Source organism: Cyanobium usitatum str. Tous (genome assembly GCF_963920485.1).
Lineage (GTDB): Bacteria > Cyanobacteriota > Cyanobacteriia > PCC-6307 > Cyanobiaceae > Cyanobium_A > Cyanobium_A usitatum_A.
Map to the genome: position 1 here is coordinate 170060 of NZ_OY986431.1, position 113769 is coordinate 283828.

Genomic DNA, 113769 nt, shown 5'->3' on the forward strand with positions numbered 1-113769 from the left:
ATCACCTCCAGCAGGCTCGACTTGCCGGCGCCGTTGGGCCCGATGATGCCAATCCGGTCCTCCGGGCTGAAGTCGTAGCTGAAGGCTCGCAGCAGGGACCTGGTCTCGGCTCCTTCGCCCACACTTACCTCTAGCTCTTCGGCGGTGATGGCCCGCTTGCCGAGCCGCCGGCTGGTGGTGGCCAAGCTCACCTGGCCGCGGCCCTGCCGCAGAGGTGCCTCCCGCATCGCCTCAATTCGCTGGATGCGGGCCTTCTGCTTGGTGCTGCGGGCCTTGGGACCCTGCCTGAGCCAGGCCAGTTCCCGCCGCAGCGTGCCCTTGAACTTGGCGGCTGAGGCCGCTTCAGATGCCTCCTCTTCAGCTTTATGGGTGAGATAGGTGGCGTAGTTGCCGTCGTAGCTGCGGGCCAGGCCCCGATCCACCTCCACGATCCGGCGGGTGACCCGATCGAGCACGTAGCGGTCGTGGGTAACCAGCACCAGGGCACCGGGGAAGCGCCCGAGGTAGCTCTGCAACCACTCCACCCCGTTGGCGTCCAGGTGGTTGGTGGGCTCATCGAGAAGCAGCACGTCGGGTTCGGCCACCAGGGCCGCTGCCAGGGCCACCCGCTTGCGGTAGCCGCCGGAGAGGTCGCCCACCTTGCGCTCGATGTCGCTGATGCCTAGCCGCTCCAGCACCTCGCGGCACTGCTGCTCCAGCCCCCAGGCATTGAGCTGGTCCATGCGGCCATGCAGGTCGCTGAGCTGGGCTAGGGCGATGGCGTTGTCGGGGCCATCAGCCACCGCCTGACTCAGGGCGGTGTGCTGCCGCAGCAAAGCCATCTTCTCGCCGCTACCGGCAAACACCTGCTCCAGCACGGTGTGCTCGGGGTTTAGCTCAGGCTCCTGGTCTACGAGCACCACCCGGGTGCGGGGGGCGCAGCGGCGTTGGCCGCTGCCGAGGGGCTCATTGCCCGCAAGCACCTTCAGCAGGGTGCTCTTGCCGGCCCCATTGGGACCGATCAGCCCGAGCCGCTCCCGCTCGCCGATGTGCAGGGTGAGGCCCTCGAACAGGGTGCGAATGCCGAAGTCCTTGCTGGCTTCCACCAGGCTTATCAAGCTCAAAGTGCAGCCTCCCCAGCTGAGCCAGCTTGGCCTTTGAGGTAAGCAAACACGCTCTTGTCGCCCACATCTGCCGCGGCGGGCATGGGGAACTTGCGCAGGCACAGCACCAGCAAAAGCCCGCTCTCCAGGGCCAGCAGGGCCGTGGTGATGGCTCCTGGCAGCAAGCCGCTGAGGTGGCCCAGCAGGGCGATAGGCAACAGCAGGGTCACGCCGATCGCCTCCGGTCGCCTGAAGCAGAAAAATTCCTTGAAGCCAACCCCCGCCAAAGCTGCGAAAAAGGGTCCAATGGCCAGGATCCAGAGGGGCTGGCTGGCCAGGGCCGGCAGCATGGCGCCGGGGCCGCTGCGGATTGCTAAAGCCAGGCCGCCAAGGCAGCCCAGCAGCCAAAACAGCTGCAGGGCCCGGTGCAAGGGTACTAAGTAAATGTGAATCCAGCGAAGGGCTAGGCCCAGCCCCGCAGCCATCAGCAGCATCCAGGGCCAGAGCTGGTCGGCTCCCAGCTGCCGCCACTGCACTAGGAGGCCCGCTTGGCCAATGGCCACCGCCGTGAGGGCAAGGCGGTAGCCGAGCACCTCCCTCCGGTCGGTGGCGTCAATCGTGTAGGTGCCGTACACCCCTTCAAAGATCGGATCAGTCATGGTTGGGCACGGCCTTGCACCAGTGTGGCGAGTGGCGGCCCGGCCGGGATGATTCCCGAGGGATGGAGGGGAAAGAGGGCTCCGAAGTAATCGCTGCGCCAGGCCTCCGGGAAGCAGGTCTCGGCCACGCCGGGCAGGCTGTAGAAGCGCCGGCGCCAGTCCCATAGGGCTGGTAGCTGCCAAAGGGGTAGGCGGCTGCAACCAAATAAAGGCGCATAAACCAGCTCCAGCCTGATCAGGGTCGGGAAAAGTCCTATGTCGGCCAGGCTCAGTTGGGCCCCACTTAGCCAGGGAGCTTGCTCCAAGGCCCCATTGGCATCCCGGAGCGCTGCAAACAAGGCCGCCTCGGCCCGGTCGTAGGCGGCCTGGGTGCGGGCGAAACCACAGCGGTACACCCCGTCGTTGACGTCGCCCTGCAGCCGCGTGCGCCACATTTCCGTGGTTTCCTGCTGGTCATTTGGCTCTAGATCGGGCCCTGCTGGTGCGGGCCAGCGATTGAGCAGCTCGATCAGCCGGGCGCTCTCCGTAACCAGGATCCGTCGCTCGCTGCGGGAATAGAGCGCCGGCACCGTGGCCCGCTGCCCCGGATCAGCGCCGGATTGCTGGTAGAGCTCGAGCAAGCTGGTGCAGCCCTCGAAGGGCTCGGCAAAGCGCCAGCGCCCCTCGGCTGGATCGGGGTCCACCACCACCAGGTTGATGCTGCTGCCCAGTTGGCGCAGGCTCCACACCAGCCAGGCCCGGTGGGCCCAGGGGCAGCTGCGCCCCACAATCAACACGTGCCCATCAGCCGCGCCGGCTTCGCTGGGCAGGGGTGGCAGCGCCGTGAAGGCCCCGCTGGGACGACGGTAGTTGCCCTCGGCATCGGCCGGTCCCAGGCCACCCATCAATTGTTGCCATTGCCAGTGCCAGACCGCGCGGGCCGTGCGCACCAAGGGGGAGGGGGGAGGCATGGTTGCGGGGGCGGCAGAGCTCTGAATCTGCGTCAGGCTGGGGCCGAAATCTATTTCTGGCCTTCTTCTTTTTGATCAGCCAAATCGTCAAACCGGCCCAGGTGCTGGTCGTGGCCGGCACCCACGGCAATGAACGCAACGCCCCCTGGCTGCTGGATCACTGGCGCCGCCAGCCCGAGGCCCTGCAGCGCCACGGCCTTGATGTGGCGTTGGTGCTTGGCAACCCAGCTGCCCACAAAGCCAATCAGCGCTATGTGGAGCGGGATTTAAACCGCTGCTTTGCTCCGGAGCTGCTGGCGGATTCCTCGAGAAACGAAGCTGATCTGCAGCGCGCCCGCCAGCTGCTCGCTTGCCATGGCCCTGATGCCGAATCCCCTTCGCTGGTGGTGCTCGACCTGCACAGCACCACCAGCGCTATGGGCAACTCCTTGGTGCTCTATGGCCGGAGGCCGGCCGATCTAGCTCTGGCGGCGGGTTTGCAGGGGGAGCTGGGGCTGCCGATTTACTTGCACGAGGCCGATGCTTCCCAAACGGGCTTTTTGGTGGAGCGCTGGCCCTGCGGCCTGGTGATCGAGGTGGGTCCGGTGCCCCAGGGGGTTATCCAGGCTCAGATCTGCCGCCAAAGCCAGCTCGGCGTTGAAGCGGCCCTGGCCGTGTTGGCGGCAGCCCAGCGAGGCCGCCTAAGGCTGCCGGCTGAGCTGGTGGTGCATTGCCATCTGGGCAGCCTGGATTTGCCGCGCCATCCAGATGGTTCACCCGCCGCCTGCCTGCATCCGTCCTTGCAGCATCGCGATTGGCGCCCCTTGCGTGCGGGAGATCCGGTGTTTATCGATCCCTGCGGCAAGGAAATTCGCCTGGCCCTGCCGCCGGATTTGGCGGGGGAGTCCGTCTGGCCCGTCTTTGTAAATGAGGCCGCCTATGGCGAAAAGGGCATTGCCCTAAGCCTTACTCGCAGGGAATGTTGGCAGGTTGGGCCTGACTGGTTGCTGGCTTTAACAGACATTGCCGCCCAGCTGGCTCAGCGGGGGGCGCCGTTGTAGTCGATGCCAAGGACGGTGCGCCCGTCGCTGGATATGCGGATTTCGGTTTCCACCGAAGCCGCCAGATCTAGTTGCTGCCAGCCAGGGGCGCCGCCAAGGAAGCGAAAGAGATAGCCATCACTGGTTGAGCTGATCAGGCATTTGTTGCCGGCGCTCGCCGTTTCAAACATGCACTTGTCTGGTCGGTAGAGCCCCAGGCCACCGTTGCTCTGCACTGCAGTGTTGCGAGCCAAGTTGAGGGCCCGCACGGCGCTGAAGGGAACGGCTGCCTCCGCCTGGGCCCGGGCCGGCGCGGCATCCACAAATGACAGGCTGCTAGCGCCCAAGCAACTGGCCATCAATAAGCCACCCGCCAGCAGACGCGGACTTAACAAGGCCGCTGCTGAAGCAAAGGGTGAACCCATGGGTTTATCGACTTACAGATCCAGCTCAACGCAGCGGCCCTGTCAGTGTCAAGACGACTTACCCACACACCAAGGTGGACTGCTCCTGCTTGCAAGGCAGGTTTGTGGTGCTGCCATCAGCCCAATAAATGCGCAAGCGATCGTCTGAAGTGCCGCTGCGGTATGTGAGTGATTTGATCGCTCCAGCCGGTGGCTTGCCCGCTGGATCGGCCCCGTTGCCGGGAGCCACGGCGTTGAGCTTTTGCTCTAGCTGCTGAATCTTTACTTCCAGCTGCTCCTGGCGCTGCTGCTGCTTTTGCAGCTCGGCTGAGGGTTGGCGCTGACAGCCAGCCGAGAACAGGCAGGCTGCAGCCACGGTTGCTGCGGCCAGGCTGGCCCGTAGAGGCAGGGCTTTAAGTCGATCGAGCAGGGCCATGCCGGAGACGCATCCTGAGCTGTCCTCTGCTTAGCAGTGGGCTGGCCTGCTGGCTACGGATTGCTGCTCCCGCACCCCGACATCAGCGCCGCTGATGGGATGCATCAGCAGGGCTTTGGCGCCGCCCGGCCAGTCTTCTCACCAACGCTGCAATCTTCCGTTACAGTTGTGTTGTGCAATGTTCTTGCGCTTGACGGGATTCCGTCTGGTGGCTTGCCACCTTCCATACCCGTTCCTCTGGAACACCCTCTTCTCGTTCTCATGACAACCACTATTCAGCAGCGCCAAGGCGCTTCTGCGTGGAATCAGTTTTGCGACTGGGTCACCTCCACCAACAACCGCCTCTACGTGGGCTGGTTCGGTGTGCTGATGATCCCCTGCCTGCTGGCTGCCACCATCTGCTTCATCGTGGCCTTCATCGCCGCACCCCCTGTCGACATCGACGGCATCCGTGAGCCCGTAGCTGGCTCCCTGATGTACGGCAACAACATCATCTCCGGTGCTGTTGTTCCTTCCAGCAACGCCATCGGCCTGCACTTCTACCCAATCTGGGAAGCCGCCAGCCTCGATGAGTGGCTCTACAACGGTGGTCCTTTCCAGCTGGTGGTCTTCCACTTCCTGATCGGCATCTACGCCTACATGGGCCGCGAGTGGGAGCTTTCCTACCGCTTGGGCATGCGCCCCTGGATCTGCGTTGCCTACAGCGCTCCTGTGGCCGCAGCATCTGCCGTGTTCCTGGTGTATCCCTTCGGTCAAGGCTCCTTCTCGGACGCCATGCCCCTGGGCATCTCCGGCACCTTCAACTACATGCTGGTGTTCCAGGCTGAGCACAACATCCTGATGCACCCCTTCCACATGCTGGGAGTGGCTGGTGTCTTCGGTGGCAGCCTGTTCTCCGCCATGCACGGTTCACTCGTTACCAGCAGCCTGGTGCGTGAGACCACCGAGAGCGAGAGCCAGAACTACGGCTACAAGTTTGGCCAAGAAGAGGAGACCTACAACATCGTGGCTGCTCACGGCTACTTCGGTCGCCTGATCTTCCAATACGCCTCCTTCAACAACAGCCGCAGCCTCCACTTCTTCCTGGCTGCCTGGCCCGTGGTTGGCATCTGGTTCACCGCCCTTGGCGTGAGCACGATGGCCTTCAACCTGAACGGTTTCAACTTCAACCAGTCGATCCTCGACGGCCAAGGCCGTGTGGTGAACACCTGGGCAGACGTTCTGAACCGCGCTGGTCTCGGTATGGAAGTGATGCACGAGCGCAATGCTCACAACTTCCCGCTTGACCTTGCTGCTGCTACTGCCACCCCCGTGGCACTGACCGCACCTGCAATCGGTTGATAGTCAACAGCCCAGCTACGGCTGGGTAATAACGGAATCCCAAAAGCTCCCTCGCCAGAGGGGGCTTTTTTATTGGCTGGGGGTTGGTTTGGCTTGGTAGGCAGGATGAATATCAACCGCAAATAGGAAAAACATCAGAGCAGTCCCTACCCTGAAAGCGCAAGTTGGCGCTGGCCATGCGGATTGCTATTTCTGGATCCCATTCTCTCGGGAAGTCCACGGTCGTAAATGATTGGGTTGCGCTTAATGGCGACTACATGCGCGAGGAAGAGCCCTATCGAGTTCTTAGCTTGCGAGGCCCCTACGAGATTCTTTTTGGCGATGCCTCCACACGATTGCACAATGGAATTCAGCTGTACTACAGCATTGGTCGCCTTAATCGCTATTCAACGTCTGCCGAACAGGTCATCTTTGACAGGGCGCCAGTTGATTACATTGCCTATTCCCAGTACACGGCAAATCAACATCTGACGGATATTGATGACGACTTCGTCCTGTCTATGGTTTCTGCGGTAAGGGAATCTTTGGAGCGTCTTGATATCTTGGCCTTCGTGCCTCAGTCTGAAGATTGGCCGGTGGCCATGGAGGATGATGGTATTCGTCCGGTTGATCATGCCTACCGTGACGATGTGGATGCTATTTTTAAGCAGATCTATCGAGATGGTCGTTTTGATATTTTGCCGAAAAAGAGCCCGCCGTTGTTAATTGAGCTGGTGGGCTCGCCCGAGCACCGTTTGCTGCAGTTGGCCCAGGCGGTTGAACAAGTGCAAGTCGAAACGCGCTGACGATATTGAGCAGTGCTCAGCCAGTCGCTATTAGTTTTATTTCTTAAGCCGGTGATCGGATTTGAACCGACGACCTACTGATTACGAATCAGTTGCTCTACCCCTGAGCTACACCGGCAGCTCAATGAAATTAGCATTCAGGGGTTGGCCTTGATGGGAAGGGTAAGTGATGGGATCCAAGCCAGATTCAATTGATCCAGCCCTTAAGGCGAGGTTGCTCCAAGAAGCTCGTACCCCCTGGCGCGGTCTGCGGCGCGGTCTTTGGGTGGCCTTGGCCGCTTCTGGTGCGGTGGGGTTGGCCACGATGGCAATGCGATTGGCAAGCGGAGCCGAAGTTGCCTCAACCGACCTGCTGATCCAGGTCGGTGCCCTCAGCTTGTTCGGCAGTCTCTTCTGGTTGGATCGCAACCGTGCCGGCGACTGAAGCAGCAGGCTGGCTGGTCAGAAGCGGGTTCAGCAGCAACAGGGGCAGCCCTAGGGACATTCGCTGGCTGACGAGCTCCTGCAGGCTCAGGGGTGGACGCTCAGGGAGCGTGGCTGGGTTGCGGCTTAGCAGGGCGATTGTCTGGATCAGTTGTTGCCACTGCCAGGTGATTACCGCTAGCAGCGGACAGGCCACTAGCAGACCCACGAAGCGAGGGCTTGCTGCCAGGGGGGAGAGCGGCGTAGCCAGGGCGGCGTGCTGGTCTATCCACCAAAAAAGGGGCAGCAGGGCTGCAGCGCCAGCTGCCATTAGGAGCTTGAGCACCAGGCTGCTCTGCAGTGCCGCCAAGCTGAGCTGGGCCCCGCTTCTGGCTTTGATTGGTACTTGAATTACCAGCAAGGAGCAAACGTCGGCTGGGCGCTGCCAGAGCAGAATTGCGGGCCCTAGGGCGCCGATTGCCCAGGCCAGCAAGCGCTCTAGCCCAGGCAGGGGGCCAGGATCCGCCCCCGCCAGCACCAATACCAACCCCAAAAGCTCCAGCGGCACGGCCCCAAGGGCCACCAGCTGGAGCCAGAGCAGGGGCTCGCTGCGGGGGTTCACGGAGGTCAGATGGTGAGGGTTCGGCGCTGAGTGGCCAATTTGAACGCCTCCACCCGATCCCCTTCCTGCCAGCCGGTGTAGCGGTCGGTGCCGATGCCGCACTCGAAGCCGGTGGCAACTTCCTTGACGTCGTCCTTGTTGCGACGCAGGGAGTCGAGGTCGCCCTCGAACACCTTCTCCTTGCCGCGCCACACCCGCACTTTGCAGTTGCGTTGCAGCTTGCCGCTGGTCACATAGCAACCAGCCACCGCACTGCGGCCAATGGTGAATACGGCGCGCACCTCGGCTTCGCCAAGGGACTCCTCCACCAACTCCGGCTCCAGCAGGCCTTCCATAGCCATCTGGATGTCTTCCAGCAGCTTGTAGATGACGTCGTAGTCGCGCACGTCGACGCCGGTGGCATCGGAGGCGCGTTTGGCGCCAGGGGCCATTGAGGTGTTGAAGCCAACGATCACGGCGCCGGAGGCGGCGGCTAGATCGACGTCGGTTTCGGTGATCTCGCCAGGTGCTGAGAGCAGTACCCGCACCTGCACCTCGCCCTGAGGGAGTCGCTCCAGGGAGCCGAGAATCGCCTCCACGGAGCCCTGCACGTCTGCTTTGAGGATCAAGTTGAGCTCCTTGAGCTCGCCCTCGCTGGCCTGGCCCGACATCGAGGCCAGGGAAACCCGACGTGAAGCCATTTGCTGGGCAAGTCGGGTGGCCCGGGCCTCGTTGGCGCGGTCGCCTACCACCGAGCGGGCGGTCTTCTCATCTGGATAGACCTCAAATTCGTCGCCAGCGGTTGGCACTTCGCTGAAGCCGAGGGCTTCAACGGCATAGGAAGGACCTGCCTCCTTAACCCGCTTGCCGGTGTCATCCACCATGGCGCGCACCTTGCCCAGAACCGGGCCTGCCGCCAGCACGTCACCAGCTTTGAGGGTGCCGTTCTGGATTAGCAGGGTGGCAACAGGGCCCTTGGCCTTGTCGAGGTGGGCCTCGATCACGGTGCCCCGAGCCATGCGGTTCGGGTTGGCCTGGAGGTCTTCCACCTCGGTGACCAGCAGGATCATCTCCAGCAATTTGTCGACGTTCTCACCCTTGAGAGCGCTGACAGGCACCATCACCGTGTCGCCACCCCAGTCTTCAGCCACCAGTTCGAGGCCGGAGAGTTCCTGTTTGACCCGGTCGGCGGAGGCCCCTTCCTTGTCGATCTTGTTGATCGCCACCACGATCGGCACCTTGGCGGCCCGGGCATGGCTGATTGCCTCGAGGGTTTGGGGCCGTACGCCGTCATCGGCTGCCACCACCAGCACTGCCACGTCTGTGACCTTGGTGCCGCGGGCTCGCATGGCGGTGAACGCCTCGTGGCCCGGGGTGTCGAGGAAGGTGATCTTGCGTTGTTCGCCTGCGTGGGGGATCTCCACTTGATAGGCGCCGATGTGCTGGGTGATGCCGCCGGCTTCGCCCGCTGCAACTCGGGTTTTGCGGATTGCGTCGAGAAGGCTGGTCTTGCCGTGGTCGACGTGTCCCATCACGGTCACCACGGGGGGGCGACGGATCAGGTGGGCGCGATCGCTTTCTTCGATCATCTCAACCGTCTTGGCGGCCGCTGCCTCGACGTCGTCTTCGAGTACCGGTACGCCGAATTCCTCGGCCACCGCTTCGATTGTGGAGAGGTCAAGGCTTTGGGTCACCGTGGCGATGACCCCCTTGAAGAAGAGGCTCTTGATGATCTCGGAGCTTTCCACACCGAGCTTCTCGGCCAGCTCCTGCACCGTGAGGTTGCCCTCCGGCACGATCAGCATTTCGGGCCGAACAGCCTTGGCTTCGCGGGTCGCACGGAGTTCCATGGCCCGGCGGCGCTGACGCTGGCGGGTGGTTTCCTTCTTGCGCTTGCGCATCGCCGCCATGGGTTTGGCGGCTGGGGTGGAGGCGGTGCGGGGCTTGGCCGGGCGGGCCAGGCTGGCCTGCAGCACATAGGCCTCATGTTCACCGGCGTAGCCACCGGTTTCAGCCGTGAGCGCATCATCGTTTTCGCCGATGATGTGAACCTTGGTGCGCTGCTTTTGAGGCGTACGGCTGCGCAGGGCCTCCAGCTTGGCGCTGTCGTCCCAGTCAGGTCGGCGGGGGCGTCCGGCTGCACCAGCGGGCGTTGGGGCCCGGAAGCCAGGCCTTCTGGGGGCTGCTGGCGGGGTTGCGCTGGGTCGCACCAGTTCCGGTGTGCCGCCAGGGCTGCTGGGTGCACCTGCTGGGGCTTCGCTGCGGTCGCCGGGGCGCCGCGGCGGTGGGGCTGTGGGGCGGCCGGAGGGCTTCTGGAGCTGCATCAGCTCGCCAGGAGCCATCGGCTTGCGCATGCCGGCTGGCATACCCGGACGGCCAGGTGCTGCCGGGCGACCGGGAGCTCCTAGGCCAATAGGGGCTCCAGGGGCTTCGCTATCGCGGCGAATCGGCTTGCCGACAAGCTCCAAGGGGGTTGGGCCAGGACGGCCCCCAGCTCCAGGCTGGCCTGGACGGGTTGGAGCTGGCACGCCAGTGCGTTGGGGGCTGGCGGGACGCTGACTCAGGGGCGCCCTGCCTGCTGGCGGAGCCGGGCGGCTGCTGGTGGTGCCCCCCGCAGGGGTGCTGATGGGCCTACCCACCAGCTGGGGCTTGCCGGGCGCTGGCCGCATCGGCAATTCCGGTTTGCGGCTCGCAGCTGGTGCCGGAGCTGCAGGGGCCGGGCGGGCCGGGGCTGGGGTGGCTGGGCGAGCTGGCTTGGATGCAATCACCACAGGCTTGCTGGGTGAAGCAGGCTTGCTGGCTGAAGCAGTTGCGGGCCTGGCTGGTGCCGGGGGCTTGGTCGGTGCCGGCGGCTTGCTCACCAAGGTGGGCTTGCTTGCAGCTGCTGGCTGTTTGACAACTTCTGGTTGCTTGACAAGCTCAGGCTGCTTGGAGACCAGCTGAGGCTTGGCAACCACCTGTGGCTTGGAGGCCAGGGGTGGCTTGCTTGCCAAGGGCGGCTTGTTGGGCAGGGCTGGCTTACCCGCAGGAGCTGCGGCGGGCCGGGCCGGGGGCATGACCGGCTTGGCTGCCGCCGGAGCGACCGGCCGGGGGCTGGTGGCTGGCTGGGGAGGGGCTGGCGATGGGACAGCGGCGGTCTCAGCCTTTTTGACGGCGAGGATCGCTTTCGGCGGAGCGGCAGCGGGCGGCGCTGCCGCCTTGCTGCCGTTCGAGCCGCCCTCGATCAAGGAGCGAATCCGTGTCGCTTCGTCGTCGCTGATAGAGCTGCTATGGCTCTTTGCCGCAACCCCCAGCTTCTCGGCGGCGTCGAGCACGTCCTTGTTCTCCAGGCCTAAGTCCCGGGACAGCTCATAAATTCTGACTTTGCCGCTGCTGGTCATTCAGGTCTCCATGGGTCGGGGCCCAAAGGCCGCCATGCGGGGCCGAGGGGCACACCAGGCCGCACGCGCGCTGCGGCCAATGTTCATCTTGCCTCAGAGGCGAGATCGGCGCCTGGGGTCAGGCGCTTTTCCAGCGTTTCGACAATTGCATCTGCAACCTGGCAGCGCAGGGCCCGCTGCAGACGCTTACGTCGTTTCGCCTCTTCCAGACACGCCTGGTTGGGGCAGAGATAGGCCGAACGGCCCATGCCCTGATCCAACCCGAGTCCCCCTTCGGCCAGCCGAATTACCCGCCAAAGCTGCTGGCGATCCAGCAGCGCGCGGCAGGCAACACAGCGCCGAAGCACGGCACGGCGACTCACCGGGCCTCTGCCTCGCTTGCCTGGGGCGCCTCCTCTTCCTCGTAGTAACCGGCTTCGTCTTCTGGCAGGGGGTAAAGCTCCCGCAGACGGGCATCCTCCTCGGCCCGGGCGGCCTGTTCGATTTCAAGGCGGGCTTCGGCTTCGGCCTGAAGAGCCTCCTCCTCTTGCCGCTGGGCAATCAGCTCAGCCACCACCGCATCTTCCGAGGCTTGGTCGTATTCGCCGGCGTTCTTGATGTCGAGTTTCCAGCCGGTAAGGCGGGCGGCCAGACGCACGTTTTGGCCTTCGCGGCCAATGGCAAGGCTGAGCTGATCGGAGGGAACCAGCACGTGGGCGTGCTGGCCTTCAGGGTCGACCAGGCGAACCATTTCAACCCTTGCCGGGCTGAGGGAGTTGGCGATGTATTGGCCCGGGTCGGGCGACCAGCGAATCACGTCGATTTTCTCGCCACGCAGCTCGTTAACCACCTGCTGAATTCGGGAGCCGCGGGCGCCAATGCAGGCACCCACTGGATCAACTTCGCGCTCCACCGAGTCGACGGCCACCTTGGTGCGCGGGCCAACTGAGCGGGAAGGGGGATTGGCTTCCCTGGCTACGGCGACGATTCGGACCGAACCCTCCTGGATCTCGGGAACTTCGTTCTCAAACAAATAGACCACCAGGCCCGCGTTGGAGCGGCTCACAAATAGCTGGGGGCCGCGCCGCGCCACCTCGCTCACCTCCTTGAGGAACACCTTGAAGGTGGCATTGGCCCTGTAGTTGTCGTTGGGCAGCTGGTCGCGGCGGGGCAGCTCGGCCTCGACCTCGGGGCGACCCAGGCCAGAACTCACGGCCATGATCACGCTTTGGCGCTCGAAGCGGATCACCCGAGCGGTGAGCACGGGATCCTCCAGGTCGGCGAACTCCTCCTGGATCATGCGGCGCTGCTGGTCCCGCAGCTTCTGAGCCAACACCTGCTTGGTGGTGGCGGCGGCCATGCGGCCGAAGTCGTCTTTCTCCGGGGTGACATCCAGCACCACCGTGTCGCCGATCTGGGCGTCATCGGCAACCTGCTGCACTTCGGCTAGGGCGATTTGGTGGTCTTCGCTCTCAACTTCCTCAACAATTATTTTCGAGGCCAGAACTCGGTAGCCCTCCTCCTCCAGGTCCAGGCCCACATCGAAGTTGGAGAAGTAGTCCTCTTCGAAGGGGTCTTCACTGATCCCGAGGTAGAGGGTGCGGCGGTAGCGCTCATAGCCCTTAAGTAGGGCTTCCCTCAGGGCGGCCTCCACCACGGCGGGCGCCAGCTTCTTCTCGTCGCTGATGTCCTCGATCAGGTTATTCAGACCGGGGAGCAGAACCAGGGCCATGGATCAGGGGTGAGAAATGGTCAGGGGAAAGTCAGTCGGACTCGGATGGGGTGACCAGGCAGACGCTGATCACGGAGTCTCGGGGGATGCGCTGGGTGCGGCCGCGGATGTTGATGTGAACATCCGTCGCATCGCGCTCTAGGAGGAGCCCTTCGCGCCGCACGTCGAGCCCTTGGTTGTCACGGCAGAGCACGACAACGGGAAATCCGCGAAATGAGCGGAAATCGCGATCGTCGCGCAGCTCGTCGCTGACGCCAGGGCTGCTGATCTCCAGCACATAAGCATCACCAAGCAGCTCGGCAGCCTCGATCGCCTCGGCCAGCGGTGCACTTAGGGAAGCGCACTCATCCAGGTTGATGTCACTGCCATCAGCTCGCTGCACCAGCACCTGCACCGTCATGGGGATGCGATGGGTGAAGACGTGCACTCCCTTGAGCTCAAACCCAGTAGCTACCACAGCCGCTTGGGCTAGGCGCTCTAGGTCGGGCAGGAGAGGGTGGGGCAATGCGGCGGGGAAGCTGGGGGCAGGCGGCCCGCCGGCTTGTGCAGTACTAAAACTGCCCTGCAGAGCACAGCTGTTCAGTAAAAACCGAACCCTTGGCGAAGCGCTGAATGCTCAGCGAGGCGCCAAACCGTGACTGGAGGGTATGCCCGCCGGGCAAGCATTCAGCCTAGGGGATAGGAAGCTCAGGGGCCAGGAGCCGATGCCGGCGGTATTTCGATGATCGGGGCTTCGGCGAAGTAGTCGCTTTGTTGGACGGTGCCCCTTTGGCTGGCGTCCTGGTTCAGGCACTGGGCTTGCTGTTCGCCGGTGCGCAGGTATTGGCATACCCGTGCCCAGAGCTTTGCCCGGGTGCCGGGGCCTCCCTGGCTGAAGTGCACCTGGTCGTTGCCGCCAACCATGCCCTGGATTTCCACCTGGCAAAGGCTGCAGCGCTGACGCGTGCCGGGGGGAATTACTGCCATTGCCACTGTGCGATCTCGATTCAATTTAGGCCGTTACAACCGCCTGCCTGCCCCTATCTCCATTCCCTGCCGCCTTGATGGGCTCCCTAGCCTCATAGCCATGCGTCAAGGAACGTCGATGAAGTGGGTGTTGGGGGCGAGCTTGTCTCTGGTCAGGCTGGTTTGGACGGTCGGCCTCGGCCTAGCCCTGGGACTTGGATCTTTCAGCGCTGTTGCCCTAGCTCTGGAGCCTGGGGTCGATCCCATTGGGCAGGTCATTCCCCACAGCTTTGTGGCCGAGGCAGCTCGGGCCGTGGCGCCAGCGGTGGTGCGGATCGACACCGAGCGCGAGGTGGCTCGCCAAGCCTTTGATCCCGCCCTGCTCGATCCTTTGCTGCGCGATCTATTCGGCGATCCCTCCGGCAGCATGCGAGAGCGGGGGCAGGGGTCTGGCGTTGTAATCGATGCAGCCAAGGGCCTGGTACTCACTAACGCCCACGTGGTCGATCAGGTCGACAGCGTTGAGGTCACTTTGGCCGATGGTCGCCATGTGGACGGTGCGGTGGTGGGCGCCGATTCGGTGACCGATCTGGCCGTGGTCAAAATCTCCGGCGCGCGGGATTTGCGCTCCGCCCGCCTGGGCGACTCCGAGGCCCTGGAGGTGGGCGATTGGGCCATTGCCATGGGCAGCCCTTATGGGCTCGAGCGCACCGTGACCCTGGGCATCGTTTCGAGCCTGCACCGCAATATCAACAGCCTGGGCTTCTCCGACAAGCGGCTCGATCTGATCCAAACCGATGCGGCCATCAATCCAGGCAATTCCGGTGGTCCGCTGATCAACGCCAGTGGCGAGGTGATCGGTATCAACACCCTGGTGCGCTCTGGACCAGGCGCAGGATTGGGATTTGCCATACCGATTAATTTGGCCCGAGGTGTGGCCAGCCAGCTCAGCAACGGCGGCCAGGTGATTCACCCCTATCTGGGATTGCAGTTGGTGCCGCTCACTGCTCGCCGCGCCCGGGACAACAATCGTGATCCCGAGGCTCTGTTGCAGCTGCCAGAGCGGGATGGTGCCCTGGTGCAAAGGGTGCTGCCCGCTAGTCCAGCGGAAACGGCTGGCCTGCGCCGCGGTGACCTAGTGGTGGCTGTGGCAGACCAGCCAGTGCCCGATCCGGCCAGCCTGCTGGAGCGTGTTGAGCGCAGCAGCGTTGGCGAGCCCCTGGCGCTCACGGTGGTTCGGGGTCAACGGGAACTCAGCCTGATGATCAAGCCGGCGGCCTTACCCCACTCCGGTTGAGCACTGCTACGGTCGCGGCCGATTCAGGAATATTTGATGTCGGATCTGCAGGACCGGATGAAGCAGGCAGTGGCTGCTGCGGCCACTGAGCAGATCCAGAGCGGCATGGTGGTCGGCCTGGGTTCCGGCTCCACCGCAGCCCTAATGATTCAGGCCCTCGGCGCCAAGCTCAAGAGCGGTGAACTCAGCGATGTGGTGGGTGTCACCACCTCCTTCCAAGGCGAGGTGCTGGCCGCTGAACTCGGCATTCCGCTCAAGAGCCTTAATGCGATTGAGCGCATCGATCTTGCAATTGATGGCGCAGATGAGGTGGATCCCGCTTTTCAATTGATCAAGGGCGGTGGTGCTTGCCACGTTCAGGAGAAATTGGTAGCAGTGCGGGCCGATCGCTTTGTGGTGGTGGTGGATTCCACCAAGCTGGTGGACACCCTCAACCTCGGCTTCCTACTGCCGGTGGAGGTGCTCCCCGGTGCCTGGCGTCAGGTGCAGGGTCAGCTCAAGGCAATGGGCGGCGAGGCCCAGCTGCGCATGGCCGTGAAGAAGGCCGGTCCGGTGGTGACCGATCAGGGAAACCTAGTTTTAGATGTGAAGTTTGCTGGTGGCATCAGCGATCCGGCTGGCCTGGAGGCGGCGATCAACAACCTGCCGGGCGTGTTGGAGAACGGCCTGTTCGTGAACATCACCGACCAGGTGCTGGTGGGTGAAATCGTGGACGGCGAGCCCCGGGTGCGGGATCTAATCAAGCGCTGAGTCTCGGCCCCCAACCGCGCTTCCGTCTCCGCACAGCTGCAGCAGCACCTGGCGCTGACGGGGGCCATCCAATTCCACCAGCAGCACGGCCTGGTAGCGGCCCAGGCCCAAGTGGCCGTCCACCACCGGTAGGGTGAGGTGGTTGCCCAGCTTCAGGGCGATCAGGTGGGCATGGGCGTTGCGCGGCTCATCGGCGGGAATGCCCGGCCGCAGGTGCAGGTCGTTGTGGGCGTAGGCCCGGTCGGGGGGCGTCAGGGCCAGGAAATGGCGCTCGATGTCGCCCAGCAACCGTTCCTCGGCCTCGTTTACGACCAGGGCGGTGGTGGTGTGCTGGCCGGCGGCCACCAGCAGACCATTGCGGATCCCGTTGGCATTCACGAAGGCTTGCAGGTCGGCGCTGATGTCGTGGCAGCTGAAGCTGGCCGTGGTGGTGAGTTCCAGCCGGGTGGAGTGAAACGTCACCATGGCGAAGCAAACTCCCCCATCTCAGTTCAGCCTGCGCCGCACCGATTCGGCATGGCTGTGCAGCCCCTCGCTTTCGGCCAGGGTGATCACCGCAGATCCGGTGGCCTCCAAGGCCTCCCGGTTAAAGCGGATCAGGCTTGTGTGGCGCATAAAGGTCTCCACGCTCAGGGCGCCGGCGAAGCGGGCCGTGCCGGCGGTGGGCAGGGTGTGGTTGGGGCCGGCTAGGTAGTCGCCGACGGCCTCGGGGGTGTACGGACCCATAAAGATGGCGCCGGCGTGCTTGATCTGTTCGGCCAGGCTTTCCGGGTCTTCCACCAGCAGCTCCAGATGTTCGGGGGCGAAGCAGTCGCTGAGTTGGGCGGCGCGGCCAAGGCTGTCGCAGAGCACGATCAGCCCCCAGTCGTTGAGGGCGGTGCGGGTGATTTCAGCCCTGGGGTGGTTCTCAAGCTGGGCCTCCAGGGCAGCTGGCATGGCGGCGGCCAGCTCCGGGCAGGTGGTCAGCAGGATCGCGGCTGCCAGGGGGTCGTGCTCGGCCTGGGCCAGCAGGTCTGCGGCTACCTGGTCGGCCCTGGCGCTGTGGTCGGCGATCACAAGTACCTCACTGGGCCCTGCCAGCGAATCGATAGCCACGCGGCCGTAGACCGCTTTTTTGGCCAGGGTCACGTAGAGGTTGCCGGGGCCGCTGATCACGTCGACCCGGGGAATGGTGGCCGTACCGAAGGCCAGGGCCCCGATTGCCTGGGCGCCCCCAACCCGATACACCTCCTCTACCCCGGCCAGGTGGGCGGCCGCCAGCACGGTTTCATGGGGCTCGCCGCCGGGACCTGGGGGCGTCACCATCACGAGCCGCTGCACCCCGGCTACCCGCGCCGGCACAGCATTCATCAGCACGGTGCTGGGGTATGAAGCCCGCCCCCCAGGCACGTATAGGCCGGCCCGCTGCACCGGCCGCCAGCGCCGACCCAGCAGTTCGCCATGGGGACCGGTGACGGCCAGATCGGTCGGCAGTTGATGCTGGTGGAAGGCGAGGATTCGCTGGTGTGCCAGGCGCAGGGCGTCCTGCAGGGGCGCCGGTGTGGCTTGCCAGGCGTCAGCCAGCCGCTGTGGCGCAATCCGCAGGGGATCGGGGCGCACGCCGTCAAAGCGTTCGGTGAGCTCCATCAGGGCGGCATCGCCTTCCGCTTGCACCCGGGCGAGGATCTCCTCGACCCGAACCATCTCTTCTCGCAGGCGCCCGCCACTGGTGCGCTCGGCGATGGTTGCCAGTCGATCAGGGGCGGCGTTTGAACCGTCATCGCGCAGGCAGCTGATCGATAGGGCAGCAGGCGTTGCGACCACGGAACGGCTCAGGGTTACGGGATTGTCAAGTTAGGCCGGCACAGTTCTTGCAGGCGGTGAGGCTCCTAAGGAGGGCCTGACGGTAGGATCTCCCTTCTCTGATCCAGCGTCCGTCCGCCTGTGGCCAATAACACCTCATCGAAGAAGCGCATTGAGGTTGCCGAGCGCAACCGTCTCCGCAACCGCACCTACAAGTCGGCCCTGCGCACCTTGATGAAGCGCTGCTTCACCGCTTGCAGCGCTTATTCCCAGACCCCTGGTGAAGACGCCAAGACGGCTGTTCAAACCACCATGAATGCCGCCTTCAGCAAGATTGATAAGGCGGTGAAGGTGGGTGTGCTGCACCGCAACACCGGAGCCAATCAGAAGTCGCGTATCAGTGCCGCTGTGAAGCAGGTGATCGAGCCAGCTGCAGCCGTCCAAGCCTGAGCCAGCCTCCCTCCGTGACTGCCTCGCCAGCATCGACCGAATCGGGTTTGCCCGTTTTGGTCGACAGCCACTGCCACATCGTTTTCCGCAATTTCGACGACGACCTAGAGGCGGTAGCCCAGCGGTGGCGTGATGCAGGTGTTCGTTCCCTGGTTCACGCCTGCGTTGAGCCCGGGGAAATTCCAGCGATCCGCGCCCTGGCAGATCGTTTTGACGAGTTGCGCTATTCCGTAGGGGTCCATCCGCTCGATACCGAGCACTGGCAGCCCGACACGCCAGAGATTTTGCGTCAAGCCGCCCAGGCTGATCGGCGGGTGGTGGCGATCGGAGAACTCGGCCTCGATCTGTTCCGTGAGCAGAATTTGGCTGCCCAGATGGCCATGCTCGAGCCACAGCTTGATCTGGCAGTGGAGCTGGACCTGCCTGTGATTGTGCATTGCCGCGACGCTGCCGAGCCGATGCTGGCCTTGCTGAGGCAGCGGGCCTCCCTTGGGGGCTGCCCTCGCGGCGTGATGCATTGCTGGGGTGGAGATCCGGAGGAGATGGCCGGTTTTTTAGAGCTCGGTTTCTTCATTAGCTTTAGCGGCACGGTGACTTTCCCCAAGGCGGAAGCCACCCATGCCTGCGCCCGCCAGGTGCCCGCTGATCGCTATCTGGTGGAAACCGATTGTCCCTTCTTGGCGCCGGTGCCCCGCCGCGGCAAGCGCAACGAGCCAGCTTTTGTGGCGGCGGTGGCAGTCCGAGTAGCCGATTTGCGTGGGCAAACCCTCACAGAAGTGGCTAATACCAGCAGTTCCAACGCCTCACGGCTGTTTGGCCTGCCGCTTCACAATGTATGATGTTTTATTGGCCTGGAAGCGGAAGCGCTGCTTGTTGTCGACGTCTGCACTCTTGAAGCGACCCCGTTAAGCATGCCCCCTCGGGCAGCCGTTCCCTACTAGGGGAGCGGCTGTTTGTGTGGGCGGTTGCGGAGCATTCAAGTCAGCGGTGATCGGCATCAGATGCGTTCCACTGCCCAGTCCTTATCCACCCGTTCCTGCAGGTTCACCGCATGAGCAGCGCGATCCAGGTCGCCAAGACCGCCACTTACCTCCCCGATTTGGTGGAGGTGCAGCGCGCGAGCTTTAAATGGTTCCTGGAGAAGGGCCTGATCGAAGAGCTTGAGAGCTTTTCGCCGATTACCGACTACACCGGCAAGCTAGAGCTGCACTTCATCGGTAGCGAGTACCGCCTGAAGCGCCCGCGTCACGACGTGGAAGAAGCAAAGCGCCGTGATGCGACGTTTGCGTCCCAGATGTATGTCACCTGCCGCCTGGTGAATAAGGAGACAGGTGAGATCAAGGAGCAGGAGGTTTTCATCGGCGAGCTGCCCTTGATGACTGAGCGAGGCACCTTCATCATCAACGGTGCCGAGCGGGTGATCGTTAACCAGATCGTGCGCTCACCTGGCGTCTATTTCAAGGATGAGCAGGACAAGAACGGCCGTAAAACTTTCAACGCCAGCTTGATCCCTAACCGGGGTGCCTGGTTGAAGTTTGAAACTGATAAAAACGACCTGCTGCACGTACGTGTCGATAAGACGCGCAAGATCAATGCTCACGTGTTGATGCGGGCTATCGGCCTGTCTGACAACGACGTGCTCGATAAACTTCGCCATCCCGAGTACTACCAGAAGTCGATCGAGTCGGCCAACGACGAGGGCATTTCCTCCGAAGATCAGGCCCTGCTTGAGCTCTATAAAAAGCTGCGTCCGGGTGAGCCACCCTCTGTCAGCGGCGGCCAGACCCTGCTGCACAGCCGCTTCTTTGATGCCAAGCGCTACGACCTAGGTCGCGTTGGTCGTTACAAGATCAATAAAAAGCTGCGCCTCACCATCCCCGATGCCGTGCGCACCCTCACCCCTGAGGACGTGCTCAGCACCATCGACTACTTGATCAATCTCGAGCTCGATGTGGGCGGCGCCAGCCTCGATGACATCGACCACCTCGGCAATCGCCGGGTGCGCTCGGTGGGAGAGCTGCTGCAAAACCAGGTGCGGGTCGGTCTCAACCGGCTCGAGCGCATCATTAAAGAGCGCATGACGGTCGGGGAAACCGAATCCCTTACCCCTGCCCAGCTGGTGAACCCCAAGCCCCTAGTGGCGGCGATCAAGGAGTTCTTTGGCTCCAGCCAGCTGAGCCAGTTCATGGACCAGACCAACCCACTGGCGGAGCTAACCCACAAGCGCCGGATCAGCGCCCTGGGCCCAGGTGGTTTGACCCGCGAACGGGCGGGCTTTGCGGTGCGCGACATCCACCCTTCCCACTACGGGCGCATCTGCCCGATCGAGACACCGGAAGGACCGAATGCAGGCCTGATTGGCTCCCTGGCCACCCACGCCCGAGTTAATGAGTACGGCTTCATCGAGACGCCGTTCTGGAGAGTGGAAGAGGGCATCGTTCACAAGAGCGGTGATCCCATCTACCTTTCTGCCGATCTCGAGGATGAGTGCCGCGTAGCTCCTGGCGACGTGCCCACCAATTCCGATGGCTACATCACCTCAGATCTGGTGCCTGTGCGCTACCGCCAGGACTTTGAGAAGGTGCCCCCTGAGCAGGTCGATTACGTCCAGCTCTCGCCGGTGCAGGTGATCTCGGTGGCCACCTCCTTGATTCCATTCCTGGAGCATGACGACGCCAACCGGGCCCTAATGGGTTCAAACATGCAGCGCCAGGCCGTGCCTCTGCTGCGGCCAGAGCGCCCCTTGGTGGGCACCGGTCTGGAAACCCAGGTGGCCCGCGACTCCGGCATGGTGCCGATCACCCGGGTCAATGGCACGGTCACCTTTGTCGATGCCACCGCCATCGTCATCCGCGATGACCAGGGCACCGACCATGTGCATCACCTGCAGAAGTACCAGCGCTCCAACCAGGACACCTGCCTCAACCAGCGTCCGATCGTGCGCCAGGGCGATCCGGTGATTGCTGGCCAGGTGCTGGCGGATGGCTCCGCCTGCGAGGGCGGCGAGATCGCCCTGGGGCAAAATGTGCTGATCGCCTACATGCCCTGGGAGGGTTACAACTACGAGGACGCGATCTTGCTGAGCGATCGTCTCGTGCACGACGACCTCTATACCTCGGTTCACATCGAGAAGTACGAGATCGAAGCCCGTCAGACCAAGCTTGGCCCTGAGGAGATCACGCGGGAAATCCCTAATGTGGCCGAGGAGAGCCTGGGCCACCTCGACGAGATGGGAATCATCCGCATAGGCGCCTACGTCGAAAGCGGCGACATCCTGGTTGGCAAGGTGACCCCCAAGGGTGAATCCGACCAGCCCCCAGAAGAGAAGTTGCTGCGCGCAATCTTCGGCGAGAAGGCCCGCGACGTGCGCGACAACTCCCTGCGGGTGCCTAGCACCGAACGGGGTCGGGTTGTTGACGTGCGCATCTACACCCGCGAGCAGGGCGACGAACTACCGCCCGGCGCAAACATGGTGGTGCGGGTTTATGTGGCCCAGCGCCGCAAGATCCAGGTTGGCGACAAGATGGCCGGCCGCCACGGCAATAAGGGCATCATCAGCCGGATCCTGCCCCAACAGGACATGCCCTACCTGCCCGATGGCACCCCCATCGACATCGTGCTCAACCCCCTGGGGGTACCGAGCCGCATGAATGTGGGCCAGGTGTTTGAGTGCCTGATGGGTTGGGCGTCCTCCCACCTCGACTGCCGCGTCAAGGTGGTGCCGTTTGACGAAATGCACGGCGCTGAAAAGTCGAAGCAAACCGTGCAGGCCTACCTCGAGGAAGCCGCCAAATTGCCCGGCAAGGAATGGGTCTACAACCCCGATAACCCAGGCAAGATTCAGTTGATCGACGGCCGCAGCGGCGAGCCTTTTGACCAGCCCGTGACGGTTGGGTACGCCCACATCCTCAAGTTGGTTCACCTGGTGGACGACAAGATCCACGCCCGCTCCACCGGCCCCTACTCCCTGGTTACCCAGCAGCCCCTGGGCGGCAAGGCCCAGCAGGGCGGCCAGCGTCTTGGTGAGATGGAGGTCTGGGCTCTTGAGGCCTATGGCGCCGCCTACACCCTGCAGGAACTGCTCACCGTCAAGTCCGACGACATGCAGGGCCGCAACGAGGCGCTTAACGCCATCGTTAAAGGCAAGCCGATCCCCCGCCCTGGCACGCCGGAGTCGTTCAAGGTGCTGATGCGCGAGCTGCAGTCGCTTGGTCTAGACATCGCCGTCTATACCGATGCCGGCGAAGAAGTTGATCTCATGCAAGATGTCAACCCCCGCCGTAGCACCCCCAGCCGTCCCACCTACGAGTCCCTCGGCGTCGCGGACTATGACGACGACTGATCGCTGATTGATCGCGGATCGCTCCTCCTGCGGGCGAAGCCGTACCTCCCCTTCCTTTATCGATCTCCGCGAGCTGCAAGCCGATGTCCAACAGCAACCTCCGTACCGAAAACCACTTCGACTACGTCAAGATCACCTTGGCGTCGCCTGAGCGGATCATGGAGTGGGGGCAGCGCACGCTGCCCAACGGTCAAGTGGTGGGTGAGGTAACCAAGCCCGAAACCATCAACTACCGCACGCTGAAGCCCGAGATGGACGGGCTCTTCTGCGAGAAGATCTTTGGCCCGTCCAAGGACTGGGAGTGCCACTGCGGCAAGTACAAACGGGTGCGTCACCGCGGCATTGTCTGCGAGCGCTGTGGTGTGGAGGTTACGGAGAGCCGGGTGCGCCGTCACCGTATGGGTTTCATCAAGCTCGCGGCACCGGTGAGCCATGTCTGGTATCTGAAAGGGATTCCCAGCTACGTAGCCATCCTGCTCGACATGCCCCTGCGGGATGTGGAGCAGATTGTTTACTTCAACTGCTACGTGGTGCTCGATGCGGGCGATCACAAGGACCTCACCTACAAGCAGCTTCTTACGGAAGATGAGTGGCTGGAGATCGAGGACCAGATCTACGCCGAGGATTCGGATATTGAGAATGAACCAGTAGTGGGCATCGGCGCCGAGGCGTTGAAGCAACTGCTGGAAGATCTTGAACTCAACGAGACTGCCGAGCAGCTGCGTGGTGATATTGCCGCCAGCAAGGGTCAAAAGCGCGCCAAGCTGATCAAGCGCCTGCGCGTGATCGACAACTTCATAGCCACTGGTGCCCGTCCCGACTGGATGGTGCTCGATGTGATCCCGGTGATTCCGCCCGACCTGCGCCCGATGGTGCAGCTCGATGGCGGTCGCTTTGCCACCTCAGACCTCAACGATCTCTACCGCCGCGTCATCAACCGGAACAACCGGTTGGCCCGTTTGCAGGAGATCCTGGCCCCTGAAATCATCGTTCGCAACGAGAAGCGGATGCTGCAGGAGGCCGTAGACGCCTTGATCGACAACGGTCGCCGTGGTCGCACCGTGGTGGGTGCCAACAACCGGGCACTCAAGTCGCTGAGCGACATCATTGAGGGCAAGCAGGGCCGCTTCCGTCAAAACCTGCTTGGTAAGCGGGTCGACTACTCCGGTCGTTCCGTGATCGTGGTGGGTCCGAAGCTGAAGATGCACCAGTGCGGCCTGCCCAAGGAGATGGCGATCGAGCTGTTCCAGCCGTTCGTGATCCACCGCTTGATCCGCCAGAACATTGTCAACAACATCAAGGCCGCCAAGAAGTTGATTCAGCGCGCCGACGATGAGGTGATGCAGGTGCTTCAGGAGGTGATCGAAGGTCACCCGATTCTGCTGAACCGAGCTCCGACCCTGCACCGTCTCGGCATTCAGGCCTTTGAGCCAAAACTGGTTGATGGTCGCGCCATCCAGCTACACCCGCTGGTGTGCCCGGCCTTTAACGCCGACTTTGACGGTGACCAGATGGCCGTGCACGTGCCGCTGGCGATCGAAGCTCAAACCGAGGCGCGCATGTTGATGCTGGCCAGCAACAACATCCTTTCGCCCGCCACTGGCGAGCCGATCATCACCCCGTCCCAGGACATGGTGCTTGGCGCTTACTACCTCACGGCCGAAAAGCCTGGAGCTATCAAGCCTGAATTTGGCGACCGGGCCAATACCTTCGCCAACCTCGACGATGTGATCGATGCCTTTGAGGAGAAGCACGTTCACCTCCACGATTGGATCTGGGTGCGTTTCGGCGGCGAGGTGGAGAACGACGACGAGGACAAGCAGCCCCAAAAAGAAGAAACCCTCAGCGACGGCACGCGCATCGAGCAGTGGCTGTTCCGCCGCGATCGCTTTGATGAAGATGGCGCCCTAATCAGCCGCTACCTGCTCACCACTGTGGGCCGTGTCGTGATCAACCACACGATCATCGACGCCGTGGCTGCGACCTGACGGCCGTTCCGGATTCAAGGTTCCGGGTTTCCGTTTTCCTTCCTTTTACGTCTATCAATTGCGCGCAGCCATGACAGCCACACCAGCTAAGAAAACCACCAAGAAGAGCGCCAAGAAGGCTGCCGAGGCAGCCGCTCTGGAAATTGCTGCAGCAGCAGCACTGAAGGCGAGCAAAGCCCTTAGCAAGCAGGCGCCACCCTTCCGCAACCGCATCATCGACAAGAAGGCGCTGCGCAATCTGGTCGCGTGGGCCTACAAGCACCACGGCACGGCAGCTACGGCCTCCATGGCCGACGAGCTCAAGGATCTCGGCTTCCACTACGCCACCCAGGCCGCCGTTTCGATCTCCGTCGACGACCTGCGCATTCCTAGTGACAAAGCTGCCCTGCTGGCTGAAGCCGAGGAGCAGATCACTGAAACCGAAGAGCGCTATCGGCTCGGCGAGATCACTGAGGTTGAGCGCCACACCAAGGTGATCGACACCTGGACCGAAACCAACGAACGCCTGGTGGCGGCCGTGCGCCGCAACTTCAACGAGAACGATCCACTCAACTCGGTGTGGATGATGGCCAACTCCGGTGCCCGGGGCAACATGTCCCAGGTGCGCCAGCTGGTGGGCATGCGCGGCTTGATGGCCAACCCCCAAGGGGAAATCATCGACTTGCCGATTCGCACCAATTTCCGCGAGGGGCTTACGGTCACCGAATACGTGATCTCCTCCTACGGCGCCCGCAAGGGTCTGGTGGACACGGCCCTGCGTACAGCCGACTCCGGCTACCTCACCCGTCGCTTGGTAGACGTTGCCCAGGACGTGATCGTGCGGGAAGACGACTGCGGTACAACCCGCAGCATTCCGATCGATGCCGACGAGAAAGGCAGGTTTGGCGCCAGGTTGATCGGCCGCCTGGCAGCCGAGCCCTTGGTTGCAGAGGACGGCGAAATCCTGGTTGATCGCGATGGTGAGATCGATCCGATCCTGGCGCGCCGGATCGAGGAAGGTGGTGTCAAAACAGTCAAGGTGCGCTCGCCGCTTACCTGCGAGGCATCCCGCTCGGTGTGCCGTAAGTGCTACGGCTGGGCTCTGGCCCACAACCAGCTGGTGGATCTGGGCGAAGCCGTCGGCATCGTGGCAGCCCAGTCGATCGGTGAACCCGGCACCCAGCTGACCATGCGGACCTTCCACACCGGTGGTGTGTCCACGGCCGAATCCGGCGTGGTGCGCTCCTTGGTGGATGGCACGGTCGAATTCGGGCCCAAGGCTCGGGTGCGCCCCTTCCGCACCCCCCACGGTGTGGAGGCCCAGCTAGCCGAAACAGACTTCACCCTCAGCCTTAAGCCCACGGGTAAGGGCAAGCTGCAAAAGCTCGATATTGTTAGCGGCTCGATCCTGTTTGTCGCCGATGGCGACACCGTGCCCGGAGATACGATCCTGGCCCAGATCGCCGCTGGCGTGACGGTCAAAAAGAGCATTGAGAAGGCCACCAAGGACGTGATCTGCGACCTGGCTGGTCAGGTGCGTTACGAGGATGCGATCCAGCCCAAGGAGGTCACCGACCGCCAGGGCAACATCACCCTCAAGGCCCAGCGCCTGGGCCGGATGTGGGTGTTCAGTGGTGACGTCTACAACCTGCCCCCCAATGCCCTGCCCGTGGTGGGTGGCAACAAGGTCGTCACCACTGGCGAAGTGCTGGCCGAAAGCCGCCTGGTGAGCGAGTACGGCGGCGCCGTGCGCCTGCGCGATAGCGCCGGCGACTCCCGCGAGGTGCAGATCGTCACCGCCAGCCTCACCATCAAAGACTGCAAGTTGGTTGGTGAATCCACCCACTCCGGCGAGATCTGGCACCTGGAGGGCAAGGACAACATTCGCTACCGCCTCAATACCGCCCCTGGCAGCAAGATCGGCAACGGTGAGGTGATCGCTGAGCTGGCCGACGATCGCTTCCGCACCCAAACCGGAGGCACCGTCAAGTTTGCCCCGGGTTTGTCGATCAAGAAAGCTCGTAGCGCAAAGAACGGCTACGAGGTGAGCAAGGGCGGCACCCTGCTGTGGATCCCCCAGGAAACCCACGAGATCAACAAGGACATCTCCCTGTTGATGATTGAGGACGGCCAGTGGATTGAGGCCGGCACCGAGGTGGTGAAGGACATCTTCAGCCAAACCGCCGGCATCGTCACGGTGACCCAGAAGAACGACATTCTTCGGGAAATCATTGTGCGCTCAGGCACTCTGCATCTGGTTTCCGACAGCAAAACCGTCAGCAAATTTGCTGACGGCAAGATGGTTACCCCTGGCGAAGATATCGCCAAGGGTCTTAAGGCGGAGGCGATTCTGTTTGTCGAAGCAGTTGAAACCCCCGACGGTGGGGCCCTGCTGCTGCGTCCTGTTGAGGAGTACGCCATCCCAGATGCTGCCCACCTGCCCGAATTGGGCGCGGTTAAGCAGTCAGGCGGCCCCTCCTTGAATCTCAAGGCCACCCAGCGCCTGGCCTTTAAGGACGGCGAGCTGATCAAGAGCGTCGATGGTGTGGAGCTGCTGCGCACCCAGCTGATCCTGGAAACCATCGACACCACCCCCCAGATGACGGTGGATGTGGAAGCGGTGTCTGATAAGCGGGCCAAGACGATCGAGCGCCTGCAGCTGACGATTTTGGAAACCCTGCTGGTGCGTCGCGATACCCTCTCCGATGCCAGCCACGGCTCCACCCACACCGATCTCCAGGTGGAAGACGGCATTGCGGTGAAGCGCGGCGACGTGGTGGCCACCACCCAGATCCTCTGCAAGGAGGATGGAGTGGTTCAGCTGCCTGATCTGGTCGATGGCGAGCCGATTCGCCGTTTGATCGTCGAGCGCGATGGCGACACCCGCAACATCGTGCTTGGTTCGGCTAAGTGTGAGGTTGGGGTTGAGCAGCGCATCGTCGATGGTGACCGGCTGGCGGAAGGGGTCGAAGCCCCCTGCTGCGGTCAGGTGGAAGCCATCAACGGCAGCACCCTCACGATTCGCCTCGGTCGCCCCTATATGGTTTCGCCCGACTCCGTGCTGCACGTGCGCGACGGTGAGTTGGTGCAGCGCGGTGACGCTCTAGCCCTGCTGGTGTTCGAACGTCAAAAGACAGGCGACATTGTGCAAGGTCTGCCCCGTATTGAGGAGCTGCTGGAGGCCCGCCGTCCGCGGGAATCCACAATTCTCTGCCGCAAGAGTGGCACCGTGCAGATCAAGCAGGGTGATGACGATGACTCGATAACCGTCTCGGTTATCGAGCACGACGATGCCATCACCGAGTACCCAATCCTGTTGGGTCGCAACGTGATGGTGAACGATAGCCAGCAGGTGCATGCCGGTGAATCGCTCACCGACGGCCCGATCAATCCCCACGAGTTGCTGGAGTGCTTCTTTGAAGATCTGCGCAGCCGCAAGCCCACCATGGAGGCGGCCCAGGAGGCCATTTCCAAGCTGCAGTTCCGGATGGTCACGGAGGTGCAGAACGTCTACAAGAGCCAGGGAGTTGCGATTAGCGACAAGCACATCGAAGTGATCGTGCGCCAGATGACCAGCAAGGTGCGTATCGAGGATGCCGGGGACACCACCCTGCTGCCCGGTGAGCTAATCGAGCTGCGTCAAGTGGAGCAGGTCAATAGCGCCATGGCAATCACCGGTGGCGCACCCGCCGAGTTCACACCGGTGCTGCTGGGAATAACCAAGGCCTCGCTTAACACCGACAGCTTCATCTCGGCTGCCTCCTTCCAGGAGACCACCCGGGTGCTGACTGAAGCTGCCATCGAGGGCAAGAGCGACTGGCTGCGCGGTCTCAAGGAGAACGTGATCATCGGCCGCCTGATCCCTGCTGGTACTGGCTTCAGCGGCTTCGAAGAGGAGCTGCGGGCTGAGGCGGGCCCCCATCCCGACATCCTCGAGGAGGAGGCCATGGGCTATCGCCGCATGCAGAACCTGCGTCCCGATTACACAGTCGAGATGCCGGCTCCAGCGGCGTCGATGGCAGTGCTCGATGATCCCTCCGATGCGGATCTTGAGGCAACTCGCAGCCGCCATGGCATCGAAGCCAGCGCCAGCGGCACGGCAGCCTTTACCCGACCATCCGTTGAGGAGGGTCTGGAGGAGGAGCTGATCGCTGATCCCGCTGCCCTCGAGGGTCTGCAGGAAGAGGGTCTGCTCACCGATGAGTAATTCCGCCCGCACCAGCCTGAACACGCAGGTGCCCCAGCGCCGGCTGCCCCGCTTTGGCTTCCACACCCACACCGAGCTGCTCAATGGCCGCATGGCCATGTTGGGTTTCATCGCCCTGCTGGTGGCGGAATGGAAGCTGGGCCACGGCTTGCTGATCTGGCCTTGAGCACATCGCCCGCTGCGCCGCTAGCCACTCCCCTGCTGGGGATGGGTTTGGCGGCCTTGGAGCAGTGGGCCGTTGGCCATGGTCAAGCCGCCTTCCGCGGCCGCCAGCTGCACGATTGGCTTTACGCCAAGGGAGCTCGCAGCCTCGACCAGGTGACTGTGCTGCCCAAGGCCTTCCGGGACCAACTAGCCACCCAGCCCCCCAGTGGTGCCGGCGATTGGATTGGTCGCTCACGGGAGCTGCACCGCAGCGTCGCCCGTGATGGCACCACAAAACTATTACTAGGAACTCACGACGGCCTCAGCCTCGAGACCGTGGGCATCCCCGCCGAAGGCAGGCTGACGGTGTGTGTGAGCAGCCAGGTGGGCTGCCCGATGGCCTGTCTCTTTTGCGCCACCGGTAAAGGGGGGCTGCAGCGCTCCCTAGCGGTGCACGAGATCGTCGATCAGGTGCTGAGCGTGCGTGAGGTGATGGATCAGCGCCCCAGTCACGTGGTGTTTATGGGCATGGGTGAGCCCCTGCTCAACAGCGAGGCGGTGCTGGCAGCGATTGATTGCCTCTGCACCGATCTGGGTATGGCCCAGCGTCAGATCACGGTGAGCACCGTGGGAGTACCCAAGAGTTTGCCCACCTTGGCGGAGCAGGCCCTAGAGCGGCTGGGCCGGGCCCAGTTCACCTTGGCGGTGAGCCTGCATGCCCCGGACCAGCGCCTGCGGGAGGAGCTGATCCCCACGGCCCATGGCTATCCCCTAGAAGCGCTGCTGGCCGATTGCCGCCACTACGTTGAGCTCACCGGCCGGCGGGTGAGTTTTGAATACATCCTGCTGGGCGGGCTAAATGACCAGCCCCGCCATGCCGATGCCCTTGCACGGCTCCTGCGTGGCTTCCAGAGCCATGTGAATCTGATCCCCTACAACCCGATCGCCGAGGAGGAATTCCAGCGTCCAGCGCCTGGCGCGGTGGAGGCGTTTCGACAGGCTCTGATCGACCGCCATGTGGCTGTGAGTGTGCGGGCCAGCCGCGGCCTCGATGCCGATGCCGCCTGCGGCCAACTGCGTCGCCGGCTTGAGGGCAGCCTGGAGCCGGCTTAAGGTCCGCCTATGGCAAAGATCGACTGGCTGATCCTGATCAGTTATCTGGTGGCCAGCCTGATGTTGGGCCTTTGGCTTTCGCGCCGCAACCGCGATCAGGCCGACTACTTCGTGGCCGGCCGCCAGCTCAAAGGCTGGCTGGCTGGCGCTTCGATGGCGGCCACTACCTTTTCTGTGGACACGCCCCTCTATGTGGCTGGCCTTGTGGGGGTGCGCGGCCTCGCTGGCAACTGGGAGTGGTGGAGCTTTGGCGTGGCCCATGTAGCCATGGCGGTGGTGTTTGCTCCCCTGTGGCGCCGCAGCGGTGTGCTCACCGATGCCGCCTTCACCGAGCTCCGCTATGGCGGCCCCACCGCTGCCTGGCTGCGGGGCATCAAGGCCTTTTTGTTTGCCCTGCCGATTAATTGCATCGGCATCGGCTACGCCTTCTTGGCGATGGCCAAGGTGAGCGAAGCCCTGGGTCTGGCCCCCACCCCCGCCGCCAGGCTGCAGCTGCTGGCGATCGTGGGGGTGCTGGTGCTCGTATACACGGCTGCCGGCGGCCTCTGGGCCGTGGTGGTGACCGACATGCTGCAGCTGGTGCTGGCCCTGGCCGGGGCGCTGGCCGTGGCTTTTTACGCGGTCCAGGCCGCCGGTGGCATGGATGCCCTGCTGGCCAGCGTGCGCGAGTTGAACCGGCCGGAGCTTCTCTCCCTGGTGCCTTGGCAGCTGGAGGGTGGCCGCTTCAGCTGGATCGAAGGGGCTGGTATCTCCGTGCCTACCTTCACTGCCTACATCGCCCTGCAGTGGTGGAGCTTTCGCCGCAGCGACGGCGGCGGTGAATTCATTCAGCGGCTGCTGGCCACCCGCGATGAGCGCCAGGCCCGCATCGCCAGCTGGGTGTTTCTTGGGGTGAACTACCTGCTGCGCAGCTGGCCCTGGATCCTGGTGGCCCTGGCGGCGGTGGTGTTGCTGCCCGAATCCACCGACTGGGAGCAGAGCTACCCGCTGCTGGCGGTAAAGCTGCTGCCTCCTGTGGCCTTGGGGCTGGTGGTGGTGTCCCTGGTGGCGGCCTTCATGAGCACCGTGAGCACGGCGGTGAACTGGGGTGCCAGCTACCTCACCCACGACCTATACCAGCGTTTCATGCGGCCGGAGGCAAAGGATCGGGAGCTGCTGCTGGTGGGCCAGCTGGCCTCGGTGGTGCTGGTGGCCCTGGGTGTGCTCACGGCGCTGTTGAGCACCAACATCGGCACCGTGTTTCGGCTGGTGATCGCCATCGGCACTGGCCCTGGGGTGGTGCTGGTGCTGCGCTGGTTTTGGTGGCGGATCAATGCTGCCGCCGAGCTGGCGGCGATGCTTGGCGGCTTCCTGGTGGGGTTCTCCACCTCCGTGGTGCCGTTTCTGCGCATCGACGACTACGGCGTGCGGCTGCTGGTGACCACCGTGCTCACGGCCGTGCTCTGGATCCTGGTGATGCTGGCCACCCCGCCGGAGAGTGCCGAGGTGCTCGAGCGCTTCGTGCTCCAGGTGAGGCCGGCCGGGCCTGGCTGGGCAGGCTGGCGGCGCCGCACCGGCGTCGAGCCCCAGGAAACCCTGCTCGATCTGGTTAGCCAGCTGGTCTTGAGCTGTGCGGTGTTGTTCGGAGCTCTGCTCGGCATCGGCGGCTTCCTGCTCAAGCTCCCCGTCTGGGGTTGGGGCGGGCTGGTGGTAGCTGTGCTGGCTGTGTTGGGCCTACAGCAGCGCTTCCGCCTGCAGGCCGGTCTGCGCGGGATCAGCTCCTAGGGGGGGTGAGTACGTACCTTCGGTAGCAGTCCCCAGGAGCTGTACCTCGACCCCGAGATGCTGGCTCAGGAGCTGGCAGAGGAGCTGCGTGGTGATCCGCTCGACGACCTCGATAGCAGTGATCCAACGGCCAGTGATGTGGCGGCCGAGTGCGATCTGGGCTTGGCCTTGTTGCGGGGCGATGCAGGGGCAAGCAGCCAGGAGCAGTGCATGCATGGGTTGCGCATTTTTTGTGAACATCGCGATCCCCGGGCCCTGCCCCTGCTGCAACTTGCTGTCCGCCATCAGCGGAGTTGCTACTGGCTACTCCCTGCTCCCTCGGCGGTCACAGCTGTCAGGCGCCGCCAGCTGCCGGAACTCTTGACCATTATAAGAAAATTATTGAGCCAACCTTAGGCGTTAATCTGGGCCTACTGAAGAGGCTCGCCATAGGAATATGCAGTTTTTTCTTAAAGCTTACTGATGCTCAACACTGTAAAAGAAGGGCTCTTTAGCAAGCGCGCCTTGGGTGCTCAGTCTAGTGCTGCAGCTGCGAGACGTCTTTTGGGGCCGTTGGCTCTAGTGAAGGTTGTCGATGGCTCCGAAAGGCCGCAGGGCTTTACAAGCTTGGATATGGGTTTTTTTGTTGCCGAGTTGCCGCAATGGCTGCCTCGATTTTGGCGTGATGGCTTGCTTGCTCGCGCAGAAAGTCGTTGGGGATCGCTCCGGTTTGTTCAAAAGCGATTTGGTGTTGACGGGGAAGCACTTGTGTTGCGCTGTCTATTTCTTGCATCCCCTCGCCCACCGCGTTCCTTGCGGTTGCCTGTTCCTTTGATATTTGGCTTGACTGCAGGGGATGAAAATTGCCAGGTGCTTATGGAAGATCTCCCAAATGTTGGGAAGCTGGAGTTGGCTACTCCGGGTGAAGCCACTGTTTTGGCTGAACATATCATTCGACTTGAGAGCTACCTAGCCGAGGCGGAGGGTCGAGCGGCGATTCCCTTGTTTCGTCATAGGGTTTTGGCTAATACTCGGCGCCTGCGCAAGTTGATCCGGCGAACGAATGACTCTTCCTTTGACTGCTCCGGTTTAATAATGCGAGTGCAAGCCTTGGCTAGTTGGCTCGAGGGGGCCCCAATGGTGCTTTGCCACAATGACATTGGGCCAGGCAATATGGCAGGCGATAACGTCTTAGGGCCTGACTCTGAGATTAGATTTATTGATTTCGGAAGTGTAAGCCACAACGTTGTTGGTGCTGATTTGCACCATTACGCCGCTTGGGGGCTTGACTCAATTGAACAGCAAACATTTTTTGAGCATCTCTCAACTCGTTATGCCGAGCTTGCTAGTCAACCTGTTTCGCTGGTTCGTGCGGGGGCCTATGCCTACGGCCTAGAGCGGAGCGTAATGCGGTGGTGGCGGCGCAAGGAGAGGCGTCAATTCCCAGCTCGAGCACGCGCCTTCTTGGTCAAAATCCAGATTCTCTTGAGCAGGGCAGAAGCGGAGATGCTGCTGGCTTTGCAGGAGTCATGATGGGATCCAGCACTCGCAAAACCCACGGCTTTGCAATTTTTTCGCTCCACCCTGCTGCCGGCCGCCATCGTGGTGTTGTTCGGGCTGGCCCTGTTTGCCGTGAGCGCCCGCATCTGGTTGCCAGGTGACATGGCGGCCCCTGCCCCGATTGGCTAAATCAACGTTGTGAGCGTTTCTCCCCAGTCCGATCAGCCCTCCGGTGGGGAGATTCCCTTCGGTGACTCTTCTTTCGGTGATAGTCCCTTCGGTAGCAGTCCCCAGGAGCTGTACCTCGACCCCGAGATGCTGGCTCAGGAGCTGGCAGAGGAGCTGCGTGGTGATCCGCTCGACGACCTCGATAGCAGTGATCCAACGGCCAGTGATGTGGCGGCCGAGTGCGATCTGGGCTTGGCCTTGTTGCGGGGCGATGCAGGGGCAAGCAGCCAGGAGCAGTGCATGCATGGGTTGCGCATTTTTTGTGAGCATCGCGATCCCCGGGCCCTGCCCCTGCTGCTGCCGCTGCTGACGGAGAGCTGCCCGATCCTGCGGATGAGCGCGGTCTACGCCTTGGGCCGCAACCCCAGCCCCCAGGCGGTTGAGCCCCTGCTGGGCCTGCTTGTTTCAGACGACAACGGCTACGTGCGCAAGGCCGTGGCCTGGAGCCTGGGCAACTACCCCGAGGCCCCGATCCTCAATCCCCTAATCCGCTCCCTGCAGGTGGACATCGCCGCGGTGCGCCTCTGGGCTGCCAGCTCCCTGGCTGAGGCGGGCTGCACCGGGCCGGCCAAGGCCGATCCCGCCGCGGCCCAGTTGTTGCTCAGCTTGGGCATCGACAGTGAGCCGGCGGTGCGCAGCAACAGCGCCTGGGCCCTAGGTCGCCTCTACGGCGAGCTGGTGGAGCCCCGGCAGCAGCTGGTGGTTGAGTCGTTGTTGCACGCCATGCTCAACGATTTCGAATTGGGGGTGCGCGATGAGGCCCGGCTGGCCCTCGAGCAGCTCGAGCAGCCGGAGGTGTTGGAGCGTCTGCAGACCCTGGTGGAGGAGGGGTTGCTCAGCTAACCAGCTGCAGGATTTCCTGGTTAACATCCACAAACTTCTCAGTCCGTGGGATGGAACAGCTCACCATCCGCTACCGAATCCACCCCGACGGGCGCGTCGATGAGCTGGTGGAAGGACTGAACGGCATGGCCTGCGAGCAGCTCACTGAGCGCATTGAGGCCAGGCTTGGAGTTGTGCAGCAGCGTCGGTCTACCGCTGAGGCTTTTATCTGCCAGCAACAGGAGGTCCAACAAAGCCAGGTCCAGTCCCTCTCCTGAACCGATTACTTCTCCCTAAATCGATGTCGCACTTCAGCACCATCAAGACCGAGCTCCGTGATCGCCAGTCCTTGCTCGAGGCGCTCGAGGATCTGGGCCACGGCCCAAGGCAGGGAAGCTTGATGGTCCGCGGTTATCGCGGCCAAACCGTGGAGGCCCAGCTGGCTGTGGACCAGGCCAATGGCGCTGATATCGGTTTTCGCCTCAATCCTGAAACCGGCAGTTATGAGCTGGTGACCGATCTCGACCTCTGGAATCAACCCGTGCCGGTGGAGCGCTTCCTGGCCCAGCTCAACCAGCGCTATGCCCTGCGCAGCATCCTGGCCGCCACGGCTGAGGAGGGTTTCCAGGTGAGTGAACAAGCACAGCAGCAAGATGGCAGCATTGAATTGGTGGTTACCCGTTGGGCCTAGATCCGGGAGCTCACCCCGGCATGGTTGATCCCTCCCTGGCATTCACCGCCACGGCCCTTCCCCCCGAGTCACGCCGAAGTGGTCACGAACCACTGCTCGGCGGAGCTTTGGGTCAGAAGGCTGTATGGGTTGATGAGGCTGTCTGCATTGGCTGCCGCTACTGCGCCCACGTGGCAGTCAACACCTTTGTGGTGGAGCCCCACTGGGGCCGCTCCCGGGCGATTCGCCAGGACGGCGACTCCACCGAGCTCATACAGGAGGCGATCGATACCTGTCCCGTTGACTGCATTCATTGGGTTGCTTATGAGCAGTTGCCCGAGTTGCAGCAGCAGCTAGAAGGTCAAGAAATTCTTCCCCTTGGTGTGCCTTCGCCGGTGCGTCTTAAGCGCACGTTGCCGCGCCCAGGGGCTGCTTAGCCGGCAGCCCCACGGCCCGGGGATAGGTGCGCGGGCAGGGCGCCAGCGGTTTAACCACCAGGGCGTGGCGGCTACCTCGGCCACTTGGTAATTCCCTGGCCAGGCACTGGTCGATGCCAGCCTTGAGGGGGATAAGGGCGGCGTTGAGGTCCCGTTGGTCATCGGCTGACCACTGGCCGCGATAAAGCAGGGCTCGCCCCTGGGGTTGCAGCAGCGGCACCAGGTATTCGGCCACCACCGGCGCGCTGGCCACCGCCCGGGCCAGGGCCCAGTCGAACTGGCCCCGACAGGCCTGCTGCTGGCCGGTGCGCTCGATCCTTTCGCAGCGCAGCTGCACCCGCTCCCCAAGCCCCAGCGCTGCGGCCATGGCCTGCACCGCCTCCACCTTGCGCCCCACCGAATCCACCAGGGTCAAATGGGCCTGGGGAAAGGCGATCGCTAGCGCCAGGCCGGGGAAGCCACCGCCGGTGCCCACATCGATCAGTCGCAGCGGTGCCTGGGCTGCCCCCGATTGCAGCAGGGGCACCAGGGGCCAGAGGCTGTCAAACACCTGGGCTATCCAGAAGTCGTCGTCCTCCACCAGTCGGGTCAAGTTGAGCTTGCTATTCCATTGGCGCAGCTGCTCCTGCAGGTCGCCAAGCGACTTTTCTTGGGCTGGGCTGGGCTGCCAGCCGAGCTCCTGCCAGAGGGCATTGCCGGTGAGGGTGCGAGCCATCCAGCTTGGCGACGGGTTTCTGATCTCTAGGATCCCGCAGACCGGATCGTTTTCCCGGCGCCCTGCCCTTGGCCAGCTCCCCACCCAGTTATTACACGTTGCTCCAGGTGCCGCAGAGCGCCTCGCCCCAGGAGCTACGCCAAGCGTTCCGGGGGCTGAGCAAGCGCTACCACCCCGACACCACCGTGCTGCCAGCTGGGGAGGCTGCATTGGCTTTCCAGCAGCTGCAGCAGGCTTATGGGGTGCTGAGCGACCCGGCCTCGCGCCAGCGCTACGACGACCAGCTACGCCCGGCTTCGGTGCCCAGCAGCCCCGTTGCACCGCCACCGACGATCATTTCTCGGCCTGCTTCGGTGCGGCGTGATCTTTCTGGTGGCGAGTGGCTGGCGCTGCTGCTGCTGGGTTTTGCCCTGGTGTTGAGCTTGGTTTTGGGTGTGGGAGTGGCCTGGATGCGCGGCGCCCAATTGGTGCAATGGCCCAGCTGGTGGCCTGAGGGCGCCCCCACCAACGTGACAGGGTTGGCTTCATGACCGAGATGCCCAGTTCCCAGACACCGCTGTATCACCACCCCCTGCCTGCTCTGGAGCTCTGGCTGGAGCAGTTGGGTGGCAAGCGGCATCGCGCCAATCCCTGCCTCTGGGACCTGCACCGCCCCGAATGGAGCGCCCAGATTGAGCTGGAGGTGGACGAGCTCAAAGTGAGCTGGCACAGCGACGGCCAGGTGTGTGTGCGTCACTTTCCCTATGGCTTGTCGCGGGCCGATGCCGAGGCGGTGATCCTGGCGGGGCCTTAACGGCAGATGCGGCTCTGGCGCTCCTCCGCGCTGGAGATCGGCCCGCAGTTGACCCAGCGCACCAGGGAGGTTTCCACGTCGGTGAACAGCACCAGCACGCCGCCGCAGAGCAGCACCAGGGCACCACTTACCAACCAGTGCTGCTTGTTCATCGGCTGGGGTTGGGGCTTGTGCCCATGGCTGCTTTCAGGGTACGGCCCAGGTCTTGCGCCTGCCATTGGGCAGCCAGCCCGGAGGCGGTGAGCGGTTCTAAAGGTGGCAGCTGGGCTAACACCGGCGCTTGGGCCAAGGCGGCCAGGGTGGCGGGATTGTCGGGATGGAGCGGGCCATTGAGCACCAGGCCCAGCAGGGGAATCGAGCGCTGACGCAGGGCCTGCACCGACAGCAGGGTGTGGTTGAGGGTGCCCAGGCCGCTGCGGGCCACCAGCAACACCGGCAGCCCCCAGGCGGCTAGCTGATCGATTTGCAGCCAGTCGCGGCGCAGGGGCACCAGCAGCCCACCGGCGGTCTCAACCACCAAGGCTCCGGCCACTGCCGGCAGGGCCAGCCGGGCCGGGTCGATCGTGATGCCTTCTAGTTCGGCGGCCCAGTGGGGTGAAACCGGCGTCTGCAGCCGGTAGGCCTCCGGTAGCAACCGCGTAGCTGGTAGCTGCAGAAGGGCCTGCAGGCGGCCCGAGTCGCCGCCGCCTTCCAGTCCGCTTTGCACCGGTTTCCAGTAGGTGGCCCCGAGCCCCTGCACCACAAGGGCGCTCACCACGGTTTTGCCCACGTCGGTGTCGGTGCCGCAGATCACCAGGGCGTTGCTGCCGCTGCTCATGGGCCGGGTCGCTGACCAAGCAGCACTAATACTTCCCAGCTGACGCAGCCATCAGCTGGCCAGCAGTGCAGCAGCCGGCGCAACTGGGCCGCACTGAGGCGGCTGGCCCGGCTGGCGCTTGCCCCGAGGCCCTGTAGCTGCTGCAGGAAGCCGAGGCCGCTGCCGTAGGCGCGGCTGAAGCGCAGCCGGCGGCTGTAGTGGGCCATCAGGCCGCCCCTGCTGGCGGCGGCCAGCAGGGCTTCGGCGGCGGGCAGGCTCAGGGCTGTGCAGGGCACCCCCGCGGCCGCGGCGGCCTGGTGCCACTGGGGAAAACTGGCGCTTGTCGGCACTGCCAGGCCAAGCCAGCCTCCTGGCCGCAACTGTTCGCACCAGTGCTGCACTTGGGCTGGGGGATTATCCAGCCACTGCAAGGCGAAGCTGGAGGTGAGCAGGGAGGCCTGGCCCAGTTGCTGTGGCAGCCCCCGGTTGAGGTCCCAGCCGAGCTGGCCGCCGGCGGCTGCCAGGGGGTTGTGGGCCAGTAGTTCGGGGCAGATATCAAGCTGTAGGAGGGGTTCCTGGCATCCCTGAGCCCGCAGCGCCTGCCCCACCAGCCCGCTGCCGGCGCCGAGATCGGCCCGGGGGCCGGCGGCAAGGGGGAGGGGCGCGCATAGGTGGGCCAGGCGCCAGGCCACCCCCTGCTGCAGGCGGGCATGGCGGGCGTAGTCGGCGGCGTGGCGGCCGAAGCGGCTGCTCACGCGCGCGCTGAACACTGCGTCACGCACTTGATTTGCGTTCATGGCAGGCCCTCGATCCAGCCACACACGGTGGGCACGAGGGCCGGGCTGAGCAGGCAATGCCCCACGCCCGCCAGCACCAGGGTGTCGGCGGCAGGCAGGAGGCTGCGCAGTTGCTGGCGGGATTGCGGACTCACGATTTGATCCTCGCCGCCCTCCACGATCAACACCCGCGCCTGGAGCGGGAAGCCAGGCGGTAAGCCGGCGGTGGCCGCCAACAGGTTTAGATCTTCCGCCAGCAGCTGGCGGCCGGAGGCAGCAAGGGAGGAGTTGGCGATGCCGGGGGGCAGCAGGCTGGCGGGCTGGGGGGCTGCGGCGCGCTCCATGAAGGTTTGCAGCATGGTGCTGGCTTCCGGGCCAGCTAGCTGGCTTGCCATGGCCGCCACGGCGCTGCGTAGCCGGCGGCCGCCGGGGCCCTCGGGCACAAAGCGGCCAAAGCTGGCTAGCAGCACCACCGCATCGGCCTGGGCCAGCACGGCGGCGGGCAGCAAGTGGGGGCCCAGCGAGTGGGCGATCACCAGCTTCAGCCCCTGGCCGCTCTGCCAGGCCACCGGCCTGGGAGCTTGGCCGCCGTAGCCCCGTTCGCCGCCCTGCCACGCCCAGCCGCGGGCGCTCCAGGCGCTGTGGAATGGTTCCCAGCCCTGGGCATCGCCGGCCCAGCCGTGCATGGCGATCAGCTGCATGCAGGACTCCCTAGCGCTGCGAGCAAGCGCGCCGATGTGCCCGCCGGTAGGTCGTGGCGCAGCACCAGCCGCAGCCGCGCCGTGCCTTCAGGCACGGTGGGGGGGCGGATGGCCACGCTCAGCAGTCCGGCAGCTTCCAAGCGTTGTTGCAGCTCGAGAGCCCGGCGATCGTCGCCCACCAGCAGCGGCAGGATCGGCCCGCTGCCTGGCGGCCGCGGCCAGCCGGCCGCTTCGATGCCAGCGCGCCAACGGGCGGCTCGCTGCAGCAGGGCCTCGCCGCGGGGTTCGGCCTGAATCAGGGCCAGGGCAGCCAGGGCGCCGGCGGCCAAAGGTGGGGCCAGGGCCGTGGTGTAGCGGAAGGCGCCGCTGGATTGCAGCAGCCAGTCCCCCACCAGGGCATCGCCGGCCAGAAAGGCCCCACCGCCACCAAAAGCCTTGCCGAAGGTGCCGCTGATCAGGGCGATTTCGGGCTGGTTGTGGCCCAACCCCCGTCCGCCGGGGCCGAGCACTCCCAGGGCATGGGCCTCATCGAGCAGCAGGGCGGCGCCGTGTTCGGCGCAGAGGGCCGTCAGGGCCGCCACATCCACACTGGTGCCCTGCATCGAGAACAGGCTCTCGCTCAGCACCAAAAGCCGCTGCTCGGGAGCGCGCTGGCGGGCAGCTTGCAGCTGGGAGTCGAGCTGGGCTAGGTCGTTGTGGCCGAAGCGCTGCAGCCGGGCACCGCTGGCGCGCACCCCGGTGAGCAGGGAGTGGTGGATAAGCCGGTCGGCCAGCACCAGGCTGTGGCGATCGACCAGGGCCCCTACCGCCGCCAGGTTTGCCTGAAAGCCGCTTGGAAATAGCAGCACCTGCTCGCGCCCCAGCCAGGTCGCCAGCGCTGCCTCTAGCTCGCCATGCACCGGCCGACTGCCGCTCACCAGCCGCGAGGCTCCGGCCCCCAGTCCCTGGCTGGCCGCGGCGGCCTGGGCGGCTGCCACCACCGCGGGGTGACGGCTTAGGCCCAGGTAGTCGTTGCTGGCTAGATCCAGCAGGGGAGTGCTGCTGCCATTGGCAGTGGGCTGCTCCAGGGTGGCGGCGGTTGCGGCGGGGGCAAAGCTGCGCAGGCCGCGGCGGCGCTGGGCGGGGATGGCTGCGAGTTGACGCAGCAATTCATCCCGCCAGCTGGCGGCTCTTTCCCCTGAGGGGGGCGAGGTGGTGCCGGGTTGTGTCAACGACCGGACAGGGCTGCGCAAACGCTAAATCCGAGCTTGTGCCACGGCCTGTTGCTACTAGAGCTGGCCTGAGGCGGATCAGGCTCCTCCCCCATAGGATGGACCCATGATCCAGCTCAAATAGCAGCGTGCCTGAAATGGCGCCCCATGGGCTGGATCCTGCAGCGATTTTTCCTTTCCCGCTCGACGACTTCCAGCTCGAGGCGATCGACGCGCTCAACCAGGGCCACTCGGTAGTGGTGAGCGCGCCCACGGGCTCCGGTAAGACGCTGGTGGGTGAATACGCCATCTACCGCGCTCTGGCCCATGGCCAGAAAGTTTTTTACACCACGCCGCTGAAGGCGCTCTCTAACCAGAAACTGCGCGATTTCCGCGAGCAGTTTGGTGCCGACAAGGTGGGGCTGCTCACCGGTGATATGAGCCTCAACCGGGAGGCCCAGGTGGTGGTGATGACCACCGAGATCTTCCGCAACATGCTCTACGCGGCAGCCGATGCGGGAGATGACCCGCTGGAGGGCGTGGAGGCGGTGGTGCTCGATGAGTGCCACTACATGAACGATTCCCAGCGCGGCACCGTCTGGGAGGAGTCGATCATTCACTGCCCGCTGCCGATTCAATTGGTGGCGCTTTCGGCCACGGTGGCCAATGCCGGCCAGCTCACCGACTGGATCGAGAGAGTGCATGGGCCCACCCAGCTGGTGCTCAGTGACCACCGGCCGGTGCCGCTGGCCTTCAGCTTTTGCAGTGCTAAGGGCCTGCACCCCTTGCTCAACGACGAGGGCACCGGGCTCCATCCCAACTGCAAGGTGTGGCGCGCCCCCAAGGGCGGCCAGCGCAAGGGCCCGAAAACACCCAAACCGCCCCAGCCCGAGGCTCCGCCCCTGGGTTTTGTGGTGGCCCAAATGGCCGAGCGCGACATGCTGCCGGCCATCTATTTCATCTTCAGTCGCCGCGGTTGCGATAAGGGCGTCAAGGAGCTGGGCAAGGCTGCCCTGGTAACGCCGGCTGAACAGGCACGCATTAAGGCCCGCCTGGATCTTTTTGTGGCAACGACCCCCGAGGCGGTGCGGGAGGGCGGCCACGCCGAGGCCCTGCTACGCGGCATTGCCGCCCACCATGCCGGCGTGCTGCCGGCATGGAAGGAGCTGATCGAGGAGTTGTTTCAGCAGGGGCTGATCAAGGTGGTGTTTGCCACCGAAACCCTGGCTGCCGGCATCAACATGCCGGCTCGCACCACGGTGATTTCGGCGCTGAGCAAGCGCACCGAGCGAGGCCACCGCCCCTTGATGGGCAGTGAGTTTTTGCAGATGGCGGGCCGGGCCGGCCGGCGCGGCCTCGATATCCAGGGCTACGTGGTGACCGTGCAGAGCCGCTTTGAGGGCGTGCGCGAGGCGGGCCAGCTCGCTACCGCGCCAGCCGATCCGCTGGTCAGCCAGTTCATGCCCAGCTACGGCATGGTTCTCAACTTGTTGCAGCGCTACGACCTAGCTAAGGCTAAGGAGCTGGTGGAGCGCAGTTTTGGCCGCTACCTGGCCACACTCGATTTAGTCGAGGACGAGGCCCGCATCGCCCAGTTGATGCAGCAGCTCGAAGGCCTGGAAGATGGCTCCGGCGAGGTGCCCTGGGACGACTTCGAGGACTACGAAAAGCAGCGAGCTCACCTGCGCGAAGAGAGGCGCATTTTGCGGATCTTGCAGCAGCAGGCCGAGGAAACCGTCGCCCACGAGCTCACCTTGGCGTTGCAATTCGCCAGCGAGGGCACTTTGGTGAGCCTCAAGGCACCCCAGTTGCGCGGCCGGGTGACCCCGGCGGTGATTGTGGAGAAGGTGAAGGGGCCGGGGCAGTTTCCCCTGCTCAAGTGCCTCACCGACGAGAACCTTTGGCTGTTGCTGCCCTGCCACGGGGTGGTGAGCTTGCACGCCGAGCTCAGTTGCCTGCAGGTGAGCCAGGTGGATCCCCCCGAGTTGCGCCAGCTTGGTGAGTTGCGCCACGGCGATCAGGCCAGCGGCGGCTTGGCCCTTGCCGTTGCCCACATGGCCAGTCGCCACGACATGGCCACCCCCCAGTACGACCTGGCCGGTGAGGTGCAGGACCAGGCCCAGCAGGTGCAGCAGCTGGAGGAGGGCCTGGAGCTGCATCCAGCCCACCGCTGGGGCGACCGCCGCCAGCTCAAGAAGCACCGCCGCCGCATGGAGGAGTTGCAGATAGAGATCGAGGAGCGCCAGCAGCTGCTGCACTTCCGCTCTAATCGCCACTGGGATACGTTCCTGGCGTTGATTGAGGTGTTGCGTTTCTTCGGCGCTCTGGCTGGGGCTGATGGCCTGGAGCCCACCGAGGTGGGCCGCACCGTCGCCGCCCTGCGCGGCGACAACGAGCTGTGGCTGGGACTGTCGCTGATGAGCGGCCACCTCGATGAGCTCGATCCGCCCCAGCTGGCGGCGGTGTTTGAAGCCATCTCCACCGAAGTCAACCGGCCCGATCTGTGGTGCGGCTACCCGCCGCCACCAGCGGCCGAGGAGGCCCTGCATGATCTGCGCGGCCTGCGCCGCGAGCTGGAGCGTCAGCAGGAGCACGCCAAGGTCAATTTCCCGCTTTGGTGGGAGCCCGAGCTGATGGGCCTGGTGCACGCCTGGGCTAAAGGTGCCAGCTGGAGCGACATGATTGCCAACACCTCCCTTGACGAGGGTGATGTGGTGCGAATCCTGCGCCGCACCGTTGATTTGCTGGCCCAGGTGCCCTACTGCGAGGCGATCAGCGAGCAGCTGCGCAGCAAGGCCCGAGCTGCCCTCAAATCGATTAATCGCTTCCCGGTTTGCGAGATCGAGGATTTGTTGGCCAAGGAGCCGGCGGCGATTGCCAGGCCGGTCGAACCCGCATGAGGTTGGAGCAGCGGCGTGTCTGCCGTGTGCCGCTTGAACCTGCCCCGCTGGTGGACCAGCTGGAGCTGTTCCTTGCCAAACCCTTGCGACCATTGCGCGGCCTGCTCGACTCCAATCGCCTCCAGTCCGATGGTGGTGATTTGTACGACTACAAGTCAAGACCCTACGCAGTGGCGGGTTGGATCCTCCAGCCCCGGGTTTCGCTGCGGGCTCGGCTGATTGCAGGGGAGCTGCTGATCGAGCAGGTCGCCTGCAGGGTGGATGGTTTGGGCGAGTGGCAGGAGCGCCTGCGCTTTGGTTTGGAGGCCCGGCTGCGCCCGGCTGCAATTGCACCAACAGCCCTAGAGGCCGAGGCTTTGGTGTGGGCCGACCTGCCTGGGGTGGCCGTCTTGGCAGCCGCACCCGTGCTCAACCTGGCCCTGCAGCAACTGCTCGATCGGCTGGAGCGGCGCTGCCAGCAGGGGCTGCGCCGGCGGGCTGAAGCCTGGCTGGGTAGAGCCTCGTAGTCTGCAGCCCTTCAAGCATCGACATCGGTTGGCCGCAAGCACCTTGGTCATGCACGTGGGCATCCACAAGACCGCTTCGACTTACATCCAGCACCGTCTCAAGCGCAATCAGCGGTTCTTGCGCCAGCAAGGCCTGCTTTATCCAGGCCGGCGGCGTGACCATATGCGTCTGGTCAAGGCTCTCAGCCAGGGCAACCTGCAGCCCTGGGGCAAATTGCTGGATCGTGCAGCTCGCAAGGGCCGCACGCCGCTGGTGTCGGCCGAGATCCTTTCGCTGCTGCTGGCTAGCCCAAGTGCTGATGGGGACTGCTCCGTACTCGCGCAGTTGCTGGGTTTTCTCAAGGAGCGGGGGGTGGGTCTCCATCTAGTGGCCTTTGTGCGGGATCAGCCGGCTTACCTCAACTCGCGCTACACCCAGCTGCTGAAGCGCTTTTACTTTGCGCTGCCTTTTGAGCGTTACCTGAGCCAGACGATGCGCGCTGGCGGTGAGAGCGAGTGCGATTACGAGCGGTTGTTCGGCGAAGCCTTGGAGCTCGGCGAGGTGCGCTGTTCGCTACTGCCTTTTCGTAGTGGCGAAGCCGATCCCTGTGAGCGCTTGCTACAGGCCATCGGGGTAGCTAGCTGCGCCGATTTGGATCCTTTGGATCAGCGCGCCAACGCCCAACCTGGCTGGCAGGCCGTGTGGATCGCCCAGCGGATTGCTCGGCGGCTGCGGCGCCATCATTTGCAGGCCTGGCGTGCTGGAGCCTGTAAATCGAGGATTCGCGAAGGACTCGAGCGAATGGCCGAGAGCCAGGGCTGGCCTGCTGAACCGTTTCAGGGGCTGAGCGAGCCTTTGCTCGATCGGCTGGAACATCGCTATGGAGCAAGTAACGATCGTTTTGCCAGCCGGGTGTGGGGCTGTTCCTGGCGGGAGCTTTTCCCCCGCCCCATCCCCTCCCCTAGCCCGGAGGCACCTCGCAGCGATGAGGAGCGGCGGCAGCTGGTTGCCCTTGCCGATCAGCTGTTGGCCGATGGGCTGGCATCTTTAAAGCGGCCCGATCAGGCTGCGCGGATCAGTTCAAAGGGAATGCGCTGGAAGACGATGCCGCCGTGGCGCTGGTTGTCCCGAGCTTTGCGGTAGCTAGCTCCGGATTCCACCAGCAGGCCCACATCGCCGTTGGCGAAGCGGGCCAGGTCGCTGTAGCCAGTGAAGCTGCCGGCCCCCTGGCCGTAGCCGAAGCCCCGGCTCCAGCTCTGGCCATTGTTAGTGCTGAGGCGGAGGCGGCCGTTGGTGCGGTGCTGTAAATCCACCGGATTGGCAAACACCAATGTGGCCTGCTGGCCGGGACCGAAGCCGTAGGTGAGCAGGCTTGCCTGGCAGCCGTTGACCGGTTCGATCAACTGGGGATCGGGCCCGCTGCTGGCCATAGTGAGGCCACCATCGCGGCTGATACTCACCACCCGCCGGCCGCCGTTACTGCGGCTGTTCAGCATCAGGCTGCCGTCGCCGAGTTCGCTCACCGTGCATTCACTGGAGGGGCTGTAACTCGCCACTGCCCCCACTCGCCAGCTAGCACCGCCATCGTCTGAGAGGAGCAGGTGGGAGGCACTGCCGCGACCTTTGATGCTGTGCCGTGCTGGCACAACGATGCGCCCACTGGCGGGTTCCAACTGCTTGACAATGCCGTGGCCGGGACCGATTCCATACCAGGGCTTCCAGCCCGGCAGTCTTGCCTGGGCAGTGATGTCGCGGGAGGGGGCCCAGCTGCTGCCGTCGTCGTCGGAGAAAGTAACGCGTATGTCTCTAGAGCCCCGGTCAGACTCCCTTGCTACTGAGGCATTCCAGAGCCACAGCAGCAGGATGCGCCCGGTGGGAAGCACCACAGGCAGGGGGATTTTGCAGGGATTGGGCCCGTCGTTGGCCAGCACCTGCAGCTGCTCCCAGCTGCGGCCGCCATCAAGGGAGCGCCGCAGCAGCACATCAATATTGCCTTCGTCCTTGCAGTTGTCGACGCGCCCGCCACAGAAGGCCAGCACGCTGCCACTGGCACTTATCGCCAAGCCAGGGGTGCGGTAGCAGCTGTATCCCCCCTCGCCGGAGATGAAGGGATTACTGATCAGAAGATCTTGCTGGCCCCACTGGGCAGGGTCGCTTTGACGCACACGAGCAACCCCAGTGCCGGCCAATGCGGTGGCAACTCCTGCACTGGATAGGCCCAACAGAATTTGGCGACGACTCAGCTGGCTCATCAAGGGGGCACTCGTAGACCCAAGTTAAGATGGTTTTGAAGGAGCAAATCTTGACTGCGCCCATGCACACACGTTCGCCCATGCAGCAGCCCGAGGCTGTTCTGGAGATGCGTGGCGCATCTAAGTGGGTAGTGGAGGGGGTCAACCACTCCTACAGGGCCTTTTCCGACCTTTCTCTAGAAGTTTTTGCTGGCGAGCGAATTGGCATTTTTGCAGCTAATGGTTTTGAGGCCAAAGCCTTGTTGGCTTGCCTGAGTGGGGTTGAGCCCCTAGATGCAGGCACCGTTGAGCACAACGCGTCGGTGTCATGGCCTTTAGGAACAAACGACGCTTTTCTGGGTAAGTTGTCTGGCTATGTGAATGCACGTTTTGCGGCTGAAGTTTATAGTCAGCCAGGGCAAATAGATGAGGATATTCGGCTAATTCGGGAGTTGGCGGGAGTAGATGAAAGTATGTTTCATGAGCCCTTGGCTGATTGGCCTAGCGCGTTGCGTGATTCGCTCAAGTTGGCAGTGTCACTCGCTTTCGAATTTGATGTGGTCATGGTAGGGCGGATTGGGGGCTGGAGCCATCGCGCAATACATCCCCATTCGGTACGTATTCGTCAATGCTTTGAGCAGCGTATTGAGGGCCGAACATTAATTGTGTGTGGCAATGGCCAGACTGATTTGGCAATCGATTATTGCGAAGAAGGCCTGGCTCTAGTTGACGGTAAAATTTTATACCGGGGCGACCCAGAAGTGTGCATGGAAATGGTTAAGGAGGAGTCAAAGCGTCAAAAGGAGAGGCGACGGGAGCGTGTTAGCAAGCGGGTCGCAAAATTGGTTGGTAGTGATGAGCTTGATGATTCTGAGTCTGACGACTCGCTTGAGAGTAGTGTAAGTGATGATACTTTGGTATTGCGTTAGCACTGTGTGCATCCTCTCCCGTGAATAGCACTGCCCAACGCTTGCTTGTGATACATGCCGGCACCCACAAGACAGCCAGTTCTTATATTCAAAGCCGCATCGCTGTAAATGCCAATCAGCTTGCCAAATCTGGCGTTTTGGTCCGCTATCCGGCCTCGGCGGCTCTTAAGCACAAGCCTTTGGCGTCAGCCTTGGCCAAGCGGCGCTGGCCGATTTGGAAGCGTTTTTTACGCAAGCAGCCCGCCGATACGTCGATGTTGTTGCTGAGTGCAGAGCAATTCACTCAGCCGCTCACAAAAAAACGGAGCCTGAAAGCGCTCGTTGAAATGTTGAGGTCTGAAGGCTGGCGCCTGCAGGTGTTGTTGTTCCTGCGCGATCAGCCCGATTATATTAATGCCCGTTATGTGCATTCCACCAGGCGCCTGTATCACCATCAAGACTTTGACTCTTATGTGACTGATCAGTTAGGGGAGAGGCGTCACATCTACGACTACAATTATATGTTCGCTAGCTTGCTGAGAAACCCTGCCATTGCATGTACATTTTTGCCTTATGGCAGCGTTTTTGGCGACCCATTTGAACGGATGATGGCCGCTTTGGGCGTTCAGGTCCCAGCCGAAGGTTGGCTACCTGCCGATCCGAGTAAAGGCAACGTGCAGCCCGGTTGCCAAGGGGTTTGGCTGGCTCAGGCGATCGGTGAGCGACTAGACCAACTAGGTATTAGGGGGAAATCTCTAGTCAACGCGGGAGCTGTGGTGCGTCGCATAGCGGAACAACAGGGTTGGCAGGATGATCGTTATTGCGGCTTTGATGCAGCAGGGGCTGGTGCGGTGGCAGCCCATTACGCCCAGGCCAATGACGAGTTTGCCCAACGGGTTTGGGGCTGTAATTGGCGGGAGAGGATGCCTGAGCTGCAAATGAAGCGCCGGCAGTTCAACTCTGCCGCAGAGGCAGGTGGGGCTGATTCGTTGGAAAAGCTGGTGCAGCAGGCCATGAAATTTTTAGCGCGTCACAATCAACCCCTTGATCTGGCCATGAGGAGCAGCGCCCTTACGATGGAATCCATTAATAGTTCGGTGAGTTGACCCATGCGTAGCCTTGCCCCCCGCTACGTGTTGTCCAAACTGCTTTTGCAGCTGCGTGTGGTTTCGGCGGTGGCTCGCCGCGAGCTTCAGCTGCGGGCTGCTAAGGGTGCTATGGGAGTGGTTGGTGTATTTGCCGAGCCGCTGGCTCTAATCGTCACTTTTCTTGCTCTTCGCATCTTTTTGCGTGGAGCAGGGGACGCAACCTACATGAATCCGGCGTTGTGGTTGGCTTTGGGTTTTATTCCATTTTTTATGTTCGCTGAGATTGCTATTAAGGCGATTGGGGGAGTAGATAAAAATAGTGAGCTATATTTTTACAGGCGTCTTCGTCCCCTGGATTCCTTAATGGGTAATAGCCTGTTGCTTGGGCAGATCTACGGATCATTGTTGCTGGTATTTCTGCTGGGTTCGGCTGCTTGGGAGTGGCGGCCTGTAGTCCAAGATCCTGGAGCATTGATTTTTCTGTTTTTGGGTTTGGCTTTGCTTGGATTTGGGATTGGCTTGAGCACGTTGATTGTTGGCCGCCGATTGCCACTTGTTGCTTGGTTCATGCAGATGTTTCTGCGCCGTATTTTGCTTTGGACTTCTTGTATATTTTTCTCAATCAGTTTCATTCCTGATGTTTTCCGCCCCTGGATTCTATGGAATCCAATTGCCCATGGCGTTGAGTTGATGCGGGCTGCGTGCAACCCTGCCTATCCCATTCCTGGTGTTAGCGCTTTCTACTTTTGGGGTTGGGTGGTGGGATCGATAGGTTTTGGTCTATTGGTTTATGGAAATAATGAAAGTTTATTGTTCGCAGTGGATAAGTCTGTGTCGGTTGATTCGGGTGTTGATGGCGATTGATCGCCTTCGCTGATAGATTTGGTAAACGCGCAGCATTTCACCTCTTGATCCAGTTCTCTCGCCCGAAATTTGCTCGCCCCTTGTTCCGCGGGGAGCAAGGTGTGAGGAAGCTAGCTGCTCCCTTACGAAGCTTGGTGAGCGGGCTGCTGCATCGCACAACCAGCCTTATCACCTCCTTGCGGCCCGACGAGCCTGACAGCGAAGGCCAAGCTCAGGCTCCTGGCCTTAGCAGTCGCTTGCGGGATCGGATGCAGCCAGTGCTGAGATTGCCAGTCCCTGTCTTGCTGGCCGGCGTGGTGGTGCTGGGCTCGGCGATTTACTTTTTTGGGGTGGGCCGCAACCGCTACCAGGTTCAATCAAGCTTCATTGTGCGGCTGCCTGAAGCTCCTGCAACTACAGGGTCTACCCTTTTAGGAACCACGCTGGCGGGTCCCACCATGCTTGGGTCGCTAGAAGATGGCCGCTTTCTGGCTGTTTATTTGACTTCACCAGAGGTGATGAAGCGTGTCTTTTTGCGGCTCCAACCTGAAACTGCCTGGGCACGGAATCTTCGCGATCCTTTTGCAGGGCTGAGGCGTGGTGCCACTTTTGATGAGAAGCTCGCTTTCTTTCGCCGCCAGGTTTTCGTGATTCCCCAGGATCTCACTGGTGTAATCAATCTCACCACGGTTGGCCTATCGCCTACCCCTTCATATCGACTCAACAGCTTGCTGCTGCAGGAGGCTGAAATGTTCATGAACCGGGTTAATCAAAATATCAGTGCTACCCAGCAGACTTTTGCTGAGACTGAAGTCCAGAGGGCTCGGGAACGTCTTGATAAAGCCTCTTTGGCTTTCAATACTTTTAAGAATCAAAATCGCGAAATAAATCCTTCTCAGTCTGCTGCTGGCGCCAGCGATTACATAACATCATTGGAAAGCAAGCTGGTCAGCCTTAAGGTTGAAGAGGCCAGTCTTAAGCGTCAGTTTAAAGATCACTCCACTCCGGAAGTTGCCTACGTAACTGATCAGGTTGATGAGCTGCAGCGCCAGATCAATGAGGAACGCGCCCTGCTGGTGAATCCAGAGGGTAAGGATCTGAACCGGATTGTGGCTGAAGGTTCCAAACTGGAAACGGAAATGATGCTTGCCACTGAAGCCCTTAAATCTTCGATCACTGCAGCAGACAACAGCCGCCAGCGCACCCAGCAGCAGGTCAAGTTTTTAGTGCGCTTGGCTGATCCTGAGGTGCCGCAGTTGCAGGCGATGGACTGGCGCTGGAAGGGGTTCCTAGGCACTCTGGGGGTGTTGATCGTGCTTTGGGGCATCGGCACCTTTGCCTTGGGGATTGTTGATCGCCGTTGACCATTGGTCCCTACGGTTGGTTAAATCGCCCGGTGCTCGCTGCCGCCGCCGCTGAGCAGGCGGCAGAGCTCAAGGCGGCTAATCCCCAGCCTGATTCGTTGCGTCGCAGCGAGCAGGAATTGTTGAACGACCTGCACTGGCCCAGTCGTCATCACGCCTTGCTGACGGCCTGCGACCCCGGACCGGAGGTGGCGCTGCTCACGGTGGCCAATGATCGTTTTTACCGCGGCTTGGAGGCGTTGCTGCTGAGCCTCAAGGCCGTTTATCCAGGCTTGAGCTCGCCGGTGGTGGTGGCCCATGACGGCAGCCTGGGCTCTTTTTTGCAAAACCGGCTCCTAGCTATTCATCCACTGCTGCAATTTGTGCAGCCACAACCCGCCTGGGCTGAAAGCCTGCCGCGGGATTCCAGCAACCGCCAGCGCATCGGCCTGTTGGGTTACCTCAATGGTCACGCCTTCAGCCTGAGGGGTTACCGGAGGGTGCTGGTGCTTGATTCCGATCTTTTGATCACCGGATCGCTTGATCCCCTCTGGGGCGAGGGCGATGCTTTCCGTGCCGTGCCGGACTGCGGCGATCGACCCTGGGCAGCCATCTCCCCCCATACGGGCCGGCCGGTGCTCAATTCAGGCGTGTTGTCGGTGCCGGGCTGGGCCCTCAATGGCGAGCTGGAAGTCCGTTTTGAGGCGCTGATCCGCCAGGCGGCGGAGCCGGTTTGTCCGCTGCTGGATCGCTTTGCAGATCAGAAGGTATGGAATCAGTTTCTCTCTAATCAGCCTGTAGAGCTGCTGCCGCTCAATTTCAACTGCAACATCAAATATCTGGTGCAATACCTCGGCGGATGCGCTGAGGGGCTTTCGGTGCTGCACTTTGCTGGGCCCAAGCCCTGGCTCAGCTGGCCATGGCTGTCGCCCGAACCAGGGGAGCAGCGGCCTGGTGCGGTTACCGATCATCTGTTCTGGAATCGCCTTTACCGGTCTCAGCTGATGGCCTGGCGGCTTGCCTTGCACCGCCAGTACCTGGCCGCCGCCGCTCCCCTGCCGGCGGGTCCAGCCCAGTTGGCAACGGAGCCGGGCTGCCTAGCCCCAGGGGTTCGGCCGCCCGGTAGCAGCTCTCATCTGCTGCTTAGTGATCCCCAACTGTTTGGAGCGGCTTGGCCTGACAATCCCTGCTGGCCTCATGCCTGGTTCCCTGCCCTAGGGGCGGCGGCGCCATTACATATCTGGGCTCCCTTCGAGTGGGAGCCGGCGTTGCGGCAGCTGCCGCTGCCGCCTGGAGTGCACTGGCATTGGCTTTTGATTGAGGCGCCGTTCAGCCCTGAGCTGGCCCAAGGCGAGGATCTGATCGCCGGTCCTGGGCCTTGGCGGGAGGGCTTTGAGCCCTGGAGCAATCCGCCTCTGGCGGGTGTGGAGCGGGCGGTGCGGCGTCGCCTGCTTTCGGCAGGGGCCCAGCCCCTGCCTGGCCTTGGCGGCCGAGACTCGTAAGCTGCTTTCAATATTTAGACAGGGCATGCCCAAACCCAAGCGCAACGCCACAGCTGCAGCCGGCAATCCCGCCAAGACAAAACCAAAAAAAAGGCCTAAACCCTCCTTGCTTGGCCGGATCGCGGCACCTTTTAAAAAGTTGATCAGCCGCATTAGAGGCAAGGCTGGCGCCAAGGGAAAGGGCAAAGCAAATGCCCGGGCCACCTTGCTTCCGGGGGCTGGCCAGAAGCGCACGCTGGCTCAGTGGAAAGAGTTGCGTCGTCGCAACACCGCTGAGGTGAAGGCCCATCTGGCTGAGCAGCAGCCGGTGCCGGCGATCAAGAAGCTCACCCGGGCCCTGCTGGAAGACCCCCAGCACCCCGCTTATCACGAGCTACTTAAAAAAGCGGTTGAACAGCGCCGCCAGCGACGCATCAAGGCCGGCCGCAAGGACCCCTGGGCCGAGCTCCCCAAGGATCTCAAGCAGGAAGCCCTGCAGCTTGAGGCCTTCAGCGCCTATGTGGATGAGCTGGAGCAGTTGTTTGATAAGGCCGGCATCCCGCCTCTGAGTGCACCGCCGCCGCCGGAGCAGAGGCAAGCAAAGAAACGCTCGCGATCCAAGGCAGAAGCCTGAGAGGGCCCATGCGGCCCCGCATCGGTATAGCGATTACCACTTACAACCGCCGCGAGCAGTTGCTGCGCTTGGTTCACAGTTTGCGTCAGCACTGTCGAGATCAGGTTCACTTGGCGGTGTTCGACGACGGCAGTAGCGATTGCACTGCAGCTGCTGTTGCACCATTAGTGGATGCTGTGCTGGAGGCTCCAAACGGTGGGATCCCCACCAATAAGAACCGAGCCCTGTTTTATTTCCTGGCCCTGCAGCCCGTTGATCAGCTGATTCTCCTTGAAGACGATGTTGTGGTGACCAGCCCGCGCTGGCTGCGCATCTGGAGTAGGGCAATTCATCGCCACGGTCATATCAACTTCAGTTCCACCCGCTGGCCGCGCGACAACCCCTCATTTCATGGCAAGTTGCTGGGGGGAAAGGGTTCGGCTCGAAAGCCTGAACGCTGGAGCATCGTTTCTGGTGCCTGCAGTGGTTGCGACACGACCGTGTTGCGCCGCGATGTGGGCTATGTGAATCCGTTGTTTCAGGGCTACGGCTACGAACACATCGAATGGACGCGTCGTTTCCTGCTGGCGGGTTATGGCGGCCGCAAGCGGGGGGATCACCGCTGGAGCTACCTCTCGATTCCCCATGGTTTGGATTTTCAGCCCTCTCAATCAAACCGAGATGCGGAAGCGATTGCCCGTAATGCCGGTGTGATGGCCCAGCTCCAGGGTGCGGGCGGCTTCGTGCCCCGGCCCTGGCTTGATGCTGAAGGCAGGCGAGCTTTTCTGGCACCTTTCGCTGGTTGGTGGGGGCAGCAGGCTGGTGGGCAGCGCCTGGATCAGGCCTGAACCAGCTCGGCTAGCAGCTGGCGAGCGCGAGCTACGAAACTGTGCTCCTGCCTCACTGTGCGGGCTACCTGGCTGAGTAGCAGGGGCTGGGCGCGCAGGGCGGTTGCCAGCTCCAGGCTGACGCATGGATCGCTGCCGGGCCGATGGCACACCACGGCCGGCATCAGCTCCGGCGGGCAGCCTGGTGCCCCATCGGTGATCACCGGCACTCCACAGGCCAACACGTCGAAGACCCGGTTGTTGAGGTAGCCGTAATCCAGCATGGCCTGGTGGTGGTCGTTGAGCACGGCCAGGGCGCGGCGGTAGCGCGCCGGCAGCTGGGCGTTGGCGATGCTGCTGGCCTGGGCCTGCAGGCCCAGCTGTTCCCAACCGGCGCCGATTAGGTCTAGGGGCAGGCCAGCCTGGTGGAAGGCGCGCACGATCGGCCGGTTGACGCCGCGGGTGTTGCCCACAAACAGCAGCCCGCCGCTCGCGGGTTCCGGCCGGCCGTAGTGCTGGAAGCCGCTGGCCTGGAGCAGGGTGCTGGTGGGGCGGCCGCTCAGGTGGGCGATGCGGGGCGTGTCCTGGGCACTGGCGACAAACAGCCGGTCGTAGGAGGCCAGTTCCGCGGGGGTGGGGTTGAGGGGCCAGCTGATCAGCCACAGGGCCCTTTGCACGTAGGGCTGGCGCTCTAGCCAGGCCAGGGGCGGGGCGTACTTGCCGCGCAGCACCAGCAGGCCACTCCCATCCGGCGGCGGCGGACTGCTCTGGTGGCTGTCGCGGCAGAGCAGGCGGGAGCTCAGCCCCAGGCTTTGCAGGCCGAGTTGCAGCCCCCGGGCGAAATGCACATCACCCCAGCCCGCCTGGGCGGCCGGATCGGCCGGCGCGGCGATCAGCAGGTCGAGGTGCCGCATGGCGGGCCAGCTGTGGCCACCTATTCTCGCCACTGGCCCGGCTGCCATGTCGCTGATCACCGCGCACCTGCCATCTGCCCAAGGGGATTCAATCCACCTGGGCCTCAACCGCTGCCAGCTGGTGCGCAAGCTCTTCGCGCTTCCAGGGGTGCGGCGCTATGGATTTGCAAGCGGCTGTGATCAGGCCCTGCTGCTGCGGGCTGATCCAAGCCTCTGGCCCCAGCGGCTGGGTCCCTCCCTGATCGACCTGGAGGGCCAGCTCGGCGATCCGGCGTTGCTGCTAGCCCTGCCTTTGGCCTGGAGTCGGGGCCTGGTGCAGCCCGCAGAGGCGCCGCCGCTTCAGGCGCTGCTGCAGGCGGGCGCCACCCCGCTGGCTCTCGATGCCTGGCCCGAGCTCGAGCTCTCTGAGCAGCCGCAAGCCCAGCTGCTCCCCTCCGCCCTGGCGCTGCTGCTGGCCCCCTACCGCGCCCTGCTGGCCGCCGCCGAACCCCTGGAGCCGGCCGCCGCCCTGCAGCTATTGCAGCTGGAGTGCCAACTGCGTCGCCAGCTTGCCGCTGGCTGCTGGCCTGCCCCCGCTGCCCTGGGCCGGCCCCTGCCCCTGGCTCGCTGGCTGGTCGCCCCCCCGGCGGAAGCCGCTGCCCTGCAGCGCCTGAGCGACCAGCTGGTGGCCTTGCTGCACCTGCTGCCGGCGGCCGAGCAGCCCGCCTACGCCCACAGCTTGCAAGCACTGCTGCTGGCGGGTTTGGAGCAGGCCGAGCCCCAACCCTGGCTGCGGCTACTGGAGGCGCTGGTGGGCGGGATAAATAGCCGCCAGAGCGAGCTGGTGGCGGTGGCGGCTGATCTGCGCCGGGCCGGGCTGGAGCGGGGCGCGGCCCTGGATGATCCCGGCGAGCGGGGTCTGGCGTTGATGCGTTTGCTGCAGGCGCCCTTGGCAGAGGAGCGGCCTGGCTGGCTGGCGGCCCTGGCCGGCGCCATCGATGCCCTGGTGCTGGCGATCGGTGTGGCGGCCGAGGCGGGTGAGCGAGAGCAGAAGCGGGCTTTGCAGCGCCAGCTGGAGGCGATCGTGCTCAGCGGCAGCACCAACCTGCCGCTGCTGCAGGCCCTGCTGCCGCAGCTGGCGCCAGAAACTGGCTACCGCCTGCCCAGCTTGCTGCCTCCGGCTGCCTGCCTGGTGCTGGTGAAGGGGGTGCTGCTGCTGGGCGACCCGGCAATCGCCCGGCTGGATCGGCCCTGGCGGCGGGCCCTGCTGGCGCTACTGGAGCGGGGGCTACCGCGGCTGTGGTGGCAGGCGGATCTGCTGCAGAAGCTGCTGCACGACCTGCGCCGCTTCCCCCTGCACACCACTTGGCTGCAGGCCGACAACGCCGAGCTGCTGCCGGCCCTGGTGCAGCTGCATAGCCGCGGCGTGGCGCCGCCACCGCCAAACAATGGCCCCGAGCCGCTGCAGCTGCGCCCCCTGGCGCCGGAGGAGTTGCCTGGCGAGCCGGAGGATCCGCGCCGGCTGCTGCGCCTGCAGCTCACCCTGCTGCTGCGCTTGGTGACGGGTGAGGAGGAGCGTGGCGCCCTGCTGCGCCTGGCCAGCGCTGCCGGCAAAACGCCCCTGTTGCGGCTGCTCGATGGCGAAGACGAAGAGGCCCTGGTGCTGGCGGTAGCAGCCGGCCTGCCCAGCCGGGCGGTGGGCTTGGCGCGGCTGGCGGCGGAGCGGGCCGGCGTGCAGGAGCTACTGCCGTTGTTGCTACCCCTTACCGGCGGCGTGCAGGCCGTGTTTGCCGCCTGCCTGGCCCAGTGGCGCCAAATGTTGCCGGTGGCGGCGGAGCGAGTCACTTTGCCGATCACGGTGCTGTTTACCTGCCACCGGCCGCGGCTGGAGCTGCTGCGCCAAGCCCTCGAATCGGTGGCCCTGCAGAGCGTGGCGGTGGTGGAGGTGCTGGTGGTAGACGACGGCACGCCGGAGCCCGAGGCGGCTGCCCTGGCGGCGTTGCTGGAGCAGGCCGCCGCCGAGCTGGATCTGCCGCTGCGGCTGCTGCGCCAAGAGCGCAACCAGGGCCAGTACGCCTGCCGCAACCTGGCGATTGAGCAGATGGCGGGCGAGGCCCTGGCGATTCACGACGACGACGACCTCTCCCATCCCCTGCGCCTGGAGCTGCAGTGGCAGGCGCTGCAGCAGGGGGCGGCGGCGGTGTATGGCCGCCATGGGCGCCTGGATGAGGCCAGCGGCGCACCCCAGGCCGATGGCGATGGCGGTGGCTTCTTCGGTGATGGCATCACCACCCTGTTGCTGCGCAGGGCTACGGCGCTGGAGCTGGGCGGCTTTTATTCGGTGCGCTCCCGCGGTGATGTGGACTTCCGCCGCCGGCTGGAGCAGCGCTATGGGGCGGCCAAGGTGGTGCGGTTGCAGGCGCCGCTGTATCTGATGCGGGGCTCTGCGACCACGGTGTCGTCGGCCTATGAATACGGCTGCAGCCTGGGGCTAACGAGCTGGCGGCGGCTGATGCGCCAGGGGCTGCTTCCGTGAACAAGCCGGCGCCGGTGTTCATTGGCCTCACCTCGATCCGCGGCCGCGAGGGGGCCCTGAAGCGCACGCTCGATTCGCTGCTGGCCCAGCAGCTGCCCGCCGATGGCCGGCTGGTGGAGCTGCATTTATTTCTGTCCCGGCAGCCCTACCTGCTGGATCGGGGCTTTGAGGTGCTGCCGGGCTTTCTGCAGCGCCGCATCTGGAGCTCGCGCCTGGGGCCTGGCCTGCGGCTGCAGGTGCACTGGACGGCGAATTGGGGCCCCTACCGCAAGCTGTTGCCGCTGCTGGAGCGGCTGACGCCGGAGCAGCAGGCGCTTGATCCGCTGCTGATCACCGCCGATGACGACACCCTCTATCCGCGCGACTGGCTGCGGCGGCTGGTGGCGGCCCAGGAGCGCTGGGGCTGCGTGGTGGCTTTCCGCGGGCGCCAGATGGTGCTGGAGCAGGGAGAGGTGGTGCCCTATCGGGATTGGCGGGTAAACGATGAGCGGCTGCTGCAACCCAGCCTGCTGACGGTGCCCACGGGCAAGGACGGCATCTGCTATCGGCTGGGCCAGCTCGACTGGCGGGTGCGCGATGTGGAGCGGGCGCTGGCGATCGCCGGCCACGCCGATGATCTGTGGTTCAAGACCCACTGCCTGCTCACCGAAACGCCGAGCCTGCTGCTGCACCACAGCATGAGCCAGCAGTTTGTGGAGCTGAGCAGCCAGGGCGTCGCCCTCAAGCGCGGCGTGCCCGGCCAGCCGATCGGCCAGACGCTGTTTCTGTCTATTAATAAGCGCGGCGGCAACGATGTGGTGCTGGCCGATTGCCTGGGGTATCTGCAGGGGCTCGCTGGCTTCCAGCCAATCGACCGCCAAAACCTGGCACTATTCTGAATTAAATATTCCCGTTCGGTAAGAATTCGGGACGCCATGGCCGCGCCACTCTCTATTGATCCCGATCGGGAACAATGCAGCCGGATTCCGCCTGAGCTGGCTATCGCTTCGGCGGGGGCGCTAGGTGCGGCTCTGCGCCGTAGCCGCAAAGCGCTTGGGCTTACCCAGGCGGAACTGGCTTTGGCGGCTGGTGTGGGCCTGCGCTTTGTGGGGGAGGTGGAAGCGGGCAAAGCATCGGTGCAACTGGAGCAGCTGCTGCGGGTGATCGATGCCCTCGGCGGCACCCTGTTGCTGCGCGATGCAGCCGGGTCGCCAGACGCATGACGGCAGCAGACACCATGGAGCTGGGCGTGTGGTTGCTGGGCGAGCGTGCAGGAACGCTGGGGCTCAAAAACGGTCGGCTTCGGTTTCGATACGAGGCGCGTTGGTTGCAAAAGCCAGGCGCGACGCCTCTCTCGCAGAGCCTGCCGCTGCTGGCCGAGCCCTTCGAGGATCAGGCCTGCCGCCCTTTTTTTGCTGGCTTACTGCCTGAAGGGGAGCTGAGGCGGAGAATTGCCGCGCAGTGCCAGATCTCCTACGCGAATGACTTCGGCCTGCTGGCAGTCATTGGGGGTGACTGTGCCGGGGCGGTGAGCCTGGAGCCTGGGGATCCAGCCACCGCGGTTGCCGCGGTGGAATGGCTTGAGCCGGATCAGCTGATCGTCCTGCTGGCTGAATTACCTCAGCGACCGATGCTGGCTCAACGCGATGGCCTGCGGCTCTCGCTTGCCGGCGCCCAGAGGCGCCGCTGCCAGTACCCACATCCTTAAGCCGGCTATTGCGGCGGTGGAACGCAGCGTGATCAACGAAGCGTTCTGCATGGCGCTGGCCAAGGTGATGGGCCTGCAGGTGGCAGACACGGAGATCCTGATGGCTGGAGATCAACAGATCCTGCTGGTGCGTCGCTACGACCGCTGCAAAGACGCCAATGATCAATGGCTGCGCCTGCATCAGGAAGATTTCTGCCAGGCGCTGGGTGTGCCGCCGGATCTGAAATATCAGAATGAGGGAGGTCCGGATCTTCAGGCCTGCTTTGCACTGCTGCGCCGAGCTACCAAGCCCAGTGCTCCAGAGGTGATACGCCTTTTGGATGCGGTGGTGTTTAACGCCCTGATCGGAAATCACGACGCCCACGCTAAAAACTTTTCGCTTCTCTATGGATCGCGTGGAGCAACCCTCGCGCCGCTTTACGACCTTTTGAGCACAGCGGTGTACCCGACACTCACCACAAAGATGGCGATGAAGCTGGGTAGCAAATACAGCTTTGCGGAGGTTCAGGTACGCCATTGGGAGCTGTTTGCTGTAGCGGCAGGGTTGTCCAAGGCCCAGACCAGGAAAAGGCTGGTGCGCATGGCGGAGCAACTTCCCTCGAGCGCCCGTCGGCTGCAAACTAAATCTTCTTATCGAGATCACGCACTGATCGAACGAATTGCTTGCCTGATCGAGCAGCGTTGCGAGCTCTCATTGAGTCGCTTTAACGCTGACTGAATTCCACGGGTGGGAGTGGGATCGGCACTGTCCCTAATTACGCACAAGCTGTACAGAATCAAGGACGCACGAAAATTCAGCCAGCTCAGCGGGCGGCTGTTCTTCTAGCGTTGCAACCAGGAGGCCTGAGTTGATGGCAGAAGACATCCGCTGGCAGCAAGGCTTCAGCAATTACCGCCGGGCACTGGCCCAGCTGGAGACTTTTCTGGAGCCGCCCAGGCTTACCGAACGCGAGCAGCTGGGGTTGATCAAGGCCTACGAATACACGTTTGAACTTGCTTGGAACACCCTGCGAGAGGCCTTTCGCCTCGGGCTGATTGAGGAAGGTGAGGCCTGGATGCTGATGATTCAGGGCCGCAATCTCACCAGCCACACCTATAACCGCGCCACAGCCGAGGCCGTCGCCGTGGACGACCTGCTGCTGCCCTGGCGGGTGGATCTGGCTCTGCGCCATGAGCTGCCAGACGATCTGGAGGCCCATGTGCAGCGGGTGGGCCGCTGCCTTTGGAGGAAGGCCTGCAGACCATCGGTGAATGCTTAGGCAGCACTAGGTGGAGCGGATCAGTGGGTGAGCGCTCGAATTGATGCCTCAGCCTGAAGCAGTTGTTGCGCAGCTACGCCGCGCTGTTCGACCTGCTGGAGGCAGCGGCCTGAGCTCAACCGCGATACAACTCAGCCATCCCTGGGCTGTTGAGCAGGTTCAACAGTCGCTGGAGCGTGCGGCGATTGCTGGCGGAGGGGTCGAGCTGGAAGGCAAGTCGGCCTCGATCAAGTCGATTTCGGAGTGCATCCAGCTGAGCAACGCGAGCTCTTTCTCGAGCTGCTTCGTTCTCTGCTCTGAGCGCTCGATCTGCATCTCTCTGGCGGGATCGCGCCGCCAGTTGAGCGTCGCGCCCAAATGGCGCGCCGTATTGCACGACGCGGACAAAAACGAGCGGAAGGGAGAGAGCGATGAGCCAGACGCCCCATTGCTGCTGGAGCGGGAGCTGGCGGAGGGGGAGGTCGACGTGGTCATAGGAGGAAAACAGAGCAATCAGGCCAACAACACTGCCAACAAAGGCTTCCAGCAGGGCTTTGCCGTCAAACCCAAGCCGCCACCAGGGTGGTGGAGAATCCAAATCTCGAAACTCTCCACTCACCCTAAACAGCCCGAGCCGGTTACGATAATCTCAATTATAGTACAAACGCACTGCTCGGCCAGTCAGGCCGCCTTGTGCCTACGCACTGAAATACGCCCGGGCGGTCAGCGAGCGCCTCAGCTTGAAACAGTTGTTGCGCAGCTACGCCGCGCTGTTCGACCTGCTTGACGCGTGAGCACCACGGTTGACCTACCGAATCTGAATGTGTGGCTGGCGCTGGCCTGTTCCGACCACAGCCATCACGGAAGCTGATGGGCGCGGCGGTCAAGACCGCAGGAGAAGCTTCCGCTCTGGTGGAGCACGACCACTCGCGCAATCCCTGCCGCCTGGCTGGTCGCCAATAGCTGGTTTAATCACCGTGTCATCCGCTCAGTTCACGCAGCCGCCTTACACTGGTAAGGCGTTCGAACGATGGCGCTATGGATGCGCTGCTCACCCTGTCATCCAAGGGCCAGCTGGTGATCCCGGCACGGTTGCGTCAGCTATTGGGTTTACAGCCAGGCGATCGGCTGGCGTTGAGCCTGGAGGCTGATGGGCTGCGCCTGGTTCCCGAGGACCGCGAAAAAAGCCGCTCTGCCCGCGCCTTGATCGGCTGCGCTGGATACCAGGGGCCACCGTTGAGCTTGGAGCAGATGGATCCGGCACGCTTCGCCGAAGCATGAGTTTGCCTGTGGCGCTCGACACCAACGTGCTGGTGCGCCTGCTGGTGAACGACGATCCGGCTCAGGCTGAGCAGGCGGCAGCGCTGATCGATGCCAGCGCCGCCTGTTTTGTGCCGATCACCGTGGCCCTGGAGCTGGAGTGGGTGCTGCGTGGTGCCTACAAATTGTCTCGTGAAGCCGTGATCACGGCTTTTGAGGGACTACTCGCCATTCGCCATCTCCATGTGGAGCAGGAAGAGCTCGTGAGGCGAGCCTTGGAGTGGCACCGGCAGGGCATGGACTTTGCCGATGCGCTCCATCTGGCTCGAAGCGAGGGCTGTGGGGCTTTGATCAGCTTCGATCGGCAACTGGCCCTGGTGGCTGGGCGGCTGAACCTTCAGCCAACAGTCAAGAACCCTTGATCTGCCACTCAGGGTTCAGTACAGCTTGTACGGAATCGTTCATGCCACGACTTACCTACCGCTATCTGTTCCTGGGGCGCGGGAGAGGGCTCTAATGACGAGCATTATTTGTTCGGCACGGTCACCGCGCTCGCTCTGTTCCGGCTCGTTTTGTCAGCTATGACCACTGGCTGTGTGCCCGATCCGCTGAGCAGAGGCAAAGGCTTTCCTGCACTCCTGAGTTGTTGAACAGAATGTTCAACAATGCCATCACGATCAAGGTATGGCTGCGGTCACTGGAGGGGGAGGTGGAAGCGCCGGCAGAGGTCAGAGCTGATGCGCACTAAAATACGCACAGCGTTGCCTGGTTGTGATGCGTACCACCCTGGAGCTTCCGGACCCCCTGTTTGCCCGCCTGAAGGCCACGCCCGCCGGCTCCGGCTCGAAGCGTTCGGCTCACGCTTTGCCCCGCGTGGAGGGGCCCTTGGCCATTTCTGGCCAGCACCTCAGCAACGCCGCGCTGTTCAACCTGCTTGACGCGTGACCATCACGGTTGACCTACCGGACTTGAATGTATGGCTGGCGATGGCCAGACCTCAACCGCGATACAACTCAGTCATTACAGGGCTATTGAGCAGCGTCAACAGTCGCTGGAGCGTGCGGCGATTGCTGGGGGAGGGGTCGAGCTGGAAGGTAAGTCGGCCTCGATCAAGTCGATTTCGGAGTGCATCCAGCTGAGCAACGCGTTGTCTCTCTTCAGCTGCTCGATTTCTTTCTCGATCCGCTCGGTTTCGCTCCTCAGCTGCTTCGTTCTCCGCTCTGAGCGCTCGATCTGCATCTCTCTGGCGGGATCGCGCCGCCAGTTGAGCATCCGCAAAAACGAGCGGAAGGGAGAGAGCGATGAGCCAGACGCCCCATTGCTGCTGGAGAGGGAGCTGGCGGTGGGGGAGGGAGACGTGGTCATAGGAGGAGAAGAGCGCGATCAGGCCAACAACAGTGCCAACAAAGGCTTCCAGCAGGGCTTTGCCGTCGAACCCCAGCCGCCACCAAGGCGGTGAGGCTTCCAAATCCCTAGAAAGTCCACCCACCCTAAACAGCTCGAGCCGGCCACGACACCGTCAAGCATAGTACAAATGCACTGCTTAGCGATGGTCGCCCGGCGGTATCCAGCCAGGACGCCTTGTACCCCTCGCTGAAATACCCCTTGGCTGCTCCGCGTGAAAGTGTTTAGAGGGGGCAAGGGCTGATGCGCAGCAAGATGCGCACAGTGTTGCCTGGTTGTGATGCGTACCACCCTGGAGCTTCCAGACCCCCTGTTTGCCCGCCTGAATGCCACGCCCGCCGGCTCCGGCTCGAAGCGTTCGGCGCACACCCTGCCCCGCGTGGAGGGGCCCTTGGCCATCTTCTGTTCAACCTGCTTGACGCGTGAGCACCACGGTTGACCTACCGGATCTGAATGTGTGGCTGGCGCTGGCCTGCCCCGACCACAGCCATCAGAGAAGGTGTTGTTCTGCACGGTCACCGCGCCCGCTCTGCTGGAGGCCTTCTGCCAGCAACCTGGCGTGAGCATTGCGATGCCAGAGCGGGGGGGGGCTGGGACGTGTTTCACCAGCTGCTGCGCACCGATGCCTACCTGGCCGCCGTGGCGATGGCCAATGGATGGCGGCTGGTGAGTTTCGATCGCGATTTTGAGCGATTTGAAGGTCTGGAGCGGTTGGCTCTACCAGGAGCACAGGCGTAAACAGCACGCCATTGCTACCCTGCCTCATGGGCCAAGGCAGCGGGAAGGCGAAGTCCCCGGTGGTTGCCCCATCCCTTGATGGCTTGCCTGGGGACGGGAGGCATGGGTTCTGACATTGAGCGCTGCTGCTGGCTGTGGGAAAATGACCGTTAAATAGAGGAACGATGAAAACCGCCCTGATCACTGGTATTACAGGGCAGGACGGCTCTTACCTGGCGGAACTGTTGCTGGAGAAGGGCTACCTGGTGCACGGCATCAAGCGCCGGGCCAGCAGCTTCAACACCACACGGATTGATCACCTCTACCAGGATCCGCACGAACTTGATCAGCGCCTAGTGCTCCACTACGGCGATCTAACGGACAGCACAAACCTGATCCGGATCATTCAGCAGGTGCAGCCCGATGAGATCTACAACCTGGGCGCCCAGAGCCATGTGGCGGTGAGCTTCGAGGCGCCGGAATACACGGCCAACAGCGACGCCCTCGGCACCCTGCGGATTCTGGAAGCCGTGCGGATGCTGGGGCTCAGCGCCAAAACTCGGATCTACCAGGCCAGCACTTCCGAGCTCTACGGCCTGGTGCAGGAGATCCCCCAGAAAGAAACCACGCCCTTCTACCCGCGCAGCCCCTATGGCGTAGCCAAGCTGTATGCCTACTGGATCACTGTTAACTATCGCGAAGCCTATGGCATGTATGCCTGCAATGGCATCTTGTTTAACCACGAATCACCGCGGCGTGGTGAAACGTTTGTGACGCGCAAAATCACTCGGGGGCTAGCGCGGATCAATGAAGGATTGGAGGATTGCCTCTATATGGGCAACCTCGATTCGCTGCGCGATTGGGGCCATGCCAGGGATTATGTGGAGATGCAGTGGCGGATGCTGCAGCAGCCCGGCACTCCGGAAGATTTTGTGATTGCCACGGGCCGGCAGGAATCGGTGCGGCGCTTCATTGAGCTGGCCGCCGCTGAGCTGGGTTGGGGTGCAATCGAGTGGCAGGGCAGCGGCATAGAAGAAGTGGGGCGGCGCAGCAGCGGTGAGGTGGTGGTGCGGATCGATCCGCGCTATTTCCGCCCGGCGGAGGTGGAAACCTTGCTGGGCGATCCCACCAAGGCGTGGGAGAAGCGGGTCTGGACGCCGCCGTCCACGGGGTTTGGCGGCTTTGGGTTGCAGGCGGCCTGAATCAATCCGGTGAGCACTGCTCACCGAAATGCCCGCCGCCGCCGCAGCCACCTCCTGGCGGCTGCCGGCTCGTCGTTTGGACATGTACAGCGCAATCTGTTGAACGGTGAGGGGAGCAGGCATGACCCGGTGCCCTGCGCATGGCAGCCGGATTCAGCTGAACCCCTCCAGAGCGGTCAACCTGTTTGGCGCGACCCCTCAACCAGATTGTCGTCGGACACCTTGACAGAGCAAAAGGATCTAGACCGCGGCCATCAGCAGGACCAGCGAGAAATCAAACAGCTCAAACAAGAGCTGCGCCGTAAGGAGGAGGCACTAGCAGAAGCAGCGGCACTGCTGTTAGCAGCAAAAAAGATCCAGGCCTACTGGGGCGAGGACGAGGGGTACTGACCGCAGCGCAGGATCGCCGCAAGGTTCATGAGATCCTCAATGCCGCCATGGCGGCCGGTGCTAAGGCCCGAAAGGCAGCCGCTCTGCTGGGCGTGCGGTTAACCACGCTGCAGCGCTGGCGGCGGCAGTTCGCAGTTGACGGGGACGACCTGGACGGCCGCAAAGACAGCTATCGCTGCAACGAGCACGAGTTCGCGGCGTTACCGCCGGGTCAGATCGTGCCGGTCCTGGCTGATCGTGGCGGATGTGTCGGCGTGGAGCGCAGTTTTTAGCGCGTGCTCCATGCCCATGGCCAGGCCCATCGCCGTGGCGGTACCCGGCCGCCCCATGGACCCCGCCACGTACCACGATTGAAGGCTAGAGGGCCGAATCAAGTGTGGAGTTGGGTCTTCACCTATCTGCCGACCAGCGTCCGTGGCGTCTGGTTTTACGTCAATCTGGTGATCGACGTCTGGAGCCCCAAGGTCGTCGTCTGGGATATCGCCGAAAATGAAAATCCAGGCATCGCAGCGGATCTGGCGAACCGAGCCTGCCTGAGAGAGCGAATCAGCAAGAGTTACCAGCATTTGCAATGGCTGCTTGAACAGCAGCAGGGCGACCACTTCCCTGGCAGCCACCCAATCAGAGGGTCGAGAAACACCTCGTCATGCTCACAATATCCCTGTAGACAAATCGAGAGGCTCAGAAGGCCCTAAGAGATCGCCACTCAATCCTAGAAAACTAATCCCACTCATTCCCGTCATGCAATAGGATGCCAAAGATTGATACTGGCTATGTCAACTTGACATCACCTCAAGAACTTGAAAGGGCCCACCAAGACTGGATCGCCAGCGTAAAATCTCGCAACAAGTCTGCATTTTCGCATTTCTTGCAGAAAAGACTAGAGGGGACACTCCATGCCAAATCCGCAACAGAGCGCAAAAAAGTAGCAATCCTAGGAAGCGGAATCTCAGCCCTTAATCTCACACTAGATCAATTATTCGCCATTGATAAATGCAATGCAATTATTGCTTTTAATAAGTCAATGGCATTTGCCAATATTGCAGGTGTTGTACCAACTGATTTTGTTTTCTTGGATGGATTTTCCGCCACCGCCAAAGCCTTTCTTCAGATTGGACTGGACTTTTGCATAAGGCATCAATTAAGCCTGAATAACATTGTGATGAGCAACGGTCTTCGCGGCAGGGTGACAACAAGCCAGGAGGCCCACTTAATGTCCATCGGTGCAACTCAGCGATTACGCCAAGGATGCAGCGCTTTATACTCGGTAAACATGGAGAAATGCCTTGCCAGCTGGACTTATTTGGCTCCAAAAAGTACAGCCATAACATACTGTGATCACACTCCCTTTCAACAGCCTTCGAATCGCTGGGCAAGCAGCTACGATCAACCCCTCTATCATTACCGAGGATCACTTACTCATGTGCTTAACTTTATAACAATTCAATACCCCGACAGCGATATATATCTAGCAGGCGTAGACTTTAACACCCCGCACTACTTCTTTCAAGAAGAGTTAGCTGAATACGCTGATTTCAATAGTGATTGGACAACTCAACTAGTCACCGATACTGGCTTGCATTTTAGCGCCCAGCACTGGGAAGGCACGACCATGTTTGACGATTCAGAATACATCAACCACCAGCTATCTCTCTACGGATGCAGGCTATTCTCGCTAAACGAGAAAAGTTTAATGGTAAAACATTCTCTTGCAACCTACAGAGACATTGCTTAGTGTTTCTGTAGGTTGCAAGAATCCTTCACTTGCAATATGTTTTCTGAAACCGCTTGATATTTATGAATCCTGAAACGCCCCTCGAACTCCTTCTTTCACAGGAAGTCAAGCAACTCTCTCAGCGCCTAAGATTTGCGGAGACTCTAACCAAGACACTAGAAGCAACGTGTGAATCACAAAAAAATGCGCTTGACAAGCAAATTTGCATCAATACAGAACTCAGCGATCAAGAAAAAACGGCAAACCAGGAATATCGAGATCAGCTAGCCCTTTTTGAAAAGCAACTTGCAATAGCCAAAAGTAAGTCTATAGAGCTAGAGACTGCTCTTTGCCAGGTCAATAAATTTGCTCGTTCCCTGAAAGACAACTATGTCAAGATTTTGCCTATGCTTTCGAAGTTTATATGTAGTGATTATTGCGCAACTAAATCCAAACCAAATACCACAGATTCTCGATACCAAGCACCTATATCGGGCACTTCGATGCAGTCGCAATCATCTGCCAAATTAGCTCGAACTGACAAACCTACTAAAAAAGCTATTTTAAGTTTTTATCGCAATATGAAGATGAAAATACGCACTTCACAAAACCCGGTCGCTCCAGTCGCAGAAAGCGGAGAAGCCCTAGACACAATTCACAGCTTTATTCGCAATCTACCCAAGAATAGCAAAGTTCTTGACGTAGGGGGGGGGAGAGGCTACAGATTTTCAAACGAAAGCAATTACTGGGTTATGGACATCAACACAGAAGGCGTCGATAGATATATCCATGCCGACATCTGCGATCAAGATTTAGAGGTCAGGGAGCAATTCGATGTTATTATTACAAAGGACACGCTTGAGCATCTCCCTAGGCCATGGATTGCAACGTCAAATATTTTTAAACTGCTCAAAGAGGGTGGAGTATTCATTTGCATTGCTCCATTTAACTGGAGGTTCCACCCATCACCTTATGATTGCTATAGATACTCTCATCAAGGGCTAAAGTTCTTAATCGAGGGAGATGGAGGATTTGGCAAGTCGGCAGCATGCATGATGCTTGTTCATGAATCGATACAAGGATTTTGGAAAAATAGGTATGATTGCTGGCCTTTTGGCGACTTGAAACACTATCATGCAGTAAATTCATTGTATATTGGAATCAAGAAGACTGGGAGAAAGTTCTCGAGCAAGTCCGTTGATTCAGATTTTAGCATTCTCCATGAATAGGCAACATGAGTCTAAATTGCAGCAAAAGCGATTTCAGAGTTTCTATCAAGAACTTTTCTTATTTGCCCATGGAATAGAGCACAATCTCTGTGTATAGCTGAGGCTTGATCGCGAACTTCAACCAGCTTGCAAAAAAGCTCTGAGCCTGAGATTGATGCTTCAATCATGGAAATGTCTATTCCCCACTCTTGTCTATTAAGATCGTCTAGGAGCCATTGTAGTTTATCATGTGAAATCAGTGATAAGCAAGGGGTTCCGCATCCCAACGAAATCAACTGTGAGTGACCACGCATTCCGATAACAAGATTCGGCTTTGCATATTTTTTTACGATTTGTCCCGAGCGCAGGCAAGAAAGGTCTTCAAACTTTATTTGAAGACCTGCAGATTTTAAATGTTCATATCCAATGTCATCCATATCAAAATGCGAATAATAGCTGATAGAAAGATTTTCATTAATATCGAGAAAGCGCTTCAGTGCCAAGGCAATACGGTGACATATTTCCTCGGGCCCAGATGAAAATCTAAGGCTGCTGCGGTCAAATGCTAAGTTTATGGCAACTACTGGTTCGCGAGGGGGCTGAGCAATGGTTGGAGAGAATAGCTGCTGGGATATGCTAGTTGGACAAGGATCAAGTCTAATTTTATTGTGAAGGCGGTAAGGCAGATGCTTTCGGAACGCATGAATCGATCCAGTATTTCTTAAACCAATGAACACAGCTTTTTCCGCCAGAGCGGCAACAGAAATCCCAAAACTATCATTAAACCGTGGCTGGTTTCGAAATAGATTGTAGCCAACTCCACGGAGCACAAGTGGTACCTGGATTGCATAGATATGCTCAGGGCTAATTGCCCACTGCCATCCCGATATATCGTTTGCATTGGTATCCGGCAAAAACAATCCACCCCCACCCACTATGCAGATATCGCAAGAGTTAATTTTTTGAATAGTAGCTGAATTGACAGGGTCTCGTGCTTGGATTTCAATCCACTCAATTTTTATTCTTGACCAAGATTCAATGAGGCGCTGGAGAGCTGCGGGCAGAAGGATGTCTCCCGCATTTCCAGCCTTATGAAAGGCCGCAACGTGCGCAATTCTCACTGAAATCAAACTGTATATCTAACTAACTATAGCAGGGCGGCCCTTGCCAGGGTTACCGGGACGCCCAAGTTTATGTCTAGTCAAGAATATCAATGAATTCAGCAACCGCATGCCGCCTGGCATATCGTCCAAGAGATTTGCGAGCGAAGTCTCTGGAGTTTCTCCAGAATCGAATCTGCAATATCAGTCCGATTGAACGAGTCCTTGATCTTATCTTTAGCCGCTACGAACTGCTCGATACTAGTGATCTGCTCCTTGACGATGGAGAAACTGCCGCGCAGGGTCTTTTTTGGGTCATGATCCCGAACAAGCGATCGAACTGATTGAGCCAGAAGCAGGCGTCTTAGATGGGCGTGTAGTGCACTTGGGAACGGGGCCGCTGGGCCAGCCAGGCTTGAACCTTGGCGTGCTTACGGTGTAGTAGTTATCGAGGATCAGGTGCAGCCCAAGCTCCTTGGGTCACTCCTTGTCAATGCGCTGCAGGAAGATGAGTAGCTCCTGGTCGCGGTTATGCGGCTTGCATTCGGCGATCACCGCGTCGGTGGCCACGACCGAGCAGGCTTTTTACCTCCACCTCAAGTATTCGCAGGCATGGCTTGGTCGTAATGGTGTTGTTCAACATTCTTTTGAACAACACAGGAGTGCAGAAAAGCCTTTCGCTCTGCTCCGCCGATATGTCCCATCACCACACTAATTCCGTACTCACGAGCAGCATGCGTCTGCCGGTGAGAAGGATTTTCATGCCGCCTTGAACTCCATCGGCCTCAGCGCTGAGGGATCCAGGCGCTGGCGGGCCTCCAAAGGTCATGGCTGTGCTGTCGCTGGCGCGGTCCGCCCGTGTAGCCGAGGTGGATATGGCCAGTATCATCGCCAATCACGGTCGTCTTAGCATCCCAGCAATCCGCCTTACGGCGGCAGAAGCCAACACCGTTCTCTACACCCTGGAACAGTGGCTGCATTCGACATCGCTGCACCCCAGTGGGCCGGTTCAATCACATGGCTCTGGAGCTTCAGATTCTCCAGCAGGACATCGGCGGGGTAGCTCCAGCTTCGAAAATGCGGGCGTTTGCGTGAAGCAATGGCGTGTTGTTCACACCTGTGCACCTGGTAGAGCCAACCGCTCCAGACCTTCAAATCGCTCAAAATCGCGTTCGAAACTCACCAGGTGCTAGCCATTGTCCATCGCCACGGCGGCCAGGTAGGCATCGGTGCGCAGCAGCTTGTTAAACACCTCCCAGCCCCCCTGCTCTGGCATCGCCATGCTCACGCCCGTTTGCTGGCAGAAGGCCTCCAGAAGAGCGGGCGCGGTGACCGCGCAGAACAACAGCTTCCGTGATGGCTGTGGTCGGGGCGGGCCAGCGCTAGCCAGACATTCAAATCCGGTAGGTCAACCGTGGTGGTGACTCGTCAAGCAGGTCGAACAGCGCGGCGATGCTGCGCAACAACTGCTTGAGGATGAGGGGCTCGCTGACCGCCCGGGCTTTCAGGCGCGCAAACAGGGGGTCCGGAGGCTCCAGAGTGGTACGCCTCGGTGGCAAGGAAGTTCCCCGAAAATGAGCGTCTTCAAGCGCCGCGGGGAACAAGGAGACATTCTGGTGAGGTGCCCAGACTGAACTTGTACGGAGCAACCTCAAACTCAGGGGAGCCTGACAGGCGGGCCATGGGTGGTCATTTGAATAGAAGACCAAAAGTTCTAACAGGAATCAGCAGCCAGAACTATTACTGCGCTCACAAGCACCCATTAAAATCTACAATGGCCACGGAATCGAGCGAACTCAATAGCTGTGCGATCAATACAACATCTACGAGTATGCGTATGCATTGGCTCATTCTCCAAGGGACCAGTCAAACACGACGCGGCGGACTTGACCTAAATAATGACAACCTTGGCGGATTTTGCAATCTCAATGCGGGGGCAGCAAGCCGCCCACCCATAGCCATAAACCGATGAAAACACCAACGCTGCACACGGACCATTCGCATTAAAATCTTACGTTGACTACGCAGCATTGCAAGCTTCAGGGATTGCCTTCGAGATTTCAACAACAACCTTTGCAACTCGCCTTCAGCCCGAGAGAGCTGGAGCAACGCTGAATCTGCCTCGCTCCTAAACCGCTCCGATTCGCTTTGTGCTCGCCCAAGCTCAGATAACAAACGAAGATTTTCACTTGCATTTTTCTGCAAGTATCTACGATGAGCGATCACAAAAGCCGCAGACCCAGACACGGAAGAGCGAGATTCAACCATGAACTCTTCATATTTTTCTAAATCGCGCTTCCAATCCGTCTCGTAACATCGCGAAGACAGCTTTTGGTCAAAATTTGTCGCTAACCAGCTGCAGATGTCAGTCGCCGAAATGCCAAACTTTATGGTGACATCCTCAATAGAAGATGACCATTGCCATGCATTCAAAGGGCTGGAAATCTCTGGGAATGGCACAAGGGAGGTTCGGATTCCTTTTGACGCACATTGGTGCAAAAGCATCGCCAATCAAGACGACATGAACCTAAGAGACTCTTGTCCATCAAGAGAATAAACCAATCCAGCATTTACCAATCCGAGAGACTGCTCCAGCGATGCCGCTCCTTCCCCAAAGCAGCGAGCTTGAATCTCATTCACCAGTCTACTCATGGTAGCAATCAAGGGATCCCTAACTGGAATAACAACCAGATCGATATTGTCTGAATTGAATTCTTTGGCATGGCATATTTCATACAAAAAGGGAGTCTTGGCCACTCCAGAACTGCTTGACGCAATAAAATCAAGGCACTTCTGAGGAGGAACCTCTATACCCGCTGAAATATGAGAATCGATATACTCAGAATCATCGGAAATATTACATCCAAAGTCTGAAAACATTTTCGACAAAAGACTTGTTCCCGATCGCCCAGCACCTCCGATTAAAAGCTTCACCACTTTTTCACGATTTTGATTGCTAGAATAACACTCTTGCGAGGCTTTGGCGAGTCCCCGCAAAGACATTGTAGCTCACTAAATATGGCCGCGTCCCTTTGCGTGGTGTAAATCCCGAGGCCCGAATGCCCTGATCAGAGGGTGAACAGGGTGGAATGACGGACTGTCATTCCTGAGGTGCAGATGCACCTCGTTCATCCACGATGAAACGAGACGATTGACTTGTCAAGTCTCTCATCTGATTGCAGCTGTGTTGTGAGAGGTGGGGGTCTGTGCAGCCCAGTGGTTGCAGCACCGCCCCCCTGGCGGCGATCGAGGCCTGTGCGCCCTGTGGGGGCGCACAGGCCTTGATCGCCTGGGGACTGGGTGTTGCACCTCTCAGGCGGGGACGCTGAGCAGTGTGGGCAGATCCTCCAGTTCCGGGATGGCGGCCATGCTCTCGGCCGAGAACATGCGGCGGCCCTCCAGCTGCCAGTGCTCGTGCTGCTCCAGCAGCACCGCTCCTACCAGACGGGTGATCGCGGCGTCGTTGGGGAAGATGCCGACCACCCTGGTGCGGCGCTTGATCTCCTCATTGACCCGCTCGAGCAGGTTGGTGCTCCAGATCTTGCGCCAGTGGGGCGCAGGGAAGTGGCGGAACGCCAGGACGTCCTCCCGGGCCTGGTTCATCAGCTCAGCGGCCTTGGGGAAACGCTCAGCGAGCGAGGCGGCCAGGTCATCCCAGCGGCTGAGGATCTCGGTTGCGTTCTCCTGGGCGAACACGCTGCGCAACGCGGCGGTGACCATGCCCTGATGGGCCTTTGGAACGCACTGCAGCAGGTTGCGGGCGAAATGGACACGGCAGCGTTGCCACACACAGCCCTGCAACTGCCTGCGGATCGCCTTGGTGAGTCCCGCGTGGGCATCGCTCACCACCAGCTTCACGCCAGTCAGGCCGCGTTCCTACTGCTGCGCAGAAGCCTTGGGCTAGAGCGAGCCGAGGAACTCGCTCCAGAAGCCCTCGCTTTCGCTGTCGCCCACCTTGAGGCCCAGCAGCTCCCGGCGTCCGTCGGTATTGACGCCCATGGCGACGACCACGGCCCGCGAGCAGACCTGCAGGGCCTTGCCCAGCCGCCCATGCAGGTACGTCGCGTCGAGATAGACGTAGGCGTAGCCGGACTCCTGCAGGGGCCGGTTCAGGAAGGCCTGCACCTGCTCGTCGATCTCCTGGCAGATGCGGCTCACCTGAGACTTGGAGATGCCGCTCTGGGAGCCCAGGGCGGCCACCAGAGCATCGACCTTTCGGGTCGAGACCCCGCTGATGTAGGCCTCCATGATCACGGCGTAGAGGGCCTGGTCCACCCGGCGACGGGGCTCCAGGATCGAGGGCAGGAAGCCCCCTTGGCGGAGTTTGGGGATCAGCAGGTCGATGTCACCCACCTGGGTGGTCAGGCTGCGGGGCCGGTAGCCGTTGCGGTAGCCGAGCCGTTCCTCGCTGCGCTCATGGCGGTCGGCACCCAGAAAGGCAGCGACCTCCAGCTCGATCAGTTGCTGCAGGCCGTGGCGCGCCAGCTCGGGGATCAACTCCCCGGCTTTGCTGCCATCCAGTAGCGGCGCCAGGTCAACTGCGGCACGATGGGGCTTGGGCATGGTTCGTCTGGTTGAGGTAGGACTCGAACCAGGGAAACGGGCCTGCCCACCCCTTGCAACATCAGCTGCTGAGCCGATCGCCTGAGATGCGCGCCCCACCCCGGCTACGCCGGGGTGGGGGTGCCGGGGGATTTACACCACTCCGGGGGACGCCAGCCTCGGATATGATGATTAAGGCAATGCCCATTCCACGCACGGCGTCAATGACTTTCACTATAGTCAAATTTGAACCCATTATTTGACTTCTCGCAAATCAAGTGCAAATCATTACCATGCCTTAACTCATAAGTTGTGAACGGGTTCATGTCCTGCCGGTCCGATCGAAATAAAAGACTGGCATTCATCTAATTGCAAGCAAGCTTCTAAAGGCGAATGATCCCTCAAAAAGCTCACATCATACTCGGGAACCTGCAGTTTTCATTTAGACCTCAAAGGCCTCAATATATCGCCGAAGCACTCAGCGCGCACGAGAAGGTTATATACGTTGACTCCGAGACGCTTCGCTGCAATAGCAACGCCCCGCGCACGTACCTGCCAATAGCGGGCAACGACATGCTTGAGGTATGGAATATTGACATTCCGGAGTCAGTTTTGCCCTATGGCCAAAGCTTTTGGAGCACATCACTGTCCGAGGGCAAAGCCATAGAACTCGTATCATATCTATATTCCGAATTAGACAATGAAGGAGTAGGGGCTCTATCATTCATCATAATGCATCCCATGTGGTGGGCTCTCGCAAAATATTCGTCCTCGGCTGTAATATACGACTGTATGGATTTATTATCAGGCTTTCAAGAGATTGATCGCGACCTTGTGGCCGACGAAGCACTTGCCAAGAAATACTCTGATCACATTGTATATACTGCCGATGCTTTAAGACTGGAAGACCTAATTGATACCAAGCGATCTACTGTCATCAGGAATGGATTCTTATTAAAGAAGGTCGCTATAGCGGCCTCAAATGTATATTCTGAACCAAGAGCTGACTCTCATTGGCAAACCCAGTCAAAGCTAAGAATTTTATACGTTGGCGCAATTTCGCATTGGTTTGACTGCAGCCTATTTATAGACACTATTTCAAAAGTCTCAGACGTCGAAGTGTTAGTAGTCGGTCGAGATGAAATTGGCTTGGAGAGTAGATCGCTTGCTGCATGTAATGATACAGTTTTACTTAGATTCCTTGGAGAGGTTCCTCACCCTGAAGCATGCCAGCTAATGTGTTCAGCTGATGTTGGCTTAATACCTTTGGATGACTCTTGTGATTTGATAAGATGTACAAATCCAGTCAAGCTCTATGAATATTTACATTATGGATGCCAAGTTCTTTCTACTAATATACCGGAGGTGTTGCTTATGCAATCTCCGGACGTCTTTTGTAGCTCATCCTCCAAGGAATGGGCATATGCTTTAAGTAAAATGATCGATTCTTTTGATTATACAAATAGAATGGCGGCCAAAGTTGCTATTAATGAACGATCAAGCTTGATGCTTAGTGGCAGCGATTGGGCCTCCAGGGGAGATGTCTATTTTGATCTTTTAAAACTCATACAAGCTGATTCTATTCCGAGAAGATCTCGAGGGATTGCTAGTTCGTTGCACGAAAAACCTGTATTCTCGGTGATTATACCAAGCATTGGCTGCCATGAAACTTTATTAGATTGTATTAAAAGCCTTCTTTGCTTCTACTCCAGTGCAATTGATCAGATAGTTCTTGTTGTTAATGGCCCATTCACAAAGAAAGATAAATTAGAAAAAAAGATATTGCAGCAGTTTCCTGGGAAAATAACTGTCATTCACACTCTTGAAAAGCTTGGATTTGCTAAGGCTGTCAATCTAGGAGTCAGAGAATGCGCGACAGACTTAGCCATGATATGCAATGATGATATAATTTTTTCTCCATGGAGCCTTCTCCCATACCTTGAATTACCGCCTTCTATACTTAGCAATAACTGTATAAATATAGCTACTACCAATATTGACGGCGACGCATTTAGGCCGCACGATTATTTCCTTTTAAAGGATTTTTATCGAGTATCTCTCTCTAGATATTCTAAATATGGCACTTCTGCAATTGGAGCAGCTCGTGTAGGTTTAAACTTTTGCTCAATAACAGTCCAAAACTTTTTGGAAGTTGGTGGCATCCCTGAGGATTATGGCTTAGGCTATTTCGAGGATGATGCGTTTTACATGAAATTAAGAGACCGCGGCATAGGCATCAAATACCTTCCAGGCGCTTATGCCCATCATGTCGGGTCCCTTACTTTTCAGTCTTTAGGTGCCACCACTCGATTTACTCTAATTAAAAACAACAGGAAATTACTTGAAAGCGAGTCGTCCAAATGAATAGAATTGATTGGCCTGACCTTATCTCTTTTGTTGATATGTGCGAGGATGTAGCTTTTGATTTAGATCAGCTTCCCCTCTCATCGTCCAAAAATATACAGGTACATCACGAAACGTTGATAAAATATGCCCTTTCTGTTGGGCGCGCTTTCCCTAATTCAGTTTCAGCGGGTCTGCTGTGGAGGTTTGGTGAGTTGTATGATAATTGGTTGCTTAGGCTGGAAGCCTCTTTTCAATACCTTTATTCTTTGCCATGGCTAGACAGCAATGTGCATGATATTGACGCCATCATCGCAAAATTACTGCTAGTCAGAAGTCGCTTCGCCCTTACTGACTTGCCATTGAAGACAAATAATCGATATCAAAGGCGATTTTATACTATTGTGAGACAATTCCCCAGGCCTACATGGGCAGATAGGCGATATTTTGGTTATTTCAAAAAGATTACAAAGCATGGCATCTTCGAAGATATTAGTAGATCTCTTTCCGCTGGCAGCAATCAGCGTGTTCGTAGGGTTCTTCGACGTTATCAAAAAATCTCACATAGTTTATTTTACAACGAAATTGCGCGCCCTGGATTCGAGTCCTCCCAAAAAACCAATGTATTTGCAAAGTATAATATGCTTATTTGCCGCCTGATTCGTTGATTGCGGCTATTAACTGGTTGAAGGTTTTGACTAGTGTTGAGCTAATAGTATCGCTTTGCCATGGCTAGCATCGTCTTTATATAGTGCGTCATGCCTGCGACCCGGTGAGGATTGACCCAAACTCCTTAGTCTCGGTAGCCTTGGGGCGGCAGTAAGCAGGTCTGTCATCGCGCACGCTGACTTCTCGACGTCATCTACTTAGGCAGCCGCTTTGCATCAGCCATTACCCGTTTCAATTCACACTTGGCAACACTTTTTATCCCCTTTTCTGGCTTGCTTCCCGGCCGAATTTCTTCGTTCTCCAGGTATGGTTAATTTCATGGAGGGTGCCACTCCACTTCTGCTCCTCGGGCGATCTAGCACAACGGGGCGCCGGGATCAGACTGGGCTAAAATATTCAGGTAGTAATCACAACTTGTGAGGGTTGTCGTCAGCAGAGGATGTGTCGGCTCCAGCGCAATCGATTATTTCGGCGTGCTGCCTCGTAGACATTAATTTGCTGTTGGCAAATTGCCTTGGCAGCTCCGTTGAGACGCTGATGGAGCGTCACGATTTTGATCCCGCTGTGGAGGTGGCACTGGTTGTGTTACTCCACAAAGCCTGCCACCCACGCGTAGGCGTCGTCCTTGCTGGCCAAAGGCCGGCTTGGGTAATCAGGCCGGTAGTTGACGGTTCGGTACGGGAATTCTGAGATCGAGTTGTCCTTGCAGACCCTCTTCCTTGTGAAGGATATCTGCACGCCAATCTCCTTCAGATTCTAGCGTCGCCCCATGCATGGAATGGCCGTTATCGGCATGGAGTAGCATTGGGTGCTGCTGGCATTGGTAACTTCCAAAACCGCTTGGACGACGCTAACTCTCCTCGACACAGCTTCGTTTCACCATACCAGCCACGATGCCTGTAACTGCCCGAAAATATGACGCACCTGCTGCTGATCAGGCATCTATCCTCAAAGTAGCTGAATTGAGTTAGATTCCTGGCGGTGGCGGTGGATTGATCCAGACCACTTCTGGCTGACGCCAGCAAAGCGTTGATCGTGACCATCGGCGCGGGTGTCGTTGGCGTGCCTGTTCGTAAACGACAGCACGATGACGATAGTTCTCCACAGCTTGGCCACTGTGACGCTGCACAGTAGTCACGAACTTGATCCCGCTGTGGGGATGGCGGTGGTTGTACCAGCCCACAAATGAGGACACCCAATGGCACGCGACCTCCTTTCTCGTGAATGGCCGGTTGGGGTAGTCAGGCCAGGGACTATTACAATCCTGTCTCAGGATGTCTGGCTGTGGCGCCGCCTCTTCGGTGTAGTGCTACGGAACAGCACCTGATCTTTGGCCTCACACCCCGCCGCCATACCTGCTGCAGCAACCGATCTGATCAGATTTCTCAATCCACTGCCAGACAGCCGGATGCGCCGCGGCTTCTGCAGTGTCAAGGAACTGATCTCGATAATGGAGTAGCTCTCAGTAAATAATTATAAGACCTAGGCGCCGTTCAGATTGACCGCCACGGTCGATTCAACCCTGGATAAGCTCCAGCGACTTTGCTCGCGAAACTCAGGGACAAAATACTATAGGTTTAGTCTGATAATTTCAGGAACCCCTGTTGAGTCAAGAATTTATTTGAAGATATTATAATTTCCATCCTACAGCGGATAACAATGAAGTGACGCTATTCGATTTATCACTGGTCACGATTCTGCTCGGCACCCGGGCCTGAGGCGATCAAGCTGGCGCCAGTTATCCGGGCTTGGCTGGTGTGATGCTCACCGGCCAGCACTGCGAAATGGTGAGCCAGGTAATGGAGCTGTTCGTTCTAGCGGCCTACCACGATCTGGACCTGATGGCGCCTAAGTAGACCCTCACCCACATCACCTGTGCGGCCCTGGCCGGCCTGAAGAGCGAATTCACCTCCTACCAGCCCGATTTGGTGCTGGTGCGAGGCGACACCATCATGGCTTTCGCTTTGGTCTTGCCAGCCTTTTAAGAGCAGATTCCGGTGGGGCACTTGGAGGCCTTCTGCGCACTGACAACCTGCTCGATCCCTTCCCGGAGGAGGCCAACCGCCGGTTGATCTCCCAACTGGCCCAGCTGCACTTCGCCCCCACCGAGCGTTCAGCGGCCAACTGCCGCGCCTCGGGTGTGGAAGGTTAGGTTCTGATTACGGGCAACAGTGGTGATCGATACCTTGCCGCAGATGGCCGAGCAGGCGCCGCGGCTCGTCCTACCCGGACTGGACCGGACCAGCCAGCGGTTGCTCCTGGCCACGGTGCACCGGTGCGACAAATGGGGCGAGCGGCTTGCTGAGATTCGTGCCGGCTTCCTAGAGCTGTTGGAGCGCATTCCGGATACAGCCCTGTTGCTTGCCGCTGCACCGCAACCCCACAGCGCGCGAGCCGCTGCAAGCCCTGCTGGGCAGCTATCCATCTACTCACCGAACCCCTCGGCTACGACCAGCTGGTGGCTGCGATGCGCTTCTGCACCCTGGTTCTCACCGATTCAGGCGTCCTCCAGGAGGAGGCACCAGCCCTGGGCAAGCCGGTACTGTTACGGCGCCTCACCACCGAACTGCCCGAGGGAGTGGAGGCTGGCACGGCATGGCAACGACCGAGGGTTAGTAGCCAGCTGCGTGATTCTTAGGCCTATGGCGCCATGGCCCGAGCGGTGAATCCCTTCGGCGATGGCCAGTCCTCGGGCCGGATCGACGAGGCGACGCGAAAATGCTTGAATAGGCCATGATCTGCCAAAGGCAGTATTGCATTTGCCGCCTGATAACATTTAAAGCTGCGATGGTTAAACATTTTTCACCACCTTCAGGGCACGCATGAGACGTCTTCTTCATTGGTCAAATAACCAAGAGAGAATATTGAATATTGTCTCAGATTACTCGTGTCTTTTTACGATAGTTTTAAAGATTAAAGACGATGCATTCTTCTTTCCCAGGTGGCTGGTGCATCACCAAAATCTCCTGCCGGGCTGCCGACTAATTATCTTTGACAATGAGTCAACAGACGCAACACTCATAAAAGCATATGAAGATATCTCTTCTGACAATGTATTTGTATTCAGCTTTAGCGGTAATCCCGACCACATTCATTGCCCCAGCAATTGGGGCCAACTCTACGAAGCTCTTCGGCGCTCAAGCGATTACTATGCATTCTTTGACGTAGATGAATTTTTATACTGCGTTAGTGCTGAAGGAAATATTATTTCCTTGGAGCAGTATCTGCTTGATTGCAAGAGTCAACGGATTTTGTGCTGTCCTTCTCACTGGGCACTGTCAGAGCCCCTTTCAGAAAAAATTTATCATTTCTGCTCGGATGAGCTTTTGCGCGGTGGCAAGCCAGTCATGTCCTCTGAGATGTGCACCAGCAATCTAGATATAATTAATCACAACGTGCAGCTCTTCGGGCAGCTAGATATCATTCACCGATGTCGAGGCGGGCTTGTTCTGTTTCACCAAAGAGACTTAAATCCAACACAAAGAATCAAAGTTAATACACTAAAGTGCCTAACTTACAACTTCATTGAGTCCGAAGCTGACATCCATTCACTCCTTGCCGGATCGCTCGATGACATTGATCCGGCCACATTCAGGAACTACCTTGTTGAAATATCGCGGCTTCGAGATATTGCAGAACATGGGCTAAGTGACTCCCTAAGATTTAAGCACGGTGCAATTACCCTCAACAAAGAGTATAATCAAATAGTTCCCACTGATTTGAAAGCGGCAGACCGTCTTGGTGTATTTGTAAATAACTTTCCGGACTTAAAGGCAGCATTTCCTCCCAGATAATACACAGCAAAAGCTTGATTCTGCACTCAGGTTCTGGGATTTGGTGCATCTTATTGGCGAACGCTCAATGACATGCCTCCTTTTTTCTTTGGGTACTATGAGAATGTGTGGGCATGCAGAATCTGCTTGAGCTGCCCCAAAGGGTATATGTGCTCTTCAGGGCCGGATGCCCTGAATTCTTGCCCACGCCTGCGTAAAATTCCAACTCGAAATACCACTGGTTGCCCTTCTTAGCCTGGTGCGTCACCAGATCCCGCTTTCCATCTTTGTTCTTTGTTGAGCTGGGGGCTGCGATCAAGCTGTCATCAATGATCCTGGCTTACCGCCGCATCGTCGTGCCGCTTGCGCTGAGTTGAGCATTGGCTGTTTCAATGATTTTCTCGCCCAGTCCGAACTTGGCCAGCATGTGGCGGAAAGAGAGGATTGTGGTCTCATCCAGGATCCGATCGCTGATCAGATCGATGCCGGCAAAGCCACGCATAGTGCGCACCTCGATCAAGGCCTCTTCCTTGGCCGGATCGCTGAGCGAATTGCACTGCTGCAATAGATCGATCCGCAGCATCGTGGCCAGCGGGTAGGGAGGCCGGTCGCCCTTCTTGCTCACTTTGGAGGTAGTGGGAATCAATCAATGCGACCAGTGCCCGCCACAGCACAAGCACCTCTATCCCAGCGAGAAGCTTCTCCCGATTGGTCTGCTTATTGGCGGCGGTGAGCTCGTAATCCGAGAAGCCGAGATGCTTATCCCCATTACCCCAATCCTGAGCTGCGATCAGGACGCCATTGTTCCGCAAACGGGCTGGTGTTTTAGGGAGCCTGACTACCAAGGAATGGCGTGTACACTACGCTGGAACGCGAGTTTCGGCCGGTTGCTGCACTCAGATGCATGCCGTTGGCCCCACTGTGGCGGCCTCTGCGACAGTGGGGCCAGTTGGGGGCCCGTTGCCGTGCAGATCCAGATCTGGGCCCCCGGGCTGGACGCCTCTCGGCTTATGGATGGCCTGGTGCAGGCCCACCTGCAGGTGCTGCCGCTGGCCGATCCCGCCGCGGCCTGCGCCGAGCTGCCGCTGCTGATCGTCTATGCCGATCCCCTGGGGCGGCTGGCTTCCCAGGGTGCAGGCGAGCACAATGGGGCCCTGCTGGCCGCCCTGCCCCAGCTGGAGCGCGCCGTCAGCCTCTGCCGCCTGGTGAACCTCAGTTGTGTGGCGCTGCCCGCCCTTGTTGCCTGGTGCGTGGAGGCCGGCGCTGCCCCGCCACCGGAAGCCCTGCCGCGTTTCGCCGCGCCCGATCCCTTCGAGGCGCTCCTGGCCATGGCCTGGCTGCATGAGCATCCCGAGCATTTGCAGGCCTACAAAGCCTTAGAAGCTCACCCCCTCGCTGCTGCCCTCGATGGTCGGCCTCCTGATTTCGATTGCCTAGGGCGCTACCGGCAGGCCGCCAGCCTGGACGCCCTGTTCGCGGCTCGGCAGGAGCGGGCTGCCCTGGAGGCCGACCTGGCAGAGCTGGCCCAGCAGCTGCAGCCCCTGCAGGAGCAGCAGCTCGAAGCCCTGGCCCTGCGCGAGCAGCTGGCGCTGCTGCAAGCGCGCCTGCAGCAGGCCGATGCCCTGCAGGAGCGCTGCAGCGAACTGCAGCTCAGCCTGCAGGCCCAGCAGCTCGATCTTGAGCAGCTCGCCCGTCGCCTGGCCCTGCTCGAGCAGCTGGTGAGCTCAGGCAGTGAGGCGAGCCTGCGCCTGCAGGGCCGCCTGGCCCAGGCGCTGGCCTGATGCTGCGCATTGGCGTGCTGGCCCAGGCCCCCGACGGGCCCCTCACCAGCTCCGCCTGGATCAGGCTGCTGCTGCCCCTGCGGCGCCTGGAGCAGCAGGGGGGCTGCGTGCTCGTGCAGCTGGAGCCCGCCGCGACAGACGACGCTTCGGCCTTTGAGCTCGCTGGCCTGGATCGCTTGATCGTGCAGCGCGCTGCCTGCCCCAGCCTGGCCATGGCCGAAGCGCTGGTGCAGGCCTGCCGCCAGCGGCATCTGCCCTTGATCCTTGATCTCGACGACGCCCTCTTCTCCCTGCCGGCCGACCACCCCGAGCGCGAGCGCTACGCCCCCGCCATCCCTGCCCTTGAGCACCTGCTGGCGGCGGCCGATCTGCGTGTGTTCTCCACGGCCACCCTGGCGGCCCAGTGTCAGCAGTTTGGCCCGCAGGCGGTGCTGGCCAATGGCCTCGATGCCGAGGCCTGGGCGGGTCCGGCCCGCTTCCCGCGCGGCGAGGCTGAGGGCCCCCTGCAACTGCTCTACATGGGCAGTCGCACCCACGACGCAGACCTGGCCTTGATCCTGCCGGAGCTCGATGCCCTAGCGGGCCGCAATCCCGATGCCTTTCGCCTCACCCTGGTGGGCGGCGTCAGCCAGCCCCTGCAGCGCCCCTGGCTCCACACCCTGGAGGTGCCCCTGGAAGCCCGCCGCTACCCCCGCTTCGTGCGCTGGCTGCGCCGCCTGCCCCGCCACGATCTCGGCCTGGCCCCCCTGGTGGCCAACCCCTTCAATGCCGCCAAAAGCGACGTGAAGCTGCTCGACTACGCCGCCCTCGGCCTGCCGGCGCTCTGCTCACCTGGGCCTGCCTACCAGGAGCTGTTGACGGCGGGCCTGGCCTTGCCGGCCGAGCCTGGCCAGTGGGCTGAGCAGATTGGTTGGGCAGCTGGGCACCGCCGCCGTCTGCGCCGCCTGGCCCAGGCGGCCCATGGCTACCTGTGGGAGCAGCGCAGCGCTGAGCGGTTGGCCCAGGGCTGGGGAGAGGTGTTTGCCCTCGCTTAATCTGTAGATCTCAGATGTGATCCTGTGGGGAAAAGAAAAAAGCAGAGGCGCAAGGCTCAGGGAGGCTCAGCTTCGGCCAATACGTCTCGGCTTCAAGGGCAAACCTTTGCGAGCCAGTGGGGATGCAATGCCACCCGTTTTCTTGGGCCTTTATTGCGTCGCTTGCCGCGATCATGGGGGCTGCTTCGTTGTTGTCTTCGCTACGGCCCGAGGGGGTGTGTGGCTCCAGATGTCTGTGCTGAAGTTAATGCGTATTACAAGGCGAATCCTCAAAGATTTGAGGCGCCAACGCGATATGGCTTCCGGATTGCTGGCGACACGAGGGATTTAATCCAGAGATACCTCTTCCTGTTCGGGGTGTGGGAGCCATGCCTGACCCAGTGGCTGCGTCGGCGCTTGAAGCCAGGCGATGTCTTTGTTGATGTTGGCGCTAATATTGGCTATTACAGCCTGCTTTCATCTGTTCTGGTTGGTGCTTCAGGATCGGTTGTTTCCATTGAGGCATCTCCCAGTACATTTCAAAAGCTGCTAAGCAATGTCAGGCGAAACAGGCTGAAGAACGTCCGGGCGCTCAATGTGGCTGCTTCAAATGTGTCTTCGACTGTTCGCATGTACCGCGCCCCCGCCAATAACCTGGGATCGTCCTCATTGCTTGAGGGCGATGGCTTTGAGTGCGAGGGCGAAGTGCAGGCTGCTGCGTTGGCTGATCTGTTAACGGCCGATGAGATCCGCCGGGCCAGGATTCTCAAGATCGATGTTGAAGGCTTGGAGGTTGTTGTGGTTCAGGGTTTGCTGCCTATTCTGGATCACGCAAGACACGATTTGGAGATTGTGGTTGAGGTGGGTGGTGGGCCTGGAGCTTCGGCTCCGTCGGCCTCTTCGGCTGCGGGTGAGATCATTCCGTTGATGAAGGCCATGGGATTTAATGTTTATCGCGCGACCAACAACTACAGCCCTAGATTTTATGCCGAAACAAGTTCTTTCTCTCGCCCAGCTCGCCTGAGTGCAGGCCTCGACACTCTTGGGGAATGCGACCTGATCTTCTCCCGGAAGAACAAGAAGCGCCTTTGAGCCCATGGCTCATCGTGCTCAGTCCCACAGCCGCATCGCATCGTCGCGGGCGCTGAACCATTCGGCGGCCAATGGCCCGCCCATGGTGCGCTGCTCCCGGAACCAGGGCCCGCCCAGGGTCCAGTGCAGCAGGGCGGACGGTTCTGCCAGGGGGCGCTCCTGCACATCCACCAGGTGGTTCCAGCGCTCCATGGGCAGGGCGCCGATCAGGCTGTCGTCGCCAAGCCAGTGGAAGCGGTGCAGCTCCAGGCCGCTGGCGCTGTTCACATACGCAGGCGTCAGCGCGGCGCAGCGGCTGCTGTTGAACAGCATCAGCGAGCTCCAATTCTTCTTCTCGTAGCGGCTCTGGGTTTCCCCCAGGAATTTCACCTCCTGATCGGGTACGTGCTGGTGCTGCACGCACATCAGCGCATAGCGGTCGTCGCGCAGGGCCCAGAGCTCGGCGATGTCGCTGCGGCAGAGCATGTCGCAGTCCATGAAGATGGCCCAGCCCTCAAAGCCCATCAGCTGGGGCACCAGGAAGCGACTGAAGGAGAAGGCCGTGCTCTGGCGAGGATCCCGTTGGCGCCAGTAGAGCCCCTGGGCCTCCAGCTGGGGTGTTATCAGGGGCGTGATCGCCAGTGGCACGCTGCTGTGCTGGTAGAGGCTGTCGATCAGCACGTTGGTGGCCGCCCGCTCCCGGGGGTCGTAGCCGATGAAGATCGGGATCGGTGCTTGGGCGGGCAGTGCCACGGGGAGCGGCTCAGGCAACGAGGATGAACCTACGGGAGAACGGGTTTCGGGTTGTGTGGGGGGTGCTCCTCCAGGGTTGCGATCAAGGCCCCATACAGCGCTTCCCACGGCAGGCTGTAGTTCACGTAGCCGGTGGGCGTGCTGGGGTCGCTCACGTCCTGCACCAGGGCGGGATCAATCTCACGGGTGTGATGGTGAATGTGCTGGTGCTTGGAGGCAGCCATGCGCTGGCCCATATGGCCCACGCCCGGTCTGGCGCAGATGCGGGCCACGTTGAGGGAGCCGGTGGTGTAGTTGGCCACGAAGGCGTCCACGCCCAGGCCCACCCGCACCTTCTCCAGCAGCGGCAATCCGGCCACCACCCCCACCTTGCCTCTGGTTTTGAAGTTGAGCCGCTTGAGGATGCGGCGGATCACCCGGTCGTCGTTGCGGGCCTCGCGGCGGTGGTAGTCGGAGCTCGCCAGTGGTGGCGTCCAGCCGTCAAAGATCACGCCCAGGCGTGGATACACCGCATGCAGGGCGTTGAGCAGGGCGGCGGTGCCTTCCACCTGCTCCACCCAGCTGCGTTTCTGGCCGGTGATGCCCACCCAGATCAACGGTGTGCAGGCTTCCAGCTCCTCCAGTGCCCCGATCGCCGCCAGCTGCGACTCGCGCCGTGCCGCATCCCGCAACTGCCCATCCACAGCGTCGGCCAGGGCCCGCAAGGCCGGCTCCTCAGCCCGGGTGTGAAACCAGAAGCCCAGCTGCAGCAGGTAGGTGCCGTTGGCGGTCGTTTGCGCGTTGAGAGCCTCCTGGCTGAGCTGCTGGTGGGGCTGGGCCAGCTCCAGGCAACGGCCCAGATCCACAAAGGCTTCGCCCTCTTTGGAATAGAGGCCATCGTCTTCTGTGAGCTGGTGGGCCTCCCGCACCGCCTGCAGGGCCAGCAGCCCGTCGTAGAAGCAGTGGTAGGGCCGGCTATGGCCCACCAGGTAGCCCCCGAAGCGGGCCGGCTGGCTTGGCCTGAAGAATTCCGGCGTGCGGCTGAGGATCGCCAGGCAGGTGCGCACCGTGCCGGCCTCCAGGTGGCACACCAGCAGCAGCAGGTTCAACCCCGGCAGCAGCACCGCATCGCTGCTGCTCACCCCCTGAAACACCACAAAGCGCTGCTCGCCCTCCTGCACCAGCAGCAGGTTCCAGTTCAACACCAGCCGGCTGGCCAGGATCCGTCCCGGGCCCTGGCCCAGCACGCTGGGAAATTGGCCCTGGTGGCGCAGCCCCGCCGCCTCCACCACCAGCTCCTGGCTGGCGGCCCGCCCACAGAAGGCGGCCACGGCCGCCGGGCGGTCGCCGCCGCGCTGCACGTTGGTGCCCAGCAGGGCGCAGTGGCTGATCCGTTCCAGCTCTGGCTCCGGCAGGGCTCCGGCTGCGCCGGCGAAGAAGGCTCGCCACTGCTCCAGCTCGGCGGGGGTGGCCCGCAGCACCCGAATCGCCACCCAGGGGCGCACCAGGCTTCCCCGGCGCAGGCTCAGCAGCAGCTCCTCGCCCAGCTCAGCGGCGGCCAGCTCGCCGCTGAAGCTCCAACTGCCCGCCTCGCCTGGTTGCAGCGGCCAGTGCCAGTGCCGATCACCGCTGCTGAGCTCCAGCTCCAGTGGCTGGCTGAGCTGGCCCGCTAGGGCCAGTTGCTCACCGCAGAGCTCCAGGCGGGCTAGGTCTGCTCCCACCTGCAGCTCCCGCAGGGAAAACCAGCGCCGGGGTTCGACAAACAGCACGCCCACCCCTGCTCCTGGGGCCATGGTATGGCCGTCCCAGAACCTAGCTGGCAAAGGAGAGGCCACTTTCCCTGCTCACGGCACCGGCGTAAATCTTTCTTTGCTTGAACTGGGAGATAACAAGCCAAGAACTACAGATTTGGCGATATTAGAAACTTTTGAGCTTAGAAGATGAAGAGTTTTCACAGAAAACCAGCCAGTGCATGTCTGTTTTCTTATAGGCTAAGCCTCCGGGTTTGGACATGTGCGCAAATGTTTCTTCATTGCAGATCAGGAGATTGCCAGTATCAAGAATAATTTTATCAAGCACTCCTTTGATGAGGATTTCTCTTTTTTTGCTGCTTGATTGATCCATAATGGCTTTGATAGTTTCGTTATATGCGCCGGGGCCAAATGAGTCGTGGATGAGCTCAGGCGTGAGCTCTTTGCCAGTGTAATTCCATCCATTCAGTGAATCTCGAATGGCCCGAAAAATCGGACAGGAAGGTCTTGAAATGAAGAAACTATTTTGAATGAATGGATAGTTTGACCAGCAAAAGAAAGTGCTCGATTCTGCGTCTAATGCTAAGGCGAGGATCTGAGCGGAGAATTTTTTTGGGTAAAGGTCGGAGTCTAGGTATATGCATTCTTCGATTTTGGTATATGCAAGCCTAAATACGTCTGATTCTGCCGCAAAATGTGGAGCGCTTTGAAAAGCCATTTCAAACTCAGGCGTGTTAGACGCTATCCATTTCTGCGCTTCGCTTTTATTCCAGATTCTGATTCTTTCTGCACCACAATCGGTCAAAACTTGATTCCAAGCCTCGGTAACATCTAGAACATCTGCTGGAATTTCGTTCTGGCTCCAATACTGGATTGGTTTTGGCATGCTCCTGCATTGCCTTGATTTTAATGCAGTGTATTGATGGGTTAATGCCCTGTTGGCTTTGGAGTCCCTCCATGACTCAAAAAAAACCTTGTATTTATCATGAGAATTATGGGCTGACTTGGTCCAAGCCAATATTTTTAATAAGAACTTTTGGTCAGTAGTATCTTTGACGATGCCTATGCCTTTTTCGAGTATCTGGGCGGCTCCATTGAAATCCTTTAGTACCATTTTGTCTTGGGCCGCAAGGTAGTAGCCGTTCCAATCCCCTGGCCTGTGGGTTATAAAAAGTTCTGCATATTCTAAGGCCTTTGCGTATTCTCCTGACGCTCGGAAAACTTGGTTTGCAACTCTTATAAGCCCTTCCTGAGTTGGCATTTTTCGTAACCCCTGCTGGATTGCAGCCTGAGCCTCTGGCAGCCTATCTAGGGCAACCAAGTCTTTCGCTGCGCGAACATAGCCTTTCCAGTTGACTGGCTGATGGGTGATGAGTAGCTCTGCATACTCCAGGGCCTTTTGATAGTTGCCAGATTCATTTTGGCTGTCATGTGCAATCGTTATAAGATTAAACTGGTCTGGAGCCTTCTGCAGGCCTGCTTCGATTTTGCCTATTGCTTCGGGTAATCTTTTTAATGCCAGTAGGTCTTGCGCGGCCCGGTAGTAACCTTCCCAGTTGTCTGGATGCTGAATGATCAGAAGTTCCGAATAGCTCAGCGAAGTTTCGTAGTCGCCCGATGCGCAGAAGACATCCTGTGCAGTTTGTAGGAGATTAAGGTCATTTGGAATCTTCTCTAAGCCATCTTTGATCTGCGCCTGCGCTTGAGCAAAATGCTTTTTCTTAAGCAGCGACTTAGTAGCGTATTGGCATGATTCTCTGTATCTATTCTGGATATCTCCTGCAATTGAGATAAGTTTTTTCTGATTCGGGAACTTTTTAAGGCCTTCCAGTATTTTTGTCTGAGCCTCGGAAAATCTCTTCAGAGCAGTATAGTCTTGAGCTGAGTGATAATATCCCTCCCAAAGATCAGGATAGTTGTTCAAAAGTAGCTCTGAGTATAAGAGAGCTTGCTTGCGACTGCCTGATTTGCGATAAACTTTGTTCGCGGTAATCAATAGATTTGGCTGATTGGGATGCTTGGCTAGCCCTCCCAGGATTTTTGATCTAGCCTCCTGAAATTTTTTATTTTTTAAAAGGGCCTTGGTTTCTTTTACAACTGCCTGCCACGTATTGTGGCCTGTTACTATATTGCTGAATATTTTGTAAAGCATGCTGGCTAATGTTTTTACATTGGTAAATAATTTTTCTCTGCCACGGCGCCTTTGGCTTGATCTCCCTGGCTGCAATCGAATATTTGTATAGTAATTGACACTTTGGCCCCAGGCAGGTGCTGAGTTTCCCGCCGGAATTCGACGCCGCTGCCTACCGCAGTAGCTACGCCGATCTGGCCGGCCTGCGCCGCTCTGAGCTCAAGCAACACTGGCGCCAGGAGGGGCGGCGCGGCCGCCGCAACGCCACCGCGCTGGAGAGCCGCGACGACCTACTCCGTTACCTCCAGCCGGCCGGGCATCTCCTTGAGATCGGCCCCTTTGATAACCCCTCCCTCGAGCCCCTGCGCGGCCCCGGCCTCCAGATCGATTACGCCGACTACCTCAGCCGCGCCAAGCTGGTTGAGCGCGCCCGGCTACGCCCGGAGCGCAATCCAGAGGCCGTGCCCCCGATCCGCTACGTGCTCTCCGAGGGCGGTTACGACCAGATCCAGCAGCGCTACGACGCGGTGGTGTCGCACCACTGCCTTGAGCACCAGCCCGACCTGATCGGCCACCTGCTGCAGGTGGCTGGGCTGCTCAAACCCGCTGGGGTTTATCTGTTCACCCTGCCCGACCAGCGACGCTGCTTCGATCGCTATCTGCCGCCTAGCGGCTTGATCGATGTGGTCACAGCCCATCTGGAGCGCCGCAGCCGCCCGCCCCTGCAGGCTCTGGTGGAGCACAAGTGCTTCACCGTGACCGACTGGCTCCAGGCGCCTAACCCCCTAGATGGAGTGGGTCTGCCCACCCGGGCCCTGCTGGAGGCCGCCCTGGAGGAATACCAGGCCCATCCCTATGTGGATGTGCACTGCTGGAAGTTCACTAACGAGCGCTTCCGCCGCCTGGTGCGCCAGCTGGTTGCCTTGGCCTACCTGCCGGCAACCACCAGCCTGCGCACCTACAACCTCGGCAACGACTTCGCTGCTGTGCTGGGATTCACTCCTGAGCCCTGATTCCGCCGCCATGGCTTCCTCTTCTGGTTCCGATCGCAGTGAGCTCCAGGCCTTTCGCTTCCGCCTGCGCCACGACCACCTCCTGCGCCAGCGGCTGCGGCACGCCAAGCAGGAGGCCACCTTGGCCCTAGCCTGCGAACTTGGCTTTGAGCTGAGCATCGAAGATCTGCAGGGCCAGCGCCAACGCAGTCGCAAGGAGGTTTAAATCAGCTGTGGATCGACAACATCCGGGCGAGATGCTGAAGGCCAAGGTTCTGCGACGGGGCGTCCAACAGCAGCTCAAGGCCGGTGCTCTGGAAGCGGCAGCTGATGGGCTGACGGCCGCCTTGGGGCTGTATCCAGGCAACGGCCGTCTGCTGCAACTGGCTGGAGATCTGGTGCGCCGTCGCCGCGGCCCGTTGGTTGCCCTTGGTCGCGGCGAGCAGGCCCAGGCTTGGCTTGGGCAAGCCCTGCACCGTCGGCCGGCTGATCCAGTGCTGTTGCGCGCGGCCCGGGACCTTTGGCGGGCGATGGGCGATGGGGAGGCAGCCCTGCGCTTCTGTCAGCGGCTGGCCCGTTGCGGCCCGCTCATGGCCCATGACCGCTGCCAGCAGGTGGAGTTGTGGCTCCTGGCGGGGAAGCCCCGCCGCGCCCAGTGGTGCATGGCCGGCGCCCTGCGGCGCTTCCCCGCTGATAAGGAGGTGTTGACCCTGGCCAGTGATGTCTGCCGACTGCGCGGCCAGCGGCGGCGGTCCCTGGCCTATGCCCGCTTGCTGGTCCAGCGCCAACCCCTCAGCTGGCGTGGCTATGCCCGGGGCGCGGAGGAACTGCTGCTGCTGGAGCGGCCTGCTGAAGCCCGCCAGCTGATCGAGCAGGCTCGCGAACGGATGGCCTTGCCCGAGCTCGCCGTTCGCCGTGCCGCTGGTATGCGGCTGGATGTGTGTGAGCGCTATCTCTCAAACGCGCGAACCACTCGGCTCATTAAGGCTTGGCAGGCCTGCCAGGTGTGGCACGACCCCTTTGGCCGCCGGATGCCTCTGCCGATGCGGGTGCCCGGTGTGCCTGCGATCAGCATGCCTTCGCCAGCTCCGCTGGCGTGTCCCCAGCCGATCCAGTACTGGAGCCAGGGGGAGCCCCCCGCCGATGTGCAGGCGCTCAGCGCGGCCTGGAACATCCTGCTCACTGGCCTGGGCCTGGATCCGATTCAGTGCTTTGACCGCTCTTCGGCACTGGCCTGGATCAGCGAATGGGCGCCGGATTTTCAACTGCCGTTTGAAACCGCGTTTCACGTTGCGGTGGAAGCCGATGTGTTCCGGCTGGCCTATGCCTCGCAGCGTGACTGCCTCTATCTAGATGCCGATCTGGCACCAGGCTTGTCGTCTGCCTCGGCCTTGAAGGTGCTCCTGCACACCGGCCACAGTGCTCTCTTCATCCGGTCGGAACGTCCCACTATCTCGAATTGCTTTTTCCTGGCGCGTCAGGGCTGCCCCTTCTTTGCGCTTGCGGCCCGCAGCGGGGTGAGGCTCGATTTCCGGCGCCTACGCAGGCATGTCAACACGGTGATGAATACCTTTGGCCCGGATAAATACAACTACTGCCTGCGTCATCTTTTCTCCACCAATCCCGATCCGGTTCAGGTGGCTCGCCTGGCTCCCGGCCTGGTGCAACTGCGCACCAACCGGTTCGGCCTTGGCTTGGTGAATGATCAGGTGATCTCCGCTCGCGAGCCAGCAGATCTGGCCTACAAGCAAACTGATCAGCATTGGATCCGGGCGATCGGCTAGGCGGGATCAGGGCGGGGCGGATCGTTGCTCCCGGGCTGTTGGTAGCGCGCATAGCTCTTCAATCCCCACCAGGCCCACTCGTCGGCATTGAGCCCGGCTGCCGCACCCATCAGCCGCCCGAGTTCTTCGCCGTAGTGGCGGAACAGCTGCAGTTTGGCCGCCGCTTCGGCCGGGCTGAGATTGGCGGGCTGATCGCGGCTGCAGTACGTGAGAAACCAGGCTCTGCCGTAGCCCTTAGCCGCTGCAAATTGGCGCACGGCTTCCGCGGTGGCCTGGTGATCGGCATGGTCGCCGGGATTGGTGCTGGCGGCGTAGTCGCCGCAGTGGATCCAGGTGGCGGTTGCCAGCACCCGGGGGTGATGGGCTCGGCGCTCACGCACCACGATGCGCGCCAGGGTGGAGCAGAGGTCATCCCAGCTGCGGTAGCGGCTGGAGCCATCCACCGCCGGCAGCGCTTTGCCCTGATCGCGCAGGCGGCTCAGGGAACGGTGGCGGTGCACGTCAAACCCCCTGCCCTGTTTGCCGCCATCGGCGCAGCGCAGGAAGTAGAGCACCGCGTGGCCGCAGCTGTAGCGCTGCAGGCCGTGGCCTTTCACCTTCGGCCGGCTGATCAGCAGCGGCGGATTGCCCAGCCGCTGCCGCACCGCCATCACCGTGGCCAGTTCCCGCGCCTCCCACCAGCCGTCGCTTTCTCCCGCATCGCCGGCGGTGGTGTGGATGAACACCACGGGCCTGCTCGGATCGGCCAGGTGCCGGGCCGCCTCATCACCGTGGAACAGCATCCAGTCGTCCTGATGTGCCACCACATGCACATGCAGCGTCATGGCCGTACCCCCAGCTTCCAGTCGCGCGGGTCGTTGCAGCTCTGATAGCTGGCGTGGCAGGAAAAGGGCACCCCGAAAAGTTCGCGGTAGGCCCCGGTGTCGAGCAGCAGCAGCTTCCAGCCCGACCACTCCAGCTGGGGCAGGCGCAGGCCCTGCCAGTCGAGCGGCTTCAGCAGGGTTTCTGGGTTGGCCAGCAGTTCATCCACCAACTGGCTCACCAGTTCTGGCCCCAGCCGGTGAATGCCCCCCGGCGTGCCCACCAGCTCGCTGGCCAGGCCGTCGAGGGTCTGGCGGTAGGCCGCCAGCCAGCGCTGCATGAATGGATGGCCCGGTGGTGCCCAAAGGCAGCAATTCACCACGTAGTGGCGGCAGTCGCCCGGCCGGCGCACCGCATTGACGCAGAGGGCCAGGGTGCGGTCGCTCCAGCAGTGCTGGGCCAGCGCCCGCCAGCGCGCCACGGCGTTGTCCTCTGTGGGAGTGGGGGTGTCGCAGTCGAGATAGATGCCCCCCCGGGTGGCCACGCTCAGCACCCGCAGGAAGTCTGATTGCATCGCCGGGTGCCAGCAGCGCTGGAAGCGCTCGGGATCTTTGCTGTCGCCAATCTCGCTGGTCCATTTCAGCCCGCCCTCGGCATCGAGGCGCAGCGGTTGCAGCTCCGGCAGCAGGGCCAGCCATGCTCCGAGCATGGCTTCTATGTCGCCTGGCACCGGCTCTCCCTGCCAATACTGCAGTAGCGGCACCGGTTCGATGCTGCTAGCCGCGGCGAAACCCATGGCTCCTGGGGCGCGGCCCGCCAGCTGGCTCAGAGCCAGCAGCCGCTCCTGCCGGCCCAGCCCATCGAGCTCGGGGAGCCGCAACAGGGCCAGATCGTCGCCGCTGGCATCCCCCAGCAGCTGCAGCCAGCTGTGCAGCCGGCGCCCCTTGCGGCTGAAGGCCATCAGCACCCCCAGGGCCGGGTCCTCCACCGGCTCCAGCAGGGCCAGCCGCAGCAGCAGGGGCAGGAAGCTGTCGTCGTAGGCCGGGGCCACCGTGAAGCTGGGGTCGCCGCAACCCGCCGCCAGCACCAGCCCCCGCCAGCGGCGCGGCCGGCTGCGCAGGCTGGCCAGCCACGCTTTGAGGCCCTCGCCTGAGGGGGCCAGCCGCCGCAGGCCGTCCATCTCCCGGTCCAGATCCAGGCGTGCTTCGATCCGCTCCGGCTGGCCCCGGCTAGCCGCCAGGGGGCCGATCAAGGCGCTGCCCCGCTGGTTGCTGGGCCGCTCGATCCGCTGCTGCTGGCCATCGGCCCAGTGCAGCTCAATCTCAGTGAGCAGTGCCCGCACCGGGCGGGGATGGTGGCATCGCAGCTCCAGGCCAGCGGCGCCCGCTTTGATCGCCCACTCCTCTGCTATCACTGCTTCCCCCCTGCCCGCAGTGGTGCCAGAAAGTCTCGCCGCTGCTCCGCTGTCAGCCAGGGCTTCGGCGCCCGGGGGTAGCCCTGGCGCCGCAGCTCCAGGAACACCTCCCGGTTGCTGGCGATCTGCTGGGGATTGGCATGGGATTCGGCCGGTTGCAGGGTCAACCCGTCCGACAGGGCGAAGTACACCCGGCCCCTGGGTGTGATCGCACCGCCATGGCCGGCGGCGATCCAGCGTTCGCTCCATTCGGCGTGTTCGTAGCCGTAGCCGGCAAAGCGCGGATTGATGTAGCCAACCTGCTTGCGGATCAATTTCGTACTGGCCCCCATGGCGCAGCCGCTGACGCGACGCCAGCGCTCCGGGTCTCGGGCGGTGCCACGGCCGCCGCGAAATTCGCGACTTTGCTTCGACCACTTGGGCAGGGCCAGGTTGATGTGGCCGTGGTGGTCGATGGCCCGTTTCCACAGCTTCAACCAGCCCGGTTGCGTCACCAGCAGGTCGTCTTCCAGCAGCAGCACTCGCTTCACCGGCTGGATGCGGCAGAAATAAAACAGAGCTCGGTTCTTGTTCACCGTGATGCCCCGATTCTCCGCCCGGATGTAGGCGCTCACCAGGGGTGCCACCACCTCGCGGCTGCCGTCGCAGCCGCCGTCGTCAAACACCACCACCGGCACCCGCGGATTGGTGTGCTCCCGCAGGCTGGTCACGAGCTGCAGCAGCTGCTCGCGCCGGTTGTAGGTGGTGATGGCGATGCCGATGCCGGCCTTGCTGCTCATGTCGGTTCGTCCCAGCGCACGCCCGCTTCGATCCAGCGATCCTGGGCCAGCCGCACCCCCAGGGCCGCCAGATCGAGCTGGGGATCGAGCTGCAGTTCGCAGTGGGCGGGGTCTCGGCCGCGCCAGGGGTGCAGGGCGGCGTAGATCTCCTCCAGCCGCTGGCCATGCTCGCGGGGATCCAGCAGCGGCACCGCGGCTGCGCCGGCACTGAGCCGGGCCAGCATGGCCCGGTCGCCCTCAAGCTCCAGCAGGGCGTTCAGTACCGCCAGGGGATCGCCCGGCGCCACCAGCAGCCCGGTGCGGCCAGGCTCCACCCGGTCGTTGTGGGCGCCTACGGCGGTGGCCACCGGCACCACCCCTAGCCGCATCGCTTCCCCCAGGCAGATGTTGTAGGTCTCGGGCCAGGGAGAGAGGAACAGGGTTACGTGTAGCCGCTGCAGCAGCCGCACCAGGCTGGGGCGGTCGTAGGCCCCCTGGTAGCGCACGATCGGGGCGGCATCGGCGCTGAGGCCGGCTTCCTCCAGGGCCTGATCCAGCTCTGGAGTGGCGCCGAGAATGTGCAGCTGGAAGGGTTGGTCGTGGCTGGCAGCGATAAGCCGCACCAGGTTGTCCAGGCCCTTGTGGGGCATGGTGTTGCCGATCACCCCCACCTGCAGCGGCCCCTGGAACGACGCGGCCGTGCGCCGGCGGCGGCCCGCCTCAAGCTGTTGCAGGTTGGGGGTGAGCATCTCCAGCACCTCGATGCGCTCGGCCACCTCCGGATACACCCCCGCCATGATCGCGGCGCTGCTGGGTGTGCTGGCCAGCAGCACATCGGCGGCGGCCACGCTGCGGCGGCTCAGGGCCAGCCTGCGGCTGCGCTCCTCGCCGCCCAGGCCACTGGCCTGCAGGCACAGCCGGCATTGCAACCGGTAATCCTCGCTCTGGTGGATGGCGCAGAACCGCTCCTCTGGGCCGAGCAGGGTGTAGCGGTGGCAGGCCAGGTGGAAGTCGTGCAGGGTCACCACCACCCGGCAGCCCAGGGCCTTGGCAAACAGGGGCAGGCTCAGGGGCAGGCCGATCAGATGGTGCACATGCACCACGCCGATTCCGCAGCTGCTGATCACTTCGCAGAAGGCCCGCTCGTAGGCCGGGTGGCTGGCCGGAAAGCGGCTGATCTTGCCCACCTTGAAGCTGCGCAGCAGCTGGGGGCGTCCCTGGGCGTAATCCAGCAGGGCCAGCCGCATGCGGTCTTTGGGGGCTAGGGCAAACACTGGCCGCCGCTCCTGCTGCAGTTCCGCCAGCTGCTGGATGTAGGCCTCGGTGCCGCCGGCGCGCCGCAGCCCCACCAGGTTGTGGGCCAGATGCAGCACTGCCGGTTGGCGCTGGCTGAGGTGGATCGGCGCCGACTGGCGCTCGCGGCGCAGGGCCGCGAAGCGCTCCAGCACCACCGCCAGCCGCTGGGCGTAGGTGTGGTGGGCCAGGGTGTGGGCCTGGATGGCCCGGGCCCGGGCGATGCGCTGCTCCGGCTCGGCCAGCTGCTGGCGGATCAGGGCGGCGGCCTCCTGTTCATCTGCCGCCAAGGGGATCAGCTCGCCATAGGCCGGGGCCAGGTCCATGCCGGCTCCGGCCAGGGCCACCTGGAAGCCGCCGGCCAGGGCTGTTTCGTACACCCGCGGTGGCGGGGAGCTGCCCCGGGCCTCACTGCTTTGGGCGCCGGCATTAGAAAACTCCCGGCCGATGCTGAGCACCACCCGGGAGCGGTTCCAGATGTCGCAGAGGTCGCCGATGCCCAGCCGCAGCTGGGGCAGGGCGCTGATGCCCGGCAGCTTCGGCTCAGGGATGTGGCGGTTCCAGGGCAGGGCTAGGTGCAGGCGCAGATCGCTGGGCAGCTGGGCCAGTAGTCGTCCCAGGCTTGCCACCCGGTTCGGCCAGGCCGTGCCGACGAAGGTGAGGTCGTAGCTGTAGTCGGCGTCCTGCTCCCGCAGGGGCCGCAGCTGCAGCGAGGGTTCGGCGGCCAGGGGCAGGTAGGTGGTGCGGGGGCTGGCCCCCTCGCAGTGGCGCTCATTGCTGAACACGTGATCAAAGGCCGGCTCGGCCCGCGCCACCAGCCGTCGCTCGTAGGGGTCCTCCGTGCTCCAGAGGATCCGGGGGATGGGGGTGTCCATCAGGGCGCTCAGCAGGTGCCGATCGGCACCGGCGCCGCCGATGGCCAGCAGCCCGTCCCAGGCACCGGACGCGGCTGCAGCCACCACCGAGGCGTGATCGCAGAGCTGCACGTTGCTGGTCCCCAGTAGGCCCTCCGCTGCGCTGGCAATGGCCCGCGGCAGGTAGCCGTTGGCCGTGCGCATTTCCGTGTCGTAGAGGAGCAGCCTCATGGCCAGACCCCCGGTGCGGCCACTGCGGCGAGTAGGTCGTGGCAGCGGTGCCGGTAGAGGTGGTGGCGGCGGGTGTGCCGGGCCGCGGCTGCACCCAGTTGCCGCCGCCAGCTGGGATTGGCCCGGGCCCGCTCCAGCAGGGCGCCGATCTCCTCGATGCAGCTGGCAGGAATCACCCCCTGCTCCGCTGAGTAATAGCTGGCGATGCGCGGGCTCTGCCCCAGGTGGAGCTGCACGGCCCCCAGCAGCGCCGCCTCGAAGGTGCGGGGCCCGGGCATGGAGGCGGCGATCTGGTCGCGCCGGTTGGCGATCGCCACCTCCCGGCCCAGGTTGAGCACGAAGCGGCAGCGCCGGTAGAGCTGGCGCAGGCCCGCCGGACCCAGTCGCAGGTTCACCGCGCCGCTGAGATCATCCGGCCAGCCATCACCCCAGCAGGCCAGGCTGAAGCCCGCAGCCAGCAACTGGCGCAGCAGTGCCACCCGTTGCGGAAAGGCCACCCCGCAGAAGCCCAGGTCCACCTCCGGCTGCCCGTACTCTGAGGCGCCAGGTAGGTCGTCGAGGGGGGAGGCGGCCAGGGCCAGGGCCCGGGGCTGGCAGCTGGCCGGGTAGTAGGGCAGGCAGTTGGGTTCGTTGCTGAACACCGGGCAGTTGAGCCCGTCGAGGCGCCAGTGCAGGTCGAATTCGTAGGGGTCGTCGTGCAGCCAGAAGGCCACCCGGCTCTGTTGCCGCCGGGCCCGCCCCACCAGCCAGCTGAGGTCCACGTTTGGATCGGCGATCGAACCGGTGATCAGCAGCAGATCCACCCGCTCCTGCTGCAGCAGGGCGGGCACCCGCTCCACCGCACAGGCCTCGCTGGCCAGCCCCAGCTCCCGGAAGCCATGGGCGATCCGCTGCCGCAGCCGCTGGTTGGTGTTGATGGCATCGGCGGTGCCGCTGCTCACCAAAACCCTTCTCACAGCAGCCGGCCCTGCAGGCTGAGCAGCTGCTGCACCAGTGCGCCGTAGCTCCCCAGCTGTTTAGCGGCCTGCTCGTTGAGTCGCCGCTGCCAGGAGAGCTTGCCGGCCGTTTCCCGGCCGCTCAGAAACTGGCGTTCGCACTCCTGCTCCACCTCCAGCAGCTGCAGGCGCAGCAGCTCCAGATCCTGCTCCGCCTGGCTCCGCTCCAGCTGCTGGTTCCAGTGGGCCACCAGCCCTGGGGCGTCGCTGCAGCGCAGGCGGGCCCGGTAGTCGAGCTCCGCCGGCGCCCCACCCCGTTCCGAGCGGGCGTCGAGATCCAGGTAGGCCGCCTCCAGTGGCGGCTCGGCCTCCAGCAGGGCGGCGGTGAGGGCCGCCTCCAGGGGGGCAGGCTCACCCGGGCTGCAGGCCTTTGGCAGGGGCTCCCCGGGCTTCCAGCTGGCCAGTTCGGCGGCGTCCAGGTTCAGCAGGCGCTCGCCATTGAGCAGCACGGCCGTGCCGGCCGCCTCCAGCAGCAGGCGGTAGCTGGCCTCAATGCCGGCAAGGGGGAGCCTGCCGCAGCTCAGCAGCAGGTGCGGTGGCAGGAACACCAGCACCTCGTCGCTGCTTTTTTCAGCCCAATCGCAGCGCAGCGCCCCGGCCCTTTCCAGCAGCTGCTCCAGGCGCTGGGGCAGGGGCTGCGCGGAAGCCCAGCGAAACATGGCAAATCTCAAGCAGGCTCAGCTTAAGCGTGTGGATTAAATAGGCTTGCTATAGCGCGGCTCCAGGATGCAATCCCCAGCCCAGCTCGGGCGCCTACGCCAGGCTCTGGCTGCAGACGATCTGCCTGGATCCCTCGCCGTGCTCAGCCTGTTGCACCAGCAGGCCTATCCGGCGGCGCTGTTGCGTCCCGTGCTGGCGAGCTGCCATCCCGGCTTGGATGGGGCCTACCTGAATCTTGATCTGCTGCCGGCAGCTTTGCTACTGGCACCCCGTTTTCCAGCCGCCCTCGTCCACAGCAACCTCGATCCCCTGCTGCTGGAGCTGGCCCACGGCTGCGATCTCCAGACGTTTGTCAGCGAGCACCTCAACGGCGTGCTGCGTGGGGAGATGCCGCTTTATCCGGGCCTGCCCGCCCTCGACATTCGCTACTACCACCAGTTGCTGCAGCTCACCCCCGGCCGTCGCGGCTGGCTGCGGGCCCGCACCGCCCTCGACTGCTTAGCAATGGAGAGCCCTGGGGCAGATCTGTCGGCCCTGGGCCGCTGGGCTCCCAGCCGCCATGACGCCTTGCTGGAGAAGCCCTGGATCTGGATTCAGGGGCCCGGCCAGCCCTGTGGCCACCTGCTGGGCCAGGCCCTGGCGCTGGATGGGGTGCGGTTGGTGCCCGACCGCGCTGGGGCCGAAGCCCTGGCGATCGATACCGCCCAGCGGATGTTGCAGGGGGGCGGGCACTACTTGCTCTGGAACGGCAGCGCACCGCCACCGGCATCCTGGGGTCCCCTGATCCGGGGCTTGGCGGCTCGCCGTCCGCACCGCCCCTTCTGCCAGCTGGGGGAGACCCGGGAAGGGCTACGCGAGATCCTGCCGGCCCGCCCCAGCGCCGAGCCCGCCTTGCTCGCGATTTCGGCCCATTGGCTGGCCCGCCGCCAGCCTGAGCAGATCCTGGCCTTTCTGCACCACTGGCTGGCGGGTCCACCGCTGCTGGAGAAGCCCCGCCTGGAGCCCGAGCTGCTGCGCCGGCTTGAGCAGCCGCTCACCCCAACCCCCTGCGCCGGCGTGCTCGTGCTGGCGGCCAGCGAGGCCCAGGTGGCCGGCCTCGGCCTCGCGTGGCTGCAGCGGCGGGTGCGTCAGCAGGCCGCCGCGGCCGGTTTTGTCCGGGCTGGCGTGTTGCAGCTGGCCGATCACCCCGTAGACCAGCTGCGGCAGCTGGGGGCTGCGGCTGGGGATGGTTTGTTGCCGGTGCTTGCCTTCATTGGTCCCCATGATCAGCTCCCCCCCCGCGCCTGGCAGCACCTGGCTGCCGGGTTGGCCTGGCAGCCAGAGCAGCTCCTCTGCAGCGACGAAGAGCTGCTCTGGTGTGAGCAGCCCGAGCGCACCGGCCAGCGCCAGTTCGCCGGCCCCGCCACCCCCTTTCGCCTGCTCAGTCGCGGCCAGCTGCCGGGCCTGGTGGCGCTCCCGGCCCCGGGCCTAGCCGGGCTCGAACTCCAGCCCAGCTATGGCTCTCTCCATGCCCTGCTCAAGGATCTCGGCCTGCTGTGGCTGGAGCGGGGCGGCACCATCGCGGCCCTGCCCCAGGCCCTGCTGCGCCGCGAGCCCAGCACCAATCCCGCCCTGCTGGCGATCAGCACCCCTAACCAGCGTCAGCTGTTCAGCGGCGACCAGCTGCTGGAGCTGGCGGCGATCACCCAGCGGCGTGCGTCGGCCTGGCTGGCCCCGGGGGGGCGGCTGCAGCCAGGCCCCCGCCAGGCCAGCTTCCAGCTGCGCTACACGCCAGCCGCCGAGGCGCGCGTCTCGGTGATCATTCCCTTCCGCGACCAGGCCGACCTCACCCGCACCTGCGTGCACAGCCTGCTGGAGCAGGCCGGCCCCATGCCCCTGGAGTTGGTGCTGGTCGACAACGGCAGCACCGAGGCGGAGGCGATTGCCCTGGCCGCCGAGCTAGCTCCCCTGGCGGCGGCGCGCGGCATTGCCCTGCTGGGGCTGCGCGACGACAGCCCCTTTAACTTCGCCGACCTCAACAACCGGGCTCGCCAGCACTGCAGCGGCAACTTCCTGCTGTTTCTCAACAACGACATCCGCTTTGAGTCGCCGGCGCCGATTGAGGCCCTGCTCGATCCCTTCGCTCTGGCCCTCACCGGAGCCGTCAGCGCCCGGCTCCTGTTTGAAGACGGCACGATCCAGCACCACGGCCTGGCCGCGGCGCCCCGCCAGCCCCACGACATCCTCTCGCCCGGCAAGGGGTTGCGGCCCGGGGTCGAGACCGAGCCCTTCGCGGCCCTTGAGCTCCAGGAGCAGTGGTCGGCGGCCACGGCCGCCTGCCTGCTGATGCGCACGGCCGACTTCGACCGGCTGGGCGGCTTCGATGAATCCTTCGTGGTGGCCTACAACGACGTGGATCTCTGCTGGCGCCTCAGCGCTGAGGGACGCGCGGTGATCGTCACCCCGGAGCCGCGCATCATTCACGCCGAGTCGAAGAGCCGCGGCGACGACATTGCCGGCGAGAAACGCAACCGCCTGGCCCGGGAATCGGGCGCCCTGCGCCAGCGCTATCCGCAGCGCTTCCAGCAGGGGGATCCCCTCTACCAACGCTTTCTCGGCCCCGCCTCCCATCGCTTCGAGCCGATGGCCCTGCCTGCCAAACCTCTGGCGCCCTCCCGGGAGCGGCTTCTCTACAGCTGGGTGCGGCCGCAATGGCCCCAGCCTGGTACGCGGCCACTGCTGATCTACGTGCACTGGGATGGCCAGGGCCTAGTGCGGCCGGATGTGCTGGAGCAGCTGCGGGCTTACCGGTCCCATGCCGATCTGGTGTTCGTTTCGGCGGCGCCGGCCCTGCTGGAGCAGGGTGCCGCCATGGCCCAGCTGCGCGAGCTCTGTGAGGTGGTGCTAGTGCGTGAGAACGAGGGCTACGACTTCGATAGCTGGGCCGCCGGGCTGTCCTTCTGCCGCCGCTGGCTGGATCGTGTGCCCCTGCTGATCCTTACCAACGACAGCTGCTATGGGCCCCTCCACAGCGTTGACGGGATATTTGAACGGCTAGCAGCTAGCCGGGCTGATGTGGTGGGCCTCACCGAGAGCACCGCGATTCGCTCCCATCTGCAGAGCTACTTCGTGGCCTACCGGCCCCGGGTGTTGCGCAGCCCAGTGTTTTGGGCGTTCTGGGAGCAGATCGGCATCTGGGACACCAAGATCGATTTGGTGCGCTCCTGCGAGGTGGGCTGGAGCGGGGTGCTGGCTGATGCCGGTTTCCAGCTGGAGGCCCTCTACCTGGCCGGTCTGCATGGCAACGTCACCCACACGCGTTGGCGTCAGCTGCTTGAGGAGCTGCAATTCCCCTTTCTTAAAACTGAGCTGTTGCGGCTCAATCCCATCCGCCAAGACATTGACGATTGGCAGAGCGTGGCTGCGGCTTGTGATTCCCGTGTCACCGCATTAATCCGAGAGCACCTGCTCCTAAGCGACTTGGGCTAACTCTGCTACTTTCAGTCCCATATTTGTGGGCTAGAAACGCTTGAAAGCAGTCATTCTTGCTGGAGGAAGGGGAACTCGGCTCGCGGAGGAGACTGTGGTGCGTCCCAAGCCTTTAGTTGAGGTGGGTGGTATGCCCATCCTTTGGCATATTTTCAAAGTATATAGCTCCTTCGGCATCAACGATTTCATCGTGTGCTGTGGCTACAAGGGCTACATGATCAAGGAATATTTTGCCAACTATTTCCTGCACACCAGTGATGTGACCTTCCACATGGATGTAGGCAATCACATGGAGGTGCATCAGCGCACCACCGAGCCCTGGAAGGTCACCCTGATTGACACCGGCGACAAGACAGAAACCGGCGGTCGCTTGGGTCGCGTGCGCTCCTATCTCGACGATGAGCCCTTCTGTTTCACCTACGGAGATGGGGTAGCAGATGTCGACATGACTGCCCTGATCGCCCAGCACCGCCAGCAGGGGTTGCAGGCCACCCTCACCGCTGTGCAGCCCCCCGGTCGTTATGGCGCCCTACATCTTGAAGACAATCTCGTCGCTAACTTCCAGGAAAAAGCCGACGGCGAGCAGGCCTGGATCAACGGCGGCTTCCTGGTGCTTGAGCCCAGCGTCTGTGATCTGATTCATTCCGACGCCTGTCTGTTTGAAGCCGATGTGCTTGCCGAGCTGGCCCGTCGCGGCCAGCTGGGTGCCTACCGCCACCACGGCTTCTGGCAGTCGATGGACACCCTGCGTGAGCGCAACCGTCTCGAGGACCTCTGGGATAGTGGCCAAGCCCCCTGGAAGCTCTGGAGCTGATGCCCCGCCCTGGTTGCAGCCCTGATCCTTCCTTCTGGGCCGGCCGGCGCGTGCTGCTCACCGGCCACACCGGCTTCAAGGGCAGCTGGCTGGCCCTCTGGCTACTCAAGCTTGGTGCCCGCGTCACTGGCGTGGCCCTCGACCCCGACACCAGCCCCAGCCTCTTCGGCTCCCTCGATCTGGCTGGCGAGCTGCAGGACAGCCGCGCCGACATCCGCGACGCCGGTGGCCTGGCTGCGCTGGTGGCGGCAGCCGACCCCGAGGTGGTGCTGCATCTGGCGGCCCAGCCCTTGGTGCGCCGCAGCTACCTCGATCCCCTCGGCACCTGGGCCACCAATGTGATGGGGTCGTTGCATGTGCTGGAGGCCTTGCGCTGCCTGGATCACCCCTGCGCGGTGGTGATGGTCACCACCGACAAGGTGTATGAAAACCGCGAGTGGTGCTACGGCTACCGCGAAACCGATCGCCTCGGCGGCCACGACCCCTACAGCGCCAGCAAGGCCGCTGCCGAGCTGGCCATCGCCTCCTGGCGGGCCAGTTTCTGTGGCAGCGCCCCCCACCAGACGCCCCAGCTCGCCATCGCCACTGCCCGGGCCGGCAATGTGATCGGCGGCGGCGACTGGGCGGCTGATCGGATCGTGCCCGATGCCATGCGTGCCTGCGCCGCCGCCGAGCCGCTGGTGTTGCGCAACCCCATGGCTACCAGGCCCTGGCAGCACGTGCTTGAGCCGCTTTGCGGCTATCTCAGCCTCGCCGAAGCCCTGGCGGCCGACCCCGCCGCCCACGCCGAGGCCTGGAATTTCGGCCCCCAGCTGGAGGCCAACCGGCCCGTGGGCGAGCTGGTCGCGGCCCTGCATCAGCACTGGAGCGGCCAGTGGCGCGACCTCAGCGATCCAGGTGCCCCCCATGAGGGCGGCCTGCTGCACTTAGTGATCGACAAGGCCAGCCAGCGCCTCGACTGGCAGCCCCGCTGGGACTTCGCCACCACCGTGGCCCGCACCGCAGCCTGGTACCGGCAGGTGGCTGCAGGGGCATCCCCCCTGGACTGCTGCCTGGCCGATCTCGATTGCTATATCAGCAACGCGATCCATTGAAGGCAGGCATGGGCAAGGTGTGGTTCAAGCCAATCCTCACCAGCCTCATTCCTGCTGGTGCCCGTTCCCTGGATCGCCGCCAGACCGATTTTTTTCGCCGTTGCGTGCGTCGCTTGATTCGCTTTGGGGATTGGGAGCAGGCCTGGGCCTTGCTGGAACTCTCCACTGAGACCCACCGCTACAACCCCGCCTTTCACCGCGCCTGTGAGCGGGCCAGGCGCAAACTGCTCAAACGTCTTCACCCTTCAGCAGCCAGGCGCGAACGCTTCGAGCGCCACCAGGCCCTGTTGTCGCTTACGGCTCCCTTCGGTGAGCTCAGCGGTGACTGCGCAAATGCCGTGATCCTGGTGGATCCCAGGGCTATTAAGCACTGGGGCTGCGTGGTGTATCCCGGCATCTCCCGCGGCCGCTTTCGCGGGCCACGACAGAGGCGCTTCTGCAATGCAGTTGTGGAGGAGCGCTTTCTCTTCCGCGGCATGCCCTTGACGGAAGATCCCCAAGTGGAGATCCTGCGCCGCCGCTTCTTGGAGGGGCGCTCCTGGCGGGCTAGCGGCGGGGTGGCCCTGATGCGCGAGATCCGACAGCGCACCGCTGAAAAAGGGCTCAACTGGGAGGCCTTCAGCAACTGTCAGCTCCGGGCTTGGGATGAGCTGTTTGAGCGCATCCGCCGTGAGGGCTACCGCTCCCAGGCCGAGCTGCAGTCCATGGGCTGCGCCATGGGGCGTTTCGGTCTGTTCAATGAGGTGGAGGTTTGCGTTAGTGGCCGCGGCGAAGTGCTGTTCCTGGAAGGCAAGCATCGCCTGTTCATCGCCCAGGCCCTTGAACTGCCCCAGATACCTGTGATCGTCAACGTCTGGAGCCGCGGCTTTCTCGAGCGCCTGAGCGGGCCCTACAGCCCCGAGGCAGCCCAGGACCTGCTCCAGCAGCGAATCACTCCGGCTTGAAGTGCTGCTGCTGCTCCGCGTAAAGCTGGTGCGCCAGCTGCTCGCTCGGGGCCTCCACGTCGCTCCAGTGGATCGGCTGATCCTTGGCGATGGGGCGCAATAGCCGGCAGCCCTCAGCCAGCCCTTCCGGCAGCAGCCCCTCGGCCCGCACCACGCTCGCCTTCTCCGCCTGGCCGTAGGTCATGTAGCGGCCAAACGAATCCAGGCTTTCTCCCACCTGCAGGTCGCGCTTGGCGATCGCTACCACCTCCACCACCGGCGCCCCCAGCGGTTGGCCCACCGCATCGCCAAATAGCACTGCCCGGGCCACGCTCATCGGTGCTTCCAGATAGCAGAGGTGATAAGGCTGGTAGAAGCTGTAAAGGGGTCCGTCTCCCAGCTTGTAGAGCGCCAGGTAGGAGGCATGGCGCTCATCTGGCATCTCCGCCAGGCAGAAAACGCCAGGTGAAGGTTGCGCGCCGATCACGAAATCCACCAAGCCGCCCAGCTCCCGCAGTTGCTCAAGGTCGTAGGCGGCGGTGAGCTCGTCGATGTGACCCCGGTGCTCCCGCCGGCTCATGCCCCGCTGGGCCACCGTGAAGCCGGTGGCATTGGCCACGATCGCCTGCTCGAAGTTCACCTTGGAGCCATCGGCAAATGAGGTCACCATCGTCACGTCCTGGTTCCACTGCTCGGCAAAGCCCTGCTGGGTGGTGGGCGTGCGGTATTCGTCCTGCAGGCCCTTGATGTTGCCCAGCACCCGCGGCGTCAGCCCTAGTCCCTGGACGTAGCGCCAGAGGTTCAGCTCCACGCCCGGCTGGTCGCCGTCGCAGCAGCTGAGCAGTACCCCCGCCCGGCGTGCCTTCTCATGCAAGATCGGCCCCACGGTGGCATCCACCTCCGCATTCATCAGCACCAGGGGCTTGCCCTCGCCGATCGCCTCCAGCGCCCGGGCGGCGCCGAAGTTCACGGCTCCGGTCATATCGATCAGACAGTCGATGCCAGCTGAGCGCGCCAGCAGGCTGGGGTCGTCGGTGATCGCCGGTGTGCCAGCCGCTATCGCCCGATCCAGTTCCGCCAGGTTGCTAACCGCCACAGCTCCGTCTCGGCCGGCAAAGCCATAGGCGTCAGCTGCTTTTTGCAGAGTGCGGTTGGCGATCGCCACCACCTCCATGCCCGGCACCAGTGCCGACACCTGGGCCACAAAGCCCCGGGCCATGGCACCAGCTCCATACATGCCAACCCGTACCGGGCGCCCTTCGCTTTCGCGCTGGCGCAAGGCGGTGTCGACAAGAATCATCCAGGGCCAGCCGTATGGCTAAACGCTACCCCACCTCCCCTGCTGCTCGGCGTAGAGCTGGTGGGCTAGCTCCTGGCTGGGGGCTTCCACATCGCTCCAGTGGACCGGCTGGTCTTTGGAGATGGGGCGCTTCAGTCGGCAGCCCTCCACCAGACCCTCTGGCACCAGACCTTCGGTACGCACCACGCTGGCTTGCTCGGATTGGCCGTAGGTCATGTAGCGGCCGAAGGAGTCGAGGGTTTCGCCCGCCTCCAGGTCGCGCTTGGCGATGGCCACCACCTCCACCACGGGCCCGCCGATCGGTTGGCCCACCGCATCGCCAAACAGCACCGCCCGCGCCAGGCTCATTGGCGCATCCAGGTGGCAGAGGTGATACGGCTCGTAGAAGCAGTAGAGCGGCCCATCCCCCAGGCCCTTTGCCGCCAGCAGCGGCGCGTGGCGCGGGTCGGCCAGCTCCGCCAAGCAGAACACCCCCGGCGCCGGCTGCGCGCCCACAACAAAATCCACCACGCCACCGAGCGCCCGCAGCTGCTCCAAGTCGTAGTGGGTGGTGAGGTCTTCGACCGGACCGCGATATTCCATTCGGGAGGTGCCGCGCCGCAGCACCGTGAAGCCGGTGGCGTTAGCCACGATGCACTGCTCAAAGTTCACCTTCGAGCCGTCGGCAAACGAGGTCACCATCGTCACGTCCTGGTTCCACTGTTCGGCAAAGCCTTGCTGGGTGGTCGGGGTGCGGTATTCGTCCTGCAGGCCCTTGATGTTGCCCAGCACCAGCGGGATCAGGCCCATGCCCTTCACCTTGCGCCAGAGGTTGAGTTGCACGCCTGGCTGATCGCCATCGCAGCAGCTAAGCAACACTCCCGCCGCCCGCGCCTTCTCGTGCAGGATCGGCCCGATCGTGGCATCCACTTCCGCATTCATCAGCACTAGCGGTTTGCCGTGCTCGATCGCCGCCAGCACAATGCCGGCGCCGTGGTTCACCGAACCGGTGATGTCGATCAGGGCATCGATTGCCCCCGAGCGCACCAGCAGGGCCGGGTCGCTGGTGATCGCTGGTTCGCCGGCGCTCAGGCTGCGTTCCAGCGCAGCCAGGTCGCTGGCCGCCACGGCTCCGTCGCGGCCGGCGAAGGCGTAGGCATCCGCCGCCCGCTTCAGGGTGGGGTTGGCGATCGCCACCACCTCCATGCCAGGGATCTGGTTGGTGATCAGAGCCACTAGGCCCCGGGCCATCGCCCCGGCCCCAATCACGCCGATGCGCAGGGGCCGCCCCTCCTTTTCGCGCTGCCGCAGGGCCGTGTCGAGCAGGATCAAATTTTCAGACCCTCTGACAAGGTCATTCGCTCGCGGATGCTCGCCAAGCTTTCGCTCAGCAGCGGCCAGGAGGCATCTTTGGGCGAGATTTCACTGACCTCCAGAGGCCAGCTGATGGCCAGCTCGGGATCATTCCAGCGCAGGCCGAATTCTGCTTCTGGGGTATAAAACTCGCTCACCTGATAAAGAATCTCTGTGGCATCGGTGAGGGTCTGGAGTGCATGGCAGCAGCGCTCCGGAATCAGCACTGCTTGGTGGTCTTCCGCGCGCAGTTCCACCGTTTCGGTCTGCAGAAAAGTGGGTGATTCCGGGCGCAAGTCCACCAGCACATCTACCAACTCTCCACCTACGCACCGCAGAAACTTGTGTTCTGCATAGGGAGGAAACTGAAAGTGAAAGCCCCGCAGGGTGCCAGCTCGCTGGTTGTAAGAGCGATTGATCTGCCGCACCTGGAAATCCACCCCATGCTCGAGCAACTCCTTCTGGCAGAAGGCTCTTGCAAACCAGCCACGCTCGTCGCCGATGGGCGGGCTCGTGACCTTGAAAGCGCCCGCGATGGCCAGGGGTTCGTACTGCATCGGAAGGGTGAGGTGGCCCCGGGATGGCAAAGGTAAACCAATTTACCGTTTGCTTTGCAAAATTGCCCGCACTTAGCTCTGGCCCTGGGCTCTGAGCAGCACGGGTAGGCGCAGTTCCGCTCGCAAGCCTCCGCTTGGAGCCTCAAGTAGGGCCAGTCTTCCCTGGTGATCGAGGCAGAAGCGTTCCACGATTGCTAGCCCCAGCCCCCGATGGCGTTGGCGCTGGCGGTCGTTGCTGCGGCTGGGGCTGGGCATGGTCAGCAAGGTGTCAGTGGCAATTCCTGCTCCGTGGTCGTCCACCCGCAAAAGCACCTGGTTGCCCTGGCGCACTCCACTCAGTTGTACCGGCGGGGCGCCGTACTCCAGCGCGTTGTCAATCAGGTTGTTGAGGGCCCGCTCCAGTCCGTCGGGGTCGAGCTTCACCAGCAGCCGCGGCATCCGTAGGCGGATCAGCTGGGAGGGGTGACTGGCCACGATGCGGCCGCAAAGGTCGTCGAGGGCGCAGGCCTGACGCCGCTCAGCCGGCAGCTCTTGCTCTCCCAAAAGGGCCAGTTGGTCAGTGAGGCTTCGCAGTCGTTCGAGATCCATAGCCATCGCTTTGGCTATTTCCCCGTTGCCGCCATCGAGTCGCTCGCAGAGGATTTCGGTGCGCAGCATCAGCCGGGCATGGGGGCCGCCCAGGTCGTGGGTGAGGCCGTGCAGCAGCTGGCGTCGCGCGGTCGCCGTGTTGTTGATCCGCTCGAGCAGCCTGTTGATGCGGAGGCTGAGTAGACGGATCGGCGCGATTCCCTCCTCGGGCAGCAGTTGCAGGGGCACGGCGACTCCTTGCTCCCCGAGCAAATTCAGCATCCGGCTTAGGGGGCGTTCCACCTTTAGTCGCAGGAAGAGCACCAGGCCCCCTAGCCCGCCCATCGCGATGGCCAGGATCCTCAGCAGGGGGAGGTACCAGATGCTGTTGCTGAGCCGCTCTGACTGATACAGCCACAGGGACTGGCCGGCCCAGTCCTTGCTCAGGTTCAGTTGCACCCAGTGCCCTCCCCAAGGGTCTTGCAGGGGAGGCTGGTCGCGTTGCAGCCGCCGCTTGACCCCAAACTCCCGCACCATCGCCAACTGCACCAGGCGCTCAAAACGCCCTGGTGCGCTCGGCTTAAGCTCAGCCAGCTTGTTTTCAGGTCGCACCAGTACTCCCGATGGCAGGGCGACTCGGTCGTTTTGCTTCAGCACCTCTTCCACCAGCACTGTGTATTTGCTCAGCCGCAGGGCTGTTTCGCTGACAATGCGCGGCTCCAGCAGTAGGCGCATCCCCAGCAGCAGCCCCAGGTAGCCGGCCACGCCACCGAGCACCAGGCTGGCCATGAGCACAACCCAGTCGTAGCCGGCCAGTCGTGCTCTGGGCACAGTCATGGATCAGCCCTCAAGGGGCGGCGCGCTCTGCGACAGAGGCTGCACCGGCACCACCAAGCGGTAGCCCCTGCCGCGAACTGTCTCGATCATGGTGCAATTTGGTTGCAGCTCTTCGAGCAGGCGCCGCAGCCGCGACAACCGCACATCGATGCTGCGGCTTTGCTCCACATCGACCAGGCTGCCGCTGGCCTGGACCAGATCCTGGCGGCTCACCACCTCGCCGGCGCGGCTGCAGAGCAGCTGTAGCAACGCAATGTCGCCGCGGGAAAGTTCCTGGCCGCCGCCCGAGTTGCCCAGCCACTGCAGCTGGGGATCGAGTTGCAGCTCGCCGAGTTGCCAGGACTGAGGGGCAGACACGCTGGCCAGCGCGGGTTTGAGCAGCTGTTCCACCCGCAGTTGCAGCTCACGAAATAGGAAGGGTTTGCCCAGGTAGTCGTTGGCACCGGCCTCGAGCCCCGCCACCCGATCCCGCGGGGCGCCCAGCGCCGAGAGCATCAGCACGGGGAGGTGGGGATGGCCCCGACGCAGCCGCATTAGTACATCGGTGCCGCGTTGCTCCGGCAACAGCTCATCAAGCACCAGTAAATCCGGCTGCGTGTCGGTAAGAGCCTGCTCCAGTTCGCGGGGATGGCTGAGATGGCGCGCCTGCCAGCCCCGTTGGCTGAATTGCTCGAGCAGCAGGGAGCCCAACTCCACATCGTCATCGAGAATCCAGATCGAGCCGGCCATGACGGTTAATGCGGGAGGGTGGCAACTCCAAGTTGCTCGGCTAGCTGGCGCAGCTGCCCCATCCGTTTCGGTAGAGACTCCAGCAGCGCCTGGCGTTCCTTGCGGCTGCGGCTGCGGGGCAGCTGGTGGCGCTGGAGAATATTGGTGAAGGACTGGCTGTTGAGGAGATCCCGAGGATCCAGGTCTGGTTGGAAATGGTGAATGGCGAGGATATTTGCCAGCTCGATACTAAAGCGACTTATCTCCAGTTCTTGATTAGAGCGGTTCTTCATGCTTGCCAAAACCCTATGGGGTAAGTCTGAATCCTGTAGAAATTCATAGCGCAGGGCCCGGCTTCGGTTCTGTTTCTGCACCACGCTCAGCAGCGTGTTGCGCACCCCGCTAAAGCGGGGCTGACAGGCCAGCTGGGGCTGGTTCTGCAGTATTTGGCTGTCGATGCGGGCGGCTTCACTGTTCTTGACCTCCATTGGTTGGGTTGTTTCCCGAAAGCTTTCCGGTTCGAACACCGCTGCCTTAAGACCCCGCCTCCGCAGCCGCTGATAGAAGTCGACGTCATCGCCGCCCCAGCCCGACATGTGGTCGTGCCAGCCGCCGCAGCGGCGACCATCCTTGCGCCGGAATAGACAGCTGCCAGAGGAGCTTCCTAATTTGCTGAAGCCTCGGTAAAAAAGTGTTGGATCACGATCCATTGCTTCTAAATAAGGCGCAATCGTGAGTAGTTCGATGTCTGCATCTAATTTGAGAATGATTTCAGATCTGGAGTAGCGCAGGGCGACGTTCTGGGCTCGACCTTGGCGCCAGAGGGGCTCGTTTTCTAATCGGATTACATGCACTCGCTCCAGATCAAAGCGCGCTAGCTGTGGAGCAAGTTTTGGGGTGGAATTGAAATCCACGATCAGGATTTTCCCCAGCTGGGAGCAGGCCAGCCAGGAAGGAAGACTGTGCAAGACGTGCTCGGCACGGTTGCGGCAAGGTGTGATCAGGTCGATGCTGGTCATCACGCTTTTAGTTCTGCTGGGCTGAACCAGGCTGGTTTAAGTGGCTTCTGGGAAAGCATCCAGTTTATTAGTTGTTGTTGATCCTCAATGGTCATGGCGCGAATTGGGACCTGGTCGTGCCCTACGTGACTTTGATGGCCTATCGGCCGGGAGACCAGGGATGGACATAAATGGGCACGGATGTTCTGATCTCCCGCAGCAAGAGAGCTCCTTAGTGCTTCAAGTTCCTCGGCACTTAGCCAGCTATTAATCCCGAGAAGACTTCTAACTGCTGGATTGAGAATATGCTTTTGTGCTGATTTTTGAAATATTTTGCTGTATTTGTGGTGTAGTTTATTGCGCTTCTCATGTGGGAGAGGTAGCTGGTTGAGAAAGCGTTTAAAGGCAACGGTTGCCAGGGGCTCGGAAACGTTTGCCCGGGGTTTGGCATCTGGGGCCAAGCTCTCACTGGGTAAGCTTTCGTTGCAAAGGTGCCGCAAAAAATTAAGTGGCAGTTGATTATTTTCGCAGAGGTCTTCATAGGCGTGAGCATTTACAGGGAAGAAACTGGCCCAAGCCTGCAGCTGCAGCTCATAGTCCCAAGAGTGACAGTAAGAGGCAAGATAGGATTGAATATCTTTTGTGTAATGAGTGGCTTGGATGAATTCACTATAACCGCTTTGAATATATGCCCCGCGTTCGCGCAGTACGGCTGTAATTTGCACATCTGCGTCTCCAAAAAGAAGGCGTATCTTGGCCACATTTGATTGCTTTCGCTTCCATAATTCTTCCGGAGAGTATAGATCTGGAACGGCGGCAAAGCCAATGCGCCAGAAGGCTTCGGAACTGATAATGGTGTGATTGTATTGTTGGGAATTTCGTATTATGGATCGAGCGATTGCCTTTAGTTCGTCTCCGGAATAGGGCTTGGGCCCGGCATTGTTGTTGAGTGCAATTGCAATGTTCCGATGGGGAATTCTTTCACCCCTGCCTGGCAAGAGCTCGGCTTCATTGGGATACCAAATTCCTTGTTGCTTAAGGGCGGTTCGGTTGCGTCGTAGTTGCCTCTGAATGGCAGTAGTGCCAGTTTTATGAGTACCAATATGGAGATGTATGGGCATGGTCGAGCCGGGCTCAGGTTGTTAGTTCTTGGAGTGTTTGGAGTACGGTTTCGAGCTTGAAGTTGTTGGATCGTTGGAAGGTAGCGGTTGCATCGTCGATGATGAAATCTTGCACATCTTGGTTACAGTCCACATAGGCGTCGCCACCACCCGTAGCACGATCGATGTTTACCCAAGTGCTGCTTAGGCTGCGGGCCCCAGCGATAAACATCACCTGTTGAGCGCGTTGCTCTCCTGGCGCAAACATCTTCAGGCTCATTGAGGCCTGGGGAAAGCCGGCGATAATTTCATAGTGTCGATACAGGCTCAGCTTCTGCTCGAAATCCAGTTCCTCCGGGCAGATCACATCCACATGGGGAAGCTGGTCTAGCTGGGCCACCAGCTCAGCTTCTTGGGAGTAGTGGGTGCTTCCGGTACTCAGCTTGTGGCGCGAAAGATAGGCCAGTCGCCGCTGTGGCCTGCTGATCGTTTCAAGGCGGTCCCGCAGCCTGGGCTTTAGCGCGGCTTTGCAAGCAGGCCGTAAATCCTTGCTTGCAAAGCCGCGGTCGCAGTAGAGCGCCGAGCTTGATATGAGGCGGCCTGCCTTGAGCGGTCGGCGGATTAGCCTCACACGATTGCGAAGTCCCAGCTGTTTAAACCATTCCTGAACCAGGGCAAGTTTCAGTGTGGAGCGGGGATGTCGATGGGGTGTGGCATCGTGAAACCAGATCGGCAGGTCATTGTCGCGGTACTCGCGCAGCAACTGGTAAGCCCGGGCCGAGTCCAGGATCAAGTGGCCGATATGATCGTAAAGTGTGCCCCCGTAGAGCACTAACTCGTGCTCGCGTATCCGTTCCTGTTTATAGGGATTTAGTTCAAGGCGGGCTGCAGGATGGCAGCAATGTCTTTTGCCGCGCATGTCACTGAGTTCACGCACATGGTTACCCTCAGAGTCAAATACGCCGAAACCATGGCGCCTCCACCACAAGGTCTGACCACTGCGGCGGCGTGGAGGTAGCAGGGTGGCCTGCTGCCATTGCTGAAGAGGCTGGGCATCTCGAACCTCGAGCTCCCCCCAGAGACTTGGATGGTCGTTTGGAATTGAGGCCAGACTTTGCATATCAGCGCCCTGCCAGCTCCCGCATTGTGTCGATCACCAATCCCGTATTGAAGCGGTTGTGTCGTTGAAAAGCCTTGGACTCGGGATATTCAGCCAGTTCTTGGGTAAGACTGCAATCAACTACCTTATCCCCGAAGCCGAAGGCTTTATCGAGATTCACCCAGTTGCTGTTTAGGCTTTGTGGGCCGGCTACAAACAGCACCTGTTCTGCCAGCTCTGATTGCTTTCGGAAGGGTGCAAAATACTTAAGAAGTAGGGCTGCCTGGGCGAACCCTGCCACTAGGTGATAGCGTCGATAGAGACTTAGCTTGGATTCGATCGTAAGCTCTTCTGGGCAAATTATGTCGATATTGCTAATCTTTTTTAAGGCTTCCACTACTTCCTCTTCGCCTTCGAAGTAGGTGGTGCCGCTGCTGAGTTGGTGCCTCGACAGATAGGCGATCCGTGGGCTTTCTGCTTGCAGGCTCAGTAGTTTGCGCCGTAGTTTCGGCGCTAGGGCTCGTCGTGCTGCCAGGGGGAAATCAGTAGATACAAATCGTCGGTCGCGATAGAGTACTTCTGATGAAATCAGGTGCTCGCACTGCAGGGTGCGGCGAACAACCTGGACGCGCTTTATGATTCCCAAACATTCAAACCAGTCGTTCACTAGGGGATGGGTGATGCTTTCGCCCTCTCCCAGCGATGGATAGTGAAACCAGATCGGCTCTCGACTCTTGCGGAAGAGAGGTAGCAGTTGGTACAGCCGGCTCAGATCCAGTAGTAGGTGACCGAAATGTTCAAATACGGTGCCGCCGTAGAGCACGAGTCCGCGTTGTTTGCCACCTTTTATTGGCTGGCTGGGTAGCTCCGTTGGGAGCTGATATATCGGGCGATATCCCCGCAGGTCATTGAGGGCTTCGATCGTCCTGCCTTCTGCGTCAAGGCCGCCCTGCTTGCGGGTGGTCCACCAAGGATCAGACCGACCTGTTCGGCGGGTAGGAAGCAACCTGGCTTTGCGTTCGATCACTAGTGAGGCTGCCGGCGTTAAGCCAAGGTCGCCCCAGAGGCACGGATGATCGGCAGAGAGGGAGCCCAGGGGGGAGGGCAATATCAAAGGTGATGTAGATCCTTGAATACAAGAACTTTACTCAAGGGGTAGCAGTTCAATTCCCAGGTT

The 113769-nt window shown here is 61.6% G+C and carries 107 protein-coding genes, 1 tRNA gene and 3 pseudogenes (2 of these 111 only partly in view); 64 read left to right on the forward strand and 47 right to left on the reverse strand.

The window, feature by feature from the left end:
• The 3 genes in view from U9970_RS00955 to U9970_RS00965 are tightly spaced (each overlapping or abutting the next) and all read right to left on the reverse strand, a layout consistent with a single transcriptional unit that may run on beyond the window.
• Positions 1–1103, reverse strand: the 5' portion of a protein-coding gene (locus tag U9970_RS00955; RefSeq protein WP_322764905.1) for an ABC-F family ATP-binding cassette domain-containing protein. Its footprint begins 787 nt before the window's first position; the window shows 1103 of its 1890 coding nt (coding positions 1–1103); its start codon is at positions 1101–1103; the stop codon falls past the left edge of the window.
• Positions 1100–1741 (reverse strand): DUF2301 domain-containing membrane protein, encoded by a 642-nt coding sequence (locus U9970_RS00960; RefSeq protein ID WP_322764906.1) that lies wholly within the window; start codon positions 1739–1741, stop codon positions 1100–1102. Before U9970_RS00960 ends, U9970_RS00955 begins: the two co-directional genes overlap by 4 nt.
• Positions 1738–2691, reverse strand: coding sequence for a glutathione S-transferase C-terminal domain-containing protein (locus U9970_RS00965; RefSeq protein WP_322764907.1), 954 nt, complete (start codon positions 2689–2691; stop codon positions 1738–1740). The genes U9970_RS00960 and U9970_RS00965 overlap by 4 nt, the downstream gene beginning before the upstream one ends.
• Before the next feature lie 71 nt (positions 2692–2762).
• Between U9970_RS00965 and U9970_RS00970 the strand changes: the two genes are divergently transcribed.
• Positions 2763–3731 carry an aspartoacylase gene (locus tag U9970_RS00970; protein ID WP_322764908.1) on the forward strand — a complete coding sequence of 323 codons (969 nt, stop codon included), beginning with the start codon at positions 2763–2765 and terminating at the stop codon, positions 3729–3731.
• Here U9970_RS00970 and U9970_RS00975 read toward each other — a convergent pair.
• Complete coding sequence (locus U9970_RS00975) at positions 3710–4069, reverse strand: hypothetical protein (RefSeq protein ID WP_322764909.1); 360 nt, start codon at positions 4067–4069, stop codon at positions 3710–3712. The genes U9970_RS00970 and U9970_RS00975 overlap by 22 nt on opposite strands.
• A 124-nt stretch (positions 4070–4193) precedes the next feature.
• Complete coding sequence (locus U9970_RS00980; protein WP_322764910.1) at positions 4194–4550, reverse strand: hypothetical protein; 357 nt, start codon at positions 4548–4550, stop codon at positions 4194–4196.
• A 261-nt stretch (positions 4551–4811) separates the two neighbouring features.
• Here U9970_RS00980 and psbA point away from each other — a divergent pair, with 261 nt between their 5' ends.
• Positions 4812–5891 carry a photosystem II q(b) protein gene (gene psbA, locus U9970_RS00985; RefSeq protein ID WP_197147936.1) on the forward strand — a complete coding sequence of 360 codons (1080 nt, stop codon included), beginning with the start codon at positions 4812–4814 and terminating at the stop codon, positions 5889–5891.
• A gap of 164 nt (positions 5892–6055) precedes the next feature.
• Positions 6056–6676, forward strand: coding sequence for an AAA family ATPase (locus tag U9970_RS00990; RefSeq protein ID WP_322764911.1), 621 nt, complete (start codon positions 6056–6058; stop codon positions 6674–6676).
• Between the two features lie 46 nt (positions 6677–6722).
• Here the strand turns inward: U9970_RS00990 and U9970_RS00995 are convergent.
• A tRNA-Thr gene (locus U9970_RS00995) sits at positions 6723–6794 on the reverse strand.
• 51 nt (positions 6795–6845) lie between these two features.
• Here U9970_RS00995 and U9970_RS01000 point away from each other — a divergent pair.
• Entirely contained in the window at positions 6846–7100 is a 255-nt protein-coding gene (locus U9970_RS01000; protein ID WP_254937322.1) for a DUF3493 domain-containing protein, read from the forward strand.
• On the opposite strand, the gene U9970_RS01005 is transcribed toward U9970_RS01000, so the two are convergent.
• The 6 genes from U9970_RS01005 to U9970_RS01030 all read right to left on the reverse strand — a co-directional run bounded on the left by U9970_RS01005 (position 7017) and on the right by U9970_RS01030 (position 13736).
• Positions 7017–7700 carry a low-complexity tail membrane protein gene (locus U9970_RS01005; protein ID WP_322764912.1) on the reverse strand — a complete coding sequence of 228 codons (684 nt, stop codon included), beginning with the start codon at positions 7698–7700 and terminating at the stop codon, positions 7017–7019. The genes U9970_RS01000 and U9970_RS01005 overlap by 84 nt on opposite strands.
• Before the next feature lie 5 nt (positions 7701–7705).
• A complete protein-coding gene (infB, locus tag U9970_RS01010) occupies positions 7706–11059 on the reverse strand; it encodes a translation initiation factor IF-2 (RefSeq protein WP_322764913.1) in 3354 nt (1117 codons plus the stop codon).
• A gap of 83 nt (positions 11060–11142) precedes the next feature.
• Complete coding sequence (locus tag U9970_RS01015) at positions 11143–11421, reverse strand: YlxR family protein (protein ID WP_106502372.1); 279 nt, start codon at positions 11419–11421, stop codon at positions 11143–11145.
• A complete protein-coding gene (gene nusA / locus U9970_RS01020) occupies positions 11418–12770 on the reverse strand; it encodes a transcription termination factor NusA (protein ID WP_322764914.1) in 1353 nt (450 codons plus the stop codon). The genes U9970_RS01015 and nusA overlap by 4 nt, the downstream gene beginning before the upstream one ends.
• Positions 12771–12801: 31 nt before the next feature.
• Positions 12802–13275 (reverse strand): ribosome maturation factor RimP, encoded by a 474-nt coding sequence (gene rimP, locus U9970_RS01025; protein ID WP_322764915.1) that lies wholly within the window; start codon positions 13273–13275, stop codon positions 12802–12804.
• 182 nt (positions 13276–13457) lie between these two features.
• Positions 13458–13736 (reverse strand): hypothetical protein, encoded by a 279-nt coding sequence (locus U9970_RS01030; RefSeq protein WP_322764916.1) that lies wholly within the window; start codon positions 13734–13736, stop codon positions 13458–13460.
• Positions 13737–13836: 100 nt separating this feature from the next.
• Between U9970_RS01030 and U9970_RS01035 the strand changes: the two genes are divergently transcribed.
• Together U9970_RS01035 and rpiA are read left to right on the forward strand one after the other, a co-directional pair.
• Positions 13837–15012: a trypsin-like peptidase domain-containing protein gene (locus U9970_RS01035; protein WP_322764917.1), complete on the forward strand. Its 1176-nt coding sequence runs from the start codon at positions 13837–13839 to the stop codon at positions 15010–15012.
• 36 nt (positions 15013–15048) lie between these two features.
• Positions 15049–15762, forward strand: coding sequence for a ribose-5-phosphate isomerase RpiA (gene rpiA / locus U9970_RS01040; protein WP_322764918.1), 714 nt, complete (start codon positions 15049–15051; stop codon positions 15760–15762).
• On the opposite strand, the gene U9970_RS01045 is transcribed toward rpiA, so the two are convergent.
• Entirely contained in the window at positions 15748–16227 is a 480-nt protein-coding gene (locus U9970_RS01045; protein ID WP_322764919.1) for a secondary thiamine-phosphate synthase enzyme YjbQ, read from the reverse strand. The two genes, rpiA and U9970_RS01045, sit on opposite strands and share 15 nt — an antisense overlap.
• Before the next feature lie 21 nt (positions 16228–16248).
• On the reverse strand, positions 16249–17565 hold the full coding sequence (gene hisD, locus U9970_RS01050) for a histidinol dehydrogenase (protein ID WP_407653059.1): 1317 nt from the start codon (positions 17563–17565) through the stop codon (positions 16249–16251).
• Positions 17566–17685: 120 nt separating this feature from the next.
• On the opposite strand from hisD, the gene rpsT reads away from it, so the two are divergent.
• The 15 genes from rpsT (at position 17686) to U9970_RS01125 (ending at position 35167) form a co-directional block, all read left to right on the forward strand.
• On the forward strand, positions 17686–17994 hold the full coding sequence (gene rpsT, locus U9970_RS01055) for a 30S ribosomal protein S20 (RefSeq protein ID WP_322764920.1): 309 nt from the start codon (positions 17686–17688) through the stop codon (positions 17992–17994).
• Positions 17995–18008: 14 nt separating this feature from the next.
• On the forward strand, positions 18009–18833 hold the full coding sequence (locus tag U9970_RS01060) for a TatD family hydrolase (RefSeq protein ID WP_322764921.1): 825 nt from the start codon (positions 18009–18011) through the stop codon (positions 18831–18833).
• A 212-nt stretch (positions 18834–19045) separates the two neighbouring features.
• Complete coding sequence (rpoB, locus tag U9970_RS01065; protein WP_322764922.1) at positions 19046–22336, forward strand: DNA-directed RNA polymerase subunit beta; 3291 nt, start codon at positions 19046–19048, stop codon at positions 22334–22336.
• A gap of 83 nt (positions 22337–22419) precedes the next feature.
• Positions 22420–24324, forward strand: a complete 1905-nt coding sequence (locus U9970_RS01070; RefSeq protein ID WP_322764923.1) for a DNA-directed RNA polymerase subunit gamma — start codon at positions 22420–22422, stop codon at positions 24322–24324.
• 70 nt (positions 24325–24394) lie between these two features.
• Positions 24395–28510, forward strand: a complete 4116-nt coding sequence (locus tag U9970_RS01075) for a DNA-directed RNA polymerase subunit beta' (protein WP_322764924.1) — start codon at positions 24395–24397, stop codon at positions 28508–28510.
• The gene (locus tag U9970_RS01080; RefSeq protein WP_322764925.1) at positions 28503–28676 is read left to right on the forward strand and encodes a chlorophyll a/b-binding protein; all 174 of its coding nucleotides are present in this window, start codon (positions 28503–28505) and stop codon (positions 28674–28676) included. The genes U9970_RS01075 and U9970_RS01080 overlap by 8 nt, the downstream gene beginning before the upstream one ends.
• 41 nt (positions 28677–28717) lie before the next feature.
• Positions 28718–29767, forward strand: a complete 1050-nt coding sequence (gene rlmN / locus U9970_RS01085; protein ID WP_322765972.1) for a 23S rRNA (adenine(2503)-C(2))-methyltransferase RlmN — start codon at positions 28718–28720, stop codon at positions 29765–29767.
• A gap of 9 nt (positions 29768–29776) precedes the next feature.
• Positions 29777–31531: a sodium:solute symporter family protein gene (locus U9970_RS01090; RefSeq protein WP_322764926.1), complete on the forward strand. Its 1755-nt coding sequence runs from the start codon at positions 29777–29779 to the stop codon at positions 31529–31531.
• Positions 31532–31588: 57 nt separating this feature from the next.
• Positions 31589–31927 (forward strand): hypothetical protein, encoded by a 339-nt coding sequence (locus U9970_RS01095; protein WP_322764927.1) that lies wholly within the window; start codon positions 31589–31591, stop codon positions 31925–31927.
• A gap of 66 nt (positions 31928–31993) precedes the next feature.
• Positions 31994–33043: a phosphotransferase gene (locus U9970_RS01100; RefSeq protein ID WP_322764928.1), complete on the forward strand. Its 1050-nt coding sequence runs from the start codon at positions 31994–31996 to the stop codon at positions 33041–33043.
• Positions 33044–33073: 30 nt separating this feature from the next.
• Entirely contained in the window at positions 33074–33199 is a 126-nt protein-coding gene (locus U9970_RS01105; protein ID WP_254931229.1) for a hypothetical protein, read from the forward strand.
• A 126-nt stretch (positions 33200–33325) separates the two neighbouring features.
• Positions 33326–34081 carry a HEAT repeat domain-containing protein gene (locus U9970_RS01110; protein ID WP_322765973.1) on the forward strand — a complete coding sequence of 252 codons (756 nt, stop codon included), beginning with the start codon at positions 33326–33328 and terminating at the stop codon, positions 34079–34081.
• A gap of 50 nt (positions 34082–34131) precedes the next feature.
• Positions 34132–34338 carry a DUF2997 domain-containing protein gene (locus U9970_RS01115; protein ID WP_322764929.1) on the forward strand — a complete coding sequence of 69 codons (207 nt, stop codon included), beginning with the start codon at positions 34132–34134 and terminating at the stop codon, positions 34336–34338.
• Positions 34339–34361: 23 nt separating this feature from the next.
• Positions 34362–34751 (forward strand): DUF1257 domain-containing protein, encoded by a 390-nt coding sequence (locus tag U9970_RS01120; RefSeq protein ID WP_322764930.1) that lies wholly within the window; start codon positions 34362–34364, stop codon positions 34749–34751.
• Positions 34752–34771: 20 nt separating this feature from the next.
• Entirely contained in the window at positions 34772–35167 is a 396-nt protein-coding gene (locus U9970_RS01125; RefSeq protein WP_322765974.1) for a ferredoxin, read from the forward strand.
• On the opposite strand, the gene rsmG is transcribed toward U9970_RS01125, so the two are convergent.
• Positions 35133–35882 carry a 16S rRNA (guanine(527)-N(7))-methyltransferase RsmG gene (gene rsmG, locus U9970_RS01130; RefSeq protein ID WP_322764931.1) on the reverse strand — a complete coding sequence of 250 codons (750 nt, stop codon included), beginning with the start codon at positions 35880–35882 and terminating at the stop codon, positions 35133–35135. The genes U9970_RS01125 and rsmG overlap by 35 nt on opposite strands.
• A gap of 68 nt (positions 35883–35950) precedes the next feature.
• Between rsmG and U9970_RS01135 the strand changes: the two genes are divergently transcribed.
• Positions 35951–36412: a J domain-containing protein gene (locus U9970_RS01135; RefSeq protein ID WP_322764932.1), complete on the forward strand. Its 462-nt coding sequence runs from the start codon at positions 35951–35953 to the stop codon at positions 36410–36412.
• Complete coding sequence (locus tag U9970_RS01140; protein WP_322764933.1) at positions 36409–36675, forward strand: DUF3143 domain-containing protein; 267 nt, start codon at positions 36409–36411, stop codon at positions 36673–36675. Before U9970_RS01135 ends, U9970_RS01140 begins: the two co-directional genes overlap by 4 nt.
• Here the strand turns inward: U9970_RS01140 and U9970_RS01145 are convergent.
• From U9970_RS01145 to U9970_RS01165, 5 genes are read right to left on the reverse strand one after another with little or no spacing between them, the layout of a single operon-like run.
• Positions 36672–36827 carry a hypothetical protein gene (locus U9970_RS01145; RefSeq protein ID WP_322764934.1) on the reverse strand — a complete coding sequence of 52 codons (156 nt, stop codon included), beginning with the start codon at positions 36825–36827 and terminating at the stop codon, positions 36672–36674. The two genes, U9970_RS01140 and U9970_RS01145, sit on opposite strands and share 4 nt — an antisense overlap.
• Positions 36824–37492 carry a dethiobiotin synthase gene (gene bioD, locus U9970_RS01150; RefSeq protein WP_322764935.1) on the reverse strand — a complete coding sequence of 223 codons (669 nt, stop codon included), beginning with the start codon at positions 37490–37492 and terminating at the stop codon, positions 36824–36826. Before bioD ends, U9970_RS01145 begins: the two co-directional genes overlap by 4 nt.
• A complete protein-coding gene (locus U9970_RS01155) occupies positions 37489–38268 on the reverse strand; it encodes a methyltransferase domain-containing protein (RefSeq protein WP_322764936.1) in 780 nt (259 codons plus the stop codon). The genes bioD and U9970_RS01155 overlap by 4 nt, the downstream gene beginning before the upstream one ends.
• Positions 38265–38948, reverse strand: a complete 684-nt coding sequence (locus tag U9970_RS01160; RefSeq protein ID WP_322764937.1) for an alpha/beta hydrolase family protein — start codon at positions 38946–38948, stop codon at positions 38265–38267. Before U9970_RS01160 ends, U9970_RS01155 begins: the two co-directional genes overlap by 4 nt.
• Entirely contained in the window at positions 38939–40096 is a 1158-nt protein-coding gene (locus tag U9970_RS01165) for an aminotransferase class I/II-fold pyridoxal phosphate-dependent enzyme (protein ID WP_407653097.1), read from the reverse strand. The genes U9970_RS01160 and U9970_RS01165 overlap by 10 nt, the downstream gene beginning before the upstream one ends.
• 200 nt (positions 40097–40296) lie before the next feature.
• Here U9970_RS01165 and U9970_RS01170 point away from each other — a divergent pair, with 200 nt between their 5' ends.
• From U9970_RS01170 to U9970_RS01180, 3 genes are read left to right on the forward strand one after another with little or no spacing between them, the layout of a single operon-like run.
• Positions 40297–43038: a DEAD/DEAH box helicase gene (locus U9970_RS01170; RefSeq protein ID WP_322765976.1), complete on the forward strand. Its 2742-nt coding sequence runs from the start codon at positions 40297–40299 to the stop codon at positions 43036–43038.
• 26 nt (positions 43039–43064) lie between these two features.
• Positions 43065–43544, forward strand: coding sequence for a DUF1997 domain-containing protein (locus tag U9970_RS01175; protein WP_322764938.1), 480 nt, complete (start codon positions 43065–43067; stop codon positions 43542–43544).
• A 28-nt stretch (positions 43545–43572) separates the two neighbouring features.
• The gene (locus tag U9970_RS01180) at positions 43573–44667 is read left to right on the forward strand and encodes a hypothetical protein (RefSeq protein WP_322764939.1); all 1095 of its coding nucleotides are present in this window, start codon (positions 43573–43575) and stop codon (positions 44665–44667) included.
• Here U9970_RS01180 and U9970_RS01185 read toward each other — a convergent pair.
• Positions 44586–45776: a sialidase family protein gene (locus U9970_RS01185; protein ID WP_322764940.1), complete on the reverse strand. Its 1191-nt coding sequence runs from the start codon at positions 45774–45776 to the stop codon at positions 44586–44588. The two genes, U9970_RS01180 and U9970_RS01185, sit on opposite strands and share 82 nt — an antisense overlap.
• An 80-nt stretch (positions 45777–45856) precedes the next feature.
• Here U9970_RS01185 and U9970_RS01190 point away from each other — a divergent pair, with 80 nt between their 5' ends.
• From U9970_RS01190 to U9970_RS01220, 7 genes are all read left to right on the forward strand, one after another.
• Complete coding sequence (locus U9970_RS01190) at positions 45857–46684, forward strand: hypothetical protein (RefSeq protein ID WP_322764941.1); 828 nt, start codon at positions 45857–45859, stop codon at positions 46682–46684.
• A 20-nt stretch (positions 46685–46704) separates the two neighbouring features.
• Entirely contained in the window at positions 46705–47769 is a 1065-nt protein-coding gene (locus tag U9970_RS01195) for a hypothetical protein (RefSeq protein WP_322764942.1), read from the forward strand.
• Positions 47770–47772: 3 nt separating this feature from the next.
• Complete coding sequence (locus tag U9970_RS01200; protein WP_322764943.1) at positions 47773–48615, forward strand: ABC transporter permease; 843 nt, start codon at positions 47773–47775, stop codon at positions 48613–48615.
• A gap of 707 nt (positions 48616–49322) precedes the next feature.
• The gene (locus U9970_RS01205; protein ID WP_322764944.1) at positions 49323–49958 is read left to right on the forward strand and encodes a hypothetical protein; all 636 of its coding nucleotides are present in this window, start codon (positions 49323–49325) and stop codon (positions 49956–49958) included.
• A 32-nt stretch (positions 49959–49990) separates the two neighbouring features.
• Positions 49991–51439: a glycosyltransferase family protein gene (locus U9970_RS01210; RefSeq protein WP_322764945.1), complete on the forward strand. Its 1449-nt coding sequence runs from the start codon at positions 49991–49993 to the stop codon at positions 51437–51439.
• A 25-nt stretch (positions 51440–51464) separates the two neighbouring features.
• On the forward strand, positions 51465–52052 hold the full coding sequence (locus U9970_RS01215; protein ID WP_322764946.1) for a hypothetical protein: 588 nt from the start codon (positions 51465–51467) through the stop codon (positions 52050–52052).
• Between the two features lie 8 nt (positions 52053–52060).
• Positions 52061–52879 (forward strand): glycosyltransferase family 2 protein, encoded by an 819-nt coding sequence (locus U9970_RS01220; RefSeq protein WP_322764947.1) that lies wholly within the window; start codon positions 52061–52063, stop codon positions 52877–52879.
• Here the strand turns inward: U9970_RS01220 and U9970_RS01225 are convergent.
• Positions 52870–53820: a glycosyltransferase family protein gene (locus U9970_RS01225; RefSeq protein WP_322764948.1), complete on the reverse strand. Its 951-nt coding sequence runs from the start codon at positions 53818–53820 to the stop codon at positions 52870–52872. The two genes, U9970_RS01220 and U9970_RS01225, sit on opposite strands and share 10 nt — an antisense overlap.
• Between U9970_RS01225 and U9970_RS01230 the strand changes: the two genes are divergently transcribed.
• The 15 genes from U9970_RS01230 to U9970_RS01300 all read left to right on the forward strand — a co-directional run bounded on the left by U9970_RS01230 (position 53819) and on the right by U9970_RS01300 (position 64185).
• On the forward strand, positions 53819–56287 hold the full coding sequence (locus U9970_RS01230; RefSeq protein ID WP_322764949.1) for a glycosyltransferase family A protein: 2469 nt from the start codon (positions 53819–53821) through the stop codon (positions 56285–56287). The two genes, U9970_RS01225 and U9970_RS01230, sit on opposite strands and share 2 nt — an antisense overlap.
• The gene (locus tag U9970_RS01235) at positions 56284–57165 is read left to right on the forward strand and encodes a hypothetical protein (protein WP_322764950.1); all 882 of its coding nucleotides are present in this window, start codon (positions 56284–56286) and stop codon (positions 57163–57165) included. Before U9970_RS01230 ends, U9970_RS01235 begins: the two co-directional genes overlap by 4 nt.
• A 36-nt stretch (positions 57166–57201) precedes the next feature.
• The gene (locus U9970_RS01240) at positions 57202–57489 is read left to right on the forward strand and encodes a type II toxin-antitoxin system Y4mF family antitoxin (RefSeq protein WP_322764951.1); all 288 of its coding nucleotides are present in this window, start codon (positions 57202–57204) and stop codon (positions 57487–57489) included.
• A complete protein-coding gene (locus U9970_RS01245) occupies positions 57486–57974 on the forward strand; it encodes a HipA N-terminal domain-containing protein (protein WP_322764952.1) in 489 nt (162 codons plus the stop codon). Before U9970_RS01240 ends, U9970_RS01245 begins: the two co-directional genes overlap by 4 nt.
• Positions 57913–58692, forward strand: a complete 780-nt coding sequence (locus U9970_RS01250) for a HipA domain-containing protein (protein ID WP_322764953.1) — start codon at positions 57913–57915, stop codon at positions 58690–58692. The genes U9970_RS01245 and U9970_RS01250 overlap by 62 nt, the downstream gene beginning before the upstream one ends.
• Before the next feature lie 133 nt (positions 58693–58825).
• A complete protein-coding gene (locus U9970_RS01255; RefSeq protein ID WP_322764954.1) occupies positions 58826–59233 on the forward strand; it encodes a nucleotidyltransferase substrate binding protein in 408 nt (135 codons plus the stop codon).
• 43 nt (positions 59234–59276) lie between these two features.
• The gene (locus U9970_RS01260; RefSeq protein ID WP_322764955.1) at positions 59277–59999 is read left to right on the forward strand and encodes a hypothetical protein; all 723 of its coding nucleotides are present in this window, start codon (positions 59277–59279) and stop codon (positions 59997–59999) included.
• A gap of 251 nt (positions 60000–60250) precedes the next feature.
• Positions 60251–60493 (forward strand): AbrB/MazE/SpoVT family DNA-binding domain-containing protein, encoded by a 243-nt coding sequence (locus tag U9970_RS01265; protein ID WP_254937366.1) that lies wholly within the window; start codon positions 60251–60253, stop codon positions 60491–60493.
• Positions 60490–60894, forward strand: a complete 405-nt coding sequence (locus tag U9970_RS01270; RefSeq protein ID WP_254937367.1) for a type II toxin-antitoxin system VapC family toxin — start codon at positions 60490–60492, stop codon at positions 60892–60894. The genes U9970_RS01265 and U9970_RS01270 overlap by 4 nt, the downstream gene beginning before the upstream one ends.
• A gap of 352 nt (positions 60895–61246) precedes the next feature.
• Positions 61247–61417: a hypothetical protein gene (locus U9970_RS01275; protein WP_322764956.1), complete on the forward strand. Its 171-nt coding sequence runs from the start codon at positions 61247–61249 to the stop codon at positions 61415–61417.
• 31 nt (positions 61418–61448) lie between these two features.
• Positions 61449–61931: a hypothetical protein gene (locus U9970_RS01280; protein WP_322764957.1), complete on the forward strand. Its 483-nt coding sequence runs from the start codon at positions 61449–61451 to the stop codon at positions 61929–61931.
• A 225-nt stretch (positions 61932–62156) separates the two neighbouring features.
• Complete coding sequence (locus U9970_RS01285) at positions 62157–62315, forward strand: hypothetical protein (protein ID WP_322764958.1); 159 nt, start codon at positions 62157–62159, stop codon at positions 62313–62315.
• 158 nt (positions 62316–62473) lie between these two features.
• Positions 62474–62614 carry a PIN domain-containing protein gene (locus tag U9970_RS01290; RefSeq protein WP_322764959.1) on the forward strand — a complete coding sequence of 47 codons (141 nt, stop codon included), beginning with the start codon at positions 62474–62476 and terminating at the stop codon, positions 62612–62614.
• A 164-nt stretch (positions 62615–62778) separates the two neighbouring features.
• The gene (gmd, locus tag U9970_RS01295; RefSeq protein WP_322764960.1) at positions 62779–63795 is read left to right on the forward strand and encodes a GDP-mannose 4,6-dehydratase; all 1017 of its coding nucleotides are present in this window, start codon (positions 62779–62781) and stop codon (positions 63793–63795) included.
• 222 nt (positions 63796–64017) lie between these two features.
• A complete protein-coding gene (locus U9970_RS01300; protein WP_322764961.1) occupies positions 64018–64185 on the forward strand; it encodes a hypothetical protein in 168 nt (55 codons plus the stop codon).
• Between the two features lie 200 nt (positions 64186–64385).
• Here the strand turns inward: U9970_RS01300 and U9970_RS01305 are convergent, their stop codons facing one another.
• Entirely contained in the window at positions 64386–64802 is a 417-nt protein-coding gene (locus U9970_RS01305) for a hypothetical protein (RefSeq protein WP_322764962.1), read from the reverse strand.
• Positions 64803–64936: 134 nt separating this feature from the next.
• On the opposite strand from U9970_RS01305, the gene U9970_RS01310 reads away from it, so the two are divergent.
• Positions 64937–65920, forward strand: a complete 984-nt coding sequence (locus tag U9970_RS01310; protein WP_322764963.1) for a hypothetical protein — start codon at positions 64937–64939, stop codon at positions 65918–65920.
• A 62-nt stretch (positions 65921–65982) separates the two neighbouring features.
• Entirely contained in the window at positions 65983–67128 is a 1146-nt protein-coding gene (locus U9970_RS01315; RefSeq protein WP_322764964.1) for a class I SAM-dependent methyltransferase, read from the forward strand.
• 11 nt (positions 67129–67139) lie between these two features.
• Here the strand turns inward: U9970_RS01315 and U9970_RS01320 are convergent, their stop codons facing one another.
• The 4 genes and pseudogenes from U9970_RS01320 to U9970_RS01335 all read right to left on the reverse strand — a co-directional run bounded on the left by U9970_RS01320 (position 67140) and on the right by U9970_RS01335 (position 72770).
• Positions 67140–68228, reverse strand: coding sequence for a polysaccharide pyruvyl transferase family protein (locus tag U9970_RS01320; RefSeq protein ID WP_322765977.1), 1089 nt, complete (start codon positions 68226–68228; stop codon positions 67140–67142).
• A gap of 1373 nt (positions 68229–69601) precedes the next feature.
• Positions 69602–69811: a hypothetical protein gene (locus tag U9970_RS01325; RefSeq protein WP_322766162.1), complete on the reverse strand. Its 210-nt coding sequence runs from the start codon at positions 69809–69811 to the stop codon at positions 69602–69604.
• Positions 69812–70718: 907 nt separating this feature from the next.
• Positions 70719–71210 (reverse strand): hypothetical protein, encoded by a 492-nt coding sequence (locus U9970_RS01330; RefSeq protein WP_322764965.1) that lies wholly within the window; start codon positions 71208–71210, stop codon positions 70719–70721.
• A gap of 309 nt (positions 71211–71519) precedes the next feature.
• Positions 71520–72770 (reverse strand): annotated as a pseudogene (locus U9970_RS01335) (IS256 family transposase).
• 771 nt (positions 72771–73541) lie between these two features.
• Between U9970_RS01335 and U9970_RS01340 the strand changes: the two are divergent.
• The 4 genes and pseudogenes from U9970_RS01340 to U9970_RS01355 all read left to right on the forward strand — a co-directional run bounded on the left by U9970_RS01340 (position 73542) and on the right by U9970_RS01355 (position 79555).
• On the forward strand, positions 73542–75113 hold the full coding sequence (locus U9970_RS01340; RefSeq protein WP_322764966.1) for a glycosyltransferase: 1572 nt from the start codon (positions 73542–73544) through the stop codon (positions 75111–75113).
• Positions 75110–75760 carry a hypothetical protein gene (locus tag U9970_RS01345; RefSeq protein ID WP_322764967.1) on the forward strand — a complete coding sequence of 217 codons (651 nt, stop codon included), beginning with the start codon at positions 75110–75112 and terminating at the stop codon, positions 75758–75760. The genes U9970_RS01340 and U9970_RS01345 overlap by 4 nt, the downstream gene beginning before the upstream one ends.
• Before the next feature lie 1665 nt (positions 75761–77425).
• Positions 77426–78498: pseudogene (gene wecB / locus U9970_RS01350) on the forward strand (non-hydrolyzing UDP-N-acetylglucosamine 2-epimerase).
• Positions 78499–78709: 211 nt separating this feature from the next.
• On the forward strand, positions 78710–79555 hold the full coding sequence (locus U9970_RS01355) for a hypothetical protein (protein ID WP_322764968.1): 846 nt from the start codon (positions 78710–78712) through the stop codon (positions 79553–79555).
• Positions 79556–79724: 169 nt separating this feature from the next.
• On the opposite strand, the pseudogene U9970_RS14315 reads toward U9970_RS01355, so the two are convergent.
• Positions 79725–80325, reverse strand: a pseudogene (locus U9970_RS14315) (transposase); the annotation flags it as partial.
• 174 nt (positions 80326–80499) lie between these two features.
• Here U9970_RS14315 and U9970_RS01365 point away from each other — a divergent pair.
• The 3 genes from U9970_RS01365 to U9970_RS01375 all read left to right on the forward strand — a co-directional run bounded on the left by U9970_RS01365 (position 80500) and on the right by U9970_RS01375 (position 83420).
• Positions 80500–81315: a hypothetical protein gene (locus tag U9970_RS01365; protein ID WP_322764970.1), complete on the forward strand. Its 816-nt coding sequence runs from the start codon at positions 80500–80502 to the stop codon at positions 81313–81315.
• Positions 81315–82349, forward strand: a complete 1035-nt coding sequence (locus U9970_RS01370; protein WP_322764971.1) for a glycosyltransferase family protein — start codon at positions 81315–81317, stop codon at positions 82347–82349. Before U9970_RS01365 ends, U9970_RS01370 begins: the two co-directional genes overlap by 1 nt.
• Before the next feature lie 357 nt (positions 82350–82706).
• Positions 82707–83420 carry an FkbM family methyltransferase gene (locus U9970_RS01375; RefSeq protein ID WP_322765978.1) on the forward strand — a complete coding sequence of 238 codons (714 nt, stop codon included), beginning with the start codon at positions 82707–82709 and terminating at the stop codon, positions 83418–83420.
• An 18-nt stretch (positions 83421–83438) separates the two neighbouring features.
• On the opposite strand, the gene U9970_RS01380 is transcribed toward U9970_RS01375, so the two are convergent.
• The 3 genes from U9970_RS01380 to U9970_RS01390 form a co-directional block, all read right to left on the reverse strand.
• The gene (locus U9970_RS01380) at positions 83439–84146 is read right to left on the reverse strand and encodes a glycosyltransferase (protein WP_322765979.1); all 708 of its coding nucleotides are present in this window, start codon (positions 84144–84146) and stop codon (positions 83439–83441) included.
• A 35-nt stretch (positions 84147–84181) separates the two neighbouring features.
• Positions 84182–85924 carry a hypothetical protein gene (locus tag U9970_RS01385; RefSeq protein ID WP_322764972.1) on the reverse strand — a complete coding sequence of 581 codons (1743 nt, stop codon included), beginning with the start codon at positions 85922–85924 and terminating at the stop codon, positions 84182–84184.
• A 124-nt stretch (positions 85925–86048) separates the two neighbouring features.
• Positions 86049–88109, reverse strand: coding sequence for a hypothetical protein (locus U9970_RS01390; RefSeq protein WP_322764973.1), 2061 nt, complete (start codon positions 88107–88109; stop codon positions 86049–86051).
• A gap of 41 nt (positions 88110–88150) precedes the next feature.
• On the opposite strand from U9970_RS01390, the gene U9970_RS01395 reads away from it, so the two are divergent.
• From U9970_RS01395 to U9970_RS01405, 3 genes are read left to right on the forward strand one after another with little or no spacing between them, the layout of a single operon-like run.
• Positions 88151–89026: a class I SAM-dependent methyltransferase gene (locus tag U9970_RS01395; protein WP_322764974.1), complete on the forward strand. Its 876-nt coding sequence runs from the start codon at positions 88151–88153 to the stop codon at positions 89024–89026.
• Positions 89027–89036: 10 nt separating this feature from the next.
• The gene (locus U9970_RS01400) at positions 89037–89231 is read left to right on the forward strand and encodes a Nif11-like leader peptide family natural product precursor (RefSeq protein ID WP_322764975.1); all 195 of its coding nucleotides are present in this window, start codon (positions 89037–89039) and stop codon (positions 89229–89231) included.
• Between the two features lie 31 nt (positions 89232–89262).
• Positions 89263–90789, forward strand: a complete 1527-nt coding sequence (locus tag U9970_RS01405) for a tetratricopeptide repeat protein (RefSeq protein WP_322764976.1) — start codon at positions 89263–89265, stop codon at positions 90787–90789.
• On the opposite strand, the gene U9970_RS01410 is transcribed toward U9970_RS01405, so the two are convergent.
• From U9970_RS01410 to U9970_RS01435, 6 genes are read right to left on the reverse strand one after another with little or no spacing between them, the layout of a single operon-like run.
• A complete protein-coding gene (locus U9970_RS01410; RefSeq protein WP_322764977.1) occupies positions 90786–91613 on the reverse strand; it encodes a PIG-L family deacetylase in 828 nt (275 codons plus the stop codon). The two genes, U9970_RS01405 and U9970_RS01410, sit on opposite strands and share 4 nt — an antisense overlap.
• Positions 91610–93004, reverse strand: coding sequence for a glycosyltransferase (locus tag U9970_RS01415; RefSeq protein WP_322764978.1), 1395 nt, complete (start codon positions 93002–93004; stop codon positions 91610–91612). Before U9970_RS01415 ends, U9970_RS01410 begins: the two co-directional genes overlap by 4 nt.
• Positions 93001–93783: a glycosyltransferase family 2 protein gene (locus U9970_RS01420; protein ID WP_322764979.1), complete on the reverse strand. Its 783-nt coding sequence runs from the start codon at positions 93781–93783 to the stop codon at positions 93001–93003. Before U9970_RS01420 ends, U9970_RS01415 begins: the two co-directional genes overlap by 4 nt.
• Entirely contained in the window at positions 93780–96140 is a 2361-nt protein-coding gene (locus U9970_RS01425; protein WP_322764980.1) for a glycosyltransferase family protein, read from the reverse strand. The genes U9970_RS01420 and U9970_RS01425 overlap by 4 nt, the downstream gene beginning before the upstream one ends.
• Entirely contained in the window at positions 96137–97081 is a 945-nt protein-coding gene (locus U9970_RS01430) for a glycosyltransferase family protein (protein WP_322764981.1), read from the reverse strand. The genes U9970_RS01425 and U9970_RS01430 overlap by 4 nt, the downstream gene beginning before the upstream one ends.
• Before the next feature lie 11 nt (positions 97082–97092).
• Complete coding sequence (locus tag U9970_RS01435) at positions 97093–97794, reverse strand: hypothetical protein (protein ID WP_322764982.1); 702 nt, start codon at positions 97792–97794, stop codon at positions 97093–97095.
• A 67-nt stretch (positions 97795–97861) separates the two neighbouring features.
• Here U9970_RS01435 and U9970_RS01440 point away from each other — a divergent pair, with 67 nt between their 5' ends.
• Genes U9970_RS01440 through U9970_RS01455 form a run of 4 tightly spaced genes read left to right on the forward strand, consistent with a single transcriptional unit; the run spans position 97862 to position 104115 of the window.
• Positions 97862–101263, forward strand: coding sequence for a rhamnan synthesis F family protein (locus tag U9970_RS01440; protein ID WP_322764983.1), 3402 nt, complete (start codon positions 97862–97864; stop codon positions 101261–101263).
• Positions 101264–101303: 40 nt separating this feature from the next.
• Positions 101304–102077, forward strand: coding sequence for a glucose-1-phosphate cytidylyltransferase (gene rfbF, locus U9970_RS01445; protein ID WP_322764984.1), 774 nt, complete (start codon positions 101304–101306; stop codon positions 102075–102077).
• Positions 102077–103171, forward strand: coding sequence for a CDP-glucose 4,6-dehydratase (gene rfbG / locus U9970_RS01450; protein ID WP_322764985.1), 1095 nt, complete (start codon positions 102077–102079; stop codon positions 103169–103171). Before rfbF ends, rfbG begins: the two co-directional genes overlap by 1 nt.
• Before the next feature lie 8 nt (positions 103172–103179).
• On the forward strand, positions 103180–104115 hold the full coding sequence (locus tag U9970_RS01455; protein ID WP_322764986.1) for a hypothetical protein: 936 nt from the start codon (positions 103180–103182) through the stop codon (positions 104113–104115).
• Here U9970_RS01455 and U9970_RS01460 read toward each other — a convergent pair.
• From U9970_RS01460 to U9970_RS01505, 10 genes are all read right to left on the reverse strand, one after another.
• Positions 104102–105394: an NAD(P)H-dependent oxidoreductase gene (locus U9970_RS01460; protein ID WP_322764987.1), complete on the reverse strand. Its 1293-nt coding sequence runs from the start codon at positions 105392–105394 to the stop codon at positions 104102–104104. The two genes, U9970_RS01455 and U9970_RS01460, sit on opposite strands and share 14 nt — an antisense overlap.
• An 18-nt stretch (positions 105395–105412) precedes the next feature.
• Positions 105413–106705 carry an NAD(P)H-dependent oxidoreductase gene (locus U9970_RS01465; protein ID WP_322764988.1) on the reverse strand — a complete coding sequence of 431 codons (1293 nt, stop codon included), beginning with the start codon at positions 106703–106705 and terminating at the stop codon, positions 105413–105415.
• Entirely contained in the window at positions 106702–107283 is a 582-nt protein-coding gene (locus U9970_RS01470; RefSeq protein WP_322764989.1) for a dTDP-4-dehydrorhamnose 3,5-epimerase family protein, read from the reverse strand. The genes U9970_RS01465 and U9970_RS01470 overlap by 4 nt, the downstream gene beginning before the upstream one ends.
• A gap of 72 nt (positions 107284–107355) precedes the next feature.
• Positions 107356–108687, reverse strand: a complete 1332-nt coding sequence (locus tag U9970_RS01475; protein ID WP_322764990.1) for a sensor histidine kinase — start codon at positions 108685–108687, stop codon at positions 107356–107358.
• A gap of 3 nt (positions 108688–108690) precedes the next feature.
• Positions 108691–109416 (reverse strand): response regulator transcription factor, encoded by a 726-nt coding sequence (locus U9970_RS01480; protein WP_322764991.1) that lies wholly within the window; start codon positions 109414–109416, stop codon positions 108691–108693.
• Between the two features lie 5 nt (positions 109417–109421).
• A complete protein-coding gene (locus U9970_RS01485) occupies positions 109422–110414 on the reverse strand; it encodes a glycosyltransferase family 2 protein (protein ID WP_322764992.1) in 993 nt (330 codons plus the stop codon).
• Complete coding sequence (locus tag U9970_RS01490; protein ID WP_322764993.1) at positions 110414–111514, reverse strand: hypothetical protein; 1101 nt, start codon at positions 111512–111514, stop codon at positions 110414–110416. Before U9970_RS01490 ends, U9970_RS01485 begins: the two co-directional genes overlap by 1 nt.
• 13 nt (positions 111515–111527) lie before the next feature.
• Positions 111528–112430, reverse strand: a complete 903-nt coding sequence (locus tag U9970_RS01495) for a glycosyltransferase 61 family protein (protein ID WP_322764994.1) — start codon at positions 112428–112430, stop codon at positions 111528–111530.
• Between the two features lie 184 nt (positions 112431–112614).
• On the reverse strand, positions 112615–113619 hold the full coding sequence (locus U9970_RS01500; RefSeq protein WP_322764995.1) for a glycosyltransferase family 61 protein: 1005 nt from the start codon (positions 113617–113619) through the stop codon (positions 112615–112617).
• A gap of 117 nt (positions 113620–113736) precedes the next feature.
• Positions 113737–113769: the final stretch of a glycosyltransferase family 2 protein gene (locus U9970_RS01505; RefSeq protein ID WP_322764996.1), read on the reverse strand. It continues 969 nt past the right edge of the window; 33 of the gene's 1002 nt are visible here — the last part of the coding sequence; its start codon lies off the right edge, out of view; it ends in the stop codon at positions 113737–113739.

Excerpts from the sequence above, each read along its gene's own strand:
- U9970_RS01490 (WP_322764993.1), bottom strand. The coding sequence starts at position 111,514 with ATGCCCATACATCTCCATATTGGTACTCATAAAACTGGCACTACTGCC.
- U9970_RS01485 (WP_322764992.1), bottom strand. The coding sequence starts at position 110,414 with ATGACCAGCATCGACCTGATCACACCTTGCCGCAACCGTGCCGAGCAC.
- U9970_RS01090 (WP_322764926.1), top strand. The coding sequence starts at position 29,777 with ATGGCAAAGATCGACTGGCTGATCCTGATCAGTTATCTGGTGGCCAGC.
- rfbG (WP_322764985.1), top strand. The coding sequence starts at position 102,077 with ATGCCCCGCCCTGGTTGCAGCCCTGATCCTTCCTTCTGGGCCGGCCGG.
- U9970_RS01145 (WP_322764934.1), bottom strand. The coding sequence starts at position 36,827 with ATGAACAAGCAGCACTGGTTGGTAAGTGGTGCCCTGGTGCTGCTCTGC.
- U9970_RS01140 (WP_322764933.1), top strand. The coding sequence starts at position 36,409 with ATGACCGAGATGCCCAGTTCCCAGACACCGCTGTATCACCACCCCCTG.
- U9970_RS01425 (WP_322764980.1), bottom strand. The coding sequence starts at position 96,140 with ATGAGGCTGCTCCTCTACGACACGGAAATGCGCACGGCCAACGGCTAC.
- U9970_RS01200 (WP_322764943.1), top strand. The coding sequence starts at position 47,773 with ATGCGTAGCCTTGCCCCCCGCTACGTGTTGTCCAAACTGCTTTTGCAG.
- U9970_RS01095 (WP_322764927.1), top strand. The coding sequence starts at position 31,589 with ATGCTGGCTCAGGAGCTGGCAGAGGAGCTGCGTGGTGATCCGCTCGAC.
- U9970_RS01075 (WP_322764924.1), top strand. The coding sequence starts at position 24,395 with ATGACAGCCACACCAGCTAAGAAAACCACCAAGAAGAGCGCCAAGAAG.
- U9970_RS00965 (WP_322764907.1), bottom strand. The coding sequence starts at position 2,691 with ATGCCTCCCCCCTCCCCCTTGGTGCGCACGGCCCGCGCGGTCTGGCAC.
- rlmN (WP_322765972.1), top strand. The coding sequence starts at position 28,718 with ATGGGTTTGGCGGCCTTGGAGCAGTGGGCCGTTGGCCATGGTCAAGCC.
- U9970_RS01240 (WP_322764951.1), top strand. The coding sequence starts at position 57,202 with ATGGCCGCGCCACTCTCTATTGATCCCGATCGGGAACAATGCAGCCGG.
- U9970_RS01000 (WP_254937322.1), top strand. The coding sequence starts at position 6,846 with ATGGGATCCAAGCCAGATTCAATTGATCCAGCCCTTAAGGCGAGGTTG.
- U9970_RS01260 (WP_322764955.1), top strand. The coding sequence starts at position 59,277 with ATGCCTCAGCCTGAAGCAGTTGTTGCGCAGCTACGCCGCGCTGTTCGA.
- U9970_RS00975 (WP_322764909.1), bottom strand. The coding sequence starts at position 4,069 with ATGGCCAGTTGCTTGGGCGCTAGCAGCCTGTCATTTGTGGATGCCGCG.
- U9970_RS01440 (WP_322764983.1), top strand. The coding sequence starts at position 97,862 with ATGCAATCCCCAGCCCAGCTCGGGCGCCTACGCCAGGCTCTGGCTGCA.
- U9970_RS01125 (WP_322765974.1), top strand. The coding sequence starts at position 34,772 with ATGGTTGATCCCTCCCTGGCATTCACCGCCACGGCCCTTCCCCCCGAG.
- gmd (WP_322764960.1), top strand. The coding sequence starts at position 62,779 with ATGAAAACCGCCCTGATCACTGGTATTACAGGGCAGGACGGCTCTTAC.
- U9970_RS01030 (WP_322764916.1), bottom strand. The coding sequence starts at position 13,736 with ATGGCAGTAATTCCCCCCGGCACGCGTCAGCGCTGCAGCCTTTGCCAG.
- U9970_RS01400 (WP_322764975.1), top strand. The coding sequence starts at position 89,037 with ATGGCTTCCTCTTCTGGTTCCGATCGCAGTGAGCTCCAGGCCTTTCGC.
- U9970_RS01255 (WP_322764954.1), top strand. The coding sequence starts at position 58,826 with ATGGCAGAAGACATCCGCTGGCAGCAAGGCTTCAGCAATTACCGCCGG.
- U9970_RS01420 (WP_322764979.1), bottom strand. The coding sequence starts at position 93,783 with ATGAGCAGCAAGGCCGGCATCGGCATCGCCATCACCACCTACAACCGG.
- U9970_RS01035 (WP_322764917.1), top strand. The coding sequence starts at position 13,837 with ATGCGTCAAGGAACGTCGATGAAGTGGGTGTTGGGGGCGAGCTTGTCT.
- U9970_RS01480 (WP_322764991.1), bottom strand. The coding sequence starts at position 109,416 with ATGGCCGGCTCGATCTGGATTCTCGATGACGATGTGGAGTTGGGCTCC.
- U9970_RS01215 (WP_322764946.1), top strand. The coding sequence starts at position 51,465 with ATGCCCAAACCCAAGCGCAACGCCACAGCTGCAGCCGGCAATCCCGCC.
- nusA (WP_322764914.1), bottom strand. The coding sequence starts at position 12,770 with ATGGCCCTGGTTCTGCTCCCCGGTCTGAATAACCTGATCGAGGACATC.
- psbA (WP_197147936.1), top strand. The coding sequence starts at position 4,812 with ATGACAACCACTATTCAGCAGCGCCAAGGCGCTTCTGCGTGGAATCAG.
- U9970_RS01275 (WP_322764956.1), top strand. The coding sequence starts at position 61,247 with ATGCGTACCACCCTGGAGCTTCCGGACCCCCTGTTTGCCCGCCTGAAG.
- U9970_RS01345 (WP_322764967.1), top strand. The coding sequence starts at position 75,110 with ATGAATAGAATTGATTGGCCTGACCTTATCTCTTTTGTTGATATGTGC.
- U9970_RS01080 (WP_322764925.1), top strand. The coding sequence starts at position 28,503 with ATGAGTAATTCCGCCCGCACCAGCCTGAACACGCAGGTGCCCCAGCGC.
- U9970_RS01155 (WP_322764936.1), bottom strand. The coding sequence starts at position 38,268 with ATGAACGCAAATCAAGTGCGTGACGCAGTGTTCAGCGCGCGCGTGAGC.
- U9970_RS01185 (WP_322764940.1), bottom strand. The coding sequence starts at position 45,776 with ATGAGCCAGCTGAGTCGTCGCCAAATTCTGTTGGGCCTATCCAGTGCA.
- U9970_RS01405 (WP_322764976.1), top strand. The coding sequence starts at position 89,263 with ATGCTGAAGGCCAAGGTTCTGCGACGGGGCGTCCAACAGCAGCTCAAG.
- U9970_RS01470 (WP_322764989.1), bottom strand. The coding sequence starts at position 107,283 with ATGCAGTACGAACCCCTGGCCATCGCGGGCGCTTTCAAGGTCACGAGC.
- U9970_RS01265 (WP_254937366.1), top strand. The coding sequence starts at position 60,251 with ATGGATGCGCTGCTCACCCTGTCATCCAAGGGCCAGCTGGTGATCCCG.
- U9970_RS00960 (WP_322764906.1), bottom strand. The coding sequence starts at position 1,741 with ATGACTGATCCGATCTTTGAAGGGGTGTACGGCACCTACACGATTGAC.
- U9970_RS01220 (WP_322764947.1), top strand. The coding sequence starts at position 52,061 with ATGCGGCCCCGCATCGGTATAGCGATTACCACTTACAACCGCCGCGAG.
- U9970_RS01460 (WP_322764987.1), bottom strand. The coding sequence starts at position 105,394 with ATGATTCTTGTCGACACCGCCTTGCGCCAGCGCGAAAGCGAAGGGCGC.
- U9970_RS01245 (WP_322764952.1), top strand. The coding sequence starts at position 57,486 with ATGACGGCAGCAGACACCATGGAGCTGGGCGTGTGGTTGCTGGGCGAG.
- U9970_RS01100 (WP_322764928.1), top strand. The coding sequence starts at position 31,994 with ATGCTCAACACTGTAAAAGAAGGGCTCTTTAGCAAGCGCGCCTTGGGT.
- U9970_RS01190 (WP_322764941.1), top strand. The coding sequence starts at position 45,857 with ATGCAGCAGCCCGAGGCTGTTCTGGAGATGCGTGGCGCATCTAAGTGG.
- U9970_RS01340 (WP_322764966.1), top strand. The coding sequence starts at position 73,542 with ATGGATTTATTATCAGGCTTTCAAGAGATTGATCGCGACCTTGTGGCC.
- U9970_RS01370 (WP_322764971.1), top strand. The coding sequence starts at position 81,315 with ATGCTGCGCATTGGCGTGCTGGCCCAGGCCCCCGACGGGCCCCTCACC.
- U9970_RS01280 (WP_322764957.1), top strand. The coding sequence starts at position 61,449 with ATGGCTGGCGATGGCCAGACCTCAACCGCGATACAACTCAGTCATTAC.
- U9970_RS01070 (WP_322764923.1), top strand. The coding sequence starts at position 22,420 with ATGTCCAACAGCAACCTCCGTACCGAAAACCACTTCGACTACGTCAAG.
- rpoB (WP_322764922.1), top strand. The coding sequence starts at position 19,046 with ATGAGCAGCGCGATCCAGGTCGCCAAGACCGCCACTTACCTCCCCGAT.
- rsmG (WP_322764931.1), bottom strand. The coding sequence starts at position 35,882 with ATGGCTCGCACCCTCACCGGCAATGCCCTCTGGCAGGAGCTCGGCTGG.
- infB (WP_322764913.1), bottom strand. The coding sequence starts at position 11,059 with ATGACCAGCAGCGGCAAAGTCAGAATTTATGAGCTGTCCCGGGACTTA.
- U9970_RS01160 (WP_322764937.1), bottom strand. The coding sequence starts at position 38,948 with ATGCAGCTGATCGCCATGCACGGCTGGGCCGGCGATGCCCAGGGCTGG.
- U9970_RS01270 (WP_254937367.1), top strand. The coding sequence starts at position 60,490 with ATGAGTTTGCCTGTGGCGCTCGACACCAACGTGCTGGTGCGCCTGCTG.
- bioD (WP_322764935.1), bottom strand. The coding sequence starts at position 37,492 with ATGAGCAGCGGCAGCAACGCCCTGGTGATCTGCGGCACCGACACCGAC.
- U9970_RS01120 (WP_322764930.1), top strand. The coding sequence starts at position 34,362 with ATGTCGCACTTCAGCACCATCAAGACCGAGCTCCGTGATCGCCAGTCC.
- U9970_RS01110 (WP_322765973.1), top strand. The coding sequence starts at position 33,326 with ATGCTGGCTCAGGAGCTGGCAGAGGAGCTGCGTGGTGATCCGCTCGAC.
- U9970_RS01115 (WP_322764929.1), top strand. The coding sequence starts at position 34,132 with ATGGAACAGCTCACCATCCGCTACCGAATCCACCCCGACGGGCGCGTC.
- U9970_RS01330 (WP_322764965.1), bottom strand. The coding sequence starts at position 71,210 with ATGTCTTTGCGGGGACTCGCCAAAGCCTCGCAAGAGTGTTATTCTAGC.
- U9970_RS01170 (WP_322765976.1), top strand. The coding sequence starts at position 40,297 with ATGGCGCCCCATGGGCTGGATCCTGCAGCGATTTTTCCTTTCCCGCTC.
- U9970_RS01225 (WP_322764948.1), bottom strand. The coding sequence starts at position 53,820 with ATGGCAGCCGGGCCAGTGGCGAGAATAGGTGGCCACAGCTGGCCCGCC.
- U9970_RS01410 (WP_322764977.1), bottom strand. The coding sequence starts at position 91,613 with ATGACGCTGCATGTGCATGTGGTGGCACATCAGGACGACTGGATGCTG.
- U9970_RS01285 (WP_322764958.1), top strand. The coding sequence starts at position 62,157 with ATGCGTACCACCCTGGAGCTTCCAGACCCCCTGTTTGCCCGCCTGAAT.
- U9970_RS01455 (WP_322764986.1), top strand. The coding sequence starts at position 103,180 with ATGGGCAAGGTGTGGTTCAAGCCAATCCTCACCAGCCTCATTCCTGCT.
- U9970_RS01475 (WP_322764990.1), bottom strand. The coding sequence starts at position 108,687 with ATGACTGTGCCCAGAGCACGACTGGCCGGCTACGACTGGGTTGTGCTC.
- U9970_RS01315 (WP_322764964.1), top strand. The coding sequence starts at position 65,983 with ATGAATCCTGAAACGCCCCTCGAACTCCTTCTTTCACAGGAAGTCAAG.
- U9970_RS01230 (WP_322764949.1), top strand. The coding sequence starts at position 53,819 with ATGTCGCTGATCACCGCGCACCTGCCATCTGCCCAAGGGGATTCAATC.
- U9970_RS01435 (WP_322764982.1), bottom strand. The coding sequence starts at position 97,794 with ATGTTTCGCTGGGCTTCCGCGCAGCCCCTGCCCCAGCGCCTGGAGCAG.
- U9970_RS01250 (WP_322764953.1), top strand. The coding sequence starts at position 57,913 with ATGGCCTGCGGCTCTCGCTTGCCGGCGCCCAGAGGCGCCGCTGCCAGT.
- U9970_RS01045 (WP_322764919.1), bottom strand. The coding sequence starts at position 16,227 with ATGGTGACGTTTCACTCCACCCGGCTGGAACTCACCACCACGGCCAGC.
- rpiA (WP_322764918.1), top strand. The coding sequence starts at position 15,049 with ATGTCGGATCTGCAGGACCGGATGAAGCAGGCAGTGGCTGCTGCGGCC.
- U9970_RS01385 (WP_322764972.1), bottom strand. The coding sequence starts at position 85,924 with ATGGCCCCAGGAGCAGGGGTGGGCGTGCTGTTTGTCGAACCCCGGCGC.
- U9970_RS00980 (WP_322764910.1), bottom strand. The coding sequence starts at position 4,550 with ATGGCCCTGCTCGATCGACTTAAAGCCCTGCCTCTACGGGCCAGCCTG.
- U9970_RS01310 (WP_322764963.1), top strand. The coding sequence starts at position 64,937 with ATGCCAAAGATTGATACTGGCTATGTCAACTTGACATCACCTCAAGAA.